84 protein-coding genes, 1 tRNA gene and 2 pseudogenes (2 of these 87 only partly in view) are annotated in these 115,343 nt (G+C 69.9%); 51 read left to right on the top strand and 36 right to left on the bottom strand.

Annotation, left to right across the window (positions count from 1 at the left end; translation table 11 throughout):
* Both WME89_RS49275 and WME89_RS49270 read right to left on the bottom strand, forming a co-directional pair.
* Positions 1 to 667, bottom strand: partial view of a tyrosine-type recombinase/integrase gene (locus WME89_RS49275; protein ID WP_438006436.1) — the 5' portion only. It extends 410 nt beyond the left edge of the window; only the first 667 of its 1,077 coding nucleotides appear in the window; it begins with the start codon at positions 665 to 667; its stop codon lies beyond the left edge, outside the window.
* Positions 668 to 714: 47 nt separating this feature from the next.
* Positions 715 to 1,077 (bottom strand): annotated as a pseudogene (locus WME89_RS49270) (helix-turn-helix domain-containing protein); the annotation flags it as partial.
* 118 nt (positions 1,078 to 1,195) lie between these two features.
* Here WME89_RS49270 and WME89_RS49265 point away from each other — a divergent pair.
* The 13 genes from WME89_RS49265 to WME89_RS49205 all read left to right on the top strand — a co-directional run bounded on the left by WME89_RS49265 (position 1,196) and on the right by WME89_RS49205 (position 22,737).
* Positions 1,196 to 2,110: a hypothetical protein gene (locus WME89_RS49265; protein ID WP_438006435.1), complete on the top strand. Its 915-nt coding sequence runs from the start codon at positions 1,196 to 1,198 to the stop codon at positions 2,108 to 2,110.
* Between the two features lie 283 nt (positions 2,111 to 2,393).
* Positions 2,394 to 5,996 (top strand): YfjI family protein, encoded by a 3,603-nt coding sequence (locus WME89_RS49260; protein ID WP_438006434.1) that lies wholly within the window; start codon positions 2,394 to 2,396, stop codon positions 5,994 to 5,996.
* Positions 5,997 to 6,010: 14 nt separating this feature from the next.
* On the top strand, positions 6,011 to 6,211 hold the full coding sequence (locus WME89_RS49255) for a hypothetical protein (RefSeq protein WP_438006433.1): 201 nt from the start codon (positions 6,011 to 6,013) through the stop codon (positions 6,209 to 6,211).
* A 1,678-nt stretch (positions 6,212 to 7,889) separates the two neighbouring features.
* Positions 7,890 to 10,757 (top strand): AAA domain-containing protein, encoded by a 2,868-nt coding sequence (locus WME89_RS49250; RefSeq protein WP_438006432.1) that lies wholly within the window; start codon positions 7,890 to 7,892, stop codon positions 10,755 to 10,757.
* A 3-nt stretch (positions 10,758 to 10,760) separates the two neighbouring features.
* Positions 10,761 to 11,936, top strand: coding sequence for a hypothetical protein (locus WME89_RS49245; RefSeq protein ID WP_438006431.1), 1,176 nt, complete (start codon positions 10,761 to 10,763; stop codon positions 11,934 to 11,936).
* Positions 11,936 to 13,435, top strand: a complete 1,500-nt coding sequence (locus WME89_RS49240) for a phospholipase D-like domain-containing protein (RefSeq protein WP_438006430.1) — start codon at positions 11,936 to 11,938, stop codon at positions 13,433 to 13,435. The genes WME89_RS49245 and WME89_RS49240 overlap by 1 nt, the downstream gene beginning before the upstream one ends.
* Positions 13,432 to 14,898 carry a sigma-54-dependent transcriptional regulator gene (locus WME89_RS49235; protein ID WP_438006429.1) on the top strand — a complete coding sequence of 489 codons (1,467 nt, stop codon included), beginning with the start codon at positions 13,432 to 13,434 and terminating at the stop codon, positions 14,896 to 14,898. Before WME89_RS49240 ends, WME89_RS49235 begins: the two co-directional genes overlap by 4 nt.
* Before the next feature lie 128 nt (positions 14,899 to 15,026).
* On the top strand, positions 15,027 to 15,788 hold the full coding sequence (locus WME89_RS49230; protein WP_438006428.1) for a hypothetical protein: 762 nt from the start codon (positions 15,027 to 15,029) through the stop codon (positions 15,786 to 15,788).
* Positions 15,785 to 16,378, top strand: a complete 594-nt coding sequence (locus WME89_RS49225; RefSeq protein WP_438006427.1) for a hypothetical protein — start codon at positions 15,785 to 15,787, stop codon at positions 16,376 to 16,378. The genes WME89_RS49230 and WME89_RS49225 overlap by 4 nt, the downstream gene beginning before the upstream one ends.
* Positions 16,379 to 17,021: 643 nt before the next feature.
* Positions 17,022 to 17,162 (top strand): hypothetical protein, encoded by a 141-nt coding sequence (locus WME89_RS49220; protein ID WP_438006426.1) that lies wholly within the window; start codon positions 17,022 to 17,024, stop codon positions 17,160 to 17,162.
* Positions 17,163 to 17,254: 92 nt separating this feature from the next.
* Positions 17,255 to 19,804 carry a DEAD/DEAH box helicase family protein gene (locus tag WME89_RS49215; RefSeq protein ID WP_438006425.1) on the top strand — a complete coding sequence of 850 codons (2,550 nt, stop codon included), beginning with the start codon at positions 17,255 to 17,257 and terminating at the stop codon, positions 19,802 to 19,804.
* A gap of 3 nt (positions 19,805 to 19,807) precedes the next feature.
* Positions 19,808 to 21,538 (top strand): winged helix-turn-helix domain-containing protein, encoded by a 1,731-nt coding sequence (locus WME89_RS49210; protein ID WP_438006424.1) that lies wholly within the window; start codon positions 19,808 to 19,810, stop codon positions 21,536 to 21,538.
* A complete protein-coding gene (locus WME89_RS49205; RefSeq protein WP_438006423.1) occupies positions 21,535 to 22,737 on the top strand; it encodes a 5-methylcytosine restriction system specificity protein McrC in 1,203 nt (400 codons plus the stop codon). The genes WME89_RS49210 and WME89_RS49205 overlap by 4 nt, the downstream gene beginning before the upstream one ends.
* 151 nt (positions 22,738 to 22,888) lie before the next feature.
* Here the strand turns inward: WME89_RS49205 and WME89_RS49200 are convergent, their stop codons facing one another.
* Positions 22,889 to 23,149: a hypothetical protein gene (locus WME89_RS49200; protein WP_438006422.1), complete on the bottom strand. Its 261-nt coding sequence runs from the start codon at positions 23,147 to 23,149 to the stop codon at positions 22,889 to 22,891.
* Positions 23,150 to 24,867: 1,718 nt separating this feature from the next.
* Between WME89_RS49200 and WME89_RS49195 the strand changes: the two genes are divergently transcribed.
* The 6 genes and pseudogenes from WME89_RS49195 to WME89_RS49170 all read left to right on the top strand — a co-directional run bounded on the left by WME89_RS49195 (position 24,868) and on the right by WME89_RS49170 (position 29,913).
* Positions 24,868 to 25,365, top strand: coding sequence for a sigma-70 family RNA polymerase sigma factor (locus WME89_RS49195; protein WP_438006421.1), 498 nt, complete (start codon positions 24,868 to 24,870; stop codon positions 25,363 to 25,365).
* A 376-nt stretch (positions 25,366 to 25,741) separates the two neighbouring features.
* Entirely contained in the window at positions 25,742 to 26,602 is an 861-nt protein-coding gene (locus WME89_RS49190) for a hypothetical protein (protein WP_438006420.1), read from the top strand.
* Positions 26,603 to 26,669: 67 nt separating this feature from the next.
* Positions 26,670 to 27,176 (top strand): hypothetical protein, encoded by a 507-nt coding sequence (locus WME89_RS49185; RefSeq protein ID WP_438006419.1) that lies wholly within the window; start codon positions 26,670 to 26,672, stop codon positions 27,174 to 27,176.
* A 629-nt stretch (positions 27,177 to 27,805) separates the two neighbouring features.
* Positions 27,806 to 28,225 carry a hypothetical protein gene (locus WME89_RS49180; protein ID WP_438006418.1) on the top strand — a complete coding sequence of 140 codons (420 nt, stop codon included), beginning with the start codon at positions 27,806 to 27,808 and terminating at the stop codon, positions 28,223 to 28,225.
* Complete coding sequence (locus tag WME89_RS49175; protein WP_438006417.1) at positions 28,225 to 28,455, top strand: hypothetical protein; 231 nt, start codon at positions 28,225 to 28,227, stop codon at positions 28,453 to 28,455. Before WME89_RS49180 ends, WME89_RS49175 begins: the two co-directional genes overlap by 1 nt.
* 282 nt (positions 28,456 to 28,737) lie before the next feature.
* Positions 28,738 to 29,913 (top strand): annotated as a pseudogene (locus tag WME89_RS49170) (IS1 family transposase).
* Between the two features lie 233 nt (positions 29,914 to 30,146).
* Here WME89_RS49170 and recA read toward each other — a convergent pair.
* The 13 genes from recA to WME89_RS49105 all read right to left on the bottom strand — a co-directional run bounded on the left by recA (position 30,147) and on the right by WME89_RS49105 (position 39,242).
* Entirely contained in the window at positions 30,147 to 31,178 is a 1,032-nt protein-coding gene (recA, locus tag WME89_RS49165; protein ID WP_438006416.1) for a recombinase RecA, read from the bottom strand.
* 97 nt (positions 31,179 to 31,275) lie between these two features.
* Positions 31,276 to 31,557: a hypothetical protein gene (locus WME89_RS49160; RefSeq protein ID WP_438006415.1), complete on the bottom strand. Its 282-nt coding sequence runs from the start codon at positions 31,555 to 31,557 to the stop codon at positions 31,276 to 31,278.
* The gene (locus WME89_RS49155) at positions 31,554 to 31,970 is read right to left on the bottom strand and encodes a hypothetical protein (RefSeq protein WP_438006414.1); all 417 of its coding nucleotides are present in this window, start codon (positions 31,968 to 31,970) and stop codon (positions 31,554 to 31,556) included. Before WME89_RS49155 ends, WME89_RS49160 begins: the two co-directional genes overlap by 4 nt.
* Positions 31,967 to 32,467, bottom strand: a complete 501-nt coding sequence (locus tag WME89_RS49150; RefSeq protein WP_438006413.1) for an RNA polymerase sigma factor — start codon at positions 32,465 to 32,467, stop codon at positions 31,967 to 31,969. The genes WME89_RS49155 and WME89_RS49150 overlap by 4 nt, the downstream gene beginning before the upstream one ends.
* 589 nt (positions 32,468 to 33,056) lie before the next feature.
* On the bottom strand, positions 33,057 to 33,449 hold the full coding sequence (locus WME89_RS49145) for a DUF6573 family protein (RefSeq protein ID WP_438006412.1): 393 nt from the start codon (positions 33,447 to 33,449) through the stop codon (positions 33,057 to 33,059).
* A gap of 21 nt (positions 33,450 to 33,470) precedes the next feature.
* The gene (locus tag WME89_RS49140) at positions 33,471 to 34,640 is read right to left on the bottom strand and encodes a vWA domain-containing protein (RefSeq protein WP_438006411.1); all 1,170 of its coding nucleotides are present in this window, start codon (positions 34,638 to 34,640) and stop codon (positions 33,471 to 33,473) included.
* Between the two features lie 9 nt (positions 34,641 to 34,649).
* Complete coding sequence (locus tag WME89_RS49135; protein WP_438006410.1) at positions 34,650 to 35,861, bottom strand: AAA family ATPase; 1,212 nt, start codon at positions 35,859 to 35,861, stop codon at positions 34,650 to 34,652.
* A gap of 34 nt (positions 35,862 to 35,895) precedes the next feature.
* On the bottom strand, positions 35,896 to 36,825 hold the full coding sequence (locus WME89_RS49130) for a hypothetical protein (RefSeq protein WP_438006409.1): 930 nt from the start codon (positions 36,823 to 36,825) through the stop codon (positions 35,896 to 35,898).
* 118 nt (positions 36,826 to 36,943) lie between these two features.
* Entirely contained in the window at positions 36,944 to 37,687 is a 744-nt protein-coding gene (locus tag WME89_RS49125) for a hypothetical protein (protein ID WP_438006408.1), read from the bottom strand.
* Positions 37,671 to 37,958 carry a hypothetical protein gene (locus WME89_RS49120; protein WP_438006407.1) on the bottom strand — a complete coding sequence of 96 codons (288 nt, stop codon included), beginning with the start codon at positions 37,956 to 37,958 and terminating at the stop codon, positions 37,671 to 37,673. Before WME89_RS49120 ends, WME89_RS49125 begins: the two co-directional genes overlap by 17 nt.
* Positions 37,959 to 38,120: 162 nt before the next feature.
* Complete coding sequence (locus WME89_RS49115; protein ID WP_438006406.1) at positions 38,121 to 38,768, bottom strand: JAB domain-containing protein; 648 nt, start codon at positions 38,766 to 38,768, stop codon at positions 38,121 to 38,123.
* Complete coding sequence (locus WME89_RS49110; RefSeq protein ID WP_438006405.1) at positions 38,749 to 39,099, bottom strand: hypothetical protein; 351 nt, start codon at positions 39,097 to 39,099, stop codon at positions 38,749 to 38,751. The genes WME89_RS49115 and WME89_RS49110 overlap by 20 nt, the downstream gene beginning before the upstream one ends.
* Positions 39,096 to 39,242 (bottom strand): hypothetical protein, encoded by a 147-nt coding sequence (locus WME89_RS49105; protein WP_438006404.1) that lies wholly within the window; start codon positions 39,240 to 39,242, stop codon positions 39,096 to 39,098. Before WME89_RS49105 ends, WME89_RS49110 begins: the two co-directional genes overlap by 4 nt.
* A 432-nt stretch (positions 39,243 to 39,674) precedes the next feature.
* Between WME89_RS49105 and drmD the strand changes: the two genes are divergently transcribed.
* From drmD to drmC, 9 genes are all read left to right on the top strand, one after another.
* Complete coding sequence (gene drmD / locus WME89_RS49100) at positions 39,675 to 43,145, top strand: DISARM system SNF2-like helicase DrmD (RefSeq protein WP_438006403.1); 3,471 nt, start codon at positions 39,675 to 39,677, stop codon at positions 43,143 to 43,145.
* Positions 43,142 to 47,173 carry a type IIL restriction-modification enzyme MmeI gene (locus WME89_RS49095; protein WP_438006402.1) on the top strand — a complete coding sequence of 1,344 codons (4,032 nt, stop codon included), beginning with the start codon at positions 43,142 to 43,144 and terminating at the stop codon, positions 47,171 to 47,173. The genes drmD and WME89_RS49095 overlap by 4 nt, the downstream gene beginning before the upstream one ends.
* On the top strand, positions 47,170 to 48,861 hold the full coding sequence (locus WME89_RS49090) for a DUF262 domain-containing protein (protein WP_438006401.1): 1,692 nt from the start codon (positions 47,170 to 47,172) through the stop codon (positions 48,859 to 48,861). Before WME89_RS49095 ends, WME89_RS49090 begins: the two co-directional genes overlap by 4 nt.
* A 64-nt stretch (positions 48,862 to 48,925) precedes the next feature.
* Positions 48,926 to 49,450, top strand: a complete 525-nt coding sequence (locus tag WME89_RS49085) for a hypothetical protein (RefSeq protein WP_438006400.1) — start codon at positions 48,926 to 48,928, stop codon at positions 49,448 to 49,450.
* Positions 49,451 to 49,580: 130 nt separating this feature from the next.
* Positions 49,581 to 50,108 (top strand): hypothetical protein, encoded by a 528-nt coding sequence (locus tag WME89_RS49080; RefSeq protein ID WP_438006399.1) that lies wholly within the window; start codon positions 49,581 to 49,583, stop codon positions 50,106 to 50,108.
* Positions 50,105 to 51,274 carry a hypothetical protein gene (locus WME89_RS49075; RefSeq protein WP_438006398.1) on the top strand — a complete coding sequence of 390 codons (1,170 nt, stop codon included), beginning with the start codon at positions 50,105 to 50,107 and terminating at the stop codon, positions 51,272 to 51,274. Before WME89_RS49080 ends, WME89_RS49075 begins: the two co-directional genes overlap by 4 nt.
* 215 nt (positions 51,275 to 51,489) lie before the next feature.
* Positions 51,490 to 54,945 carry a DISARM system helicase DrmA gene (drmA, locus tag WME89_RS49070; protein ID WP_438006397.1) on the top strand — a complete coding sequence of 1,152 codons (3,456 nt, stop codon included), beginning with the start codon at positions 51,490 to 51,492 and terminating at the stop codon, positions 54,943 to 54,945.
* A complete protein-coding gene (gene drmB / locus WME89_RS49065; RefSeq protein ID WP_438006396.1) occupies positions 54,942 to 56,789 on the top strand; it encodes a DrmB family protein in 1,848 nt (615 codons plus the stop codon). Before drmA ends, drmB begins: the two co-directional genes overlap by 4 nt.
* Entirely contained in the window at positions 56,786 to 57,562 is a 777-nt protein-coding gene (drmC, locus tag WME89_RS49060) for a DISARM system phospholipase D-like protein DrmC (RefSeq protein ID WP_438006395.1), read from the top strand. Before drmB ends, drmC begins: the two co-directional genes overlap by 4 nt.
* Before the next feature lie 154 nt (positions 57,563 to 57,716).
* On the opposite strand, the gene WME89_RS49055 is transcribed toward drmC, so the two are convergent.
* The 4 genes from WME89_RS49055 to rpe all read right to left on the bottom strand — a co-directional run bounded on the left by WME89_RS49055 (position 57,717) and on the right by rpe (position 65,371).
* Positions 57,717 to 61,781 carry an NACHT domain-containing protein gene (locus WME89_RS49055; RefSeq protein WP_438006394.1) on the bottom strand — a complete coding sequence of 1,355 codons (4,065 nt, stop codon included), beginning with the start codon at positions 61,779 to 61,781 and terminating at the stop codon, positions 57,717 to 57,719.
* 1,087 nt (positions 61,782 to 62,868) lie between these two features.
* Positions 62,869 to 62,955, bottom strand: a tRNA-Ser gene (locus WME89_RS49050).
* A gap of 185 nt (positions 62,956 to 63,140) precedes the next feature.
* Positions 63,141 to 64,661, bottom strand: coding sequence for a hypothetical protein (locus WME89_RS49045; RefSeq protein ID WP_438006393.1), 1,521 nt, complete (start codon positions 64,659 to 64,661; stop codon positions 63,141 to 63,143).
* A complete protein-coding gene (rpe, locus tag WME89_RS49040; RefSeq protein WP_438006392.1) occupies positions 64,658 to 65,371 on the bottom strand; it encodes a ribulose-phosphate 3-epimerase in 714 nt (237 codons plus the stop codon). Before rpe ends, WME89_RS49045 begins: the two co-directional genes overlap by 4 nt.
* Before the next feature lie 202 nt (positions 65,372 to 65,573).
* On the opposite strand from rpe, the gene WME89_RS49035 reads away from it, so the two are divergent.
* The gene (locus tag WME89_RS49035; RefSeq protein WP_436623367.1) at positions 65,574 to 66,008 is read left to right on the top strand and encodes a GNAT family N-acetyltransferase; all 435 of its coding nucleotides are present in this window, start codon (positions 65,574 to 65,576) and stop codon (positions 66,006 to 66,008) included.
* A 322-nt stretch (positions 66,009 to 66,330) separates the two neighbouring features.
* Positions 66,331 to 66,834, top strand: coding sequence for a cyclic nucleotide-binding domain-containing protein (locus tag WME89_RS49030; RefSeq protein ID WP_437621887.1), 504 nt, complete (start codon positions 66,331 to 66,333; stop codon positions 66,832 to 66,834).
* A gap of 279 nt (positions 66,835 to 67,113) precedes the next feature.
* On the opposite strand, the gene WME89_RS49025 is transcribed toward WME89_RS49030, so the two are convergent.
* Positions 67,114 to 67,611 (bottom strand): PE family protein, encoded by a 498-nt coding sequence (locus WME89_RS49025; RefSeq protein WP_438006391.1) that lies wholly within the window; start codon positions 67,609 to 67,611, stop codon positions 67,114 to 67,116.
* A 156-nt stretch (positions 67,612 to 67,767) separates the two neighbouring features.
* Entirely contained in the window at positions 67,768 to 68,205 is a 438-nt protein-coding gene (locus tag WME89_RS49020) for a hypothetical protein (RefSeq protein WP_438006390.1), read from the bottom strand.
* Between the two features lie 219 nt (positions 68,206 to 68,424).
* Between WME89_RS49020 and WME89_RS49015 the strand changes: the two genes are divergently transcribed.
* The 3 genes from WME89_RS49015 to WME89_RS49005 all read left to right on the top strand — a co-directional run bounded on the left by WME89_RS49015 (position 68,425) and on the right by WME89_RS49005 (position 71,336).
* Positions 68,425 to 69,123, top strand: coding sequence for a YggS family pyridoxal phosphate-dependent enzyme (locus WME89_RS49015; protein WP_438006389.1), 699 nt, complete (start codon positions 68,425 to 68,427; stop codon positions 69,121 to 69,123).
* Between the two features lie 165 nt (positions 69,124 to 69,288).
* Entirely contained in the window at positions 69,289 to 69,954 is a 666-nt protein-coding gene (locus WME89_RS49010; RefSeq protein WP_438006388.1) for a TlpA family protein disulfide reductase, read from the top strand.
* Positions 69,951 to 71,336, top strand: coding sequence for a replication-associated recombination protein A (locus WME89_RS49005; protein ID WP_438006387.1), 1,386 nt, complete (start codon positions 69,951 to 69,953; stop codon positions 71,334 to 71,336). Before WME89_RS49010 ends, WME89_RS49005 begins: the two co-directional genes overlap by 4 nt.
* 33 nt (positions 71,337 to 71,369) lie before the next feature.
* Here the strand turns inward: WME89_RS49005 and WME89_RS49000 are convergent, their stop codons facing one another.
* Together WME89_RS49000 and hpt are read right to left on the bottom strand one after the other, a co-directional pair.
* Positions 71,370 to 71,693 (bottom strand): tetratricopeptide repeat protein, encoded by a 324-nt coding sequence (locus WME89_RS49000; RefSeq protein WP_437621881.1) that lies wholly within the window; start codon positions 71,691 to 71,693, stop codon positions 71,370 to 71,372.
* Positions 71,690 to 72,211: a hypoxanthine phosphoribosyltransferase gene (gene hpt / locus WME89_RS48995; protein ID WP_061619510.1), complete on the bottom strand. Its 522-nt coding sequence runs from the start codon at positions 72,209 to 72,211 to the stop codon at positions 71,690 to 71,692. The genes WME89_RS49000 and hpt overlap by 4 nt, the downstream gene beginning before the upstream one ends.
* A 137-nt stretch (positions 72,212 to 72,348) precedes the next feature.
* Between hpt and WME89_RS48990 the strand changes: the two genes are divergently transcribed.
* Positions 72,349 to 72,792, top strand: coding sequence for an acyl-CoA thioesterase (locus WME89_RS48990; protein ID WP_436623359.1), 444 nt, complete (start codon positions 72,349 to 72,351; stop codon positions 72,790 to 72,792).
* Positions 72,793 to 72,881: 89 nt separating this feature from the next.
* Here the strand turns inward: WME89_RS48990 and WME89_RS48985 are convergent, their stop codons facing one another.
* A complete protein-coding gene (locus WME89_RS48985) occupies positions 72,882 to 74,195 on the bottom strand; it encodes a hypothetical protein (protein ID WP_438006386.1) in 1,314 nt (437 codons plus the stop codon).
* Positions 74,192 to 74,947: an HAD family hydrolase gene (locus tag WME89_RS48980; protein ID WP_438006385.1), complete on the bottom strand. Its 756-nt coding sequence runs from the start codon at positions 74,945 to 74,947 to the stop codon at positions 74,192 to 74,194. Before WME89_RS48980 ends, WME89_RS48985 begins: the two co-directional genes overlap by 4 nt.
* 215 nt (positions 74,948 to 75,162) lie before the next feature.
* Here WME89_RS48980 and WME89_RS48975 point away from each other — a divergent pair, with 215 nt between their 5' ends.
* A complete protein-coding gene (locus tag WME89_RS48975) occupies positions 75,163 to 75,555 on the top strand; it encodes a hypothetical protein (protein WP_437621877.1) in 393 nt (130 codons plus the stop codon).
* An 88-nt stretch (positions 75,556 to 75,643) separates the two neighbouring features.
* Here WME89_RS48975 and WME89_RS48970 read toward each other — a convergent pair whose 3' ends face one another.
* Positions 75,644 to 78,619, bottom strand: coding sequence for a carboxypeptidase regulatory-like domain-containing protein (locus WME89_RS48970; protein WP_438006384.1), 2,976 nt, complete (start codon positions 78,617 to 78,619; stop codon positions 75,644 to 75,646).
* Between the two features lie 94 nt (positions 78,620 to 78,713).
* Positions 78,714 to 79,976: a LeuA family protein gene (locus WME89_RS48965; RefSeq protein WP_438006383.1), complete on the bottom strand. Its 1,263-nt coding sequence runs from the start codon at positions 79,974 to 79,976 to the stop codon at positions 78,714 to 78,716.
* Positions 79,977 to 80,486: 510 nt separating this feature from the next.
* Here WME89_RS48965 and WME89_RS48960 point away from each other — a divergent pair.
* From WME89_RS48960 to WME89_RS48935, 6 genes are all read left to right on the top strand, one after another.
* Complete coding sequence (locus tag WME89_RS48960) at positions 80,487 to 82,766, top strand: heme lyase CcmF/NrfE family subunit (RefSeq protein WP_438006382.1); 2,280 nt, start codon at positions 80,487 to 80,489, stop codon at positions 82,764 to 82,766.
* Between the two features lie 11 nt (positions 82,767 to 82,777).
* A complete protein-coding gene (locus WME89_RS48955) occupies positions 82,778 to 83,341 on the top strand; it encodes a cytochrome c-type biogenesis protein (protein ID WP_438006381.1) in 564 nt (187 codons plus the stop codon).
* Between the two features lie 50 nt (positions 83,342 to 83,391).
* Positions 83,392 to 84,219, top strand: coding sequence for a hypothetical protein (locus WME89_RS48950; RefSeq protein ID WP_438006380.1), 828 nt, complete (start codon positions 83,392 to 83,394; stop codon positions 84,217 to 84,219).
* Entirely contained in the window at positions 84,219 to 85,817 is a 1,599-nt protein-coding gene (locus tag WME89_RS48945; RefSeq protein ID WP_438006379.1) for a hypothetical protein, read from the top strand. Before WME89_RS48950 ends, WME89_RS48945 begins: the two co-directional genes overlap by 1 nt.
* A gap of 26 nt (positions 85,818 to 85,843) precedes the next feature.
* On the top strand, positions 85,844 to 86,713 hold the full coding sequence (locus tag WME89_RS48940; RefSeq protein ID WP_438006378.1) for a formylglycine-generating enzyme family protein: 870 nt from the start codon (positions 85,844 to 85,846) through the stop codon (positions 86,711 to 86,713).
* Between the two features lie 183 nt (positions 86,714 to 86,896).
* Complete coding sequence (locus tag WME89_RS48935; RefSeq protein ID WP_438006377.1) at positions 86,897 to 88,138, top strand: CinA family nicotinamide mononucleotide deamidase-related protein; 1,242 nt, start codon at positions 86,897 to 86,899, stop codon at positions 88,136 to 88,138.
* A 30-nt stretch (positions 88,139 to 88,168) separates the two neighbouring features.
* Here WME89_RS48935 and clpB read toward each other — a convergent pair whose 3' ends face one another.
* The 4 genes from clpB to dnaN form a co-directional block, all read right to left on the bottom strand.
* Positions 88,169 to 90,778, bottom strand: coding sequence for an ATP-dependent chaperone ClpB (gene clpB / locus WME89_RS48930; protein WP_438006376.1), 2,610 nt, complete (start codon positions 90,776 to 90,778; stop codon positions 88,169 to 88,171).
* 226 nt (positions 90,779 to 91,004) lie between these two features.
* The gene (gene gyrB / locus WME89_RS48925; protein ID WP_438006375.1) at positions 91,005 to 93,503 is read right to left on the bottom strand and encodes a DNA topoisomerase (ATP-hydrolyzing) subunit B; all 2,499 of its coding nucleotides are present in this window, start codon (positions 93,501 to 93,503) and stop codon (positions 91,005 to 91,007) included.
* A gap of 454 nt (positions 93,504 to 93,957) precedes the next feature.
* Positions 93,958 to 95,109: a DNA replication/repair protein RecF gene (gene recF / locus WME89_RS48920; protein ID WP_438006374.1), complete on the bottom strand. Its 1,152-nt coding sequence runs from the start codon at positions 95,107 to 95,109 to the stop codon at positions 93,958 to 93,960.
* Positions 95,106 to 96,236, bottom strand: a complete 1,131-nt coding sequence (gene dnaN / locus WME89_RS48915; RefSeq protein ID WP_438006373.1) for a DNA polymerase III subunit beta — start codon at positions 96,234 to 96,236, stop codon at positions 95,106 to 95,108. The genes recF and dnaN overlap by 4 nt, the downstream gene beginning before the upstream one ends.
* A 743-nt stretch (positions 96,237 to 96,979) precedes the next feature.
* Here dnaN and WME89_RS48910 point away from each other — a divergent pair.
* Together WME89_RS48910 and WME89_RS48905 are read left to right on the top strand one after the other, a co-directional pair.
* Positions 96,980 to 98,335 (top strand): serine/threonine-protein kinase, encoded by a 1,356-nt coding sequence (locus WME89_RS48910; protein WP_438006372.1) that lies wholly within the window; start codon positions 96,980 to 96,982, stop codon positions 98,333 to 98,335.
* Between the two features lie 105 nt (positions 98,336 to 98,440).
* Positions 98,441 to 99,016: an ATP-binding cassette domain-containing protein gene (locus WME89_RS48905; protein WP_437656697.1), complete on the top strand. Its 576-nt coding sequence runs from the start codon at positions 98,441 to 98,443 to the stop codon at positions 99,014 to 99,016.
* A gap of 2,388 nt (positions 99,017 to 101,404) precedes the next feature.
* On the opposite strand, the gene bioD is transcribed toward WME89_RS48905, so the two are convergent.
* The 3 genes from bioD to zapA all read right to left on the bottom strand — a co-directional run bounded on the left by bioD (position 101,405) and on the right by zapA (position 103,661).
* Positions 101,405 to 102,100, bottom strand: a complete 696-nt coding sequence (gene bioD, locus WME89_RS48900; protein WP_438006371.1) for an ATP-dependent dethiobiotin synthetase BioD — start codon at positions 102,098 to 102,100, stop codon at positions 101,405 to 101,407.
* A complete protein-coding gene (locus WME89_RS48895) occupies positions 102,097 to 103,266 on the bottom strand; it encodes an aminotransferase class I/II-fold pyridoxal phosphate-dependent enzyme (RefSeq protein ID WP_438006370.1) in 1,170 nt (389 codons plus the stop codon). Before WME89_RS48895 ends, bioD begins: the two co-directional genes overlap by 4 nt.
* Before the next feature lie 65 nt (positions 103,267 to 103,331).
* Complete coding sequence (gene zapA / locus WME89_RS48890; RefSeq protein ID WP_438006369.1) at positions 103,332 to 103,661, bottom strand: cell division protein ZapA; 330 nt, start codon at positions 103,659 to 103,661, stop codon at positions 103,332 to 103,334.
* Positions 103,662 to 103,846: 185 nt separating this feature from the next.
* On the opposite strand from zapA, the gene WME89_RS48885 reads away from it, so the two are divergent.
* Positions 103,847 to 104,464 (top strand): hypothetical protein, encoded by a 618-nt coding sequence (locus WME89_RS48885; protein ID WP_438006368.1) that lies wholly within the window; start codon positions 103,847 to 103,849, stop codon positions 104,462 to 104,464.
* A gap of 32 nt (positions 104,465 to 104,496) precedes the next feature.
* On the opposite strand, the gene WME89_RS48880 is transcribed toward WME89_RS48885, so the two are convergent.
* Positions 104,497 to 105,255 carry a hypothetical protein gene (locus tag WME89_RS48880; protein ID WP_438006367.1) on the bottom strand — a complete coding sequence of 253 codons (759 nt, stop codon included), beginning with the start codon at positions 105,253 to 105,255 and terminating at the stop codon, positions 104,497 to 104,499.
* A 254-nt stretch (positions 105,256 to 105,509) separates the two neighbouring features.
* Between WME89_RS48880 and WME89_RS48875 the strand changes: the two genes are divergently transcribed.
* From WME89_RS48875 to WME89_RS48845, 7 genes are all read left to right on the top strand, one after another.
* On the top strand, positions 105,510 to 105,848 hold the full coding sequence (locus tag WME89_RS48875; RefSeq protein ID WP_437621857.1) for a DUF167 domain-containing protein: 339 nt from the start codon (positions 105,510 to 105,512) through the stop codon (positions 105,846 to 105,848).
* Entirely contained in the window at positions 105,845 to 106,642 is a 798-nt protein-coding gene (gene dapF / locus WME89_RS48870) for a diaminopimelate epimerase (RefSeq protein WP_438006366.1), read from the top strand. The genes WME89_RS48875 and dapF overlap by 4 nt, the downstream gene beginning before the upstream one ends.
* Positions 106,639 to 108,528, top strand: a complete 1,890-nt coding sequence (locus WME89_RS48865; RefSeq protein ID WP_438006365.1) for a diguanylate cyclase domain-containing protein — start codon at positions 106,639 to 106,641, stop codon at positions 108,526 to 108,528. The genes dapF and WME89_RS48865 overlap by 4 nt, the downstream gene beginning before the upstream one ends.
* A gap of 18 nt (positions 108,529 to 108,546) precedes the next feature.
* Complete coding sequence (locus WME89_RS48860) at positions 108,547 to 110,172, top strand: DUF4388 domain-containing protein (protein WP_438006364.1); 1,626 nt, start codon at positions 108,547 to 108,549, stop codon at positions 110,170 to 110,172.
* Positions 110,173 to 110,329: 157 nt separating this feature from the next.
* Positions 110,330 to 111,442, top strand: a complete 1,113-nt coding sequence (gene ald, locus WME89_RS48855; RefSeq protein WP_438006363.1) for an alanine dehydrogenase — start codon at positions 110,330 to 110,332, stop codon at positions 111,440 to 111,442.
* Positions 111,443 to 111,459: 17 nt separating this feature from the next.
* Positions 111,460 to 112,551 carry an isocitrate/isopropylmalate dehydrogenase family protein gene (locus tag WME89_RS48850; protein WP_437621852.1) on the top strand — a complete coding sequence of 364 codons (1,092 nt, stop codon included), beginning with the start codon at positions 111,460 to 111,462 and terminating at the stop codon, positions 112,549 to 112,551.
* A 225-nt stretch (positions 112,552 to 112,776) separates the two neighbouring features.
* Positions 112,777 to 115,343 carry the 5' portion of a response regulator gene (locus WME89_RS48845; protein WP_438006362.1) on the top strand. Its footprint extends 1,105 nt past the window's final position, so the window shows 2,567 of its 3,672 coding nt (coding positions 1–2,567); its start codon is at positions 112,777 to 112,779; the stop codon falls past the right edge of the window.

Here is a 115,343-nt window from a genome sequence, read left to right as displayed (position 1 = left end):
TCGCGCTACCCGCCGTGAGCCGGAAAAGTGCCGCATACCCCCGCTTCGCCATCTCGTCAGCCTTCGCGAGGAAGATGTCGACCTGCTTCGGCGACAGCGCCAGGGCGTTCGGCTTCGGTCGCGGCTCGCGGAGCTTGAGCTCCGCGAAGTCCTCGTGCTTGAACGGGTTCTTCTCGATGTGGCCCTCGCGCTTGGCGAACGCGAACATCCGCCGGATCGGCGTCAGATCACGGTTGACCGTCGCGGCCGACACCTCGGCCGAGCGCTCGCGGACGTAGGCCGACATCACCTTGAACGTCACCTGGTCCGTGCGCGTGATCTGCTTCTTCTCCATGGCCCCGACGAAGGCCGAGACCCGGTGGGCGTAGGAGTCCGCGGTCTTCCTCGTGTGCCGCGGCGGGCGGCAGTGCTCTGCGAATAGGAGCGCGAGCGCGCTCAGGAGCGGCGGGTCAGCTGCCGGAGCGCGATCTTCAGCTCCACCGCGTTCTGCGGCAGCCCCGTCGGATCGAGGCCGAGCGGCGAGCTGGTCGAGCTTGCGCTGGGCCTCGGCGCGGTCGGCGGTGCCGAGCGAGACCTCCCTCCCATCGAGCCACCCGGTCCAGAGCTTGTTCTTCCCTCGGCGCCGCAGGAGGTGGGGCTGGCCGACGATGTACCGTCGCTTCGACATGGAGCAGTCCGATCCGAGGCCCCGACGCGCGAGACCTCGAGCAGGCGCGTCACGCTCTCGGCGTCGACGCGGAGCTGTCGCTTGATCCGGTGGGCGACGAGCTCACCGCTCGTGATGAGGCGGCGAACCGTCCGGGTGGACACGCCGAGAACGGCGGCCACCTCGACAACCAGAAGAAGATGCGGGAGACCGACGCTGTGGGCGCGGGCCCATCTGTTGCTCTTATCCCGCGGCGCGACCGGGGCTTGCTTCCCACGCGCCACCGCGGCGAGCTGCGGCTCGCTCTCGTTGACGGAGACGTGCTCGCTCGGCTCGCTCGGTGTTCTCGCGATCGATGGTTCCGCAGCTCGCGCGCCCCGAGCGTCGGGGGCAGGTGCGGCGAGCCGAGTGAAGCGGGACGTGGCGGGCATGGCGGTGCGCGAGAGCGACGCCGCCACGATGCCGCACCCATGCTACATCTTCGCCGAAGGCTGAGAGGGGGTGGGGTCCCAGCCCTCCGCGTAGCGCAACGAAGAGCAACCTCGATCGATGTCTTCGCGCAAACGACGACCACCGACGGCGCCCCGCTCGCGCAGGAGCAAGGCAGCAACACATCCGGCGCTCGAAACGCCGATCGGGGACCGCGAGGTTGACGAGATCCGGGAGCTCGATCGACTCGTTCCGGAGGCGCTCTCGAGCCTGTCCGAGGCAAGCCGAGCGGAGGCTGCGAAGACGCGGGTCCGACGCTACATCACCCTGCTGGCGAACGTGCTGCGCGACGCCGCGGACAACGTTGAAGGCGACGCCCGACGAGCGTACCTGACGATGTTGAACATCACCTGGGCCTTGCTCCCGATCCCGGAGGTCGCCGCTGGAGGATCGAGCGCCGCAGGGAAGGCGATCAAGGATCTCGAGCGCGCCGCCATGAAGGCCATGAAGGTTGCAGCACCCGACGCTGACCCGCTGGCTCCCTCGGACCACCACTATGATCCTGACCTCCGCAGGAGGTACACGCTGACGAGCAGCAAGCTCGCGCTCTTGGATGCCGTTGCTGACGCGCTCGACGCAGGTGAGGTGGCCGAGAGCGAACGCGGGAGCGAGGGGAGGCTCGACCTGCGGCTACTCGGCCGAGAGCTGTCCAAGCTCAACACGATCGCGGACCAGACGACCGTTCGAGCCAGGAACGTTGCCCACCGTCTTGTCATCGAGCTCGCGACCAGGCCGACGTACGCGAAGCTCCTGTTCAGCCCGGCTGGGCTCGCGCATGCACGCCCGAACGCCGAGCGCCTCACGTGCGCGATCGGTTGGCTCATGGAGCGGGAGATCGCGACGGTCCCCAACACGGCGCGCGTGGTTCTGTACGTCTTCGGTGACAAGAAGTTAAAGAACACGTTTTCCCGAGATCTGCTCCAGACCTGGAGCGAGGCCCGCGCTGCTCGCGTGGCAGGCGTGCTGGACGGCTGACACCCCCGGGAGCCTCAGCCATCCGCGAAGCGGTGAGCGGATGGGTGCATCCTGGCCGCATGAAGACCGCACCCATGCAGCCCCGTCGCCAGGGCAACGCTCGTCCCTGGTCCGCGCACGAACTCCGTGTGCTTGCCGTGAACGCCGCCGTTGACCCGCGTACCGCAAAGCGCTGGCTGCTCGGCCAGCCTGTGTCCTCGACGTGCAGCGCTCGCCTCGCCGCGGCGTGGAAGCAACTGCACGACGAGGGACACCTCCCCGACGTGCCGCGAACGAGGCGGCCGTGAGCATCGAGCCCTCCGCGACTGCGGCGGTGCCCTATCCTTCCTCGCAAGCGGTGGGCTCGGCCTCCGCAGCCCGGGCTGATGAGCTGGCTCTACTGGCGTGTCTCGCCCTCGCCCAAGCGGATGGGCTGGAGCCGAACGTGCGGCGGTTCCTCGACTTCTTGGGCCACGCCAACGGAGACGTCATCGAACTCATCGAGTTCGACGTCCCCATGCAGTACCGCGGGCGGCGGGCGCTATTCGCCCGCACAAGACTTGCCGAGACCGCGGTGAACCTCCTGGTCAAGGCTGAGAGCGAGCAGGGTCACGGCCAGGGCCTCTACGTCCTCCTGAACAAGGCGCACGCAGCCGTTGTCCAGCGCTCGGAGACCGACGCGTGGGCCATCGCCGAGAAGGGCGACACGTGTACCGACAGCGACATCGTCGCGCGGCGGTCCCTCTATATCGATATCGACATCACCCGCCCGGCAGGGGTCAGCGCCACCGACGACGAGGTCAACATGGCGTTGGGCGTCGCCGGAAGAGTCTACGCAGAGCTCGCCGGCATCCTGCGCAGCGATGGCGCTCTCGGCCTCGGCCACAGCGGCAACGGTGCCGCCGTCTTCGCGGCTCTCGCCGACCTGGAGGAGACTTCCGAGCTCAAGTCGCTCGTGAAAGGAATCCTTGCCGCGGTTGGTCAACTCTACGGCGACGGCGTCATCAAGATCGACGGCGCCGTAGCCGATGCGAAGCGGTTCGTGCCGGCGTTCGGCACGATCAAGCGCAAGGGCGCACCGAACGTACCGGATCGTCCCCATCGGCGCACTGCCTTCGTCTGCGCCGAGGTGGTGCAGCGTCTCGGCATCGCTGATCTCGAGGCGATCTTCCATGGGCTCACGGCGCGCCTGACCACCGACCAGCTGGCCGAGGTCAGCAAGGCGAGGGGCAACAAGCCTGCCGTCCACGCCGTGCAGCGGACGGACCGAGGGCGATCGAAGCCGGCCGGTGAACGAGCCGACACTGTGTACTCCCGTGCCAACAACCTCGACGTCCATGAGGTGCTCGCCCGGCTCGACCTCATCGATGGAGAGTACCCGCGGTGCCCCGGCTGCGGCGTGAGCGGCGACAGCTCCGTGGCTGTGGTCGGCAACGGACTGAAGTGCCTCCACGCGAGTTGCGCGAGCAAGGGGCGCGATGGGTTCCGCACGAACGTCGACCTTGTCGTCGAGGTCACGGGAGAGGCACCCCTCGACGCTGCGCTCACCTTGCTCGGGTGGTTCGACGTCGAAGCACCTCGCTGCGGCAAGACCGCTCATTCCGCGAATTCTGCGAATTCTGCGAGCCACCCACCATCCCCCGAGTCTCAGCCGTGGCCCGACTTGATTCCTCTCCGATGCCACCCTGCCCTTCCGCCGTTTCCGGTGGACGCGCTGCCGGGGTGGCTGCGCGAATGGGCATCGGCGGAGGCGGTCGCCACCCAGACCCCCATCGACATGCCGGCGGCGATGGCGCTCGCCTGCCTGTCGGTCGCCGTGGGGAAGAAGTTCAAGGTCAGCGTCAATCCGAGCTGGCACGAACCGACCAACCTCTACCTCGTCACGGCGCTCGAGCCAGGGAACCGTAAGTCCGCCGTGGTCGGCGACGCAGTGAAGCCCGTGCACGAGCGGGAACGGGCTCTTGTTGATCATGTGCGCGCGGAGTCCTTGAAGGTGCGGGCCAAGCTCGCCCTGCTCGACAAGACGGAGAAGAAGGCGATCTCGGACGCGGTCGCCTCGGGCAAGAGCGACGAGATCGAGCAGCTCCTCAGCGAGCGCGAGAAGACGAAGGCGCCCATCGTTCCTCGTCTCCTCGGCGACGACGCGACGCCCGAGAAGCTCGGCGTGATAATGGCCGAGCAAGGCGGTCAGCTCGGCATCCTCAGCGCAGAGGGTGACGTCTTCGACATCATGAGCGGGCGCTACTCCGGCGATGGCGCTCCGAACCTTGGGATCTTCCTGAAGGCGCACGCCGGAGACGACTTCCGCGTCGACCGGATCCACCGCGAGCCGATCCTCATCAGTGCGCCCTGCCTCACGCTCGGGCTGACCGTCCAACCCGCGGTGCTCACCAGCCTCCTGAATACGCCGTCGTTCCGTGAACGTGGCCTGCTCGCTCGCATCCTCTTCGCGCTGCCAGAGAGCCGCCTCGGCTTCCGCAACGTCGATCCTCCGCCGATGCCAGTTGCCATAGCCCACGCCTACAGGAAGCGCATGCTCGAGCTGATGCAGCTCCCCGAGCGGCGTGATGAGCGAGGCGAAATCGTGCCGACGCAGCTCGCTCTGTCGCCGGAAGGAAGCGCCCGACGCGTCGAGTTCGCGGCGGCAATCGAGCCGCGTCTCGGCGTGCACGGCGACCTCTACCCCCTCCGCGATTGTGGCGGGAAGCTGGTAGGTGCTGTAATCCGAATCGCCGCTCTCCTCCATCTGGCTGAGCACGGCAACTCTGGTCCACCGATCTCGGCGTTCACGTTGGAGAAGGCGATCGAGATCGGTAGCTACTACATCGAGCATGCCCGAGAGGCGTTCGCCCTCATGGGCGCAGATCGCCGCATCGACGACGCCGCCTACGTCAGCGGGAACATCATCAGGAAGGGGTGGACGAGCTTCACGAAGCGGGAGCTGTTCGAGGTTGTTAAAGGCCGGATCAAGAAGGCTGCTCACCTCGACGAGGTGCTGAGCCTTCTGGCAGACCACGGGCAGATCCGCCGGCAGCCCGACCCACCTCATCCTGGCCCTGGCCGCAAGCCGAGCACGCGGTACGAAGTAAGCCCCTACCTGCTCGCGCACAATTCGCACAATCCTCAGAACGGTGCCCAACCGCCTTCGTACGGAGATGCGCCTAGCAGCCGCCCCTCGCACTATTCGCAGAATTCGCAGAATTCAGCGTTGCCCGAGATCGACCACGACGACGACGAATCGGTGACCGAGCGCGCTGGCACGTTCGACCTGCCCGCCGCCACCGGCATGCCGGGCAGGTTGCCAAAGCGGCCGCTCACCCCTGAGGAACTGGAAAATCTGAACGCAGCGATCGATGAGCGCTTCGTAAAGCGCGAGCTCAGGAGCGCGCAACAGACCGAGAAGCGGGCTGCTGAAGAGGCGGCTTTGTGCCGAGATCGCAAGCGTGTCGAGGCCGATCTGCGCGAGACGCGGGAGCAGATGGCTCTGTACGCCACCACGATCGAGCGCGAACTGGATCAGCCGCGTGAGGCGGGCGCTCGTTGCGATGCAGCACTGGCAACGAAGATCGAGACGATCAACACGGTCGCGGCGAGACCGGGGCGCGAGCCCAGCAGGAACACGTTCGCCGACGCCGTGAGGATCGCGAACGAGACCGGCGGCATTTCGCTCTCCGAGGTGATGGCGAGGGTGAGCGCGACCAGGGACGGCTCGCTCACGTCGTCTTCTTCCCGCCGCACGGACCATGGCTCGCTCCCCGCCGACCGTACCGTCGCCGCTCCGAATTCAGCGCCGCCGAATGCTCCGGCGTCTCCCGAGGTCGACGAGTGGGCGAGTGAGGTCCTCCGTAAATGCGCGGATGCGGCCATGAAGGTGCACGGTGTCGGCCCCTACGCCCCGAAGACGTGAGCATGTGACTGCCGGTGCCCAAAGATCCTCTCGAGCTGGGCGAAAGGCCCGGGCGCAGCGGTGGATGCGCGCGAGCGGTCTGCGCGATCTCGACGTCCAAACCCCAAGGGGATGCGATGTTCATGGCATCGTTCGAGCATCTTGAGGACGACGAGATGGCCAAGCGCCTCTATCACAGGCTGGTCGCGCACGACGCGCAGTGCACGGCTATGTGACCCGGACGGTGAAAGAGGCCCCCACACATCAAGCGAAGCACGCGAGGAAGCCGCGTCCTTCGCCCGGTCGGCAATCTGACATGTCCGCGGGCCGCTGGCGCCCCGCAGGAGGGGGCACGGGATCGCGACGCTGCCCCGTGTTCTCCTCGTCCGGCACCATCTCGTGAGGCATCGCCAGGGCCAGACGTGCGTCGGGATCGGCGACGCCGAGCACTTCCTGCGGGCAGGCCCGCGACCCCTCCATCCTGATCGCGGCGATCAACCCCCGGCACGTCACCGAACTGAGCCGAGAGTGCCTCCAAGTAGCCGGACTTACTTGGTTTTGTCGTCGAAGATGTACAGGCCGTTGGCCAGCAGCTCGTGCGCACAAACCTCCGGCGGCCCTATGGTGCCCTCGGAGCCAGGCACTTGGAATTGTCGTCGGACCTACGGCCATTTCGGGGGGCGCGTCACATTCAGGACCGAGGCCGATCCTCGTATGCGCACGGAATCATAAGAAAAATCGTTCAGCCAGGGTCGTTCGGAGCTCGTTCGCGAAGGAGGGCCGCTCTCATGCTGGGACACGGCCCCCATCGCCGCCGCGAGCGTGCCCGGCAACGCGGCGGACGACCTTGGCCTTGTTCGTCGTGATCTCCCAGCCGCGCTGAAGCCTGCGGCAAGATGCCGTCGTGCGCACCTCCGCGGCCACGACGTCATCGCGCGCGAGCGCGGGGCGCACGTGGACCTGAAGCGAGCACTCATCGAGGAGGTGTCGCAGTGTGCCACACGACGCCACCCCTCAAGGAAGATACCGGCCATCGCCTTCGCGACCTTCACGACGACGCGAACGTGGCGGAGAGGCGGAGCACCAAGGCCATAAGCACTCCTCAAGAGAAGGAACGCGGGTGGCTTTGGGCTTCATTTGTCGCATTTTGGCACTCTCATACGGATCGTTGACGGCGGCCGGCGCAACGCGCTCATCACCCGCGCGCTCGAGTAGAACCTCACGGTTCGCAAGATCGAGCAGCTCGTGCGCGTCGGTGCAGCAGCGGATGCCAACGCCGCAGCCGCGAAGCACTCGACGTCGACGCCGGCCGAGGCGATCCCGCGCGTCACCGCTCAATGAGGCGGCTGTCGACGAGATCGATCGCGATACACGCAAGCTCGTTCAATTCGTGTCGAGTCAGCGCACGCCGGAGGTTTGTTCGCGCTCTGGCAGTCCCAGGACGGGAAGAATTCGCGCCGCTCGTGCTATGCAGGGCTCGATCACGAGCGCCAAGGCTGCCGCTGGGCCTTGTTCTTGTTCTTCTCCGCCTGCGTCGGCTGGCGCAGCCGTTCGGGCGCGGGAGCTGGCCCGACGCTGGCGCAGGAAGGCTCGCGCTGAGGAGCTGCCGACGCACCGCGTCGTCGCCAGCGCCGCGGGGAATTGGCGCCGCGAGTGTCGTGATCGCGATCAGTTGCCGGCCGATCGTGATCAGCGCTGCCTTGATGGAGTCGGTGACGGCCGCCCCTGTCCGGCGCCTGCAGCGGTCCCGCGCAGATCCCAGCGGCGCGCACGGAACTTTTCTTCCGTCCATCGGATCCTGCCTGCCGGCTGACTCTTGCCGTGGCGCGCGTCGCCAAGGAAAAGTGGCGCCTTCCGTAGTCGCCGCGAAGCTGGCATCCCTCGTGCTCCTGCCGCAGCCCGGAGGACGCAACCGTGGCCGAGCTCTTCTTCCAGAACATCGTCGACCGTCGCCCCGACATCGCGCAGAGGGCGACCTACAATAACCTGCAGGCCTTCTACCAGTACCTGGACCGGGCAAAGCGCTACCTCGAACGAAGCCGCTTCGAACTCGCGTGGGCGCCGCTCGGCACCGTGGTGCGGCTGGATCCGCCACGCAATGTACGCGACGCCAAACGATGGCGCGCGGAACTCGGGCAGCTTCTTACTGCCCGCCACCTCTGGCTACACGTGACGCGTGGCCCGGAGATCCCGGTGATCGGTGCCCACGCAGGCGCCGGAGTCGTCCAACTCGATGCAGCGCCAGCGCCGGGCGCCGAGGTCGAGCTCCACGCGAAGGAGGCTGGCCCGGCGCTCCCCTTGGTGGCCGTCATCCTCGGCGCGCAGGACGACATCCGCAAGGCGCTCGGCGAGGCCGGTCCGGTGTGGATCGAGCTCGACGAGCCCGAGGGCGATGGCCGCGATGACACCGTGGAAGCGTTCTTCGACGAGAACTTAGGCGCGGTCTACGAGGTCTCGCCCGGCGTGCGGGAACGCAACGACTACACGGCCGCGCGCCGGATCCGTGTGCTCGATCAAGACCGCGACCGCCTCGCGCTCCTGCTGGACCGGCTGCCGCAGACCCAGGCGATCTGTGTCCGCCCGAACACGTATGTTGTCGATTGCGAGCTGCGTGCCATCCGGGCGCTCGAAGACCAGCCGGTCGCCGGGCACCGCCCGCTGATCCGGCTCTTCGAGAATCAAGCCGAAGTCACCTGGCCCCAGCTTCTGCCGCGCCTCGAGCCGCTCATCTGGCAGGTGCTCACCGACGACGACCGGCCCGGCACCAGCGAGCAGCGGGAGTTCGTCGACCGCGCGCTCCGGACGCGGGACTTCATGCTGCTCGAAGGACCCCCTGGCTCCGGCAAGACGACGGCGATCGTGGAGCTCGTCCTCCAGCTTGCCGCGCGGAATCGCCGCGTGCTCCTCTGCGCCTCCACACACGTCGCCGTCGACAACGTCGTCGAGCGCCTCAAGGACATGAAGCGCAACGGGGACCCGGTGCTGCTCGTGCGCATCGGGGACGAACGGCGCGTCGCCGAGGGCATCAAGGGCTACTGCCTGCACCGGATGGTCGACACCGAGCTTCGCAACGCCCGTGCTGCGCTGCAAGGAGCAAAGGGGCGCAACCGGGCGCAGGAGCACATGCTCGAAGGGCTGCGCGCCGAGGATGGTCAAGCGACGCTCCAGCGGGTACTGCTCGACTGTGCGGAGGTGGTCTGCGGCACGACGATCGGGATCCTCCAGCACCCCGACATCCGGGTGCAGGTGCGGAGCGGCGGCCCGTGGGAGCCCACCTTCGACACGCTCATCCTCGACGAGGCGAGCAAGACACCCTTCGCGGAGTTCCTCGTGCCGGCGCTGCTCGCGAAGCGCTGGATCATCGTCGGCGACAGGCGCCAGCTCTCGCCGTACGTCGAGGAGGGGTGGATCGAGACCAACATCGAGGCTGCCATCCCGGACGGCGTGGTCTCGCGCGAGGACGCGAGCCAAGCGCTGGCGGATGTCTTCACGATCGGGCGGGGCGGCGATGGCGCGCTGCTCGTGGCCTCCGAGAACGCTGATCTACGCGAACTCTATGCAGCGCAGCTCGCCGGGCTCTTCCCCGAGGAGCCGATCGTCCGCCTCGACGCTGACGACACGCCGAGCCCGCTCCTCCTCGGCGCAGCCCGCGCGGTCATCGGCACGCCCGCCCAGCTCGCCGCGGTCGAGGGGGCGCTCCCGCTCGCGACGCGCATCGTCCGCCTCCCAACCGGTGAGCTCCTCGCCGCGCGGCGGCGGCACGATGCGCGCTCGCAGCGCCACCCGAAGGACGAGGAGCCCTGGGCGAAGGCCGTGGCCTGGCGGCTGGTGCGCGACTACGAGCTGCGCTTGTTGCCCGAGCTGCTCGCCGAAGGTGACGGCCTCCCGAGCGCCGGCACATACGCGCGGGAGATCGATGCCCTCCAGCCTTGCGAGGGCAAGGTGCCTGCTCTCCCGCGAGTGCGCGACGACATCGATTGCGTGCGCCGGGTCGCGCTCCCCTCGATCCTCGAGTCTCTCCAGGTCGGCTTCGACCCGAGGCGCGACAGTCGTGGCCGGCGCTTCTGGGACAACGCTCTCGCCCTCGGGTTGCCGTCCAGCGCGAAAGCCGAGCGCCTCGTCCCGCTCCGCTACCAGCACCGTATGCACGCGGACATCGCGAGCTTCCCCCACGCGCGGATCTACGGAGGGAAGCTACTCGACACCCCGGACAACATGGCACAAGAGCGCCGGTTCCCGTGCCCGAGGTACCGCACGCGCGTGGCGCTGCTCGACGTGCGTGGGCAGGAGACGAGGAGCCCGATCAGCAACGAGGCCGAGGCGCGGGTTATCGTCGAGGAGCTACAAGCGCTCTCGGCATGGGCCAAAAGCACGCTCCGGCGGCCTCCCTGGTCCGCCGCAGTGCTGACCTTCTACCGCGGCCAGGAGCGTCGGATCCGCGACCTTCTTCGCGACGTGACCGGCCAGCATAGCCAGCGCCGGTACTTCACGTTCCGCGACGGGGACGCCCCGGTTCTGACCATCGAGCTCTGCACGGTGGATCGTTACCAGGGCCATGAGGCGGACATCGTCCTCCTCTCGTTCGTGCGCACGGAAACCCCAGGATTCCTCAACAGCCCCAACCGGCTGAACGTCGCGATAACGAGGGCGCGCTACCAGCTCGTGCTCATCGGACATGCGGCGTTTCTCGCCCGGCAGACCCGGAAGGCCCCGCTGTGCGCCTTGCTCGTCGAGGACATGAAGCGCCGCGGCTGCGTAGAATACCGCTATCGGGAGGGATGAGCCATGAAGATCGTCTTGCAAAAGAGCTTGCGAGTTCGGTGTGTCCTCGTGGAAGGAAAGGTGGCGTTCGCCGAGAAGCGGGTGGCAGAGCACGCGGCGGTGGTGTGGGCCGCGGACCGGCTGCGCGCCGGGCTTGAGGCGCAAACCGAGCAGCTGTGCGATGCGTCGGCGCAGGGGCCGTTGCTCGGCTTGTCCCCGGTCGTGGGCCGGAGGCTCGGCCGCATCTGCGAGGAGCTCGGCCTGCTCCGCCTCGAGAAAAACCGCATCGTCCAGCTCACGAACGAGGGAGAGCGCGTGGCGGCGGGCACCGAGCCACGCGTCTTCGTCCCCCAGCTCGGCGCTTGGCTGCTCTTCTGGTCGGAGGATCCGCTGCTGCCGCAGCCACTGCTGCGCGTCGAGCCGGGCAAGGAGCTGTCGGCCCACGACGAGCGTCAGGCCGGCGGCGCCCGGAACGGGGAGGGAAAGCGACGCTTCGAGATGGTGCCGGAGGTGATCGCGAAGACATGCGACGAGCGGGGCGAGCGCCCTCCGCTGGAGCTACCGGCGGCGAAGGACGGCGCGCCGATCCGGATCGTCGCGATCGAGCGCAAGGTGCAGCCCCTCGGTGTGGAGGGCGTGCTCTCGCTGGAGCTGTCATTCGAGCCGGAGGTCGCCGCGGCCTCGCTGCGGCTGCGGGGTACCCTCGCGGGCAAGGGCATCGACCGCGCCCTGCCGGCGCCGAGCGGCCACGATCACGCCAGCGTGTGGCTCTCCCTGCTGCGATCGAACGGCGCCGAGGACTGGTGGAACCCGCGCTCGGGGAAGCTGCGCATGTCGTTCAAGGCCCTGGTCGACGATGCTCGCACGAGCTTCCGGCTGCGGATGCCCTTCAAGACGCCGGAGATCCCGGGGCTCGGGCGCTTCGACGACACTTCCGTGGACGGGGTTCCGATCGAGCCGGCAAGCGCGGGTGACGCGCAGCGGTGGTTCGATTGGCTCCTTGCGCTTCGCTCCGAGCGCACGCAGTGGCCCGACGTCTTCGCCACCAACGTCGCGGAGTTGCAGGCGCTCTTTCCGGGGTTCAGCCTTCGGCCGCCGATCCAGAGAGACTTCGCGCAGGGCATGCGGGGAACGGAGCGCCCGCGCCCCGCGTACTGGAACCTTCAGGCACCGATGGATCTTGATGGAGGGGTCGCCTGATGAGCCGCACCGTACCGGGCGAATCCTGGATCGAAGATCGGTCCGACGACAGGGTCGAGGATGCATGGACATCGACGAGCGCCCCCAGCGCGGCGCGCGTGCCGGAGATCGGACGCATCCTCCAGGCGGAGGAGAGCGGCGCGCTGGGACGAGCCGTGACGGAGGTCATCCAGGGCGCTCGCGAGGTCCTGCTGGTTTCGAGCTTCCTCTTCGCGGACACAGCGACGGAGCGAGCGCTGCTCGAGGCGGCGAAGGGCGGCGTGCGCGTCTACCTTCTGGTCGCCACGGAGGCGCGGCTCGACAAGGAGATCCGCAGCGACGACAGCTTCGGCCAGAAGACGCTCGAGGAGCACAAGAGGCTCCTCGATCGGCTGGCTGGCTGGATCTACGTGCGCTCGGCGGAGCACTTTCATGCGAAGTTCGTGATTGCCGATCCGACGCGCCAGCCGCGTGGCATCCTGCTCACCGCCAACCTCACGCGCGAGGCGATGACGCGCAACCACGAGCTTGGCGTGCGGCTCGAGCCCGACGAGGTTCAGGCGCTTACGTCGCTGTTCACGTGGGCGTTCTGGGAGTCGGCGCAGCGCGAGCTGCTCGCGGCGGGAAGCTTGCCGCCGGTGGCGGCGGCGGGGCGGATGTCGCTTCCCGCGCCCTCGGCGAGCATTGTGGCGACAGCGGCAGAGAGGAGGGATCTTCGCGCGGCGGTGCTCCAAACCATTCGCGGTACCCAGCGCATGCTCATCGTCGCGACGTTCGGCATCGACGACCACGAGGTGATTGAGGCGCTCGCGGAGCGCGCTCGGAGGGGCGTCGCGATCACGGTCCTGGTGCGGCACCCGCGTGCCACGATGTTCGAGACCCTGCGCCGGCTGGTGCACGCGAACGTGCATGTCCTGGGAGTGAGCGAGTTTCTCCACGCCAAGGCGATCCTCGCCGACGGGACGCGCGGCCTCGTGATGACGGCGAACCTCCAGGAGCACGGGCTCGATAGGGGCTTCGAGGTCGGCGTGCAGCTCATGGGCGACGATGCGGCGGCGCTCGGGCGGATGCTCGCGTCCTGGCAGACGGGGGCACGATCGCTGCTCCGCGCCTCCGTGCGCCTTGGCGAGATCCACGGCTCGCTGCAGGTGATGAACGGCAAGGGCTACCGCGAGCTCAGCGTCGAGCCGGACGGGCACGTCGATGACGGCGTCACCAAAGTCGACTGCTGCACCCGGATCCCCACCGCTCCGCGTCCAGCCCCGGCCCGCGCGCCGGCCGGCAGGCTTTATCACCGCATTAGGCACACGTGGTCGATCGCGCTGCCGGTGCTCGCGAAGGGCGGGCGCGCCGTCCCTGCGTCGAAGGACGCGGAGGGCCCTGCTCCGCCGTTCCCCATCCACGAGGAGCCCGGCGGTCGGCGTGTCTTCGCGATCACCAGTCTCGGCGACGTCGAGGCTGCGCAGGCAGCCATGGCTGCATTCGGCGTCGGGGCCATCGTGCTAGCGGGTGAAACATGAACCGCGGCGTGACGAACGGGAGCCTGCTCACCTGGGCATCGGTCGGCGGCGGACCGGCGGTGCTCGGTGACGTGCTGCGCTTGCTCCGCACGAGGAAAGTGCGGATCGCCCGGGTGCTCTACCTGATGCAATCCGAGGACATGCCGCTGCCGACGGAGTCGGACCTGGGCGGCATCACGCTCGATCGGATCCTCGTTCCGCTCGCCGATCCGACTCATCATCGCGTCATCCACGATGCCGTTCGCGATCGCATCCTACCGCGGCTGCGATCACTGGACGGGGTGTTGCACGTGAACGTGTCCTCGGGCACGCCGGCAATGCACGCCGTATGGCTCGTGCTCCATGCCGGAGGCGCGCTGCCCATGGGCACGCTGCTGTGGTCGGCGCAGCGCCCGAGGACGGGCCCGACGCGCATCGATCCGGTCGACTTCCCGATCGACACGTACCTCGCCCAGATCCGCCGTGGCGCCACGGCCCGTCCCAAGGAGGCGCGCTTCGACCCCGCGTCCCGCTCCGCTCGGCGACGACAGGCGCTCGATACCCTCGCTCGCTACGCCCGGCTCCCGCGGGCACCACTGCTTGTGCTCGGGGAGCGAGGGACGGGGAAGACGAGGCTGGTCGAGACCTTCGTGGGGCCGCTGAAGAACCGGCCGAAGGTGATCACCGTGACCTGCGGCACGCTCGATCCTCACCTGGCCATGAGCATGCTCTTCGGGCATGTGCGAGGCGCGTTCACCGGCGCGGAGCGCGACCGCAAGGGCTTCATCGAGGAGGCGGCCGGCGGCGTTCTGTTCCTCGATGAGGTGCAGGACCTCGAGCGCCCCGTGCAGCGGCAGCTCGTGCGCACGCTCCAGGATCCGGAGCGCCGCTTTCGCCGCGTGGGAGAGGCACAAGAGCGAAACGCTGACGTCGAGGTCGTGTGCGCCTCGCATCTGTCATTCGAGGCGCTCCGCAAGCGGCTGGACCCCGACCTGTTCGATCGCCTGAGCCTGCTCCTTGTGGAGATCCCTCCGCTGCGCGATTGCCGCGAGGATCTACGAGACGACTGGACGCGTGTATGGGCCGAGGCCCGCTCGCTCGAGCAGCTCTCGCCGGAGGCACCCTGGAGCGCTGCAATAGAGCGCGCCTTGAAAGGTGACCCGCTGCCGGGCAACCTGCGGGACCTGCAGCGCCTCGCGCTGATCCTCATGGCGCGCGGCTCCACGGCGCCAAGCGTTTCGGGGACGGAGCAGGGGCTGCTCGAGTGGACGGCCTTGCAGGCGCGATTCCATGCCGCGGAGCAGAAGGGCGCGACTCCCACCGACGGTCTCGGGACGGGTACGTGGGACGGCCGCGTCCGGGCATTCAAGCGGAGGCTGGCTCGAGCGGCCCGGCGGGAGCACGGATCCTACGTCGCTGCCGCGAAGGTGCTCGGCGTCAGCGAGCGGATGCTCCGGGAGCACGCAAAGAAAGAGAAGGAATAGGCCGATAGTTCGAGCCTCACACGTCATGCACCCTGGCACGCCATCGCACCTCGCGGCGCACCTCGGCGTGGGGGGCCGTGCGTCGCTGCAACGTTGCCAGCGTTCCGTCGCCGCCCTATCGTTGGGGGATGTTGCTCGCGCACCGACGACGAAAGCTTCGCCGCGCTGACGAAGACGGCGCCGTGCGCGACATTGTCGCGTGGAACGAGGACCTCATCACATCGTATGTCTTCGGGCTCCTTCGTTACCTGCCCGCCGACCGTGGTCTGTCGAGGGTGTTGCAATCGGCGTTGCCGGTGCTCCCGCTCTCTCGGTCGATCGAGGTCTCCGCCTGGCCGCCCGATGGCGACGTCGAGCCGGACGCTCTCTTCCTCACCGACGCCTTTGCGTGTGTTGTCGAGGCGAAGTGGGAGGCGCCCTTCGGTCCCCAGCAGCTCGGTCGCGAATGGCTGTGGCTGCGCAAAGAGCAGCCCAAGCTTTTTCGCACGATGCTGATCGTGACGCGCTATCGCGTATCGCCTGGCGAGGTGTTCCATTTGCTGGAGGAGGACCTCCGAGCGCTCGGGGTGCCCGAGCTGGTCCCCGAGCCCAGTCAGATCGGCGTGCTCACTTGGACGAGCCTCGCGACGGTTGCGCTCGACACTGTCACCGACGCGCCTCATGAGGCCGCCATCATTGCGGACCTTCGCTGGGTATTCGAGAGCTGCGGGGCGCTTCGAGAGCCCTTCGATGGCTGGAACCTCACGGCGCCCAGCCTCGCCCTGGAGCGTGCGCCCACTTGGTACGCAGAGGACGATCGAAGATACTGGACGGGCCTCGCCGCCGCAGCCCCCTCCGCTTGGCGACGTCCTCTGGACCCAACCTCCTTTTTTGCCTGGATGACCCGATGAGCGAAACGAACGAAACGGTCCATCACGCGTTCCACCAGGCCCAGAGTTTCGTTCGCGGCTACCTGACGCACGTGGAACGGATGCTCCGCGACGCCACGGCTCGCCTCGAGAGCGCCTCGTGGCGCTTCCTCCGCCACAATGACGAGCGGTACATCGGGAACCTCGACACCACGGCGGACGCCGATGCGTGGCTGGTCGACTGGATGCATGCCTTCTACGCGCCGGCGAAGGCGTTCCACGGGAAATCGTACGGCGTGAGCGCGGCCAAGGCGGCTCGCGTCGCATTCGTCGGTGTGGCCCTCCGGGAGCCGATCCCCGAGCTCTGGCTCGGTTGGGTGGAGGGTTACGCGCCGAAAGGCACCCTCGAGCCCGAGCTCCCGTGGTTCTATGGGCTCATCGACCCGCCCAAGCTGCCCGGCGTGCCCGATCCGGTCGTCGCTCTCGATGGCCTCGCGTGGTCCAGGGCCGCTCCAAACGAGGACCACCCGGAGATTCGCGTGGCGCTCGAGCGCGTGCCGCTCTCACTGATCGGGTCGGCATCCGACGTCGAGCGCGTGATCGATGCGCTCGTTGCGGCTCTCGGAGGGTGAGCGGCGCTTCTGCCCCGCGAAGGCCGTTCCGCAGCCACCAGCCGGCCGCCCGCGACCGCAACGCCGGGCGCGAAGAACGGCACCCTTATGCACCACCGCCTTCGCCAGGTTCACGAGCTCGTCGCAGTGGTCGCAGAGCAGCGACAGCAACCCGCTCAAGGCGGCGAACTTCTGCTGCGCCTTCCGCGCCCGCCCCTCTCGTCGAAGAGGGGGTGCTGGAGCGCCGTCTGTGGGAACCCCTGGTAGGGCGGTGTGAGTTGAGAGGACGCAGCCTCGGTCCAGCAACGTGCGGAGCGGTAGGCATCAGGGCCGGCCGGTTGCGATCGACGACGATGAGACCCGTGGAGAGGGCGCCGTCTTGACACCTGGCGAGCACGAGGAACCCTCGTCCCGGAGCCGCTGAACAAGCGGCCGTCGACAATGCGCGACCGAGCCACACGGGTTGCTCTTCCCCCGCGTTTGGCGGAGCGTTACAACTTCCACCTCGTACGCGACCCTCACGCCGACCCCCGAGACCGAGCCCATGTCGATCCTCGTCGCCGCGAGCATCCTCGACGACATCCTTGCCGTGCAGCTCACCGTGGCGTGGGTTGTCAAGGGAATCTGCGCGCCCCCGCGGCTCGGCTGATGGCGGACCGAACTCGTGGCCGTGGAGGGCGACGGCTATCTCCTCGAGCGCCTGCTGCCGCGCACGGACGCCTGGGCCTCGCTAGAGTCGGTCCTCAAGGCCGAGGCCAAGTACCCCGGTCCTGGCGAAAAAGGGCTGGCGGTCAAGCTGGGCTGAGGTGCGGAAGGACCCACCTTGGAGACGCTCCAGTCACCCTCGGTGAAAGCGGGGCGTGGCAGCGTCGGCGGTGATCGAGCACGAAGGAACGGATGATGGGCGAGGACAAGCGTGAGTTCTACAAGAAGTGGTCGCTGCCCGAGTGCCGCGACTACCCGCAGGAACCTCCTGCCGCCCATCAGGCCAAGGCGTTGGGTGAGCTGGGCAAGTGGTACGCGAAGCAGGGGAAGAGCGCAGGCGCCGGCATCCTGGTGCTCCCGACGGGCGGTGGAAAGACGTTCACCGCTGTCCGGTTCCTGGCTGAAGGTCCGCTCTCGGACGGGTACAAGGTCCTGTGGCTCGCCCATACGCATCACCTCCTCGAGCAAGCATTTCACTGCTTTCGTCCCGGGAGGATCGGGGCCATCCGCGAGCCTCGCTGCGAGCTCCGGCTCCGCGTCGTCTCGGGCACCGAAGGCCATTTCCCCCCGCGGTACATCGAGCCCACCGACGACGTGGTGATCGGCACGCTCCAGACGATCGCCATCGCAGTCCGCGACGGGCTGCCCAATATGAAAGAGTTCCTCAAGGCTGCCGGTAAGAAGCTCTTCGTCGTGTTCGATGAGGCGCACCACGCGCCTGCTCCGAGCTACCGGAAGCTCCTCCAGGGACTGCAGGCGCAGGGCGCGCCCGTCCTCGGCCTCACCGCAACCCCTATATACAGCGACGAGAGCAAGCAAGGCTGGCTGAAGAAGCTCTTCCCCAGCGGGATCATCGCCCAATCCCGCGCCAATGAGCTGATGGCCGCAGGCGTCCTCGCGCGTCCCCATGCGGTTCCGATGAAGACCAGATTCACGCCGCGCTTCGACGCCCGCGACTACCAGAAGTGGCTCGGGACCTTCAAGGACATCCCTGAGCAACTGGTCGACGAGCTCGCAAACAGCAAGGAGCGCAATGCCTTCATCGCCCAGACGTATGCCGACAACCGGGAGAAGTTCAGGAAGACCATCATCTTCACCGACCGTTGGTACCAGTGCGAGGCCATCGCTGAAGCCCTCCGCAAGCACGGGGTCAAGGCCGGCTCGGTGTACTCGCACGTCGACGCCAGCGTACCGGCCGCACAGCGGCAGAAGCGTGATGCCAACGAGAACGCCAAGGTGCTCGCTCGCTTCCGCAACAACGATCTCGAGGTCCTGATCAACGTCCGCATGCTGACAGAGGGCACCGACATTCCCGACGCCCAGACGGTCTTCATCACGCGGCAGACGACGAGCCGCATTCTGCTCACCCAGATGGTTGGACGAGCGCTGCGCGGTCCGAAGTTCGATGGAACCGCCGATGCGTACATCGTCTCGTTCGAGGACGACTGGCGCCAGCAGATTCAGTGGGCGGGCTTCGACCTGAGCGACGGCAGCGCCGGGCCCGGCGAAACCGGGAAGCGGCAGGCTCGCCCGCCGCTCCAGCTCATCTCGATCGAGCTCGTGCAGAGGTTAGCTCGCCAGATGGCCGGTGGCAGCAACGTGGCGTCCGTGCCTTTCCAGTCGCACCTCCCCGTGGGCTGGTATCGAACGATGTTCGACGCTCGACTGCCCGAGAGCGACGCTGTTGAGCTGGCGGATCTACTGGTCATGGTCTACGAAGACGAGCGCGCGGGCTTCGAGAAGCTCATCGACTATCTCCTCGCGGAGGTGCCCGAAGCTCTCGCCGACGAGAGCGCCACGCTCGAAGCGCATGAGGCGCGCGTACGAGGCTGGCGCGAGAAGTTCCTCGGGAAAGCGGGCCGCAGCGCCACGGACGTAGAAGTCGAGATCCTCCAGCTCGCTCGCCATATCGCCCAGCGCGGCGCGGCTCCGCAGTTCTTCGCGTTCGAGGTGCGTGCAGACCACGACCTGGATGCGATCGCGGCGCGGCACATCAAGAATCGCATCGACGTGGTTGGAGCCAACGACGAGCTCCGGCGGGAGTTCGCCAGGGAGGATCGGTTCTGGCGGACGCTGTTCTACCGCTACGAGCAGTTCCGCAACTTCTACGACGGCTGCTTTCAGCGCATCATCGCTGGCCCGGCTGGTCCGGCGCCGGATCCCAGCGACACGAAGAAGGCGCCGCCGCCCAACGAGGTCGACGAGGTGACGAAGGCGGAAGTGCTGGCGCGTGACGGGCACGCCTGCCTGGCCTGCGGGACGACGCGAAACCTGAATGCCGACCACGTCGTCGCAGTCTACGTCGGCGGCTCGAACGAGGTAGGCAACCTCCAGACGCTCTGCCGGCAGTGCAACATCCTCAAGGCCAAACAGCGCATCAGCTTCCGGGTCGCGCGGACAGCCCTCGGACAGCCGGCCGCGGCACTGCCAGACACCCGAGCGCCTGCATCGGCGGACGCCGCGAACGCGGAAGCCTGGGGGCGGTTCCTCCGCCGATCGATCAACTTCTTCTACCAGTGCGCAGCAGTTGGTGACGTCGCCATCGGGCAGAAGGGCGACGGCTACTACAACTGGACCGTGACGCTGCGGAGCGACAACCCGCAGTCCTGGCTGAAACCGCACATGGCGGGGCTCTTGGAGCGGATCCAGGCCGTGCGCGAGGCAGGCGGGAAGCCGCGGGTAGCGAGCCTGCGAATCGTGGCGCCGGGGCAGAAGGATCTGATGGTGAAGGACAAGGGATGACCCATGGCTGACGACCGAGCCAAGATCCTCGACGAGCTCTCCCCGAAGGACCGGCGGTGGGCCCTGCCCATACTGCGAACGATCGCGGCGCTCGGTGGGGCCGGCCGGCGCAAGGAGGTCGTCGAGCGCATTCACGCCGAGCACCGCGCGCTCCTTCCCGAGGCGACCTGGACGTGGATCCTCAAGAGCCACCGGATCGAGTGGACCCGCATGGCTCTGCGAGACGAGGAGTTGCTGACGAGCGGTGGCCACGGGATCTGGAAGCTCACCGACCGCGGGCGTCGAGCGCTCGCCGAATGCGAGGACGACAGCGTGGACCTGAGTGGGGAGCGTCCGCCCGGATCCGCGGAAGGCGGAGATAGAGCTCCAGAGGTGGAGCCGGCCAGGGTGCCCGGCGAAACGGTCCTCCGGACCAGCGTCAGCGGTTTCGAGATACCTACCCTCGAGGCGCTGGCCGCCGGCGCTGACGATCACAGCAAGATCGAGGCATTCATCGAGAAGCAGTACGGAAAGAAGCTCACGCCGGGTGATCGCCGACTTGGTTTCAACGGCAAGGTGCTCTGGCAGTACACCGCGTCGTGGGCCCTCTCCTACCTGAAGAAGCGCGGGCAAGCGCAGAACCCGAGCCGGGGCCAGTGGGCAATCACCGAGGCGGGACGCCAGCGGCTGGAGGAGGAGAAGAAGCACTTCTCCCTCCCGAAGTACCAGAGCTCACGCACCAGCGTGCCGATCGGCGGAGGCTCCGTGGCGGGCGCGGACAGCGTCCAGACGGCGGACGATGAGGCGGCCGCGCGGGCCGGGCGGATCCAGCAGTTCGATACGGCACTCAAGGACGTCGTCTCCCCCGAGATCCTCCGCAAGCTGCACCACGTGCTACGCGTGGATCTCGGGGCCGCCCCGAGCCGGGCGGTGCCGCGAAACATCATCTTCAGCGGGCCGCCGGGCACGGGGAAGACTTGGCTCGCGGAGGCCATAGCCCGCGCGCTGACGGGCGAGGAGGGGCCCTCCGAGGAGGGGCGGATTCGTCTGGTCCAGTTCCATCCGAGCTACGGCTACGAGGACTTCATCTGGGGGATCCGGCCGGTCCTGAGCGACAAGCGCGCGGGGTTCAAGGAGCACCGCGGGCCGTTCCTGGAGATCTGCGAGGACGCGAACGAAGAGCAGGATCGCTTCTTCGTGCTCATCATCGACGAGATTAATCGCGGCGACCCTGCGCGGATCTTCGGCGAGCTGCTCTACGCCCTCGAGTACAGGAACCGCTCGGTCGCGCTCGCTAGCGGAGGCACGCTCGTCGTGCCACCGAACCTGGTGGTGATCGGCACCATGAACAGCGTCGACCGCTCGGTCGCGCTCGTCGACTATGCGCTTCGCCGTCGGTTCGCGTTTCTGCGCGTCGATCCCGATCCCGAGCTGGTAGCCGACGTGCACCCGACGCCGGCCGGTCGAGCAGCAGCTCGCGCGTTGGGGGCGCTCAACAAGCAGATCTGCGCCGTCGCGGACCCCGATCACCAGCTCGGGCACAGCTACTTCCTCTCGGCTGGCCGTGTGCTCGCCGGGCGACCAGATCTAGCACTGATCTGGGAGATGGAGCTCGAGCCGCAGCTCACCGAGCTGTTTCATGGTCAGGCCGATCGCGTGAAGGACCTTTACAAGGTCTGGGTTCAGCACGTGGACGAGACCCTCGCCGAAGAGGCCGAAGAGGCCGAAGAGCAAGAGGAGGCCGCCGCGTCGTGAAGGAGGTACGGGAGGGGGTGGCCGTCGACCTTGACCTGGCGCCGGGCGACGTCGCCTATCTGCGGCCGCTCCTCGGCCAGGCATCAAGCTTCGATCGGCAGGGCAGTGGGGCCTTTCGCACGCTCATCCGTCGCGTCGCCGGCCTATGGGCCCTGCCTTCTGGAGAGACGCTGGTCGTGCAACCCGAGAAGGGAAACGGCGCTGACATCTTCGCCTGGATGTGCGCGGTCGATCCGCGCTTCCGACCGGTGAAGTGGCGAGGGACCGCGCCCGAGGGGGCCGACGGACAGCGCGGCGTGGCGTCGATCGCGGTGCGTGCTTTCGCCCAGATCCTCGAGGAGGACCTCTCGCGGGCTGGGCCGCGCCGCGACTATCAGCGGCGAGAGGACGACGCGAGCGTGCTTCGCGGCACCATCCGCTGGGCGGAGTTGGCCCGCCGGACGTCACCTGTCCCGGTGCCGTGCCGCTACTGGGAGCGCAATATCGACACGCCGCTCAATCGCCTATTTGCCGCGGCAGTCCATGCAGCGTCCGCGCACGACAGCCTCCGCGAGGCCGGTGGCATGCCCCTCAATCGACTCCATGGCATCTTCGGACACGTCCCGCGCCTGCCACCGGCCTGGATCCTCGACCGTACGCGCCCGCTGCCCCGACTGGAGGCCGACTTCGAGGCCGCGCGGAGCCTCGCCATCACCATCCTGCAAGCGTTCGGCATTTCCCACGGCGGCGCGCAGCGGGCGCTGGCATTCCACGTGGATCTGGCGCGGCTGTTCGAGATGACCGTCGAGGCCGCAGCGCGAACGCAGGCGTGGGACGGCAAGGTGGCGATTCAGTATCAGCCGCCGTACGAGGCCGACGTTGCGGGCGAGGAGAGCCGCATTGACGTGCTGGTGCGCGCTCGTGGAGAGGCCCTCGTGATCGACGCCAAGTACAGTAAGGCGTTCTCCAAGAGCCACTTGTACCAGGTGCTGGCCTACATGAAGATGCTCGGCGCACGGCGCGGTGCGCTGGTGTACCCGAAGGGGGCCGAGCTGCGTGGCGAGAGGTTCTGGTCCGCGCCCGGGGCGCCAGAGTGGGAGGTGCGCCTCCACGAGGTGGATCTCGTCGCGGTGGCGAGCGATGGTCGACGGGAGCTCCAGCGCCTCGGGGAGGCGCTGAAGGCTGGCATGGGCCGAACGCATGAAGAGGCTACGGCGTGAGCCGCTCGAGGAGGCTGGTCAGAAGGGGCGGGTGCAACCAGGAGCCATAGGCGCTGGCGTTCGGCGAGCTGCCCAAGACCGAGGCGGCGCCGATGCATGCCGCGTGCAGGGTACGCTTCGTCGAACCCCGGCACGGCGAGATCGAGACGGTTCACCGCGCGGGCGCACCTCGCCTGGCGAAGTGCGCGTAGTAGCGCTGGTACATGTCCTGCCACCTCGCGTACTCCGCCGGGGACCCGCGGAGCCGCTCGTTCCAGGCCGCATCGACCACTGACCGGACCTCGCCGGAACCCAGGCCGTAGCGCTGGAAGATCGACTCGGCCATGGCGGGGGACAGGGCCAGCTCCGCGCAGAGCGCGGCATACTGCGCGAGCGGCAGGATCGTCTCCAGCGGCTCTGGGAGGGGCGCCATACCGCCCTCCCCGGCCGTGCTCGACGGCGTGGAAGGCGGCGATGCCTTGGAGGTCTGGGAGGCTGCTCCGGTCACAGGGGCCGGCGAGGACGCGGTTTGCGCCAGCAGCTCACGGGGGATCGCGAGGTGCAGCGACGTCTCCTGGAGGTCTGCTGCCGCGTGAGGAGCGGGCCTCGATGCAGCCAGAGCTCCGGCACGCCTCGTGGGGTCTGCTGCCGCGAAGGGGCTCACCGGGCCGCGAGGGGGAGCCTGCAACGGTGGCGTCCGTGCGACCTCCCCGGGGGCTCGCGGCTGCTGCGGCCGGGCTGTCGGTGTGGACGGCACGGGAGTCGCCGATGCTCCGGTGGTGAATGGGAGAGCGGGGCCACGGGGAATGTCCGAGAGCGGCGCGGTTTCTGCGATCGCAGGAGGCGAGCGCTTCACCACCTTCGCCGCACCGGATTGAGGAAACGGCAGCTCTGGCCCTCGCGGAACGTCGGACAGGGGCGCGGTACCGGTGAGCGACTCCGCACCACGAGGAGGCTTCGGCTCGGCCTTTCCGGTCGCGAGCTCGGCGTGCACGGGCACGAAGGGGACCACTCCGCCTCGGGGGAAATCCAGCAGGGGCCCCGTGCCCTGCAGGGCCGCCGGGGTCACGAACGACGCCCCAGGGCCGGCGATCGCCCCGGAAGATGGGGCGGCAGGCGCAGATGATGCGGCGACGGATGCTGGCGAGCGCTCGACACCGTCAACCTCCCGCGCTCGGGCGAGGAGCATCTCCAGTCGACGCGCGTGATGCGCCTGGAGCCGCTCGAAGTCCTTCGCCAACGCCGCGTCACACTCCAGCGTTGCCTGCCAGCGCCGATCCAGCGCAGCCCGCATCTCCTCATCGGCTAGCCCGTGGCGCCGTAGCACTCGATCGCGTTGCCCCGGCAGCGCGTCGAGCTCGGCGCAGAGCGCAGCGTACTCGGCCAGGCCCAGACTGGGCTCGCCCAGCCACACCGCCGCAGAATGCTCATCTGCGGGCACCTTCGTCGATTCCCGCGCCTCGGCCACCCTCGACGGACGCAGCACTCGGGGGCCAACCCGGAGCGGCCCCAGCTTCCCAGGCTTCGCGTGCAGCTCCTCGAGGAGTTCGCCGACCTTCGCGTCCTCTGCAGCGCGCCGAGCCCACCGGCGGCGGAGCCGCGCGACGGGTAGTGGGGTCATTTGACCGAAAGTGGGGTCATTTGACTCCGGAGCTCGCGTGAGCGGGTAGGTTCGGCCGAAAGTAGTGCAGCCCGCGTCGGGGCCAACCGACCGGGCTGCGTGGCCGAACCCCGCGTCAACGAGGTCCGACGATGCAGTTGTACTTGATCCCGCCCGATGGCGGGCAAGGCGAACGTGTACCCACACGTCGCCGCCCCGTCTTCGTCACCCGTTCCATCACCGAGACGGAGCGCAAGCGCCTACAGGCGGCGCTTCGCAACCTCCGCACCGCGTACGGCAGCTGGTCCTGCGTCGCCGAGGTAGCGGGCATGAAGATCCGCACGCTCCGCGCCATCGCCAGGGGCGAGAGCGCCGGGTCGCATGGGTCCGCTGTCCGCGTCGCGCGTGCGGCAGGAACCACGGTCGAGCGGCTCTTGGGCCGCCCTGTTGCTGCTGACCGCTGCCCCACGTGCGGGAGGTCTGGGTGACGAAGCCGCGGAAGGTGGCGAAGAGCCAGCCTGCCGCGCGACACCCCCAGGAAGAAGCCGACGATGGAGGCGATCCTCGCCGAGCGCTCGGTCATCGTCGCCTCGCTCATCGCCAGCGGCGTGCCCGCTCGCGACCGTGCCGACGTCGAGCAAGGCATCCTGCTCGGCGCGTGGCGCTCCGTTCGCCAGGGCAGGTACAGACCAGACCCCAAGGCCGACCCGCGCGCCGGGCTCCGCGGCTGGCTCTACGGCATCTGCTGGCGACACGTGTCGCACTACCTCAAGAGCGCGTACGTTCGGCGGATGGTCCTGAGCGCGCAGCCGCTCGGCTGGCTGCACGAGCCCGTCGGCCCGAGCTTGGAGGCGCAGGTCGCCGCGCGTGAGACGCTGCTGGCCATCGAGAGTCTGAAGCCGTGGCAGATCGAGGCGTTGCTCTCCGTCGATGACCCGGAGAGCCTTGCCGCCTACGCCCGACGGCGCCGGATGAACCAGAGCACGGCAGCGAGCCGGCTGCGTCTCGCCCGTGAGGCACTGTCGCTTCGACTTCGGAGGCTCCGATGATCCAACCGGCCCGGGTGACATGGATGACTCGGCGGTCGGCCAGGCAGACCCGACAACTCCGACTGTAGCATCCAGGAACACATCGTATCTAATGCATCCTACGACCGCTCTTGACAAAAATATAAAACTGTCGGGTGGACGACCGTGGGTCTCACTGCTTGCGCGACGCGCAGCCGATCGAGGCGCGTAACGTCGCGTGCTCAAAGCGCAATTTTGACATCAACTCCGATAAATTGGGATTCGCTCCCGCTCCCCCGAAGTCGATGCTAGTCGGGCAGTATGGACACCGTTGTTGTCGGAGCGTGCGGTCCGTTTATCGTCAGCGTACGGCAGTAGCGGGGCCATCTGGGTTCTGGGTTGCAGTGACGGAGGACGAATGACAGACGGCAGTAAGGGCGGCGCATCGGGAGCGATGATTCAGGTAACGACGGATTTTGAGGGGTCGACGCTGACCACCTACGTGTTCCGCGGCAGGCCGTGCATGGTCGCGGCGGACGTGGGGCGGGCGCTCGAGTATGCGGACGAGGGGAAGGCGCTCGTCGAGGTCATGAAGAAACAGTGGGGCGATGAGCTCCTCCCCGGCAAGGACATGGAGGTGCTTACCGGTGAGGAACTGCGCGAATTCAAAGGGATTATATCACTGACCGAAGGAACTTCGGTCAGTCGCGCTCCCGCCATCACCGTGCTCTACGAGTCCGGGTTCGACCTGGTGTGCATCAAGACGGAGAAGCCGCTCGGCAAGAAGCTCCGCCGGCACCTCGCCGACGTGGTGATGCCGAAGCTCCGGCGCGGCGAGACGATCGGCCCGGCTGCTCCGGCTGCGTCCCTGGAGTGGAGCCCCGAGGCGCTGGTCGTCAGGAAGGCCGACCTGCTCCTCAAGTTCGTGTCCCTGATGTCGCCCGCCGTGAGCCAGGAGGCCAAGGACGCGATCCTGGCGAACGGCTCGGCGCTGCTGACGGGGCAGCGGCTAGCGCCGCTCCTCCCGGCGATGGCGAACGATGGGTGGAAGCGGCCGAGCGAGATCGCGGAGGAACTCGGTGTCAGCGCGAACGCCGTCGGGCGCGCCATCAGCGCTCTCGGCTTCCGGGACCAGCCGGAGCACTTCAAGACCGTGATGGACGAGAAATCCGGGAGCGCGGGACAGGTGCCCTGCTACCTCTGGGACCGCCACGTGCAGGAGGCGCTCCGGGCGCACTTCGCCGAGAAGGCGCCGCCGAAGAAGCGGACGGCTGCCTGATGGGCACCACGGAGATGCGGGCGTTTCGTCGGCGCGGAGGGTTCACCAGATGCCGGTTAGGATAGGGTTGCCGCTGTTCGTCGCTCATCACGAAGCCGGCCACGCCGTTGCTGCGCGGGCGCTGGGCATCGAAATCCTCAGCGCCTCGCACGCGGGCAACCGGCATGGGCTCGTGCAATGCGCTGACATCTCGGCGGACGGCGAAGAGGGGCGCTATCAAACGGCGCTGCTCCATCTCGCGGGGCCGGCGGCTCAGTGTGTGGCGCTCGGACATGACTGGCGCATGGCGATCAGGGTCAGCGGCGGAATCGACCTGCCGGCTGCGATCGCAGCGGTTGGCGACGACGACGTGGCGAGCGTGTTCCGCCCGCTGGCGATTCGCCTGATCGAAGAGCGGCGCGTCGCCCTCGATGCGCTGGCCGCTGGGCTTCAGGAGATGCGGACGCTCACGGGCGAGGAGGTTGTCGCCATACTCGACCGTGCCGACCCGACGCTGGCCTCGAGCATTCTCTCCGTCGGCGCGCTCGTCGAGCGGGAGAAGCGTGCGCAGCGCGCGGGGAGCGGCGCGACGTGAACGCGGCTGGAACAGGCGCAACAGCGCCTGTTCGACCTGTGGCCGGCGACCGGGTATTGGGCAGTGGTCGCGTTCGCCTGAAGCGCGGCCACCCCGTTCCAGCTGCGATCACTTCGCCGCAAGGCGCTCTGCGCGGCCAGCGAAGCCAAGCAATGCGAGCGGGGGGGGGCGCATGTCCTCGGCGTGCGCTCTGTCGCCTCGGAAACTTACGCCAGTCCGACCGACCGGGGCACAGCGCAACGCTGGAACAGAAGAAATATTAGAATTATCGTATCGCACACCACAGGCACACCGCCCCGCTCAGGTCCTGTGCCGTGTCTATTTTTCTGTTTTATTTCATGCACTTAGCGAGTGTCGCTGTAACACGTCGCGCGCAAATGTCAAGTAAAAATGAGGAATTTGTGTTCTGGGATACTTGTTGGTCTCCGACCTCGGATCATACTCCCATCAGAAGGCGACGCGTCCCGGGTTGACGTGCGGGTCTCCGGGCGCGGTGGGGGACCTACGCTTGCAGGTCTCCCTGTGGAATGCATTTGATCGACCTTCCGAGATGAAGGTGCGCCACTACACGCAGTTCGCAAGCGACACGACCCTGCCTGGCGGCAGGGCATGCGATGGAGAAGTGTGCCTTGTATCCCATCGATACCCCTGACATCTACGTGCTCGCTGAAGCTCTCGAAACGGACATTCGTCGTCCACCGACGCATAAGGGAGAGGAACTACTGCTTGAACTCTCCAGTAGCGTCGTCATTGATACCAGAGCAAGGCCAGATGGTACTATTCCCATAGTGCAGCCGATTAGAGCGAAGCTCGTCGCTCGCTGGCTGCTCGATGAGAGCGGCAGCCGGTCTATCGGATGGGTCTACGTGGGCCCGGTTGACCTGAGTCGGTACGCGGACGAAAGGCGTGACAGCGAGAGCCTAGATTTGTGGCTCAGGAGGATGCTGTGGAAGAGCTGCATCCGCGTGCTCATCGTGGAGCGAGAGGGCGACAGCGCCATGATCGAGGCGGAACTCCGCGCCCTTGAGCGCGCGAGAGGAGTAAACTGATGCAGGTACGTTGTAGGATCGAGTCAGAGGCTGACAACCCGACGCCGCTGCGCGACGGCACAGCGAAGTTTTCGAGGGTTCCGGCGAAGGGGGAGAAGGTGTGCCTGTTCTCGGACGCCGACGTCCTCGCCGTCTACATGGTCACCGAAGTGATCCACTTCGCTCATGGCGTGCAGTTGCACGACGAGTACGTCGACGCGGCGTTGACCTTGACGGCCGCCCCGACGTAGCACCGCGGGTTCGCACGTCGGCGCCACGGACTGGCGCCGACGCGCCAGGCGCAACACACCCTGCCCACCGCCCATCGCGACCGCTAGAACGAGCCGCCAAACAGGCTGCAATCGCGCATGCGGGCTATGACATGCGATGTCACAGCCTCGCAGAAAAGCCGGAAAACATAGGTTTTCGGTGCTATTTTAGGTCCTAAGCAAGGCGCCTCCGCCCGGCTGGCACCTGGACGGGGCTGCGAAACATCCGGCGGTGGCCCGCCGAACGCGCATCGCACCGCGAGCATGCGGCCACCTACGGGGAGAGGCAAGGGTCCCGTGGCGAACGAGCTCCCACGCGAGCGGCGGCTTGCCGTGCTCGCGGCCTTGATGGACGGCAACAGCGAGCGCGCGGCCGAGCGCATGACAGGCGTCGAGCGGAAGACGATCCGTCGCTTCGCGCTCCGCGTGGGCGTCGCCGCGCAGAGCCTCCACAACACCATGGCGCGCGATCTCTCGTGCTCTCTGATAGAGAGCGATGAAGTCTGGAGCTTTGTTAAAAAGAAACAATCGCGCGTAACGCCAGCCGAGCACGCGGCTGGCCTCGGTGAGGCGTACACCTTCACGGCGCTCGCGATGCCGAGCCGCTACGTCGTGACATGGCACGTCGGCAAGCGCGACGAGACGAGCGCCGACGCGTTCATCAAGGACCTGCGCGCCCGGCTCGTCGTCATGCCCTCGCTCACGTCGGACGGCTTCACCGCCTACCCGGGCGCGATCGGCACCAGCTTCGGTCCTGGCGTCGACTACGCTTAGGTCATCAAGACGTTCTCGCGGGGTGGCCAGCGGGACGACGATCACCGCTACGAGCCGCCGCGCAACCCGTGGCTGACCCGGCGCGTGTTGTTCGGCGCTCCGAACATCGACGCCGCGACAACAGCGCACGTGGAGCGGAACAACGCCACCTTGCGGCACCACATCGGACGCATGAGGCGCTTGGTGTTGGCCTTCAGCAAAGACCCGGAGCACCACCGCGCGGCCGTCTCGCTCGGGCTCACGCACTACAACCTGTGCCTCATCGTCAAGACGACGCGCGTCACGCCCGCGATGGCGGCCGGCGTGACGAGCCACATCTGGGAGCTCCCAGAGCTGCTCGACGCGCTGCTCTCCGTGCCCGAGACGCCAGCGCCGAGCGCGAAGCCGCTCGCTCCCCGCAAGCCCGAGGGGACCGCCCGCGAGCTCCCCAACGGCAGGGGCTTCTTGCGCGTGGTCCCGAGCGGTGCCGCACCGAGCCCACCCGTCGCCCCGGTGCCACCTCCGCCCGCTCCGGTGCCCGCCGCCGCGCCGGCTCACGTCGAGCTCTCCGCGCCGTCGGCGGAACAGCCCCGCCAGCTAGACCTGTTCGCCTGGCGCCCGAAGCCGAGGACCCCGGTCCAGATGTCCCTGTTCGGGAATCCGCCCGTCTACCCGACGGCGGAATAGTGGGGTTGTTTGCGCCCACAAAGGTGGGGTCGTTTCAAGCAGACTGGGGTAATTACCCCACCACCCGCAACGGGATCGGCGGCCGTGGCGAGACAACTCCGGCGAGGTGCAGTCACCCGGCAGGAGCCCGCTTGCGCAGGGCGCTAACCTCGGGCGGATGTGAGGGGCGGGGAGACAGCCCGCCGCCGAGCGCTGCGGGCTGTCCACCTGCTCTTGTAGTCGCTGCCGACGGCTCAGGTCCCCGCTGCTTCGACCCGCCGGTATGCCTGGGGCTCGTGCCCGGCCGCCTCGACGCCGGCGCGCACAGCGGCGGCCAGGGTCCCGTTCGCGAGCAGCGCCTCACGAGCTCGATCGCGCCCGTGGCCGATGTGCTCGCCGCGGAAGGCCAGGTGCGCACCGTTTTTCTGGATGACCCCGATCGCGAGACCATGGTCGACGAGGTCGCCCGCGGCGTCGATCCCCCTGCCCCAGCGAATGTCGAACTCCGCCTCCTTGAAGGGCGGCGCCAGCTTGTTCTTGACGATCTTGACCCGAGTTCGGGCCCCGACCGTGTCCTCGCCTGCCTTCACGGTTCCGACCCGGCGCACGTCGAGGCGAACGCTCGCGTAGAACTTGAGCGCGTTGCCCCCTGTGGTCGTCTCAGGGCTGCCGAAGACGACGCCGATCTTGTGGCGGAGCTGGTTGATGAAGATCAGCGTGGTCTCGGTCCTGTGCGCGACGCCCGTGAGCTTGCGGAGGGCCTGGCTCATCAGCCGCGCCTGCAGCCCGAGGTGCTGGTCTCCCATGTCCCCCTCGATCTCGGCCCTCGGCGTGAGCGCGGCGACCGAGTCGATGACGATGATGTCGACCGCCGCGGAGCGGGTGAGCATCTCCGCGATCTCGAGCGCCTGCTCGCCGCTGTCCGGCTGGGAGACGAGGAGCCGGTCGATGTCCACGCCGATCGCCCGCGCGTAGGTGACGTCGAACGCGTGCTCGGCATCAATGAACGCCGCGACACCACCCGTCCGCTGGGCCTCGCGCATGGCGTGCAGCGTGAGCGTGGTCTTGCCGGACGACTCCGGGCCGTAGATCTCGACGACGCGGCCGCGCGGGTAGCCGCCGATCCCGAGGGCGGCGTCGAGCGCGAGCGAGCCAGCGCGGATGACGCGGATCTCGGGGATGCAGTCACCACTTCCGAGGGACATGAGGGCTCCCTTTCCGAATTGCTTCTCGATGGCACCGACCACGGACTGGACGGCGCGGGCCTTGCTGACGTGAGCGTTCATGGGGAGGGTCCTTTGCTGGTGAGGGTGTTGCCGAGACAGGAGAGCGCGCCGCAGCAGACAGGGGCTGCGCAGGCGGGCGCCCTTGCGTCTGCGGTCGTCAGGGGAGGCCGCGCTCCGCAGCGTCGAGCAGGTTGTAGATGGTCTCCGTCGCCTTCTCGATGCGGCGGCGCGCCTCGTGTCGGGAGAGAACGCGCTCCTGGACGGGGCGTGTGGCATCTTCGGCCGCGCTGAGCCCCTGGTCCACTCGCTCCCAAAGCGCCGTGATCCACTTGCGCATGTAGCTGGCGTCGTCGAGTCGGATGGAGCCGTTCGGTGGCGGGCGTTCGGTACGGCCGTCCCAGGTGTCGTCGTCCGCCGGGTACTGGCGAGTCTCTGTCATGGTGGATTGCCTTCGGAAGAGAGGGCACGGTGTGCATCGTGATGGCGGGGCGGAGGAAGCTTCTCGCCGTTCTCCAGCTGAGAGTGCACAGCGATTTCGCGCAGCACCTCGCCGGGCGTGCGTCCCTCGTTGTGAGCGATGACCTCGATGACCTTCTCCATCGGCTGCGAGCACAGCCGTGGTCCCCGCACGATGTGTGGCTGGATGCGGATCGACGGGGCGCGCGGATCCGGCCAGCTGGGTGGCAACCAGGCGTAGGGGATGTCCTTGGGCCAGTCGCGCTCTTCCGAGAGCGCCGACGGGTAGCCCTTCGACTCCAGGTAGGTCTCGATGTCGTGGGGAGATACGCACCGGGTGACTGGCTTGCCGGGGAACGTGACACGCATGCGGTGCTTGGGATCGCCGAGGTTCATCGGCCCCCCTTTCGCTTACGCATGCACGCAAGCAGCTTGCGAGCCCGGCGGAGCCGGCTGACAGCGGTTCCGCGGTGCAGGTGCAGCACGCTCGCGATCTCGGTGCCCTCATGACCTAGAGCCGCCAAGGCGAGCACCTCGCGCGCCCAGAGCGGCATCTGCCAGAGCGCGAGGAGCGTCTCCATCTCGGCACGCGCCTGGAGTTGCGCCTCGAGATTCAGACCCACGACGTGGCGCAGAGGACCGACCGGCTCGTGGTGCAGGACCTCATGACGCACGTACGCGCTCTCGAGGTAGTGCGTCGCCTGCCGCCAAGCGACACCGCGGAGCCACCGGCGGAGTACCTGCCGAGCGTTCACAGCCGGGTCGGGACGATACCGGTCCGCCTCAATCGCCTGCCAGGCACCCAGGACGACCGCCTGCGCGACGTCGGCGCTGTCGCGCGCGGGGACGCCGCAGGAGATGAGCGTGGACACGATGAAGGCCCGCTCCGCCATTACCGCCGCGATGCTTGGCCGGACCGGGGAATGTGGCGCAGCGGGTGGATGGCGCGCCCCCTTGCGCCCGCGGCTCACCCGCCCCTCTCAGAGTTTCGGTAGCGGTCAGCCGCCCGGGGAGCGCGCGGCCCGCTGTGTCCTGTGGTGCCGGCGGCCTGTGCAGCGCGCGTGGCCATGGTTGGCGATGAGAGGTGCGGCTCGGCAGCGGTGTGCCGTCGGCTTCGCACGCGGACGCTCATGCCTCCTGCGGGGCGGGAGCGGGAGCCGTACAGCCCCAGCTGGTTGCTGGGCGCGGTGTGGAGCCGGAATGCTCCGATATCGGTCGGGAATGGTGGATGGGAACGAGGGCGCCGCCGCGAAGGCGCACGGCCCCCTTGGCCCGCGGATAGCGGGCGGACTACAATCAGCATGTCGGTACCTCGCACGACGAGGTTTCGGCCACGCAGCCCGGGCGATTGCAGTCGCCGCGGGCTGCACTACTTCAGACTGCGATGAGTGCGCTGCTGCGTCAGGGGAAGAGTTGGCAGCACGCGAGAGCTTCAGGCTCGGTCGGAATGCAGCTCCGGGACGAGCCCGAAGCTGCGTAGTCTCAATCCTCTTCCGGCAGCATGATGGTGATCACGGGCTCGGCGTGGTCGCCGGGACCGCAGACCGCCTTGAGCTCCATCAGCGACGGCTTGGCGGAGTCGGTAACCACATACAGCGAGAAGATGGTCTCGTTCGCTTCCGGTGCACGCAGAGCCGCAGCGCGGAACATCCAGAGCACATCCCACAATCGGCCACGCTCGTCGTTGCGCGCCCGCAGTGCAGCCGGAGTCAGCACGACGTAGCGGTTCCAGACGGAGTGCGTCACGGCGACGGGAAGCTTGATCCCCATCTCCCGGGCCGTTGACGTCACGTCCACCAAGGTGCCATCCGCGATGGCCTGAGCGCGCGTGTACGCCTCGATGACCTCGAACTCGATCTCGTCGTTGTCCGGCATCTTGTTTTCCTCCGGTTGGGATTACGTGGCGCCGGCCAGGAGAGAGACGCTTTCACCCTTCGCGAGCTCTGCGCCACCGAGGCGTACGTAGTGCGCGGCCTTTGCCCGGAGCGGCGAGGTCTCGGGTACCTCGCACTCGATGGCCACCGTCCAGAGCCGCACTCCGAGCGCCAGGCCCTCGCGGAGCGCCGCTTCCTGAGCCGCCTGGTCCCCGTCCACGCCGTCGGTGACGAGGATGATGTCGGCGCCCTGATGGCCCCGGTGGGCGAGCTGCCGGACCTGTTGCACGGCCATGCCGAGCGCGAGGCCGATGGCTGTTCCCCCACCGAGGAAGTGGCGCACCATCCGCAGCACGGCTTCCGTGTCGCCGGGCTTGATGACCTGGACCACGGTGGAGGTCGAGTAGTGGACCACGGCGACCGGCCGCTTCTCATCGAAGGCGACGCGGCAGAGCGCGACGGTCGCGGCTTTCGCCCACTCGTTGCGCGCCGCGTGCATGCTCCCTGACTCATCGAGTGCGATCACGAGCGGCCCCTTCGATTTCTTCGCTTCGCCACGTACGGCGTACTGGGCTGCCCGCCGAGAGGCGATCCGCTCCAGGACGACCGTCTCCAGGACGGGCTCCATGAGCAGCACCTGCTCGGCCGGCAGCAGACGGGACAGGTCGTTGCCCTGCTCGACCGAGTAGACCTCTGCGGGCACGCCGTGGACCCGGCTGGCCCGGGCCCCTCGCAGCGCCGCGTACATGCGCCCAGCGAGGCGAGCGATGCGCTCGACCTGGTGAAGGTCCCCGTGAGCAAGCTCGACGTCGCGGGCGTGGGTCCACGCCGCGCTGACGTCCCAGCCGAACCCCCCGGCAAGATGCTCGGTGCGCCGGGCCTGCGCATCGAAGGCTGCCCACGTCCCCCGGGCGATGCCGCGCAGCTCGAAGGGCGACGCCCTTGGGGGCAGGGCCGGGAGGCAGCCCCACAACCGCTCGAAGGCGTACGCCGCCGCCACGTCATCGGACGCGAGCAGCGCGGCGTGCTCCACCGGCGCGGTGTCCTGCACCGCCTCGGCGAAGGAGCCCGCGAGGGGCTCGCTCCCTGCCCCGACGATCGCGTTCCAGATGTCCCCGGCGATCGCGGCGTCCTGGTCCGCTGCGACCGCCACGGCGCGGTGGGCGCGCCGAGCCTGGAGGAAGCTTCCCATCGCGACCTCCTACAGGGCGTAGCGCCTCGACAGATCGGCCTTGAGCGCGTCGTGGACCTTCTTCAGCTCGTCCAGCTTCGGCTGGATGCGCGCCTGCGCCCGGCGGGACACGCCCTCCTTGAGCTGCTCCTGCACCCGCTTCGCCGCGTCGGTGATGTCGGCGGCGAGCTTGGGGAGCGCCTCCAGGTAGGCCGCCGCCTCCGTGGGCCGGTGGGCGTAGGCGCGCAGGGCTTCGTCCACGACCGTGATCGCTTTCGCCACCGCGCTCCGGTCCACCGTGTCGAGCACGGCGACGACCCGCGCGCGATCGTCCGGCTTCTGCCAGAGGCCGTACCGGAGCGCGGCGAGGTGATCGAGCTCGACCTCGGCGCAGTCGTCGAGCCAGGCCGCGGCGCGGAGCACGCGGGTGAGTGCGATCCAGCGCCGGTCGGAGACGACGATCCCGTTGACCTTGAGCTCGTTCCGGATCCGGAGGAGCTCTTGCACGATGCGCTCGGGCAGCGTCACGCGGCCGACGTCCGCCCGCGCCGCGTCCCACTCCGCGAGCTTGATCTGGGCCGAGGCCGTGTAGGCCGGCGGCGTCGCGACGAGCTGCATCCAGGTCGCGTCCGCCTGCACGTACTCGACCAGGTCCCGCAGCAAGAAGCGGTCGTACACCGCCGCCAGGTTCTCCTCCTCGGGCAGCTCGTTCGAGGCGCCAACGAGCATCCGCAGCGGGATGGTCCGGCCCTTGTAGAGCCGCTCGTTCATCGCCGACAGGAAGGCGTTCAGCACCGAGTCGGACCCCTTGAACACTTCATCGAGGAAGGCGCACTCGACGCCGGCGAGCCGGCCGTCGAGGTTGCGCTCCCAGAGATCGTTCTTCAGGGCGCTGAGCTTCACCGGGCCGAAGTACTCGTCCTCCGTCCCGAACTTGGTCACCAGTGTCTGGAACTTCCGCGCATCGGGGAAGCAGGACAGGAACCCGAAGAACAAGGCGCTCTTCGCCGTACCCGGCGGGCCCACCAGCAGCGCGTGATTGCCCGAGAGCGCAGCGAGCAGGATGCATTCGACGGCGTTCTCGCGCTCCCGGAACGTGGCAAGCAAGCTGTCGCGCACGGTCCGGAACCTGTGCCGCACGGAGGTCATATCAACCGAATTGTTGGTCGTGGACTTCATCATCACCTCGTGTATCTGCACAGCGGTCATGCTGCGCCGGTGCCTCGCCGCGGTGTCACCCACGGCGAGGCGTCTCCTTTCGTCAATCCCGGCCTTCTCAGTCGTTGACCACGGGGATGGTGAACGACACGCCATCGAGCTGGAGCTGGAAGCTGTGCTGGAGCTCTTTGACCCGCGCCGTGATCCGGTCAGCGACACCGGCGAGGACGCCGCGGTAGAGCTCGGCCTTGGCCGTGAGCTCCTTGCAAAGCTCGACCCGCCGCGCGAGCGCGTTCTGGCGCATGCCCTCCGACGCCGCTTTGTCGAGGTCGGCGATGAGCTCCGCGACGTCCGCCTCCAGCGCACCCTGCGCCGCCGCCCTGGCGACGGCGACGTTGTCGGGAGCGTCGTGCATCTCGATCCGGATGGGCTTCACGCCGAGTTGCTCGATCCCCGGCCGGAGCCGTAGCCAGGCACCGCACGTGGACGGCGGCAGCAGGTAGAACCCGCCTCGATCCCGCAGCGGCACGCCGGAGAGCGCCTTGGCCGTCGCCACCATGGCGAAGGAGATGTCCCGCGTCTCGGCGTGCGCGACGAGGTGGTTTCCGTGGGCGGCCATGGCCTCGGCGTGCGCGAGGGCCTCGGCGATCGAGGGCGCGCCGTCGGGCGGCAGGCCCACGATGGTGCCCGTGTGCCGGTCGACCCGGCATCGCGCACCGCAGACGTACTCGTCGCCGGCCTCGCCTTCGCGGGTCTTCTGCACGTAGATGCCCACCGCGGCGCTCGTGTCGCCCTTGGGCCGCGCGAAGGGCCGGACGAGGATGCCGGCCGGGCGCTTCACCTCGGCTGCGGCCCGCGAGAGCGCGGTGGCCGGTTCCATGTCCGGGATGAGGTGGCCGAGCCCCTCGGTCGCGAAGACGCGGCGAGCGGCCTCGCGCGTCACATCGATCCGGTCGGTGTTCCAGGAGATGAGATCGCCGATGTGACGACCTCCCGCGGCGGCGAGCCGTCGCTGGGCGCGCTCGAGCGTCGCCGGTGCGCTGTTCATCGTGTAGACTCCTTGTCGTAGAGAGCGTGTGTTGAAGAGGGGAGCGGGCGCTGTGCGGATCGAACCGCACGCTGCCCAGAGCAGCGGTCCACCAGAGCGCGAGGGACCGCGGGGATTGCTAAGCCGAGAACGCAGCTTCGGTGAGAGCTTCGGCGAGCCATCCCGCGCTGCGAGGAGCGGCTGGCGCTGCGTTCGTGCGATCCGGGCGTGGGGCGTCTTGGATGCGATATCCCGGGGAAGCTGAAGCCGGAGCCGGCCGGTCCTTCTTAATGGCAGGCGCCGGGATGCTGACATTGAGGACGTGGGCGGACTCGCTGGCTGGCACCACCTGCGAGTAGACGCTCAGCCCGCCACGCCCTTGATGCCAGCGGAAGTGGAGCCCAACCCGGTCCACCCAGCTCACCAGATCAGCGAACTGCCTCGGAAGCACCTCCGCGACCTCGACCAGCTTCTTGCGGGGCAGGTGTACCGCGAAGACACGGCTCACCAGACTGATGTGCTGGATCGTCACATCCGCGAGCAGGTCGCCGAGGAGGACGTTCAACTCCAGCAGCGCCGCGCTTTCCCGCCAGACTGCCGTCATGGCAAGTCGCTGCGCTGCCGCCAAGACGGCATCGCGACGGGCAGCCTGATGACGCAGCGTGCGGGCTTCAGCTCGGTGCTGGAGGAGCGCGCGAACCCGGGGAGCCGCTGCTTCATCGAGCTGGCCCGCCAGTGCCCGAAGCTCGCTGGCATCAACGCCGAGCAGCACCGCGAGCTCCTCGTCGTGCTCGGCGACGTAATCCCCGATGTTGTGCGACCCGGGCTCGAGCGCGCGAAGAACGCGCTCGAGCCCTGCCAGGCCGCTACGCCGCCCGGCCATGAACGATCACGCCCTCGTCGGGGTTCGTGGGCTCCGGAAGATCCAGATCCGGCGAGGGGACCGGCAGTTGGTCGGGCCGCTTCTTCGCCTTCACCAGGTCGCGGGCGAACTCGTGATCGGGGCTGTTGCCCAGCGCGGCGCGGCGCAGCCGCCGGGCAACGGCGAACGGATTCATGCTGCGCGGCACGCGCAGGGAGGCGGTGCCGAGCGACAAGAGCAGACGGCGCTCGGCCAGGGTCGAGGGGCGGAGCGTACGACCGTTGACGCGCATGAGATGTTCCTTTCTCCGAAAACGGAAAGGCGCCCGGAGCACGAGAGCTCGTGCCAGCGGGCGCCCTGAGGAATGTGACCTTGTAATGTGGTGAATCGTCAGCGCCGCTGTAGACCGAGCACGGCTCGACGATGCAGTTGGTACGGTCTGTCGGCAGTCTTCTTACTGGATGATGCAGAGGTCGAGCATGGAGCTGAATCCTCCGCCGCGACCTCCAATGATGATGTGGTCGACCAGAGGAATGCTCACGAGGTCAGCAGCCCTCTTCATCGCCGTCGTGAGCGCGATGTCCTCCGGGCTGGGCATCGGATCCCCGCCCGGGTGGTTGTGCACGAGGACGAACGCGCTGGCGCCGGTACGGATGACCGGCCGCAGCGCATCGGCGACGGTGAGCGCGACGCTGTGCTTCCCGCCCCGTGCCACTTCGAGCTCGGCCATGAACTCGTTGCGGCCGTTGAGCGCGATGCCGAGCATCACCTCGTGAACGAGCCCGCCCAGCCGGTCGGCGTAGATGCGGGCAATGTCCGCCGAGCACGAGAACTTGTGCTTCGGCAGCGAGGGGTAGCCGCTACGGACGAGCTGCTGCAACGCCAGGACGGCGCTGCGCTGGACACTCGTGAGCCCGAGTCGCTCCAGCTCGTGCTCGCTCAGGTCTCTCCAGCCGCCTGCGGCGCGGGCGAGCCGGTCCGCGATGCGCCGGCTGCGCAGCACGGTGCGGAGCAGCTCGTCCTCAGGCGCGGCCAGGGCGCCCCCGAGCTGCACGCCTGGGGGCTGAGGCCCGAGGTCGGCCTCACCGCGGCCAGCCGGCATGTCCGTCGCGCCAGTAGGGCTCGTCGTCCTCGTCGAACAGGGACCGCTGGCCGTACGGCGAACCGTAGTGCGGTGTGCTGGGCGGCACGGACGGGCCCATGTAAATGCGTGGCGCCGGGCTCTGTCGTGCGGCGAGCATGACGATCGGCCGGTTCCGGTCGACGATCACGATGCCGGTGAACGCCGCGCCGTCGGCGCTGAAGAGCTCGACGCCCGGGGGCGGGGTAGCCGCTTCCCGGAGCCAGTCGAGCATCTCCGCGGCCGTCGGCATGCGCTGGGGCAGACCGTGCCGGAGCAGCTCCAGCAGGGCCTCGCCGATCAGCTCGCTCACCGCGACGGCCAGATCGCCTCCGACACGGCCGCGACGAGGAGGCCCGCGACGGCGGCGGCGGCGCCCTTCTTGAGCGCGTCGTTGCTGAAGACGCGGACGACGTAAGGGAGGGCCGGGGACAGGTTGTCTGTGGTCTCGGACATGGATCTCTCCTGAGCGCTGTTGATGGCGCGATTGATGTGGACAGTTGATGGGGACAGGGGTCGTAGAGGGCAACCCAAGCTGAGGGCCGCGATATACAGGGGCCGCTTGGGGATCAGCCCATGCAGGCCATGAGTACCTGGGCGACCATCGTCAGGACGGCCGCAGTGATCCGCAGCGCCTTGAGCCAGAACTTCGGGTTCTTCATGGGCGTGATGCTCCCGGAGGGGAGCGCTCCTTCGCCATTCTTATTCCCCGATTTTACTTGATTTGGTGCCCAACAACGAGCGGCGCGATGGTCGTGCCCTTCGCTTCTGGCCTCATGGCGGCCTCGCAGATGACCACACCTCTCGACGATCCCCCCGCTGTCGAGCGGTCCCACCTCCCACAACGAACCGCTCGGCTTCGACGGCAAAGCCTTCTACCATCCCGCCGTGGTTTCGCCCTCGACGCGCTCGGTCCTCCTGACCCTCTCCAGGCCCCGGCTTATCGCGCTCGGCCAGGCCCTGTCGATCGCCGTCCCCCCGAGCGGCACCCGGGAGCAGCAGGCCGACGCCCTGCTGCACGCGGGCACGCTCCGCTTCCGCGAGCTGCTCGCGCGTCTCGGTCGTGACGAGCTCAAGATCGCGTGCCGGGCCCACGGCCTCGACGAAGAAAGCCGCTCTCGCCCCGAGCTCGCCGCGCGCCTCCTCCAGGCCCACGGCGCCGCCGAGAGCGCGCCGCCGCCGCCGATCTTCGTCGCCCACCAGGCTCCCCGGTACGCCCCGCGCCCAGGCGACATCGTCTCCGTTCGCCACCGCCAGTGGCTGGTCGAGGGCGTGGTAGCGCCCCCCGTCGAGGGGAACTCCACCCTCGTACGCCTCGTCTGCCTCGACGACGACAACCAGGGCCGACCGCTCGAGGTCCTCTGGGAGCTCGAGCTCGGCGCTCGTGTCCTTCACCCGGAGGCGCATGGCCTCGGTGACATCACCCGCATCGACCCGCCCCGGCACTTCGCGGCCTACCTGCACGCGCTCAAGTGGAGCGCCGTCACCGCGACCGACGCGAAGCTCTTCCAGGCTCCGTTCCGGGCTGGCATCAAGCTGATGGACCATCAGCTCACCCCGCTCCGCAAGGCCCTCCAGCTCCCGCGCGCCAACCTCTTCATCGCCGACGACGTCGGCCTCGGCAAGACCATCGAGGCGGGCCTCGTGGCCCAGGAGCTCCTCCTTCGCCAGCGCATCGACTTCATCCTGATCGCCTGCCCTGCCTCGGTGTGCCTCCAGTGGCGGGACGAGATGGAGAAGCGCTTCGGCCTCCACTTCGAGGTGATGAGCCGCCCCTTCGTCGGCCGGCGCCGGCAGGAGCGCGGCTTCGCCGTCAACCCCTGGAACACGCACACCCGGTTCATCCTCTCGCACGCGCTCCTCCGGCGACCCGAGTACCGCGACCGGCTCCTCCAGCACCTCGGCGACCGCGCGCCCAAGAGCCTCTTGATCCTCGACGAAGCCCACGTCGCTGCGCCGGCCAGCTCAAGCCGCTACGCCGTCGACTCCAAGATCACCGATGTCATCCGCGACATCGCGCCACGCTTCGAGAACCGGCTGTTCCTGAGCGCCACGCCGCACAACGGCCACTCCAACAGCTTCTCCTCGCTCCTCGAGATCCTCGACCCCCAGCGCTTCACCCGCGGCGTGCCCGTGCGCGGGCAGAAGCAGCTCGACGCTGTCATGGTGCGCCGGCTCAAGGAAGACCTGCGCAAGCTCGGGGTCGAACAGTTTCCCCTCCGCCGCCTCCTCCGGCTCGAGCTCGCGCAAAAGGGCGATGGCGAAACCTTCGCGGAGCTCGATCTGGCCAGGCTCCTCGCCGAGTACACCGAACTCGTCCGGCCCGCGCAGGGGCAGGGCAAGCTCGTCTTCATCAACCTGCAGAAGCGGCTGCTCAGCAGCGTCGAGGCGTTCGCCCGCACCCTCGAGGCGCATCACCGCGCCGTGGCCGCGGGGCGCACCAGGACCAGCGTGCAGGTCTCGCTGTTGAACGACGAAGACGAGTACGGCGTCGACGATGATGCGCTCGACCAGGCCGACGAGAGCAGCGTGGAGACGGCCTCGCGGGCCCTCACGCCGGGCGACCAGGCCCGCAAGCTGCTCGACCGCATGCGCAGCCTCGCCCAGCAGAACCGCGGCGCGGCTGACGCGAAGGTCCGCTGGCTGCTCGACTGGATCCGCAAGAACCAGTGCCCCGCGGCGCAGGTCGGAGGCGTGGCGCCCAAGGCCCCGCGTGAAGGCCGAAAGTGGACCGATCGCCGGGTGATCCTCTTCACCGAGTACGGCGACACCAAGCGCTACCTCCAGCAGCTCCTCCAGGCGGCCATCGACGGCACCGACCGCGCCGACGAGCGCATCCTGGTCCTGCACGGCGGCATGGGCGACGAGCAGCGCGAGGAGGTGCAGCGCGCGTTCAACGCCCCGCCCGAGGACCACCCGGTGCGCATCCTCATCGCCACCGACGCCGCGCGGGAGGGCGTCAACCTCCAGGGCCACTGCGCCGACCTCTTCCACTTCGACATTCCGTGGAACCCGGCGCGCCTGGAGCAGCGCAACGGCCGCATCGACCGCTTGCAGCAGGGTTCGCCCGAGGTGCGCTGCCATTATTTCATCTACACCGAGCGCGCCGAGGACCTCGTGCTCAAGGCGCTCGTCGCCAAGGTCGACACCATCCAGCGCGAGCTTGGCTCGATCGGCTCGGTGCTCCTCGACCGGCTCAACGGCGTCCTGGAAGACGGCATCGGCGCGACCACGCTGAGCCAGCTGACGGCCGCCGAGGAAGCCGGGGGGCTCAAGGCGACGGCGTCGATCGAGCTCGAGTCCGAGCGCGGGGATCTCCAGAAGCTGCGCGACGAGATCGAGGAGGCCGGCGCGATCCTCAACCGCTCGCGCAAGGTGATGGATTTCGATCCGGTGCTGCTCCGAGAGACGCTGGACGTCGGCCTCGAGCTTTCGGGCGCCCCACGCCTCAAGGCGGCCTCGGTGCCGGACGCCGAGGCGTGGACCGCGCCCGAGCTGCCGGAGTCGTGGCAGCCCACGCTCGACACCCTTCGCCCGCCGCGACGCCGCGACGAGCCGTTCTGGGAGTTCCGCAAGCGGCCTCCACAGCCCATCGTGTTTCGGCCCCCGCCGCACATGAACAGTGCGCTCTCGCACCTGCACCTCCAGCACCCCTTCGTGCAGCGGGTCCTCGGCCGGTTCCTCTCCCAGGGATATAGCGCCCACGATCTCAGCCGCGTCACCGTCGTGCGCACCCGCCACGACTCGCTCACCCGGGTCATCGCCTTCGGCCGGCTCTCGCTCTTCGGCAGCGGCGCGACGCGGCTTCACGATCAGCTCGTGAGCGTGGCGGCGCGGTGGATCGACGGGAAGGAGGCGGAGATCTCTCCCTTCGCCGAGGAGGCCGACAAGAAGGCCATCGAGATGCTGGAGCAGGTCCTCGCCGAGTCGCCGAAGCTGACCGAGGTCTCCGAGGGGAACCAGAACAAGGTCCGCGGGGCCGCGCCCGCGCTCTTCGCGGCGCTCTGGCCGCACATCCGCGACGAGGCCGACGCCCTTGCGCACGAGGCCGAACGCAAGCTCGTGCAGCGGGGCGCTGAGGAGTCGGAGGCGATGCGCAAGATCCTCGTCGCGCAGCGCGTGGCCATCTACGACGAGGTCGCGAGGCGGGCACAGATGACGTTCGACGACCTCCAGAACTTCGACAAGCGCGAGGAGGAACAGCTCCGGAAGGAGCGGCAGCACATGGATGAGCGCCTCTCGCGCATCGATGACGAGATCGAGCGCGAGCCCAAGCAGATCGAGGCCCTCTACCGGGTGGCGTTACGAAGGCTGGAGCCTGTGGGCCTGGTGGTCCTGTGGCCGGAGACACGAGGATGAGCGACATCGAGCAACGCTTTCACGAGACCTGGCTGGGCATGGTCCAGCCCATCGACGGCCTCGTCGTGTCCATCCCGGTGCTCGTCGATGCCCAGTGCATGGAGCGGCAGCCTCCCGAGACCCAGGGCAAGCTCGCCGCGCTCTGCCCCGCCACGGGCGAATCCGAGGCTGGCCTGACCGGTCGCGCCATCGGTGACCTCTCCCGGTTCTTCGCCGAGCTTCTCGGCTTCGGCCCGGAGCTGTTCGACACGGGCGACGCGCTCCCCGATGAGCTCTCGCTCTACGTGCCCGAGGGCAAGCAGACCTTGCGCCCCACGCTTGCACTCCGGAAGCAGGACGACGCTCCGCCGTCCGCCGGCGCCGACACCACACCCGCGAGCCGCGCCGGGGCACGTTACGAGATGCTCGTCTGGGACCTCCCCCGCGGCCTCGATCTCGACCGCTCGGAGGCCGTCACCGGCTCGTGGGACTACCCACCGGCCGCCAAGCTCGACCGGTTCCTCCGCCATTGCCGCGTGCCGATTGGCCTCCTCACCAACCGGGAGGTCGTGCGGCTCATCTACGCGCCTCACGGCGAGTCGTCGGGGGCGATCACCTTCAAGCTCGACGAGATGGCCAGCGTCGGCGGCCGGCCGATCCTCGACGCCTTCGTCATGCTCCTCTCGGCGAGCCGCTTCTTCGCCGTCGCCCGCGAGCGCGCCCTCCCGGCCCTGCTCGCGGAGAGCCGGAAGCGCCAGGCCAACGTCACCAACGAGCTCGCCGATCAGGTCTTCGAGGCCCTCGCCATCCTGCTCCGCGGCTTCGAGGCGGCGGCTGAACGCGACCGCCGGGATCTGCTCGACGACGCGCTCGCCCGCAAGAACGACCACCTCTATAAAGGGCTGCTCACGGTCCTGCTCCGCCTGGTGTTCTTGCTCTACGCCGAGGACCGCGGGTTATTGCCGGTCGAGCACCCGATCTACGAGAAGCACTTCTCGGTGATTGGCCTCTTCGAGCAGCTCCAGGTAGATCACGGGACTTACCCCGACTCGATGTCGCGCCGCTTCGGGGCCTGGGGCCGGCTCATCAGCGTCTTTCGCGCCATCTTCCTCGGGATGGATCACGGCACGCTGCACATGCCCGCGCGCCGAGGATCGCTCTTCGACCCGCACACCTATCCGTTTCTCGAGGGGTGGGGCCCTGCGGGTAGCTCGCCGATCAAGGCGCCCGAGGCGCAGGCCGATGTCCGGGTGCCGACGATCGACGACGAGACCGTCTACCGGGTTCTCCACAAGCTGCTCTATTTCGAGGGACAGCGGCTCTCGTACCGAGCGCTCGACGTGGAGCAGATCGGGAGCGTGTACGAGGCACTGATGGGGTATCACGTGGTGCGCGTCACGGCAGATGCGGTGTGCATGCGGCCCGATCGGCTGTGGGTGACGGCCGACGAGGTGCTCGCGGTCCCGGCGGGGCGGCGGGCGAAGTGGATCAAGGAGACGATCGGGTTGACGGCGGCGCAGGCGGAGAAGCTCGCAGGGGAGATCGCCGGGGCGGGGGATGCGAAGGGCGCCCTCGAGGCGCTCGCAAAACTCTCTGCCGGAGGGCGCAAGGCGGATCCGACGCTTTCGCGGGCCCGGGCGCTCCAGCTCGTGCTGCAACCCGGGACCGAGCGGCGGCGGACGAGCTCGCACTACACGCCGCGGAGCCTGTCGGCGCCGATCGTGCGGCGGACGCTCGAGCCGCTGCTCACGGTGATGGGCGAGGAGCCGGCGTCGGAGCGGCTCCTGGAGCTGAAGATCTGCGATCCGGCGATGGGCTCGGGGGCTTTTTTGGTGGAGGCGTGCCGGTTCCTCGCCGACCACGTGGTCGCGGCCTGGACGCGGGAGGGGAAGCTCGAGGGGGGCGGCAAGGATCGCGTCGACCCGCTGATGCATGCTCGGAGGCTGGTGGCGCAGAAGTGCTTGTATGGAGTGGACAAGAACGAGTCGGCAGTCGATCTGGCTAAGCTGAGCTTGTGGCTGGTGACGCTAGCGCGGGATCTGCCGTTCACATTTGTGGATCATGCGCTCCGGCATGGAGACTCGCTGGTGGGGCTCGATTTCGATCAGATTCGTAGCTTCCATTGGAATCCGGGGAAGCAGCTCGAACTGTTCAACAAGGAGCTCGATGCGGCGCTCTTGGAGGCCATCGGGTTGCGGCAGCAGATTTTGGTGCTGGCGAATGATGAGGATCCGAATGCGCAGCGGGAGAAGGAGCGGTTGCTATGGGATGCGCAGGATGCTCTGGATCGCGTGCGGTTGATTGGAGATCTGGTGGTGGGAGCCTTTTTTGCTCACGAGAAAGAGAAAGAACGGGATAAGGAGCGAGAACGGCGGCTAGAACTTGTGCGGGCCTGGTTGCAAGGGGGCGGAAGCGCGCCCGAGCAATTGGTGGGGATGCAAGCGAACGTGCGCGAAATGATTCCAGTGTTTCACTGGATGGTGGAATTTCCCGAGGTGTTCTATGTCGAGCGGCCGGATCCGCTTAATAAACATCGGGGCAATCGCGCAGCATCGTCTATGAATGCGTTCCTGGGGAACCCACCCTTTCTTGGAAAGAACGGCATAGCTGAGTCAAATGGACAGTGCTACGTGCCCTGGTTGTTGGCCGTCCACCCGGGCGCGCACGGCAACGCTGATCTGGCCGCACATTTCTTCCGGCGAGCTGACAGTCTTATCGGATCGCACGGCATGCTCGGATTCATCGCGACGAATACCATTGCGCAAGGGGACACACGCGCTAGTGGCCTCCAGCACTTGGTAGCCGGTGGCGCCATCATCTATGAGGCCACAAAGTCGCTGCCCTGGCCAGGCCAGGCTGCCGTCGCAGTGTCGGTTGTCCATGCAGCGAAGGGCACGCCGGCGAACGGCGTTCGTGCTCGTCTCGACGGGGTCTCCGTCGCAACCATAAACTCCCGCCTGCGCGCAGGTGCGGAGCGCGCAGATCCATTGGACTTGCAGGCGAACAAACTGCTCAGCCTGGGTGGCTGTTTCATTATGGGCACTGGATTTATTCTCTCCGAGGAGGAACGCGAGAGATTCGTTCGTGTCGACTTAAAGAATACGGAGCGGATTTTCCCCTTGCTTGGAGGCGAGGATCTCAACACAAACCCTCGACAGAAAAGCTCTAGATTTGTTATCGACTTCGGGGATGCATCGTTGCGCGAAGCTTCCGAGTGGCCCGCGCTCGTGGCGCACCTCGAAGCGACGGTGAAACCTGCTCGGGCAGGTATACAGCGCCGGGATCGCCGTGATGCGTGGTGGCTATTTGCGTCCCGCGTGCCCCAGCTTAAGCTTTACTTCAAGACGCATGAGCGAGCGTTGGTTGTGTGTCAGACATCGGCGAATCATGCGATCGCTTTTCTCCCTCGTGGACCAGTTGTCTCCAATACGCTCGTGGTGTTTCTTCTTGATGCCTCCACAGCCTTCGCACTTCTCCAATCGCGCATTCACGGCCTTTGGGCGCGATTGCTGTCAGCATCAATGAAGATGGATCTGAGGTACATGCCTACGGACTGCTTCGAGACCTTTCCTTTCCCTCAGCCCGACCCGCGCACCGTCATCCCATCCCTCGAAGCCATCGGAGAGCGGCTCTACACCACCCGCGCCGCCTACATGCTCGATGAGAACGTCGGCCTGACCATAACCTACAACCGACTCAAGGACCCGGGCAACCAGGAGCACCGCATCCTCGAACTTCGCCGCCTCCACGAGAAGATGGACCGCGCCGTGCTCGACGCCTACGGCTGGACCGACGTCGAGGTTCCGCCCTATTGCCCCCCCGGCGATGACGACAAGAAGAAGCTCGAGCGCTTCGAGGACGAGGTCATCGACCGGCTCTTCGTGCTCAACGCCAAGCGCGCCGAGGAGGAGAAGCTCAAGGGGCTCGCTTCGGGGGCCAAGCAGAAGGGGGCCAGCAAGGGGCCAGCGAAGAAGGCGCCGAAGAAGAAGACCGACATGGCCGAGGGGCAGGTGGAGCTGAGATTGCTAACGGAGGACGACGAGTCATGAGCGGATCGATCAGCGGCAAAGAGTGGGGCGTCGGCGACCTGTTCGGGCGGGAGTTCGTCTTCCAGATCCCGCCTTACCAGCGCCCCTACGCCTGGGAGGTCCAGCAAGCTGGGGAGCTCTTCGACGACCTCGACACGGCGCTCGGTGAGGTCTCGCCCGCCAAGCTGGAGCAGGCTCCCCCGTACTTTCTCGGCAGCATCGTCATCATCAAGTCCGGCGGCGATGCCAGGGCGGAGGTCGTCGACGGACAGCAGCGGCTAACGACGCTCACAATCCTGCTCGCTGCGCTCCGATCGGAGATCGAAGACCCCGACGTTCGCTCCCAGCTCCGCGATCTCATCTATGAACCCGAGAACCGCCTGCGCCGCACCCCGGCCCGCTATCGCCTGTCCCTCCGGGAACGGGACGAAGAGTTTTTCCGCAAGCACATCCAGAACGATGGCGCCCTCGAAACGCTCGACGGCGTGAACGAAGGGCAGATCTCCGATAGCCAGCGCAACCTCGTCCGCAACGCGAGAGCCCTGCGCGAGCGGGTGCAGGCGCTCACCCCGGAGCGCCGGGTGCTGCTGGCGCAATACCTCGTGGCCCGGAGCTTCCTCGTGGTGGTGTCGACACCCACCTTCGAGTCTGCGTATCGGATCTTCTCGGTCCTGAACGACCGTGGCATGGACCTGTCCCACGCCGACGTGCTCAAGGCGGACGTGCTCGGCGGCCTCGCACGCGAAGACGAGCGCGAGGCGTACGCGGCGAGGTGGGAAGAAGTCGAGGAAGACCTCGGGCGTGACGCGTTTCGGGACCTGATCTCGTATGTGAGGACGATCTTCGTCCGCAAGAAGGTGGAGAAAAGCGTGCTAGCCGAGGTCCGCGAGCTCATCAAGCCGGCCAGCCGTCCGAAGTGGTTCCTGGACGAGGTGATCTTTCCCTACGCCGACGCTCTGGACATCATCCGCAGCGCGTCGTACCAGAGCACCGGCGACACCTCGACGATCAACGGGCTCCTCCGCTGGCTCGAACGCATCGACAACGTGGACTGGGTGCCACCCGCGCTCGTGCTCGTCTCCGTGTGGCAGGCGGCCCCCGACGAGCTCACGCGGGCGCTCTCGGCGCTGGAGCGGCTGGCCTCGCTGCTCATGGTGGGGCGCGCGGACGTCAACGAGCGCATCAACCGCTACGCCAGCTTGCTCGAAGCGCTCACCACCGGCAAGGACATCGAGGCGGCCTGCAAGGCGATGGAGCCGACGACGGACGATCTCCAGCGAGCGCGGGCTATCGTCGACGGGGATCTCTACCTGAATTCGAGGGTCCGCGCCTACGTGCTGCTCCGCCTCGACGCCGCGCTCGCCGAGAGCAAGGTACCGAACGCCCAGGAGAGCCCCACGGTCGAGCACGTGCTGCCGCAGACCCCGCCGGCCGGCAGCGAGTGGCTCGCCTGGTGGCCGGACGACGCGGTCCGGCAGCGCTGGCTTCACCGGCTCGGCAACCTGCTCCTGCTCTCCCGGCGCAAGAACGCTCAGGCGCAGAACCTCGAGTTCGAGGTGAAGAAGGCCAGGTACTTTTCGGCGAAGGGGGGTGTATCGAGCTTTCCGCTGACCACGCAGGTCCTGCAAGAGAAGGAGTGGACGCCGGCCGTGGTGGAGCGGCGGCAGGCGGCGCTGCTGGCGCGGCTGGAGGCGACCTGGGCCGGCTGACGCGCGGATGTCGCTTCCTGACTCCACAAACGGGGATCGCGCAACCAGGATCGAGGAGTACGAGATGAGCGAATGGGTCTACAAGGCCACGACGACGAAGATCGGCTACGAGGACACCAGGCACCTCGCCCTGAAGTTCAACTTCCTGGCCCGATCGGCGTTCACGCGCAAGGGTACGCGCCCTGCCAATGTACGCAAGGTGATGCCCGACGACATCATTCACTTCTACTATCGTCTCGGGGACGGCCACGTGGAGACGCTCGGTAGCTTCCGTGTGATCGATGGAGGTGCGCGCTTCCCGAACCAGTTCTCCGATTATATCCCCGGGACGGCGCTCGTCCGCGTGAAGGAGACGAGCGCCGATCTCATCCGGGAGCTGGAGCACGACAACAAGCGCGATCCCGAGAAGGGGTATGTGCGCGATCCGCGGGAGAAGGTATTCACGGGCTGGGCGATCGAAAGAGTCGAGGGCACGCAGGCGCCGGATTTCGACCAGGAGAAGCTCTTTCCCAGCGCCCGGAGCACGCTTGCGCCGTATCCGCGTCCGAAGCCGACCGCCAAGGACCCGAACGAAGAAGAGCGAGGTTGAGCGTCAGCCGTATCCGCGGAGAGAAAAAAAATGAGCGAGAAGACAATGGCAGAGCCGCATGGGTCGCGGTCGAGTGGCCAACGCTGAGCGGACTTGCGGTCCGCTCGTGAGCGCGTCAAAAGGTCGTCCTGTGGCTGAGCCCATCCGTCTCGATCTCACCCGACTCGGCGAGGTTTCTCGCCTGAGCCCGACCGTCGTTGCGTATCTTTCGGAGGCCGCGTCGGTCGTGCTCGACCTCTACCACCCGGCTCCTCCGCCCCCGACTCCGGGCGTGCTCGTCCGGAGAGCCGAAGAACTGCCCGTGGCGCTTTCCTGGCCAGCGCCTACAAAGCAGCAGCGCGAGAGCCACCAGAACGAAAAGGACGCCCCCGAAGACGGCGCCTGCGCGGTGGCGATCGCCACGGTCCACGAGCTCGGCTATACCGTCATGCGACGAACCCGTCAGGGGTCGGGCTGCGACTACCTGATGGTGCCCAGGGGCGAGCCCGAGAACGACTTTCTCAAGCTGGAGGTCTCGGGGACGGGAGACGGCAATCTTGCCAGCAGGCTCAAGGAGAAGGTCGCTCAAGGGAAGGGCGGCGATCTCCAGCGCCCTGGGATGGCCATCGTGGTGGGCTTCAAGGCGGCGCGGATTGTCGTAGAGGGGTGGGAAAAATGACGGGCTTTCTGCAGGATGCCCGCGGGCATCAGAGCGAGGCCCTCGCCTTCGAGGCCGAGCGCGCATGGAAAGCCGGCGACCGGGCGCGGGCGCTGTCGCTCTTCGCCCAGGCGGCGGACCTTGAGTACCAGGTGGCTCGGGACGTGCCGGGCGAGCAGCCCCGCGTGCGTGGCGTGCTTGCGATCAGTGCGGTGGCGCTCTGGATTGACGCGCGTCGCTATGACGATGCCGCGCGGGCGGCCTGCGAGTTTCTGGCACGGCCCGAGATGCTCACCGAGCAAGCGCGCTCGGACCTTCAGATGCTCCTCGAGCGGGCGTTTCGCGAGAGGGCGCTGGCGAAAGCCATCGACAATATGACGGACGCCGTCCCGATCGAGGTGAAGCTGGCTGGCGGGCTGGTTCGGGCGGGCATCGCGCCCGCCGCGTTGATTCGTGAGCGGCAGGAGGTGGTAACTGCTCTCGTGGTACGGGCTGCCGAGTGGCGCATGGGGAGACCCTTCCGGAAGGCGGGCGCCGCGCGTCAGGTCACAGACAGGATCCGGTTCTTCGAGGCCCCGGCCGCTGTCGCGAGCTACGGGATCCGGCTCTTCGTCGCGTCCGGTGGACCCGCCGTGTTGCCAGGGATGGAGGCTGAGTCCATCGGTCCGGAGGAGGCCGTGGCCGAGTTCCTGGCGATTGCTGCCGCTGCGCAGGAGGGGCCTGATGCGTTGCGCCAGCATGTCGATCAGGAAGCTTACTTGAAGACGTTCATGGTCGGCTTCCGGGACATGGCTCCAGATGGGGCCACGGTCGGCACGGTCACGTTCTCGAGCCCTAGCTGGCGCTCCGCCGTTCCGCCACTCGCGTTCGAGCCCATCCACCGGCAACGGCTCACCACAGGCCTCCTGGCGCAGCTCCGCGCCGACGAGAGGGTCGAGATCGAAGGGACACTGAAGGAAGTGAACCTCCGGGCGCGCAGACCGTACATCGGCGTGGAGACCGCGGACGGTGACCCCGCGCGCTTCTTCATCAAGCGCGGGGAGCTCGACGACACGATCGGACCAAAGCTCAACCGCCGGGTGCTCGTCTCCGGGATCAAGAGGAAGAAGAAGGACGGCACGGTCGTGAAGGACGCGCTCGACGTCGTGCTCCTGGAGGGTGAACCCCGGGACGGTTCAGGAGGGTGACCGACTCCGATTAGATGCGCTCTACACCGAAGTCATCCCGCAATTGGTCGGCCACGGGCCGCCACGCCGCAGATCGGCCGGGACGATGACAAGAAGCGGAGCCGCCGCCCGCCCGAAGGGTCGCGCCAGGAACAGAATTACAGTGGTTTCAAGGGTCTCTCGATCCCGGTCGTTTTGCGTTTCGCCGAACCGGCGACGTGTATCCTCGTCCCTCGATGCCGTCTGTGTCCGTCCGCTCGGCCCTCGTCACCGCGCTCGAAGCAGATCTCGTCGGCCCCTTCTACCCCGACGCTACGGCCGGCCCGCAGGACGAGCTCCTGCCCCTCCCGCCGTCGCGCTGGTACCTCACCGGCTTCCTCGCTCCACAGGCAGACCGGGAAACCAAAGACCCGACGGCCGATGAGGAGTTCAGCGGACCCGAGGAGGACGACGACGAGGACAGCGCGGCTGCCGAGCCGGAGCCCAAGCAGAAAAACAACTTCCCGGCCTCGATGGGCCTTTCGGTGTTCCTCCCAAGGCCTCCGACTGACGGCGCCGACACGATCCGTGCCACCGTCACGTTCGCCGACTACGTCCGCGACGAGCAGCCGACGGGTGACGGAAAGAAGCGCCGGGTCGGCTGGCGTCGCGTCCCCCAGCCTCCGCGCAGCGTCGATCTCGCCTTGGAGGCGCGAGTCATCGAGCAGGGCGTCCCGCTGGGGGACAAGCTCGGCATCCTCGTCTGCGGCAAGCTCGCGCCCGCGGACGCGCCAGGTCTCCCGCCGGGCACGCGCGCCCTCTCGCTCTTTGTGGTCAACCGGCGCCCGGCCGGCGAGAAGGGCCGCCAGGACGAGCAGTTCATCTTTCAGGTGAAGCTCGAGCTCTCCTACGCCGGTGGTTTCGTCCAGCGCCCGAACCGACAGGGAGAGGGCGCCCGGGACTTCGATGATCGCGTGGCCGACCTCCAGTTCCGGGACCACTTCGAGTGGGCCGTGGGCCACGGCGTCTCCGTCGAGGTGCCGGAGAGCCAGGGCCCGGTCACTCGGCTCTGCACGACCTGGATCCCCCGGCAGGAGGTCCGCCGGGTGATCACCCGAGAGGAACGCAAGGATCTGCCGCCGGGAGAGCCGGCATTCACCACCGACATGGAGACGCTGGGCGCGCTCCCCGACGGCGACGCCGCCCGCGAGAAGCTCGGGTCGATGGTCGAGGCCTACGGGTCCTGGATCGAAGCCCAGGCCCTCATCCCGCTCGACAGCAAGAAGCGCGACGAGACCCGCGTCCAGCTCCTCAAGCGGGCGCGTCACGCCCGGGATCGCATCCAGGAGGGCATCGATCTTCTCGCCCACGATCCAGAGGTGCTCGACGCCTTCCGGCTCATGAACCGCGCCATGGCCCTCGCCGCTCTGCAGCGCAGCCCCGATCGGTACAAGGATGGCAAGCGCCCCACCTGGCGCTTGTTCCAGCTCGCCTTCGTGCTCCTCAACCTGGCCGGTGTCGCCGACGAGAACCACCGGGATCGTGAGGAGGTCGATCTGATCTTCTTCCCGACGGGCGGCGGCAAGACCGAAGCCTACCTCGGCGTGATCGGCTTCACGCTGCTCCTCCGCCGGCTCCGCGGGCAGGCGCGCCCGGACGGCGGCCTTGGCGTCGCCGTGCTTCTCCGCTACACGCTGCGCCTCCTGACGCTCGACCAGCTCGGGCGCGCCGCCACCCTCGTCTGCGCCCTCGAGATTCTGCGCAGAGAGCAGGCACGCCACGATGGGGCCGCAGGTGGCTCCATGCCCCAGGCGCCCTCGGAGCCTTGGCGGCTCGGTGAGGTCCGGTTCTCGGTCGGCCTGTGGGTGGGCCGCTCGGCGACGGCGAACACGATCGAGCAGGTGAAGAAGCTCGTCATCGACTACAAGAACAGCGCCTCGAAGAGCGCGTCATCGCCTTTCCCGCTCACCAACTGCCCGTGGTGCGGGCGCCGCCTCGGCCGCGACAGCCTGGTGCTCGCCCCCAATCGGACCAGCCCGGAGGAGGTAATCGTGAGCTGTGTGACGCCGTCCGGCGAGCCGCCGAGCGACTGCGCCTTCAGCCCACGGAAGAACCCCGAGGGGCTGCCGGTACTCTTCGTCGACGAGCAGATCTACCGCGAGCTCCCGTCGTTCTTGCTCGCCACCGTCGACAAGTTCGCCATGCTGCCCTGGCGGGGCGAGACCGGCATGCTCTTCGGCCGCATCTCCGCGCAGGAAGGCAAGAAGTTCCACGGGCCGCTCGATAAGGCGCCGAAGCACGCCGTGCTCCTCCCCGCGGGCCTGCGCCCCCCCGAGCTGATCGTGCAGGATGAGCTCCACCTCATCTCCGGCCCGCTCGGCACGATGGTCGGCCTCTACGAGACCGCCATCGAGCGGCTCTCGTCTCGCGAGGTCTCTGGCAAGCTCATCTTGCCGAAGATCATCGCCTCGACGGCTACCCTGCGGCGCGCTCAGGAGCAAACCAAGGCGCTCTTCGGCCGGGCCAAGATGTCGCTCTTCCCGCCGCGCGGCGTCGACCACGCCGAGACCTTCTTCGCCTCGCTCGACCGCACGTCGCCCGGGCGTCTCTACATAGGGATCGCGGCCTCCGGTCGCCCGCTCAAGTCCATCCTCCTGCGCACCTACGTCACCTTGCTCGGCACGGCGCAGAGCCGGTTCAGCCCCAAGGGAGCCAAGGATCAACCCGCCGACGCCTACATGACCATCGCCGGCTACTTCAACAGCCTGCGGGAGCTCGGCGGCATGCGGCGGCTGGTCGAAGACGATGTGCGGAAGCGCGTCGGCGCGATCGAGAAGCGCCTGCCGTACGACCACCGCGGAAGCCACCCCTGGGCCCGCGACCGGGTGATCGGGATGCCCGTGGAGCTGACCTCGCGCTTGAAGGCTGGCGCCATCAAGGAGGCCAAGGATCGGCTGGGATCGCCCTTCGTGGCCGAGGATCGCGTGGACGTGCTGCTCGCCAGCAACATGATCTCGGTGGGCGTCGACATCGACCGGCTTGGACTGATGGTCGTGGCCGGCCAGCCTAAGACGACCAGCGAGTACATCCAGGCGTCGAGCCGCGTCGGGCGTCAGCACCCCGGGCTCGTCGTGACGTGCTTCAACGTGCGCAGGCCACGCGACCGCTCCCATTACGAGAGGTTCACCGCGTACCACGAGAGCTTCTACCGCTACGTGGAGGCCACGAGCCTGACCCCGTTCTCGGGGCCGGCGCTCGACCGCGGGCTCGCCGGCGCGCTCCTGTCGATGGTCCGGCTCGGGGATCCCGTGATGACCCCGGCCACGGCGGCGATGGAGATCGGGGCACACCACGCCCTCGCGAACGCCTGCGTCGATGCGCTCGCAAAACGCGCCGGGCGGCACAGCGCCAACCTCCAGGGGGAGGACTACGAACGGACCGTGGCGGCGCTGGAGAGCCGGGGCCACAAGCTCATCGAGGCGTGGGAGAAGCTGGTCCACGAGGCCCGGCACGAGGCCGCTGCCAGACGGTGTTACTCGCCGTACGACAAGGACAGGTCGGCCGGTCGACCGCTGCTCTTCGGGATTACCCGCGACAACGCGCCCGATCCGAACTCGCCCGACGCGCGCTTCGCCGCTCCCACCTCGATGCGCGACGTCGAGCCGTCGGTCCACCTGTGGATCGAGCGCCGAACCCTCGGAGGCAAGCGATGACCACCCGAGGCTCGCCCCGCGGGCAGCAACAACAGCCGGACGGCGCCGTCCGGCAGAGCCAGATCGTGACCACCTTCGGGCCGGGGTCGATGCTCGATCTCCTGAACGACGCCGTGCTGGTCGGCGGTCTCGACTTCTGGAGCTACGACAAGAGCCTCGCCATCCCGTACATCGACGAGCCCCGGCTGCGGGACGCGATCGTGGACCGGTTCCGCCAGCTCGGCCGCGAGCTGAGCCAGGAGTACCCCTTCAGGGGCCCGCCCGCCGGCAACGACCGGGAGCCGACGCGCTTCGCAGGCATCCAGGTGCTGGAGTACCCACAGTGGTTTGTTTGCCAGAACCCCTCGTGCCGAGCCCTCCTCCGCAAGGACGGGCTCGAGCTGAAGAAGCATCATTACTGGCACGCGTGCTCGCGCACCTCGAGCGCGGAGTGCGTGCCGGTGCGCTTCGTGCTCGCCTGCCCGAGGGGCCACGCCGACGAGTTCCCCTGGATCGCCTTCGCCCACGAGTTCCAGCAGCGTCCGAGGTGCGCGTCGCCCTCGCTCACCTTCGAGGAGGGGGCGACCGGCGACTTCAACGAGATCCGGGTTCACTGCGCGTGCGGCGGCAGCGGGCGCATGGCTGACCTGATCGGGGATGGCCTTACGCTGCATTGCCGCGGCGAGCGGCCGTGGCTCGGGCCCCAGGGCAAAGAAGAGTGCCAGGAGGACGCCAAGCTGCTCGTGCGCACGGCGAGCAACTCGTACTTCCCGCAGGTCGTGAGCGCGCTGTCGATCCCGGATCCTTCCGGAGAGCTCCGGGATCGGGTGCGAGCGGTGTGGGACGTGCTGAAGTCCGCCACGAAGGAGAACCTGCCGATCTTCCGCCAGATCGAGAAGGTGCGCCTGGCCCTCGAAGGGCTTGGCGACGCGGAGGTGCTCCGGACCATCCAGGCCCTGTCGAGCGATCGGCCGGTGACCCAGGGGCCGATCCGCACCGCCGAGTACCAGCAGCTCACGAACTCGGAGCTGGAGCTGCCCGGCGATCTGCCCCCTCTCGGGGCGAAGTTCTTCGCACGAACGGCGAAGCCGCGCGACGGCCTTCCCGCGGGGGTTGGCAAGCTCGTGGTGGTGCCGAAGCTGCGGGAGGTCGTGGCTCAAATCGGCTTCACACGCCTCGAGCCGGTGACGCCCGACGTGCAGGGCGAGTACGACCTCGGGGTCAAGAACGCGGCGCTCGGACTCACGACCAACTGGCTGCCGGCGTCCGAGATCTACGGCGAAGGCGTGTTCCTGGAGCTCGACGAGCAGGCCGTGCGCGACTGGGAGGACTGCGATTCAGTCAAGGAGCGGGGTCGCGCGCTGGCCGCGGGCTACGACGCGTGGGCCTCCGACGAGGCTCCCCCGTTCCCCGGCGTGCGGTTCTACTTGCTGCACAGCCTCGCGCACCTGTTGATGTCGGCGATCAGCCTCGAGTGTGGCTACGCGGCGAGCTCGATCCGGGAGCGGATCTACTGCGGCCCCTCGAGCCGGGATCCCACCCCGATGGCCGCCATCCTCCTCTCCACCGGCACCTCCGGCACGGAGGGGACGCTGGGCGGGCTGGTCGATCAGGGCCGCCAGATCCGAGAGCACCTCCAGCATGCCTTCGACCTCGGGCGCCTCTGCTCCAACGACCCGGTGTGCGCCACGCACTCGCCCGAGAAGGACCACGCCGAGCGCTTCCTCGAAGGGGCGGCGTGCCACGGCTGCCTCTTCGTGGCGGAGTGCAGCTGCGAGAGGTTCAACCGCTACCTGGATCGTGCCCTCGTGGTGCCGGCGCTGGGCCACCCCGCCGACCTCGCCTTCTTCAAGATACGGCCATGACAGCGCCTGTCCCCCTCGGGTTGAGCCGGGTGCCTCTTCCCGTGCTCGCGCAGGTGCTGGAGGCGATCGAGCATGGCCGGGTCGACTGCCCGGCCACCGAGGCCGACTTGCTGGCCGGAGGCTTCGGCGCGCTGAGCGGGCCTATAGCGGACGCGCTCACCGGCTGCGATCGGGTGGCCGCAGGCGCGGCGATCCGCCTGGTCATCGCGGAGCGTGTCCACCGGCCGCCGCCGAGGCTCAGCCTCGTGTGGACCGGGCCGGAGGCGTGGGCCAGCGTCTCGCGTGACACCTCGATGGTCGTGCGGGAGCTGTTCGCCGGCGCCCGACGGTCGGTGATCGTCGGCGGCTACGCGTTCGACAAGCCGGAGATCCTGGAGCCGTTACACACGGCGATGGCCGAGCGCGGGGTAACGGCGCAGATCTTCATGGACATTGCTGGCAGCGCCCCCTCCCTGCACACGGCCGACTCGTTCGCCACGAAGATCATCGACAACTTCCTCCGGGAAGTGTGGACGTTTGGCTTGCCGAAGCCGGACATGTACTACGACCCGAGGACGGCGATGCCCGGTCCGCCGTGGGCCAGCCTCCATGCCAAGTGCATCGTGGTCGACGAGGAGAGGACGCTGATCACGTCGGCGAACTTCACGGATCGCGGGCAGACGCGGAACATCGAGGCGGGGGTCTTGATCGAGGATGGACCGTTCGCCGAGGAGGTGAGCGCGCAGTGGCGTCTGCTGATCACGGCGGGCCTGGTGCGACGATATCGCGGGTGAGGGTTGCGCCTGCGAGGCCATACGACACTTGATTCGTATACGTCGACGAGGACTGCCGTTCCCCTCTTTGACGAGCTTTCCATGACGGTGACGAAAACTTTCTCGATACAATGAGCTGCAGAACCTCGCTGCTTCGAGCGAGCCGCCGCGGCGCTCATGCAGAGTTTGCCCCGGGAGCGTCAACTGTGGCCTCGCGATCGAGGCCGTGATCAAACAGGAGCTGGCGCACCCGATCCGCCGGTCGCACGGGAAGGCCAATGTAACGCCCCTCCGAAGACCAAGGAAGCTCCATCGCCCCCAAGGAACCTGCCCAGGCGAGGAGAACACGGCCCTTGACTGCGGGCGTAAGGCCGTCGAGGAAGGGGAGCAACAACCCCATGAGCGGTGCTCGGGAAGCGCAGATCGCACGCTCCAGCGCGCTGGCCCATGCATCCGGGGCGAGCTCGACCATCCGGCGCAAGAGGGGGGTGTCGATCATCTCGATCTGCCAGGCCAGCCAGGGTCCCTCCGCTACAGTCTGCGAGATGCGAGCGGCCTCCTCATGGCCGAGCTGCTGTACCAAGACCGCTGCCGCATGGCAAGTGACAGGAGTCCGGAATTCGATGAGCCGCCTCAGCAGATCCGCCAACCTGGCGGTTAGGCCGGTGCGATATGCGAACCGCAGCACATGAGGTAGAACGAACGTGACCAGAGAACCACCCTGGCGTCCATGTGCCTTTATCTGCCCATCGATTCCTTGGACAATGAGATCTTGCGTCGAAGCTGGCAAGATCAGCCCTTCCAACGCATGGAGCGCAGCGGTGAAGCGGTTGACATCGCTATCTAGGATCCAGGCGTGGAGCTCAGATCTCAACGATGTATCTTCGTGCCAGACCGGCCATAGGCAATGGAGCGTGGCTCCCGCCGTCGTCGACATCAGGAACGAGCGCTTTCCTGTCGTCCCGTCGACGATGCCCTTGGTCGCGTAACCCCAGACGAAGTCGACATGAGCCCGCGCGGCCATCCGGATGGGCGCTGGCGCGAGGATCTCTGGCGGTAGCGGGATTGGATCCGGTCTCGGGATCACCAGATCTGGAGCGTTCGGCAGCCACTCGCTGTATGCCTTGATGGCGCCGGCGTCGTTCTGACGAATGAGCGGTTCGAGCGCGTGTCCCGGGTAGCGCTGTCGTACTACCATGCGATGGTCATTTATGCCGCTTCGCGGGCCGATCGACTCCCACAGGTCGAGAAGCTGATCGCGTAGGGTAGAGTGGATGAGCGCCGCACAGCCGAGGGTATTCTGCGCCGCGGGAGACAGCAGTGGAATCTGATGGTTGGACGGAAGCTTCAGCAACGGCAAGATGACTTCTGGATAATCTTGGGCCAGCTCACACACGGCATCCGGGGCGGCGAAGAGATTGGCGTCGAGCACGCGCTGGACGACGTTCGCACCACGCAGCGCCGGCGCGACGGCCCTGATCAGGCGATTGCGCACCGGCTCAGACGCGGGCCGTCGCCCTTCACCCGGGCTCGACGGCTCGGGATAACATGCCGGCCGCCACTTCGCTGCGTACTCCGTCCAGTCCGGCCATACGCGCTGGAGCGCGCTCCGCCCGGCCTCGCCGCGGGCCAGCTCCTCGGCGATTACGGGCGGAAAGATGTGCCCGGCGGATCCCTCTCGGAGTGCCGCGGCCAACAGCACCGGATCCGCCTCCTCCGGGAGCAGCGCGACGGCCGCGGCGCAGGCGCCGAGCTGCCCACCGCGCTTAAGATGTCGGAGAAGCTGCTGCCGTTGCTCGACGAAGTGATCGTCCCGGCGGGCGAGCCGCAGCGCCTGTGCCGCCGCGAGCGCTGGCGTAGAGTTGATGATATCAAATCCGTCATCCAGTGTCTCGCGAACCAGGTGCCGTCGAACGTCGGGTTCATTAACCCATGTCGCGAGCCGCTCTACCGCCACGCGGCGCACCTCCGGGTCACGCTCATGGAGCAGGTCGATCCATACAGCGGGATTATCCCACCCCTGCGCCTTGTACCAGGCCGCGCGGCCAGGCCGGTCGTCACAGGCCAGCTTGATGCAAGTCTGCTCGAGCGGCTCCCAGCACCGCGTTCCGGCCAGCATGAGCTCGGCCGTGGCCTTGGCCACGCGGTCTCCGACCCAGAGCGACGTCTCGTCGAGCAGCCTTCGCAGACATGCGCTGCTGAGCTTCTCGACGATGGGTTCAGCTTCCTCGCCGAGATCGGCGGCCGCCTGCGTCGCCACCAGCACCTGACGCAGGTGGACATTGGTGAAGACGAGGTTATCCGTCTTCTCGTCTCGAAGGAGCGCCTCGAGGATACTGATCGCAAGGCCTCGCTCCGTCAGAGCCGCCCATCCGATCGCCTGCCGGCACACCTCCTCGGACCACGGCTCCAGCGCCGCAGCCGCGACGGCCGAGACGCCAGCCTCGAGGAGCTGCTGACCGGCGAGGTGCTCGGCCAGACCGCGGATCGAGAACTCGTACGAATCGTCCGGGGTGTACACGAGGACGCCGAGGTCGAGCTCCAGCGCCTCTTTCACAGTCCACTCCTCATCCGGCGCTTCGCGGCGCAGGAGGGCTGCAACATCCTGCCGTGGGATCGTGGAGCGCTCCCGGCGAACGACTTCGAGCGCCAGACGGCGGAGCACCGGGGCGACAGAGCGGAATCGGATGCTGGCTCTGCCGGTCAACTCTGCTCGCGCCTGGGCCCAGGCGTCGAACAGATACTTGACAATGGCATGGTAGACGCTGGCCCGACTCCGGAGCGCTTCGGGCTCATGGCGCGCCACGAGGAGGCAGAAGGTCGCAGTGAGCGGGTTCGCGCAAAGCGTGGCCAACGACCCTCGGTGGGGCGACCGACGAAGGGCGGCGACAGCCTCCGGATCATGGTCTTGCCACCGCACGAGAAACTGCGCTGTCTCTTCGTTGGTCCAGGGCGGAAGCCAGACCTCGAGGGCGCCCGGGAGCGACGGCCGAAGGGACGGGCGCGTTGTGATGGCGAGCGCATGGAGCCGATCGCCGAGGCTGCGCTGGAGAGCGCTCGCCGCGTCCAGCCCGCGAGGACCGGCCTCATCAAGGCCATCGAGGAGGACGATCCAACGGATCTTCGGCGCTTCGAGCAGGCGAATGACAGACTCCGAGACGGTCGGCCAGCGTGTCCGGGCCGCGTGCTCAAGATCTCCGGCGATGAGCGTGCGTGCATCGACGAGCAACGGGATCGGCTGGTCGTGGCCGGCTTCGGCATCGGCTGCCAGCTCCGCGGCGGTCAGCGCCAGGAGCTCGGTCTTTCCGCTGCCCACCTCGCCGAAGACCACCAGCGTCCGTTCGTTGCCATGGAGGACCTGAAGCCATGCCCGCAGCGACCGCCTCGCGCCGTGATCGATCGGCCCGCTCAGCTGTCGAAACGGAACCCGAACCTCGTGGAGGGGGACGCGGACTGCTGTCCGCAAGCGAGCCAGGGGCGTGCGCCTTTCATCGTCCTTCTGGACTTCCGTCAGGTATCGAGCGCGGGCCGTCCTCAGCGTCGCTGGGGTCGGCCCGCGCTGGGAGGCGAACGAGAGCAGCGCTTCCTTCTCGAGCTGCTCCGCGTCCACGACGCGGGCGTCATCGATGCTCCAGAAGTACGACTCGATGCTCCTGAATATGGGCTCCGTCGGGCCGTGGAAGAGGTGCTTGAGCAAGAGGTGGGCATTCAGCTCGATCTCGCCTTCACGGATGAACTGCACCTCCATCCGACGAAGCAGGGAGAGCCGCTTGTCGAGCGGCCTCGCCACCTTCCCGAGAAACCGCCACCACGCTTTCTCGTCCTTGGTCGTCGCAAGCGCGCTTGGGTCGCAACCGGGTTGCGAAGCGCGCCGGCACAGCTCATGGAGAGCGAACAGGTCCCCAACCCCTTTCACCTCGACGGCGGAGGGGAGCGCGAAGCAGCCGCGGTGAAGCCGCCTGGACACGTGCAGCCGGCGGAGCATCCCGGCGAGCATCTCGGCGTCGAATGCCTTGAACTGCAGCTTCACCTGCCAGCCACGAAGGATGCGCTGCCCGTCGGCGCCCTCCAGCTCCTCGACGATGTCGTCCCACTCAGGATCGCGCTCGCTTTCCACACGCACCCAGCGCGGCCCGGGGGTCTCGAACGCGTGGGCGACGAGCATCTCCACGCCGCGCCAGGCCGCGATCAGCCGGGCATAGCGTTCCTTGCGCGTGAGCTCAGCCTTTCGCCTTCCCACAGGCTGAACGTACTCCCCAGGAGCGGCGCTGCGAAGCAGCGAGATGCGCAGCCTCTCCAGCGCGACGCCCCGTGGGGGGCACATCCTCGTCGCTGATGGCCCGCGCATGCTCGCGCTGACGCAGGAACCGTTCGTCGCCGCTCACCGCGACCGACCCTCCGCTCCACCCGGGGCCCTCCTGGCGGGGAGCATGCTGCGCCACATCCGCCCAGGCTGCCAGACCTGCAGGCCGTGCGCCCGGACCCTGTGCACCTGCGGCGTACGGGGGCTCCTGGTCCGTCGACGCGGCGGTTGGCCCTTGGCCGACGCTCTCGTTACCGCCCGCGTCGAGCTCCACGACGGCGCCGACGACGCCCCGGGCTCGCGGTCGGCGCGCTTGATCGCGATGCAGGGGGCGAGCGAGATGCTCCTGAAGGCACGGCTGCGCCACGACCCGGCTCACCCGCGGGCGCTTACGGCGTGGCCGAAGCCCTCGATGAAGGTTCGGAGCTTCGTCCGTGTGCGGCCAGGCGATGGACGTCGCGAGGCCCTCGCGAAAGTGCTCGCTGATGGTGTCGAGCATGTCGGTGCGGTCGGACATGGGTCGGGCTCCGCAGTACTTGCCCGGCAGCGTACCAGTCCCGGTCGCTGTCTCACCACGGCGGACGGGGACCGCCACTTACAGGTTCGCGGTGGGCAAGTGCTTCGCGAAGTACTGGTCGCGCACGTTCTCCACAAACGAATGTCCTCGTGATGCCCCTGCCCGTTATTGATGACCGGCGCCGAGTCGCTCGCTCGGAGCTGGGCTGGATGTGCGTGCGCCGGCAGTACGCAGCGAAGCCGCCAAAGCGCGGGGAGACCCGTGCTCCAAGCACGACGCGTTTGCTCGATGCGTCACCAGGTTACGGGTTACCGAGGAGAGCGCGCCGCAGGGCGACCGTGAATCCAGGCCGCGCACACCGTGAGCTACTTCACACAGCCAGATCCGAAACCAGGGACCTGCGTGCCAAAAGTTTGCCAAATCTCGGGTCCCGTCCTGTCCGCGGCTGACCCCTTCCCGTCCCTCTTCTCAACCGCGGCAATTATCGGAACTCACAGCAGATTTCAGCGGAGGAGAAGGGATTCGAACCCCTGGTTGAGTTGCCCCAACGGCGGTTTTCAAAACCGCTGCCTTCGACCGCTCGGCCACTCCTCCAAACATCCAGAACGACTAGTTTTTCTGCCCGTTCTCCGGCCTCCTGTCAACGCCGCCCTGCGGCCCGCGCTCTTCCCCTCTGCAGAGCGTACCGCTGCGGTCCCTTCCCCTTACCCCTCTTCCCCTCTCTCCGGACCTCCGCTCCCTCCCCGTCCTCATTCACCCTTCTCCACGCACCCGCCCCGCTACTTCTTCCCCCCTGCCGCCTGCTTCCCCGCCGGCGCCCCCGCCCTCCCCTTCATCACCTCCGCCAGCCACGTCTTCGCCCCCGCGCACGTCCCCGCCGCGCTGGCCTCCCCTCCCCCGCGCCGCGCGTACGGCCCCGCGACGATCGCCATGTCGCTCCCGCGCGCCGTCCACGCGATCGGCCCGAGCGCCGGCCGCCTCTGGCACGCTTTCCCGAAGCGCCGCTCGATCACCTTCCCCGCCTCCGCCGCGTCGACCGCGCTGTCGAACCGCAGCCGCCACGCCAGCGCGAACTCCCTCCGCGCCGGGTCTTGCGCGTCGTCCCGCTGCAGCACCGCGAACCGGTCCCCGCCCCACCCCGCGGCCGCGCTGATGGCCGCGTCGCGGTGCGCGTACGCCGCGAACGCGATGCGCAGCGCCTGCTCGCCCATCACGTCCTCGAAGACGACGCGGAACCCTGGCCCGAGCGCGGCGGCCGTCGGGACCGCCACCTCGACGGCGGGCTCGCGCGCGGCGAGCTTGTCGGGGTGCAGCAGCTGCTCGGTGGTCTCCGGCAGCGCGCGCCACGCCGCGTCCACGGCGGCCCAGCCGCCCTGCCGGCGCAGCCCCTGAACGAACGAGAAGCCGTCCGTGTACGGCGCGCCCAGCGACTCCTGCAGCACCAGCGGCGTGTCGCCCACCGACGACAGCGCCGTCGACATCGCCACGAGCTTCCGCAGCGTCGCCTCGTCCATCTGGAACGCCGAGCCGACCAGCACGTCGAACATCGCGCTCATCGCCTCGCCCTCGACGAGCGCGTGCGTGGCGGCCAGGCGGTCGCTGTCGCCGGCCTTGAACCGGAGCAGCTTCCCCAGCGAGAAGCTCTGGTCCTGGAGCGCGTGGACGAGCTCGTGCGCCAGCGTCTCGTCGGCCTCGGTCTCGCTGAGGTCGTCGACGAGGTACATCGTCTGGTCCTCCGGCTCGTAGAAGCCCGCGATGCGGCCCTCGAGCAGGCGGTACATCCCGCCGGCGAAGTCGTAGTCGGCCGGGATGAGCTCGAGCGCCGCGAGCGCCTCGCGCTGGTGATCGAGCACGCCCTCCGGGATCTCTCGCTCCACGTGCGCGCGGACCCGCTGGAGGATCTCGCCGCGGCCGAGCACCTGGCTCCGCACGTCGCGGAGCACCGGCAGGCCGCGGGCCTTCGCGACGCGGGCGAGCACCCGCGCGACCTCCTCCTTGGTAAGGCGGGCCTCCTCCTCGTCGACCTCGCCGTCGCCCGCCGGACCGGCGCCCTCGACAGGGGGCGCCGCGGGCGACGCGGCGGGGCGCGCAGCGCTCGGAGCCTGCGCCCGCGGCGGCGCCGTGGGCGCGGCCGGCGGCGCGCAGCCGACCAGCGCAGCCACCCCCACGAGCGCCGCGATCTTCGCGAGCGCCGCCCCGCGCTCGTCCCCGACCCCGCGCTCGTCCCCGACCCCGCGCTCGTCCCCGACCCCGCGCTCGTCCCCGACCCCGCGCTCGTCCCCGGCGCCGCGCTCGGTCACAGCTGCTCCCCGGCGGGCGCGCGGATCGCGCGGATCGCCTCCGCATACCGCGCGACGCGCGCCTCGAACGGCAGCTCCTCGCCCGGCTTCACGGCGCCGAACACCGCCGAGCCCGCGACGAGCGCCCGCGCGCCGGCGGCGATGACCTGCCCGGAGGTCGACGGCGCGACCCCGCCGTCGACCTCGAGCGCGATGTCGAGGCCCGCCTGATCGATCGTCTGCCGCAGGCTCTGCAGCTTCGTGAGGGCCCCAGGGATGAACCGCTGCCCGCCGAACCCGGGGTTGACGCTCATCACCAGCACCAGATCGAGGTCCGGCAGCACGTGCCGGATCGACTCTTCCGACGTGTGGGGGTTCAGCACCACACCGGGGCGCGCGCCCGCGTCCCTGATCTGCTGGAGCGTCCGGTGCAGGTGCGGCGACGCCTCCACGTGGACCGAGATCCGATCGGCGCCGGCCGCGGCGAACTCGGCGACGTAGCGCTCGGGCTCCACGATCATCAGGTGGACGTCGAGCGGAAGACGCGTCGCGGCGCGAACCGCGCGGACGACGAGGGGGCCAATCGTGATGTTTGGCACAAACCGTCCATCCATCACGTCGACGTGGATCCAGTCGGCGCCAGCGGCCTCGACTGCCCGCACTTCGTCGGCGAGGCGGCCGAAGTCAGCGGACAAAATCGACGGAGCGATGATGATCTCTTCCTGACGCACATGCTAGCGCTAGCAGGCGTGACGCGCGGCGGCTAGCCGGGCCTCCACGAGCGGCGCCTACCTGGCCGCGCCTGCACGAGCGCGCTTACGGGGAGGCCGGCGCGGCTGCTAGGCTGCGCAGGTCTGTGCGAGGCGCGCGTGTCCTGCGCGCCGACGCTGCAGATCCAGGGCACGATTCCGAACCGCTCGAGTGAGGTGATGCATGGAGACACGGCCGCTGACGAAGCCCGACTACGACCGGATCGTGGGCGAGATCGATCGGTGGTGGGCAGGCCCGACCAGCGCCCTTGCGCACCCGATCTTCTTCTACGAGCTCGGCCGTCTCGCCCGCGTCGTCGAGGATCACGGCCTCCTGGTCGGCTTCCTGCTCGGGTTCAAGTGCCCGGACGCGGCGATCGGGTACGTGCACCTCGTCGGCATTCACCCCGACTACCGCCGCCGGGGCGTTGGCCGGATGCTCTATGCAGCGTTCGAGGAGGACTGCCGCCGCGAGGCGTGCCGGCAGCTCAAGGCGATCACGACGCTGGGCAACGAGGGCTCGGTCCGCTTCCACGCCGCAGTCGGCTGGTCGGCGGCCGAGGTCGAGGACTACGCCGGGCCCGGGCGTCCGCGGATCGTGTTCACGAAGGATCTCTAGTGCTGATCGCACGAAGCGCGATCGACGCCGGAGCGCGTGCGCAGCGGACGCGGCGCTCGGGCTCGCGTCCCGAGCAGACCGGGCGCGCGCCGCGCGCGGCCCGTCGCGAGACGGCGGCCAGAGATCGGGCGGGACATCGAGCGCGCGTCGCGAGCGCGAGCGTTGACGTTCTCGTGTCGCGGCGTAGGCTCTCGACGGGCTACATCGGCTCGAGGCCGCGAGGTGGAGCGATGCGAGAAGACAGGCATGTTCGCGAGGTGTTCGTAGGCGTTGTCGGGTCGGCCGACAGGACGGTCGCCGCAGGCGCCCACGGTGCATCCCGGTGAGCCGGAACCCTGAGCTGTTCGTGCAGCTGCGCGAGATCGGCCTGTTCGGCGGCCTGGGCGACCATGTCCTTCAGGGTCTCGCCGACACGCTGGAGCTGCTGGAGCTGCAGCCCGGGGCCGTCGCGTTCCGCGAGGGTGACAGCGGCCGCGAGATGTTCGTGCTGCTCGCGGGGGAGATGGAAGTGCTCAAGCGCTCGAAGCGCGACGTCGAGGCGAGGGTCGCGGTCCTGGGGCCGAGCGACTGGTTCGGCGAGATGTCGATCCTCGACGTGATGCCGCGCTCGGCGACCGTCCGCGCGATCTCCCCGTCGCGGCTGATGCGGGTCACCGCGCACGATCTGGACACGCTCTACCGGCGCGATCTCAAGTCGTACACCCTCCTGGTGCTGAACATCGCGCGCGAGATGTCGCGCCGGCTCCGCGTGGCGGACAGCCTGCTCGCCGAGCTCGTCGCGAACATGCTCGACGAGTACACGCGACCCCGGCGCCCCGGGATCTGAGCCAGCGCGAGCGCGGCGGCGCCAGCGCGAGCGCGGCGGCGCCAGCGCGAGCGCGGCGGCGCCAGCGCGAGCGCGGCGGTGCACGGCGAAGCAGCGGGCCTGCGGCAGCGGCCGCTGGCAGCGCTCGCGGCGCCGTCTCGTGGGCACGTCGTGGCGAATACGGCGCCGCCTCCCGGGCTCACCGGGCGGCACAACGCCATCTCCAGCTCACCGGGCGTTCAAGGCGCACCGCACGCGACCTGAGTGCCTGAGGTGAGGGCCCTTGGCCCGCCCGTCACCTCAGTCGCCGTCGTGTCCGATCACGCCACCGGCGCCGCCTCCGCCGCCAGCGCCCCCCGTGCCGCCAGCGCCCCCCTTGCCGCCAGCGCCGCCGGTGTCGTTCCCGCCGCCGGCCCCACCTTCGCCGCCAGCCCCACCTTCGCCGCCGGCCCCACCTTCGCCGTCGGCGCCACCCGTGCCACCGGTGCTGCTTGCGCTGACCTCGCCACCGCCGCCTCCGCCGTCACCGTTCGTGCCGGATGCACCCCCGCCGCTCGCGCCACTCGAACCGGCGCCGGTCGCAGCGGGTTGGCTCGGGTCCGGCTCGCCGTGGCTGACGCCACCGCCCTCGCCGGCACCGCCTTCGGTGTCGCCGTCAAAGCTTCCCCCGCCGGCACCGCTCGCGCCGAGGTCTCCGCAATCAGCGCACCCGATACCCGTGAGGGGAGGCTCGGGTTGTGGGTTGAAGCCACAGCCCGCGAGCACCACCCCGAACACAAGGACGACAAGCTTGCGCATAAGCTCTCCCCTCATAGCACCCTGCGCATCGCGTGCCCGCTTGCGCAGCGCTCTTGTCCGCGGGAGCGTGGCGTTCAGCGAGACGGATCGTCTGCCTTCGCTCGCTCTTGCCCCCGTACCCGCTCCGACGTCCTCAGGGTCGAGCGCCGTGCTTGCTCAGCCGCAGTCCACATCTCCAGCGCCTCCGTCGCCGCAGGGCCTGCCGCCCTGACCGCCGGCGCCGCCGCCCCCCTGGGCGCCCTCGCCGCCGGCGCCGCCACCCCCCTGAGCGCCCTCGCCGCCAGCGCCGCCACCCCCCTGAGCGCCGTCGCCGCCGACACCACCGCTGCCGCCGGCACCGCCGGCACCGCCGGCACCGCCACCGCCGCCATGGCCAGGCGCGGTGCTCCCGGTGCTGCTTTCACCCCCCACACCTGCGCCGGTGCTGGATGACCCCACGGCGACATTGCCGCCCGCAGCGCCTGCTCCGGTACCCGTGCCGCTGGACCCGGTGACCGTCTCGCCGCCGGTCGGCGTGTTGTCGAGCGGCGGCTCGGGTTGCGGGTTGAAGCATCCGACCGCGAGGAGCAGGGTAAGGAACGGGAGGCTTCGCATGGCAGGTGCGCCGAGCGTCGCAAGCCACATGCCACGCGAAAATCGCTGGAAATGCCGCGATCACCCCGCTGTCGAGGAGGTCCTCAGGCACACTCTGGCACGCCGCCCGGACGAGTGGATCCGAGATCCCGCGCCGGCCTCCGCGCCGGGGGGCGCTGCCGGCTCAAGTGCCCGGGGGGTCTCCCGTGTCCACGGCGGCCGCTCGCGGTATCGTGCGGCGTGATTTCGGAAGACCTGGGGAACATCGCGTCGCGGCTCGAAGAGGTGCGTCACCGGATCGCGAGCGCCGCGGCGCGGGCCGGGCGCGGGCCAGAGGAGGTCCGGCTCATCGCCGTGTCCAAGGGGAAGCCCGCCGAGGCCATCCGCGCCGCCTACGCCGCCGGGCAGCGCGACTTCGGGGAGAGCTACGCGCAGGAGCTCGTCGAGAAGGCCGAGGAGCTCGCCAACCTCGACGGGATCGTGTGGCACGCCATCGGCCGTCTCCAGAGGAACAAGGCGAAGCTCGTCGCGCGCGTCGCGCACGTCGTGCACTCCGTCGACCGCGAGGAGCTCGCCGTCGAGCTCGACCGGCGCGCGGCCGCGCTCAACCGCACGCTCGACGTCCTGCTCGAGGTGAACGTCGGCGGCGAAGCCTCGAAGGGCGGCTGTGCGCCCGGCGAGCTTCCGCCGCTCGTCGGCGCCGTGGCCCGGTGCGCACACCTCCGCCCGGTCGGCCTGATGACCATCGCCCCGTTCCTCGAGGACCCGTCCGAGGTGCTCCCGTTCTTCGGGCAGCTGCGCGCCCTGCGCGACGCGCACGGCGGCCAGACGGCGCTGCCGGAGCTCTCGATGGGCATGTCGCACGACTTCGAGGCGGCCATCGCGGAAGGCGCGACGCTCGTCCGCGTCGGCACCGCGATCTTCGGAGCCCGCGGATAGCGCTGTCCGCGCCGCGCGGCGCGCGGCGCGCGGCGTCCCAGAGCGCGCTCGCCGCCCGGACCGGACCCCCGGCCAGCCGTCGCGACCGCTCATTCCGCTGGCGGACCGCTCTTTTTCCTCCCGCGCCCCTCGGACAAGGCGTGGCGGGGACGTTAGACTCCCCGCGTGGTGAAGGCGAAGGCGGCGAGCAGGCCCTCCTCGATCGGCGTCCGCAGCGGCGTCGGCGCGCTGCTCGCGGCGGGCGCGCGGTCCGCCTTGCCGCGGCCTTCGCGGCGGCGCCCGGCCCTTCTTCCGCGCGCCGCCGCGAGGGCCGCGGCGTGCGCGCTGCTCGCGCTCGGGTGCGGGCCGGGCGCGATGCCCGCTTCCGTGCGCCATCCGCTCGTGGGCAGCGCCGCGCCGGAGTTTCACGCCGAGTCCACGTCGGCGGTCACGGTGGGCGTGCCCGGCACCCGGAGGACGCGGGTCACCGTGATCGACTTCTGGGCGTCGTGGTGCGCGTCGTGCAGCCGGACCATGCCGGCGCTCGACAGGCTCTGGCGCGACCGCAAGGCGGACGGGGTGGCCGTGATCGGCGTGAACGTCGACGACTCGGAGGCCGCCGCGGAGGCCGCCGCGTACCAGCTCGGCGCGACGTTCCCCATCGTCGCGGACCTCGATCAGCGGCTCACCGGGACCTACGGCGTCGCGCAGGTCCCCCTCACGTTCGTCGTCGACGGCGCGGGCACCGTGCGCTGGGTCGGGCGCGATCCGGAGGGCGCGCGCCGCGCCGTGGACGTCCTGCTCTCGGAGCGGTCATCATCCTACCGGCGCGCGGGGTCGGTCTTCGAATGAGCGCGCCCCGCGGCGGCAGCGGCGGCGCCCGGCGGCGGCCCGCGGGCGACGAGCCGACCCTCTTCGACGCCGCCCGGCAGCGCGACCCGGAGCTCAGGGCCGCGGTGCCCCTCGCCGAGCGCATGCGCCCCCGCTCGCTCGCGGACATGCTCGGCCAGGGCCACCTCCTCGGCGAGGGCAAGCTGCTCGCGCGCGCGATCGCGGCCGATCGGATCCCCTCGATGATCCTGTGGGGCCCGCCGGGCGCCGGGAAGACGACGCTGGCGCGCGTCGTCGCGCACACGACGAACGCCCGCTTCGTCCCCTTCAACGCCGTGCTGGGCGGCGTGCCGGAGCTCCGCGAGATCCTCGCGGAGGCGCGCTCCGCGCGCTCGTACGAGGGCAAGCGGACCATCCTGTTCGTCGACGAGATCCACCGCTTCAACAAGGCCCAGCAGGACGCGTTCCTCCCGCACGTCGAGGACGGGACCATCACGCTGATCGGGGCGACCACCGAGAACCCCTCGTTCGCGGTGAACGCGCCGCTGCTCTCCCGGTGCAAGGTCTTCCGGCTCCAGGGCCTCGACGCCCCGGAGCTCGTCGAGCTCCTGCGCCGCGCGCTCGAGTCGCCCGCGGGGCTCGCCGGCGCGATCGCCGCCGACGACGACGCCCTCTCGGCCATCGCGGCGCTCGCGCAGGGCGACGCGCGCAGGGCGCTCACCACGCTGGAGATCGCCGCGGACGAGGCCGGCCGCGCGGGCGCGTCCACGATCACGCGCGAGCTCATCGCCGGCGCGAGCGAGCACAAGACGCTGCTCTACGACAAGGCCGGCGAGGAGCACTACAACGTCATCAGCGCCTTCATCAAGTCGATGCGCGGCTCCGATCCCGACGCCGCCGTCTACTGGCTGATGCGCATGGTCGAGGCCGGCGACGACCCGCTCTTCCTGCTGCGCCGGATGATGATCTTCGCCTCCGAGGACATCGGCAACGCCGACCCGCGGGCCCTGGAGGTCGCCGTCGCATCGGACGCCGCGTTCCGGCGCATGGGGATGCCGGAGGGGCTCTACCCGCTCACGCAGGCGGCGCTGTACCTCGCCACGGCCCCGAAATCCAACGCCTGCAAGTCCGCCTGGCAGTCGGCGCAGGCCGCCGTGCGCGAGCACGGCGCGCTCCCCGTCCCGCTCACGCTGCGCAACGCCGTCACGCGGCTGATGCGCGACGAGGGCTACGGCGATGGCTACCGGTACGCGCACGACGAGCCCGGCGGCGTCGCGGCGGGCGAGACCTACCTGCCCGAGCCGCTCGCGGGCACCCGGTTCTACGAGCCGACCGACCGCGGCTACGAGCGGACGATCGGCGAGCGCCTCCGCCGGATCCGCGGCGAGGGCGAGGGCGGCTGAGGCGCGGCGCCCCGCGCGGCCGCCCCTGCGCCCTCAGGCGTCGACGTCGCCCGCGCCGGCGAGCGCCTGCTGGAGCTCGCTCAGCGCGTGCTGATCTCCCTTGCTGCGCGCGACGCCGATGCCGTCGCTCAGCCAGGCGCGCCCCTCGTCGCGGCGGCCTGCCTTCACCAGCATCGTCCCGCACATCAGGTACATCGGCACGTAGCTCGGGTCCATCGCCCGGAGCGCGCTGAACGTCGCGAGCGCTTCGTCGTGCCGATCTTGCCCCGCGTACTCCAGCGCGAGCGCGTACCAGTGGAAGGGATCCTTCGACCCGCCCTGGGTCATCTTCTCGAGCATCAACAGCCGCTTGCTCACGTCGCCTCCACAACGCCGATGTACGGCAGGTTCCGGTAACGCTCGGCCCAGTCGAGCCCGTAGCCGACGACGAACTTGTCCTCGATCGTGAAGCCCAGATAGTCGATGGGCACCTCGACCCGCGCGCGCGCCGGCTTGTGCAGGAGCGCGCAGACCTTCACGCTGCTCGGCATCCTCGTGCGGAAGAGCTGGAGCAGGTGCGAGATCGTGAGGCCCGTGTCCACGATGTCCTCGACGAGGAGGATGTCCTCGCCCTCGATCGGGCGGGTGAGGTCCTGGGTGATCTGGACGACGCCGGTCGAGTCCGTGCCCTCGCCGTAGCTGCGCACGCCGAGGAACTCGATGCGCACCGGGAGGTCGATGTGCCGCGCGATGTCGGCGGTGAACACGAAGCTCCCCTTGAGCACGGAGACGAGCACGAGCCGCCGCTCCGCGTAGTCCCTGGTGATCTGCGCGCCGAGCTCGCGCACGCGGGCCCCGATCTGCTCGGCGGACAGGAGCGTCCGGACATTCGCCATGGCGGCGGCGCTAACATCGCGGCGCCGCCGCGGCCAGCGCCGAGGCGGATCCCTCGTCCCCTTGCGCCGCGCCCCCGCGTCGGGCGACCGCTCCGTCGGCGGCCTGGCCGGAACTGGGCTAGTCTCGGCCCCCCGTCATGCCGCCCCTTCCGCCCGACGCGCCCCCGCACCTCACCTCGCGCATGCCGCTGGCCGTCCGCTTCTGCGAGACGGATCTGATGGGCATCGTCCACCATTCCAACTACGTCGTGTACCTGGAGGCGGGCCGCATCGACTGGCTGCAGCGCCGCGGGATCTCCTACGAGGAGATGGTGCGGCGCGACCTCCACCTCGCCGTCGCGGAGCTGCGGATCAAGTACCGGCAACCGGCGCGGTTCGGCGACCACCTCGTGGTCGAGACGACCTGCCGCGAGATCCAGCGGGTCACCGCGCGCTTCAGCTACCGCATCCTCCGGGGCGAGGACGTGCTCTGCGACGGCGACATCCTCCTCGCGTGCCTCGGATCGAGCCTCACGCTGACGCGGATCCCGGAGGACATCGCCCAGCTCCTGTCGAGCCCCGAGATCGCGCCCGCCAGCTAGCGACAGCCGCCTCGGCCACCTCCGCCAGCCAGCGGCAGCCGCCTCGGCCACCTCCGCCAGCCAGCGGCAGCCGCCTCGGCCGCGCCCGCTCAGCCGCCGTCCGCCGCGCCCCCGTCGGCCGCGCTGCGCACGAGGCGCGCCGGCATCTCCACCGTCTGCGGCGGCTCGATGCTCTCGCCGAGGAACGTGCGCCACTGGACGACGTAAAGCCCGCGCTGCGGGCCGCTCACGTAGCGCTCGCTCATCGGAGGCACCGCGACAGCGGGGATGCCGTCGACGAGCAGGTAGAACAGCGCGTCGCTCTGGTTGACCGCGACGAAGCCCTCGCCGGGCGCGCCTGGGTCGGCGCTCGCGGGCAGCGGGAGCGCCTCGGTCCGGATGGCCGCGAGCTCGTCGCGCGTCAGGAAGACGCCGCCCTGCGCCGACGGGAGCCCCGCGGCGGCGTACGCCGCGCTCGGGGGCGGCATCAGCATGTCGGTCGAGACGAGGTCGGTGCGCCGGGCGGCCGACGTGACCTCGAAGCTGAAGCCGCCGCCGCCCTGCCAGGCGTAGCTCGCGTAGAGCGGCACCTCGCCGACCACGCACTCGGGCGACTTCGGGTCGACGCCGAGGATCTCGAGCAGCGCCCGGCAGAGCAGGGGACCGCCCTCGCCGGCCTCCGGCGCCCTGCCGAGCTCGATGTACAGCGCGCCGAGGCTCGCGTGCAGCTCGACCTTCCGCACGTCGAGATCGAGCCGCTTGCCGTCGCCCACCGGGCGCGCCGAGCCCGCCGACAGCGGCGTCACGTCGATGCGCCGCTCGCCGAGCAGCGTGCGGAGCGCGCCCGGCGGCAGGACCCGGTACTGGGTCAAGCCCGGCCAGAGCAGGACCTCGCCGTGGACGTCGTGGCGCGCGCGCAGCTCGGAGCCGGAGGGCAGCGGGAGCGCCCTCGACGTGAACTGCACCCGCATGCGGCCCGTCTCCGCGAGCTCGATCTTCCACGTCAGCGCGGTGGCCCCCAGCGCCGCCTGGATCCCCGCGGTCGCCACCTCGGGCGCCTTCGGCGGCTGCGGCACGTCGCGCCAGCGGAAGGCCGCCTCGAGCGTCATGCCGGGGAGCTCGCGGGGCGAGAGCGTGTCCTCTGGCAGCGGGGTCGCCGGCGGCAGCGGGAGCGGCGACTGCTGGCTCGCCTCGGACATCACGAGCCGGCCGTAGTCGTCGGACACGAGCTTCGCGCTGGCCTCGGGGACGGAGGCGTCGATCAGGTCCGGCGTCTCGTTCGCGAGGGGCGCGGGCAGGATCCTCGCGTTCGGGCTCGCGCCGGCCTCCACGAGGTCGGCCGGCGGGTGCCGCGACGGCTCGCACCCGGCGGCGGCGAGCAGCACTCCGGCGGCGGCGGCGGCGGCGGCGCGCGCGCGGGTCATGGCTCCCGCTCGAACGTGTGGATCACCCGCACCCGCGGATCGAGCGGCGGCGGGTCGGGCGCGTACTGCGTGTCCAGGAAGACCGCGGCGGCGTGGGGGTGGAAGTCCACCAGCAGGTTGCAGTTCGCCGCCTCGTTGTCGAACGCCGCGATCACGTGCCCGAGCCGGGAGAGCTGCGGGGCGACGCTCCGCTTGAACTCGGTGTCGGGCATCTCGAACCTCGGCTTCACGACGAGCTCCGTGCCGATGACCCCGATGGGGAAGCCGAGGTCGCGCAGGCTCGCGAACGAGCCGAGCGCCATGTTCGGCAGGTCGCGCCCGGTGAGGTACACGAGGGTCGCGCCCGCGGCGTGGCACTCGCGCGCGTACTGGCTCGCGCCGGGCACCTCGATGTCGTGCCGGATGTGCGGATCGTTGAAGAAGCGGGCCTTCCAGAACTCGAAGGCGTGCAGGTGGAGCGACTCGTCGTCGACGCCGAGCCGGCGCAGGTTGTCCTGGAACCCGTACACGATGCCCTCGGGCGACGCGCGCTCGAGGAGCGCCGCGGCGTGCGGGTGCTTGCGGCGCCACTCCTCGGCGAGCTCGTGGAGGATCGCGACCACCCGCGGCCGGTTGTCCATGAGGGTGCCGTCGAGATCGAAGACGATCACGGGCGGCCCCTCCGACCGGTCGGCCGCGCGCTCGACGATGGAGTTCAGGAGCCGCGTCCGCTGGAGGGGGACGAGGCGCTTTTCATGGAACAGCGTGCTCAAGGTCCTCGCGCCGCGCGGGAGCGCGCCTTCCGCGCGGCTCCCGGCCGAACCGTAGCGCGAACTCGCCCGCCCCAGAAGGCGCCGCGGCGTCCACCCTCTCGCCGCGCCCGCCGGATGGGTAAGTGTACCGAAACATCCTACATTGTTGGCCAAGCCCTTCCGTTCTTCGTAGCATTTTCCACATCCGGGACCCTCGAGGTCCCGAAGGAAGGCCCATGCAGAACCGCATCAAGACCGCTCTGGCCCTGTCGATGGCCCTGACCGCTGTGGCGGGCTGCTCGAAGACCCCTCGCGATCGCCTGCAGGGGCGCTGGTATGGCGACGCGATCGAGAACGCCCCCGTGGATCAGCTCACGAAGGCGACCGGGTGGGTGAAGGGGACGGCGATCGAGTTCAACGGCAGCAAGGTGACGGTGACCTTGCCCGCGGAGACGCCCCGCAGCGGAACGTTCAAGGTGACCAAGTCGGACGGCGACCAGGTGACCGTCGCGTTCCTCCGTCCCGAGGGCGGGCTCGACGAGGCGCAGTTCCGCTTCGCCACGGATCAGGCGCTGCACTGGGACATCGGCGCCGGCCGCGCGATCGTGCTGGCCAAGGCGAAGAACTGAGGTCTGGCGGCGCGCGTCGCCGCGCCGCCACGCCGGTACAGCACCGCGGCCGGGCGCTCCTCGGCGATACGAGCGCAGCGCCCGCCGCCTACCGCCGCACCCGCTCCCTCCGCACCCGCGTGAGCCACCGCGACTCGCCGCGCTCCCCGTCGCGCGCGAGCAGCACCACGACGTCCTCCGAGAGCGGCCCCGTGAGGCGCCGCCGCGCTTCCTCGAGGGAGCGCACCTCGACGCCGTTCACGGACAGCAGCCGATCGCCCGGCTCGATGCCCGCCTCCTCCGCCTCGCTCCCCGGCGGCACCGACACGACGGTCACGGTCTGCCGCTCCTCGCCGAGCGTCACGGCCAGGCTCCCCGCGCCCTTCGGGTCCTGCCGCGCGCCGTCTCCGGGCAGCGCGATCCTGACCCGATCGGTCGTCCTGCCGGCGCGGATCTGCACCGGCTGCGACTCGGCGCGCCCGAGCTCCGCGCTGTACGCCTCGACCACCGCCGTGCCCTCGGGCAGGCCGCCGAGCTGGAACCGCCCGTCCCTGTCGGTGGTCACGACGCCCGGCGGCAGCAGCCCGAGCGGCAGGTACGTCGGCACCCGGTCGCGCGCGACGCGGGCCCCTGCGACCGGGTCGCCGCGCGGATCGACGACCTCGCCCGCGACCTCGCCCGCCTCGAGCAGGTCGATGCGCCCGAGGTCCGTCGGGCGGTCGGCGTCGCCGGCGATCGTGACCCGCAGCGTCGCCGGCGCGAACCCGTCGCGGCTCACGGTCACGCGGAACTGGCCCGGCGCGAGGTCGCCGAGCGTGAACGCGCCCTCCGCGTCGCTCGAGGCGCGGCGCGGCCCTGTCGGCGAGAACAGCGTGATCCGCGCGCCCTCGAGCCGCTCCCGCCCGCCGCGCCCGGTCACGGTCCCGGTCGCCCGGAGCCCGGTGCTCATCTCGAGCCGCAGCTCCTTCGGCGCGGCGTCGACCTGCTCGACGCGCGGCGCCCTGCCGGAGCGCACCAGGCTGATCCGGAGCGGCAGGCCGGCGGCGTCGGGCAGCAGCGCGTCGCCGTCGTCGTCCGTGAAGAGCGTCTTGCGGAGCGGGACGGCGACGTCGAGCGAGAGGACGCGCACCTCCACGCGGTCGAGCGGGTAGCCGCGGTCGTCGGCCACGTGGATCGCCACCGCCTCGCGCACCTTCGGCAGGACGACCTCGATCTCCTTGCGTTCGCGCTCCGGGACCTCGACGACGAGGCGGGCCACGACGTCCCCGGGCGACTCGGGCCGGGAGACCGAGACGAGCACCTCGTCGGGGACCGCGGCGAAGGCGAAGGTGCCGTCGTCCGCGGAGTACGTCACCCGCTCGAGCGAGCCGGCCGTGGCGGCCAGCTCGACGCGCGCGCCGGCGACCGGCTTGCGGTCCTCCTCGAGCACGCGGCCCTCGAGCAGGCCGCCCTGGCGCATCACCACGCGCACGTGGGCCTCGCCGCCCGGCTGCAGCGTCACGACCTCGCTGAGCGTCTCCACGTACTCCGGGTGCCGCACGATCGCGTGGACGCGCCCCGGGGTGACGGGCTCGGCCCGGAAGGTGCCGTCGGCGCGCGTCACCCACGGGTCGCCCGACCGCGCCGGCGCGGCCGTGAGGGCGACGTCGCCGCGCGGCAGATCCGGGATCGGGCCGGGCATGACCCCGAGCTCGCCCGCGGGGATCAGCGGCGCCGGGCCGGGCAGGGCGCGCTCGAACTGCTCGTCCCTGAACTCGGACATGGCGGTGGTCTCGTCGATCGGCATCCCCTCGGCGTCGGCGCCGACGACCTCGATCGTCGCGCCCGGGACCGGGTAGCCGCGGTCGTCGACGACCTCGCCCACGAGCGCGCCGCCGCGGAGCAGCGGGATGCGGGCCTCGGTGGCGGCCGCGTCGACCTGCACGGCGTTCCTCGGCACGAAGCCGGCCGCGAGGGCCGAGGCGATCGCGTACCCCGGCGCGATCGGCCCGAGCGTCACCGACCCGTCGTCGCCGGTGCGGCCGTGCAGCGGGAACGCCGACAGGCCCTGCTCGACGAGCACGACGCTCGCGCCCTTCACGGGCGGCGCTTCCTCGCCGTCGCCGTCGGTCACGAGCAGCCGCACGTGGCGGCCGGGCCCGAGGACGAGCTTCACCTCCTTGCCCTCGCCGCGCCGCACGGGCACGGCGAGCGCCGTCGCGCTGACGGCCCCGCCGCGCCGCGCCTTCAGGTCGTACACCCCGTCGCGGAGCCCGGCGATCCGCGCGGCGCCGGTCGCGTCGGTGGTCGTGCTGCGCGCCGGCCAGAGGCCGGTGCCGGCGGCGAGCACCGTCGCGCCGTCGGCCGGCTGCCCCTCCGCGTCCACCACCCGGACGGTGAGCGCGCCGAGCCGACCCATGCGGATCCTGAGCGGCGCCGGCCCGGGCACGATGCCGGTCCGCACGGTGTCCTCGAAGCCGACGGCCGACGCGCGCACCACGTACGGCGCCGCGCCGAGCCGCTCGAACCGCGCGCGCCCGCCGCCTTCGGTGGTCGCCACGAAGGGGAGGGGATCGGCGGTCGCGACAGCGACCTCGGCGCCGTCGATCGGGCGCTCGGCGTCGTCGACGACGAGCACCTCCAGCACCTTCGCGGGCCGCAGCACGAGGTCGACCGCGCGCGGGCCTGGCTCGAGCGCGACGCGCGTCGAGGCGCGGGCCCGCTCGGCGCCGTACGCCATGATCCAGGCCTCGCCGGCCGGCAGCCCGGCGAAGCGCGCCTCGCCCGCCGCATCGGTCTTCTGCTCTCCGGCGAAGTAGGCGCGGTCCTCGCGCATCGCGAAGACGCGCACGGTGGCATCCTGGAGCGGTCGCCCCTGCTCATCGCGCGCGGTGGCGGTGAGCTCGGCCGCGCGCCCCTCCACCGACGCGGGCACCGGCGGCGCGGGGATCGGCGCCCGCGGCAGGTACCGCGGGCCCAGATCGCGCAGCGTCGTCGCGGCGAAGAAGCACACCAGCGCGGCGATCACGGCCAGAACGGTATCGAGCCGCGAGCGGCGCTCGGGTCGGTCGGCTTCCGCTGCGGGTTGCTTTTCCTGCTCGGCCACGGCCTCGATTCTCTACTCCGGATCCGCGAAAACGCCGAACCTCCAGCGGCCGTTCCCGCGGGCGGGGCCTGACCCGGGCCGAGGCCGCGCCGGCTCAGGCCTGGCGGCCGCGGTGCTGCTCGATCACGGCCTGGATCTCCTCGTCGCCGAGGATGTGATCCGTGGCCTTGGCCTTCGCGAGGATGGCGTCGACGAGCTCCTTCGAGGGCTCGATCTTCCGCTGCCGGAGCCAGTAGTTCACGTTGGAGGCGCCGGACATGTAGCCCACGCAGATCTCCTGCTGGCGGCCGAACATGCCCGCGGGGACGCCGGAGTAGATCCGGTCGGCCATCCAGGCGTCGCCCTTCGACTCGGCCTTGATGATCGCCGCCGCGTGCACGCCGGTCGCCGTCCGGAACGCGTCCCGTCCGACCAGGGGATAATTGATCGGCACCTGCCAGCCGACCGCCTGCGCGGCCGTCGTGCAGTACTCCAGCAGGTGGGTGAGGTCCTGGTGCTCGAGGAGGCCGAGGAGCTTCATGTTGAGCAGGATGAGCTCCATCGCGGCGTTGCCGACCCGCTCGCCGATGCCGAGGGCGGTGCCGTGCACCCGGTCCGCGCCGAACTGGAGCGCCCAGATCGCGTTCTCGAGCGCGAGCCCGCGGTCGTTGTGGCCGTGCCAGTCGATGCCGACCGACGCCCCGGCGCCCGCGATGATGGCCCGCGTGAAGTTGATGAGGTTGCGGACCCCGTCGGGCGTCGCGTGCCCGACGGTATCGCACAGGCACAGCCGGGACGCGCCGTGATCGATGGCGACCTTGAAGAGCGTCGCCAGCACCTCGGGGCGCGAGCGCGTCGTGTCTTCCGTGACATAGGCGACAGGGAGCCCGGCCTTCACGCCCGCGTCGATCGCGGCGGCGCTGCGCTGCGCGATGAGGTCGACGTCCCACGCCTCGGCGAGCTGGCGGATCGGGCTGGAGCCGATGAAGGCGTAGATCTCGACCGGGATCCCCGCGCGCTGGGAGATCTCGATCATGGGGGTGATGTCCGAGACGACCGTGCGGCCTGCGCAGGCGACGCGGAGCGGCAGGTTGTTGTCGGCCACCTCCCTGCACATCCGGAGCACGTCGTCGAAGGCCCGCTGCGAGCTGCCGGGCAGGCCGATATCGGCGACCTGGATGCCGATCTTGGCCATCAGGTGGAGCAGCTTGAGCTTGCTCTCGATGTTCGGGTCGGCGACCGAGGGGTTCTGCAGGCCGTCGCGCAGGGTCTCGTCGAAGAAGCCGATCTCCTTCGGGATGACCCGCCCGACGCGGCCTACCTCGTTCCAGTCATAGATGAGATCGGCCGGGCGGATACCGGCGGGAGCGATCGCCATGCTCCGAGTATAGTGCTCCGCGCGCAACGCCGAGCCTGAAACGAAGCGCCTGCGAGGCGCGCGACATGACGCGGGGCGCAGGCGAAGCCGCGACAACGATGGTGACGACGCCGCAATGCGTGCTCCGTCACATCGGCCACATCGGCGCCGCGTCACGGATCCGAGACGGCGTGATCGGAAGGGGCGTCGGGGAGGACGAGCACAGCGCTGCGCCGCGAGGTCGGGTCGGCGAGCGCCGCGCCCGTCGCGGCGCAATGCCGGGGCGGCGATCGCACGATCGGACCCAGGCGCGGCGGTCCGGGGACGGCGAGCGCGCGGCCCACGCCGTCGGCGCGGCAGGGTGCAGTCCGGCCAGAAAAAGCGCCGGTTCCAGGACTCAGCTGACGCTCGCGAGCGCGCTGCGGGAGCAGCGCGGCGCAGGCCCGCGCGGCGAACGCGGCGGGCGCTCGTCTGCGCGGCGCGGTGCGCTGGCCCTGCGCGCCTGGCAGGCCTAAGCTTGGCCCCACAACGATGTGGCAATCCCTTCCTGAGTTCGGGACCGGCGTGCTTTACGCCATCCTGGTCACTGCGGCGTATACCTTCGCCGTCGGGCTCGCGTCGGCGCGCGGGCGGCCGCGGCTGCTCCAGGCGGCGCGCCTCGGCGCGTACGGCACGATCGCGCTCGTCGGCCTCGCGGTGCTCGTGCTCGCGTACGCCTTCGTCAGCCACGATTTCCGCATCGCCTACGTCGCGCAGTACAGCGACCGCTCCATGACCACGCCGTACCTCATCGCGGCGCTCTGGGGCGGGCAGGACGGCTCGCTGCTCTGGTGGATGTTCCTGACCTCGCTGTTCTCTGGCGGCTGCGTCGTCTGGCTGAAGCGCCGGTACCTGGAGCTCCAGCCGTACGTCATCGCGACGCTGATGAGCGTCCTCATCTTCTTCGCGGCGCTGATGATCTTCGCCGTGAACCCGTTCCGGACCAGCGTGGCGGGCGCCCCGCTCGACGGCAACGGGCTGAATTACCAGCTCCGCAACTTCTACATGATCATCCACCCGCCGAGCCTCTACATCGGCTTCACGAGCGCGGCTGTCCCCTTCGCGTTCGCGATCGCCGCGCTCGCCACCGGCCGCCTCGACAGCGAGTGGATCGTGGCGACGCGCAAGTGGATGCTCTTCTCCTGGCTGTTCCTCTCGATCGGCAACGTGCTCGGGATGCTGTGGGCCTACGAGGAGCTCGGCTGGGGCGGCCCGTGGGCGTGGGATCCGGTCGAGAATGCCGCGTTCCTCCCGTGGCTCACCGCGAGCGCCTACGTGCACTCGACGATGATCCAGGAGCGCCGCGGCATGCTGAAGGTGTGGAACGTCTCGCTCATCTGCGGGACGTTCTTCCTCACGATCTTCGGCACCTGGCTCACGCGGTCGGGCCTCATCGCGAGCGTGCACTCCTTCGCCCAGTCCGGCATCGGCATCTGGTTCGTCTTCTTCATGGCCGTGATCCTGGCGACGTGCACCGCGCTGATCGTCTACCGCCTGCCGCGGCTGCGCAGCGAGGGGCAGTTCGAGTCGCTGCTGTCGCGCGAGGCCGCGTTCCTCTTCAACAACTGGGGCTTCGTCAGCATCATGGTCTTCATCGCGGTCGCGACGGTGTGGCCGCGCATCAGCGAGTGGCTGCTCGACCAGAAGTCGACGCTCGGGCCGACGTTTTACAACATGTGGCTCCCGCCGATCGCGCTCGTGGTCTTCCTGCTGATGGGCGTCGCGCCGCTGCTCGGGTGGCGGAAGACGTCGCCGGAGCTGTTCCGGAAGAGCTTCCGCTGGCCGGTGCTGGCCACGGTCGTGACGGCAGTTCTCCACATCACGCTCGGGAAGAAGGTGGGCTTCGCCCCGTTCGTCTCCGTGGACCCGATCTACCCCGGCCAGCTCGGCGCCGCGCTCGCGAAGCTCGCGTCGACCTACCCGTTCTTCACGGTGGCGTTCGCCGCGTTCAACGTCGCCGTGGTCATCCAGGAGTTCGCCCGCGGCATCGCCGCGCGGCAGAAGCGGGGCAGCGAGTCGTTCTTCGCCTCGTTCTACAACCTGGTCGCCAGGTCGCGGCGCCGCTACGGCGGCTACATCGTGCACGTCGGCATCGCCGTGATGTTCCTCGGGTTCGCCGGCCGCGCGTGGGGCGTCGACAAGGAGATCAGCCTCCACCCGGGCGAGGCCGTGGAGATCGAGGAGTACCGCCTCGTCTACGCTGGCCCGCGCATGGAGGTCGACAGCGAGAAGCGGATGGTCTTCGCCGATCTCGACGTCGAGCGCCATGGCGTGCCGGTCGGCCGGATCAGCCCGGCGAAGTACATCTACAAGGCGACCCCGGAGGCGCCGTCGACCGAGGTCGCCCGGCATATCACGCTCAAGAACGACCTCTACGTGATCATCGGGATGGCGAACCCGCAGACGAAGGTCGCCTCCTTCCAGCTGCACGTGAACAACCTGATCTCGTTCATGTGGTTCGGCGCGGGGATCCTCATCCTCGGGGCGCTCGTCGCGATGTGGCCCGACATCGCGCTCGAGGAGGCCGGGGCGTTCGGCTATGTACGAGCGGCAGGGTCGGTCACGGCCTCGGTCGTGTTCGCCTTCCTGCTCGCCGGCGGCCCGTCGCAGGCCTACGGGCACCCCATCCAGGAGGGGTTCGGCCGCCCGACCCTTGTCACGCCCGATGGAGCGGGTGTCGAGGTCCGCGCCCCGACCCCCGGCGACCCCGTTCCTCCCGGGCAGGCGCCCGCGATCGGTGCCATGCTCCCGACCGCCGCCGAGCTGAGGTAGCCAGCCTTCGAATGAGCCGCACGCGAAAACTCATCCACGGCATCACCCTCCTCGTCGCGGGCGTCATCGCCCTCGTCGTCATGCTGCGCTCGCCGGAGTTCGCCCACGGGCAGCAGCTCGGGGAGGGGATGGTGCGCACGGGCGTCGTCGGCATCCAGAACGACACCGAGCGCCAGCTCTTCTGGAGCCTGATCTGCACGTGCGGCTGTCCGCGCGAGACCCTCGGGACGTGCACCTGCGGCACCGCGCACGAGCGCCGGGACGCGCTCCGCGCCGAGCTCGCGGCCGGGCGCTCGGTGGAGGACATCCAGGCGACCTACGCCGAGCGCTTCGGGGCGGAGGCGCTGGCGGTCCCGCCGAACAAGGGCAGCCAGCGGCTGCTCTACATGTTCCCGCTCGCCGCCATCGCGCTCGGCGCCGGCCTCGTCATCGTGACGCTGCGCCGGTGGAAGCGGCGCAGCGACGAGGTGAGCGCCGCCAGCGCGCAGCGGTCCCCGAAGGACGCTGCCCCCGGCGCGCGCGACGATTACGACGACAAGCTCGACGAAGAGCTCAAGAGCCTCGACCGCGAATGAGCGCAGAACATCCGGCCAGGAGCGCCGCCCCTGTCGCGGCTGACGAGACCGTGAGCAGGGGCTCTGACTCGCCGCTGGAGCGGCAGATCGTGCACTACGCCCGCTTCGGGGTGCCGCTCGCGGCGCTCGTCGGCGCCGGCGTCGCGGGGCTCCTCGCGGGGCCGCCCGCGGCGATCCTCGTGCTCGCGGGGGGCGCCCTCGTCGCGGTCATCGCCATCTTCTGGGCGAGCCTCCGCGTGCTGCTCGGGGAGACGCCGCTCAGCGGGGCCGACGCGTATGCGCTCGGCGCGCCGCGCACCGAGGAGGAGCAGAAGCAGTCCGTCTTGCGGGCGCTCAAGGACCTCGAGTTCGAGCGGAGCGTCGGGAAGATCAGCGACGAGGACTACGCCGAGCTGGTCGCGAAGTACCGCGCCGAGGCGAAGCGGCTGCTCCGCCTGCTCGACGCCGACGCGCAGCCGCGGCGCGAGCACGTCGCCGCGCTCGTCGCGAGGCACCTCCGGCGCGCCGGGCTCCAGGACGACGGCGGCGCGCTCGAGGCGCCGGAGCAGGGCGAGGAGGACGCCGCGAGCGAGCCGGAAGACGCCGCCGCGGCGGCCGGGCCCGCGAAGCGGAAGCGCGCCAGGGCCAGGCGGCTCGAGAAGCAGGAGCGCGACGCGGCGCCGGCGGACGGCGAGCGCGACGCCGCCGCGGCGGCGGCGGATGGCGAGGCGGCGCGCACCTCGACGTGCGCTGCCTGCGGGACGCTCAACGACGAAGACGCTGTGTTTTGCAAGAAGTGCGGGACGAAGTGCGCGCTGGACGCGCCGCTGGCTGACCAGGCTGCGGCGGACGAGGCCGCGGCCGGCGGTGACGAGAACGAGAGCAGGAGGGCGCCCTGATGCGCTGGACCAGGTGCACCGCGCTGGCGGCGATCGCCTCGCTGAGCGTGACCGCCGCGCAGGCCGCGCTGGCGCAGCCGGCTGCGCCGGCGCAACCGGCTGCGGCCAGCACGGCCCCGGCCCCGGCCCCGGCGCCGGCCCCGGCGCCCAGGGCTGCGGCGGCGCAGCCTGCAGCGACGGCGCAGGCTCCGAAGGCGGCGAAGCCGAGCGCGACGGGCGCCGCGGCCGCCGGAAGCCCCGCGGCCGGCGAGGCGGACGCGGGCGCGCCTGCCGACGCGGGCGCTCTGCCGCCGGGCCATCCCGAGCTCGGGCAGGAGCTGCCTTCCGGCCACCCGCCGGTGGGCAAGACGCCCGCGGACGGGGCCGCGTCGCGGCGCCGTTCAGAAGAGCTGACGGGCATGTTCGACGCGCCCGAGGACACCGCGCAGGAGGATGCGGCGCTCCCGCCCGGCGTCCTCGTGCTCACCGTGCAGGACGCGGACGGTAACCCCGCCCCTCGCATCCCGGTCGACGTCGACATCCTTCAGAGCTCGGTGGCGAAGGGCGACTCGCGCCAGCGCGTGACGAGAGAGACGGACGACGCGGGCACCATCCGGTTCGAGAACCTCACGATCGGCGGCGGCACGAGCTACGGCATCTCGGTCACGCGCAACGGCGGGACGTTCTCGCTGCCGCACTTCGGGCTCAGCGCCGAGGCCGGCAAGCGCGCCGTGCTCCACGTCTACGAGGCCACGGCGGACGTGAACTCCCTGCTCGTCGGGACGCAGGGCATCATCTACCTCCAGCTCCGGCAGGACTCGATCTCGGTGGAGCAGCTGTTCCAGGTCTTCAATCTCGGCCGCGCCGCCTGGCTGCCGAACGAGACGTTCGCCCTGCCGCCCGACTACAAGGCGTTCAACAAGACCGACGCCATGGACGAGATGCGCTTCGAGGAGGTCAAGGGCACCGGCGTGGCGCTGCGCGGCACGGTGAGCCCTGGCCGGCATGAAGGGCAGTTTCGCTGGCAGGTCCCGCTCAGCCAGGAGGAGCGCCAGACGATCCGCATCGAGCTGCCTCCGCGCATGGCCCAGATGCGGGTGATGGCCGAGGCGTCGAAGTCCATGACGCTGAACGTCGCCGGCTTTCCGGCGGCGCAGCGCACCCAAGGCCGGGACGGCAAGAAGATCCTGATCACCGAGAAGCAGAGCTCCCGCGCCGAAGGCGGGCTGCGGACGATCGAGATCACGCTCGCCGGGCTGCCGACGCCCGGCGTGGGCCGGTGGATCGCGCTGCTCCTGGCCGGAGCGACCGTGGTCGGCGGGGCCGCGTTGAACCTGGTCCGGCGGCGCGAAGGGGATCGCGGGCCTGACGACGAGGAGCGGCGCGAGCTGCTCGAGGCGCGCGACGCGCTGCTCGACGAGTTCGTCGAGCTCGAGCGCGCGCGGAAGCGGGGCGACGTCGGCCCGAAGACGTACGAGCGCGTCCGTGGGGCGCTCCTCGACGCGCTCGCGCGCATCGTCGCCATGATCGAGGCCAGGCCGGCGCGCGGGAAGACCGCCGGCTCGCGCAAGGCGTCCGGCGCGCTCAAGTCGGACCCTGCCGCGCCGCCGCCTCCCTGACCGGGGCGCAGCTTCTCCTCGAAGCGATGACTGGCTGGAAGGCTGGCCTTTCCGCGGGCGCAGCCCTCCTGATCGGCGGCGTCGTCGCGCTCGCCCGCCATCGCGGGGGGCCGCCGGCGCGCTGCGCCCCCGGGATGGTCGCGCTCGGCCCGCGGTGCTGCGGTGATGGCCAGCGCCTCGAGGCTGGCCGCTGCGCCGGCGCGCCGAGCCGCTGCGGCGCCGGCCTCACGGTGACCCCCGCCGGGTGCGTCGCGCCGAGCGCGACCGTACCTATCGCCGCCGGGACGCTGCGCCTCGGTCCGAGCGACTGGGAGGCGCAGGGCATCGTCGACCCGCGCGCGGTGTTCATCCCGGCGTTCTCGCTCGATGCGTTCGAGGTCACCGAGCAGCGTTACGCGGCCTGCGTGGACGCCGGCGCGTGCTCCCCGCTGCCGCTTCGCGGTGAACCGGGCCTCCCCGTGACGGGCATCACCATGGCGGAGGCCGCCCGGTACTGCGCCTTCGCTGGCGGGGCGCTCCCGTCGCGTGACCAGCTGGCCTTCGCCGCCGCGGGCCCGTCGGGCCGGCGGTACCCGTGGGGAGACACAGGTGCTGTGTGTCGGCGCGCCGCCTTCGGCCTGCGGACGGGCCCATGCGGTTGGGACGCGACGGGCCCGGAGCTCGCCGGAGCGCGCCCCGACGGCGCCGCTGTCCACGCCGCCGGGCGTCTGTTCGACCTCGCCGGCAATGTCGCCGAGTGGGCGGCCCCTGATGTGCCTGGACAGGAGATCTCGGGAACCCACGGCGGATCGTGGGCCGACGGGGCGGCGGCAGCGCTCCGCACCTGGAACCGGCGGCTTCTCCCTGGTTCGACCCGTGCGCCGGATATCGGCTTCCGGTGCGCCTATTCTCCTTGAGCTCGCGGCGCGCGGCGGCGATGCCAGCAGGGCGGGGGAGGGGCCCCGACCCTGCAGCAAAACGGGCGGGGGAGGGGCCCCGACCTTGCAGCGAAACTGGCAGGGGAGGGGCGCGGCCCTGTGGAAAAACGGTCCCGAAACGCGCTCCGTCTGGTCCGGATTGGGTTACAGTCGCCCTTCCCAATGACTGTCGCGCTTCTCTCGATCGGGACCGAGCTCACCCGGGGCGAGATCATCAACACCAACGCGGCCTGGCTCGCTGCCGAGCTCACTGCAGCGGGCTTCACGGTCAGCGTGGCCAACACGGTCGACGACGACGTCGACCGCATCGCCGCTGCGGTTCGCCAGCTCGCGAGCGCGCACCGGCTGGTGATCGCCACCGGCGGCCTCGGCCCCACGACGGATGACCTCACGGCGCTGGCCGCCGCGCGCGCGACCGGCACCGACCTCGTGCGCGACGAGAGCACGCTGCTCGCCATCCGCCGCCGCGTCGAGGGCCGCGGCAAGACGATGAACGCTGGCCACGAGAAGCAGGCCGAGGTCCCCGCCGGGTCCGAGATACTCCCGAACTCGTCCGGCACCGCGCCTGGCTTCGGGGTCCACCTCGGCGAGACCACTGTCTTCTTCCTGCCCGGCGTGCCGCGGGAGATGAAGAGCATGTTCGCCGAGCAGGTGTTGCCGCGCGTGCGGCCGGCGGCGCCGAACAACACCTTCCAGGTCCGTCTTCGCACCTACGGTCTCCCCGAGTCCGCGCTGGGCGAGCACCTGAACGGCCTGGAGGAGGCCTATCCGGGCATCACGCTCGGCTACCGCGTGCATTACCCGGAGGTCGACGTGAAGGTCCACGCCCGCGCCGGCACGCACTCGATGGCCCACGAGCTGGCCCTGAAGGCGACCGCCGAGGCCCGCGAGCGGCTCGGCACGGCCGTGTACGGGGAGGGGGACGACGCCTTCCCGGAGATGGTCGGGCGCTCGGTGCGCGCCCGTGGCTGGCGGCTCGCCGTCTCCGAGTCGTGCACTGGCGGGCTCATCTCTCACCTGCTCACCAGCTATCCGGCGAGCGACTACCTGGTCGGCGCCGCGGTCACCTACGCGAACAGCGCCAAGACGCGGCTGCTCGGCGTCGCAGAGGACACCTTGCGCGGCCATGGCGCGGTGTCGGCCGAGGTCGCCGCCGAGATGGCCCAGGGGGTGCGCCGCCTCTGCGAGGTCGACGTGGGCATCTCGGTCACCGGCATCGCCGGCCCGACGGGCGGGACGGCGACCAAGCCGGTCGGCCTTTGCTACTGGGCCGTGTCCCACCCCGGCGGCCTCGTCGTGCGCGATCGCGTCTTCTCGGGAGATCGCGAGGAGGTCCAGCTCGGCGCCGCCTACGCCGTCCTGGACCTCCTCCGCCGCATCACCGGCAACCTGCCCGAACGCTGACGGGAGCGCTGGCGCGCGGGCGCGAGCGCGTCAGTTCGGCGCTGCGCGCGTGAACGTCAGCGCGCCGCCCCCGCGGTCGATCTGCACCGTGTCTCCCTGCTTGAACTCGCCGCCGAGGATGCGCTTCGCGAGCTCGTCCTCGATGCTCCGCTGGATGGCGCGCTTCAGCGGCCTGGCGCCGTACTGCGGATCCCACCCCTGCTCGATGAGGTAGCCCTTCGCCTCGGACGAGATGGTGAACAGCAGCCCGCGCCGATCCAGGCGCTTTCGCAGGAGATCGAGCTGGATATCGACGATCCTCTCCATCTGCTCGCGCGCCAGCCGCCGGAACACGATGAGATCGTCCAGGCGATTCAAGAACTCCGGGCGGAAGTGCTTCCGCACCTCCTCGATGACGGCCCTCCTCACGAGCTCGGCCTTCTCTTCCGCCGGCAGGTTGGCGCGCTCCTCGATCGCCGCGGCCGCCGGCGTGCCGAGGTTGGATGTCAGGATGATGATCGTGTTCTTGAAGTCGACGGTGTGCCCCTGCCCATCGGTCAGGCGTCCATCGTCGAGCACCTGGAGCAGCGTATTCCAGATGTCCGGGTGGGCCTTCTCGATCTCGTCGAACAGCACCACGCTGTACGGCCGCCGGCGCACCGGCTCCGTGAGCTGGCCGCCCTCCTCGTAGCCGACGTACCCGGGCGGCGCGCCGATCAGGCGAGCCACCGCGTGGCGCTCCCCGTACTCGCTCATGTCGAGCCGCACCATGGCCCGCTCGTCGTCGAACAGGATCTCGGCGAGCGCGCGCGCGAGCTCGGTCTTGCCGACGCCCGTCGGCCCGAGGAACAGGAACGACCCGATCGGCCGCCGCTCGTCGCCGAGGCCCGCCCTCGAGCGTCGGATGGCGTTCGACACGGCGCGGAGCGCGTCCTCCTGGCCGACGACGCGCCGGCGCAGCTCCTCCTCGAGGCGCAGGAGCTTCTGCATCTCGCTCTCGAGCATCTTGGAGACGGGGATCCCGGTCCACTTCGACACGACAGCGGCGATGTCCTCGTCGGTGACCTCCTCCTTCAGGTAGCTCTGCTTCGACTGCACCTGCCCCAGGGTCGACCGGATCGACTCGAGCTTCTTCTCGATCTCCGGGATCCTGCCGTAGTGGATCTCCGCGGCGCGTCCGAGGTCGCCGGCGCGCTTCAGGCGCTCCTCCTCGAGCCTGAGCTCCTCGATCTGCGGCTTCAGCTGGCGCAGCTCCGAGATGAGCTCCTTCTCTCGCATCCACTGCGCCCGCATCGCGTCGCGCTGCCCCTGGAGCTCGGCGATCTCGCGCCGCACCTCGTCGAGCCGCGCCTTGCTCGCCTTGTCGCTCTCGCGCTTGAGCGCCTGTTCCTCCATCTGCATCTTCAAGAGGTCGCGCTCGACCTGATCGATGGGCGTGGGCAGGCTGTCGATCTCCATGCGGATCTTCGACGCCGCCTCGTCGACGAGGTCGATCGCCTTGTCGGGCAGGAACCGCTCGGTGATGTACCGATTCGACAGGACCGCCGACGCCACGAGCGCCGCGTCCTGGATGCGGATCCCGTGGTGAACCTCGTACTTCTCCTTGAGCCCGCGGAGGATGGCGATGGTGTCCTCGACGCTCGGCTGCGAGACGAGCACCTGCTGGAACCGCCGCTCCAGCGCCGCGTCCTTCTCGATCCGCTTCCGGTACTCGTCGAGGGTGGTCGCGCCGATACACCGCAGCTCGCCGCGCGCGAGCGCGGGCTTCAGCATGTTGGCCGCGTCCATCGCGCCCTCGGGCGCCCCGGCGCCCACCAAGGTGTGGAGCTCGTCGATGAACAGGATGACGCGCCCGTTCGAGCCCTCGATCTCCTTGAGCACGGCCTTGAGCCGGTCCTCGAACTCACCGCGGAACTTCGACCCTGCGACCATGGCGGCGAGGTCGAGCGCGGCGATGGTCTTGTCCTTGAGCGACTCGGGCACGTCGCCGGCGACGATCCGGTGCGCGATGCCCTCGACGATGGCTGTCTTGCCGACGCCGGGCTCGCCGATGAGGACCGGGTTGTTCTTGGTGCGGCGCGAGAGCACCTGGATCACGCGGCGGATCTCCTCGTCTCGGCCGATCACCGGGTCGATCTTGCCCTTTCGAGCGAGCTTCGTGAGATCGCGCGTGTACTTCTCGAGCGCCTGGAACTTCCCCTCGGGGTCCCTGTCGGTCACGCGCTGGTTGCCGCGCACGGCCGCGAGCGACGCGAGCAGCTTGTCGTACGAGAGCCCCGCTCGCTCGAAGATCGACTGGATCTCCTTGTCGACCTTCACCCCGGCGAGCAGGACATGCTCTGTCGAGATGTACTCGTCCTTGAGCGACTTCGCCTCGTCTTCGGCCTTCTGCAGGACCGCGAGCGCGCGCCGCGACAGGCCCGGCTCGGCGCCCCCGCTCACGCGAGGATAGGTGTCGATCTTCGCCTCGAGCAGGCGCGATAACCCCGCCGGATCGGCGCCTGCCTTCTGCACCAGGGGAGCGCCGACGCCGCCGTCCTGGTCGACGATCGCCCGCACAAGGTGCTCGGGATAGAGTTCGGGGTTCCCCCGGCGGCTGCCGAAATCGACAGCCTCTCGTACGGCCTCTTGGGCCTTCGTCGTCATTCGCTCGATTCTCATGGCACCTCGAAGCTAAGGCGCGTGCCTGGGCTAGCAAGGGGCCGGCCAGGCAAGCGGCTTGCCAGAGATGCCAGAGATGCCAGAGATACCGAGCGGACGTAGCGGAGGTTCGATGCAGCATGGGCGCCGCGTCAACCCCCGGACGGCGCCGCGAGCCCGGGGTCGGGTCGGTCTCGACAGCACCCCGGCGCGGGGTTCGATGCGCCCCGCGCCGCGAGCGCCGGGGTCAGATGTCGAGGTTCTTCACGTTGAGCGCGTTCTGCTCGATGAAGTTGCGGCGCGGCTCGACCTGATCCCCCATGAGGATGGTGAAGAGCTCGTCTGTCTTCACCGCATCGTCGATGCGCACTTGCAGGAGAGTCCGGGCATCCGGGTTCATCGTCGTTTCCCAGAGCTCGTCGGCGTTCATCTCGCCGAGGCCCTTGTAACGGCTGATCGCGATACCCTTCTTGCCCCGCTCTTCGATGTACTCGACGAGCGCCTCCCCGTTCTCGATGGTGTCCTCGCCGCTCGAGGTGCGGGCCCGGTACGGGGGCGCGCCGATGGAGCGGAGGTCCTGCTCGATGGACCAGGCCTCCTGGTACTCCGGCGAGTTCACCAGATCCCAGTCGATCACGCTCCTCCGCGCGCTCGCGCCGGGCCGCGGCACCACCTCGATGCGGCTCGTCCCGTGCTCGGTGTCCCGGGGCGTCGCCAGCGTGAGCGGGAACAGGTCCGGGTAGCGCTGCTTCAGGTAGGCGCGGAGCTCGTCGGCGGCCGCGGCGACCTTCTTCGTCTCGCGCAGGTCGTCCCGACCGAGCCCGCTCGACCGCAGCACCGCCGCCACGATCCGCGCGTCACAGCGCTTGTCGATGTTGGAGAGCACGGCGCGGAAGCGCTTCAGCCGCTGCGCGAGCCGGTAGAGCGGCTGGCCCAAGATGCCCGACTGAGCGCCGCTGGCGACGATCTCGAGCCCATCCACGGCGTTGCCCACGAGGAACTCGTCGAGCGCGGCCTGGTCCTTGAGGTACAGGTCCCGCTTGCCCTTGCGCACGCGGTAGAGCGGCGGTTGCGCGATGAACAGGTACCCCTTCTCCATGATCTCCGGCATTTGCCGGAAGAAGAAGGTCAAGAGCAGCGTCCGGATGTGGGAGCCGTCGACGTCGGCGTCCGTCATCAGGATGATCTTGTGGTAGCGGAGCTTGTCGATCTCGAAGCCGCCCGCGTCGTTGATCCCGCAGCCGAGGGCGGTGATCAGCGTACCGACCTCCGCGGAGCTCAGCATCCGGTCGAGCCGCGCCCGCTCGACGTTCAGGATCTTTCCCTTGAGCGGGAGGATCGCCTGGAAGTGCCGGTCGCGCCCCATCTTCGCGCTGCCGCCGGCGCTCTCGCCCTCGACGATGTAGATCTCGCTCTTCTCCGGGTCCTTCGACTGGCAGTCGGCGAGCTTGCCCGAGAGCGACGTCACGTCGAGCGAGCCCTTGCGGATCACCTCGCGCGCCTTCCGCGCCGCCTCGCGCGCCTTGGCCGCGACGACCGCCTTCTCGATGATCTTCTTCGCGCTCTGCGGGTTCTCCTCGAAGTACTGCCCGAGCTTGTCGCTGACGACCGCCTCGACGATGCCCTTGACCTCGCTGGAGACGAGCTTCGATTTCGTCTGCGAGTCGAACGACGGGTCCGGGTGCTTGATGCTGAGCACGCACGTCAGCCCCTCGCGCGCGTCCTCGCCCTGGAGGCCCTGCTTCAGCTCCTTGAAGAGGTTGTGCGCGCTCCCGTAGTTGTTGATCGTCTTGGTGAGCGCGGCGCGGAGCCCGGTGAGGTGGGTGCCGCCGTCCCGGTTGTGGACGTTGTTCGTGTAACAGAAGATCGCCTCCGTGTAGGAGCCGTTCCACTGCAGGGCGATCTCCACGCCGATCGGCGGCGAGGCCGAGCTCCCGCGCCCGTTCGCGCCCTCGCCCGAGGCCGCGATCTCCTGTTGCGTGACGAAGCTGATCACCTCGTCGTGAATCGGCTCCTTGGTCTTGTTGAGGAGCGAGACGAACTCCGAGATGCCCCCCCTGTACTCGTAGGCTTCCGCCCGCCCGTCGGCGCGCTGGTCGTCGAGGTGGATGACGAGCCCGGCGTTCAGGAAGGCGAGCTCGCGCAGGCGGCTCGCGAGGATGTCGTAGCTGAAGTCGACGGCGCTGAAGATGACCGGATCGGCCTTGAAGGTGATCTTCGTCCCCGTCTTGTCCGTCACGCCGATCGGCTTGAGCGGCGCCTTCGGCGCGCCCCGGGCGTACTCCTGAAACCAGAGCTTCCCCTCGCGCTTGATCTCGAGCTTCAGCCACTCCGAGACGGCGTTCACGGCGCTCACGCCGACGCCGTGCAGGCCGGCAGAGACCTTGTAGCTGGCGTTGTCGAACTTGCCGCCGGCGTGGAGGACGGTCATGACGACCTCTGCGGCGCTCACGCCCTTGGCGTGCATCCCGACCGGGATCCCGCGGCCGTTGTCCTCGATCGAGACCGACCCGTCGAAGTGGACGGTGACCCTGATCTCCGTGCAGGCGCCGGCGAGGTGCTCGTCGACGGCGTTGTCCACGGCCTCCCAGACGAGGTGATGCAGCCCCGATCCGTCGTGCACATCGCCGATGTACATGCCGGGGCGCTTTCGCACCGCTTCAAGGCCTTCGAGCGCCGTGATGCTGTGGGCGTCGTAAGACGGCTTGGTGAGGTCGGTCGGCTGGCTCAGGGTGGGTTCCGTCATCTCGGTCCTGGTGTCGCGCCCGCCGCCTCTCACCGGGGGGCGCAGAGCGGCGGAGGCCGCTCGGATTGCCGGATTTCTTGCAGTGGAGGGGCCGGCTCGATGGCAGCTCGTCGGGTGGGGACCCGGGGGCCGCGGCCGCGGCGCCGGATCGAGTCGGAGGCCACGAACGATCATGCGCGGATCGCTCGTCGATGCCCCCGTAAAGACCGCGGAAATGTAGCCGAAATCAGGGGCTCGGGCAAGCGTTTCGCCGGGTCTGGAAGGCTCGTAACACCGTATTTTCAGCGGCTCGCGCGGGCGCGTCCGGAGCATTCGGACTCGCGCGCTGGGGGGCAGGATCAACGCGTCTGGCGGCGGTCGCGGTGCCGTGTCGGCGCGCCGTGTCAGCGCGCCTCCGGAGCCGCCGCCTGGCGCCGCGTGGACGCGTCTGGAGGCCGCGCGGCCGCGACACGCGTCAGCTGAGGGCGCCGCCCTCGACGTGGAAATCGCGCCGTTCCGAGGGAGCTATGCCCGGCGTGACGATGAGATCGCGCCGCGTGGTCGTCAGGAACACCTGTCCGCGCGCCAGCCCGAGGAACGTGAACAGCGCCGCGGTGCGATCCGGGTCGAGCTCGCTCGACACGTCGTCGAGCAGCAGGATGGGCTCTACGCCCCGGACGGAAGCAATGGCAGCGGTCTCGGCTGCTTTCAGCGAGAGGGTGAGGGCCCGGTGCTGCCCCTGGGAGGCGACGACGCGGGCGGGGTGCCCATCGAGCTCGAGCGCGAGGTCGTCGCGGTGGGGCCCGAAGCCGGCGCTCGGCCGGTGGGCGTCGCGCCGGCGATGCTCGCGCAGCGCTGCGCGCGCCTCCTCGGCGTCGCCGGAGCCGCCCGGCGCGTAACGTGCGGCCAGCGTCAGGTCCGGCGCCGCGATGCGGGCGAACGCTCGCGCTAGCTCCGGCGCCAGCGCCTGCACGGCGGCGTCGCGGGCGCGGGTCAGCGCCGCGCCGTGGAGCGCGCAGAGCTCCTCGAAGGCGTCGAGCTCGGAGCTCGCCTGCGCCGCCGCGCCCGCGCCGCGGTGGAGCAGCTCGTGCCGCGCGCGGAGGGCCTGCGCGTAGCGGGCGCGGTGGTCTGCGCTCTGCGGGTCCATGAAGAGCGCCAGGCGATCGAGCAGCGTGCGCCGCGCGCTCGCGGGTCCTGTCGACAGCGCGAGCTCCTCCGTGTGGAAGGCGACGACCGGCGAGCGCGTCGCGAAGCTCGCGAGGCTCGGGGGCCGGTTGCCGTCGATCCGCACGACGCACCGCTTCTGCTCCACCGCCGCTGTCTGCTCGCGCGCGAGCGGCGCGAGCGCGTCGCGGCGCTCGACGAAGCGGGCCCGCGCGCTCGCGACGGCGGCCCCATGGCGGACGAGCTCCGCCGCGCGCGGCGTGCGGAAGCTCCTCGACGTGGCGGCGAAGTAGATCGCCTCGAGCAGGCTCGTCTTGCCCTGCCCGTTGTTGCCGGCGATGACGTTGAGGCGGGGCGCGGGCTCCACGTCGACGCGCTCGAGGTTCCGGAGCTCGCGGATGTTGAGCCGCTCGAGGAGCAGGCTCGGGGTTCGTCCCGTGAGCTCGTCGGCGGGCGCGCTCAAATCCGCATCGGCATGATGACGGCGACGTAGCTCTGCTGGCTCGACTCGCTGCCGGGCCGGAGCACGGCCGGGTCGAGCTCCCCGGAGATGCCGAGGACGACCTCCTCGTCGTCGATGGCGGCGAGCACGTCGAGGAAGTACTTGGCGTTGAAGCCGATGGTGACCTCGGGCCCGCTGTAGTCCACGGGCAGCTCGTCGAAGCCGGCGCCGGTGTCCGGGCTCTCGCTGGTGATGCGGAGCGTCCCCGGCGCGATCGACAGCTTCACGCCGCCGGTGCGGTCGTTCGCGGCGAGCGCGATGGCCTTGAGCGCCTCGGCGAAGGCGACGCGGGGCGCGCGGACCGAGCGCTCCGTGACCGACGGGATGACCTGCTGGTACGGGGGGAACTGCGCGTCGACGAGCTTCACCGAGAACTGCATCCCGGCGATGTTGAAGAAGGCGTTCGGCCCGCTCTGCGTGATGGCGACCATCGGGGTCTCCTTCTCGGCGCGCGCCTCCTCGGCGAGGCGGCGGAGCTCGCTGATCGCCTTGAGCGGGATGAGCATCGTGGCCGTCGCGGAGCTGCCGGAGACGGTCGCCTCCATCTTGGACAGGCGGTGGCCGTCGGTGGTCACCATCCTGACGCGATCGCCGGCCCACTCGAACAGGGCGCTGTTGACGTGGGCGCGCGTCTCGTCGGTCGAGATCGAGAAGTGTGTGCGCGAGATCAGCAGCGCGAGCTGCTCGACGGGCAGCTCCAGCGAGGGCGCGTCCTGCGCCGGGACGGGCAGCTGCGGGAACTCCGAGCCGGGCAGCCCGGGGAGCGTGTAGCGGCGCGGCGAGCCGACCGCCTTGAGCGACGTGTGGGCGCCCTCGGTGGTGGTGATCTGGACCGGGCCATCGGGCATGGCCTTCACGCGCTCGAGCAGGTCCCTGGCCGGGACCGCGACCGAGCCGCCGGTCTTGATGTCCGCGTGCGTCTGGCCAGTGACCCCGATGTACAGGTCGGTCGCGGCGACGCGGACGGCGTTGCCCTCTGCCGCGAGCAGGACGTTGGCGAGCGCTGGCATGGCGCTCTTCTTGTCCGCTACGCCTTGGCAGCGCGCGACGAGGCGAAGCAGATCTTTTTTGGGGATCACAAGGTCCATGGCCGACTCCCGAGCCGCTCCCTTTAGCAGGGTTATCGTCCGGGCGTGGACCGGAAATGAGCGCTCCGGTGACCTTGCGCGACGCCTCTACTTTCCATGAAATAGATAGATAAAGACAACGTCTTCGTCGTAGGCGCTGTGGAGGGCGGGGATAACTCAGAATGCCGAGCAATTCTCATCACTTGGAAGCGAGCGCCCTGGGGTAAATGGACCGTCCTCAGGGGTAGGAGGACAGGGGACAGCTGGCGGGCAGCGCTTCTCCCCCGCTTTGTCCCCAGGGTTCTCGATGGGGTTATCCCCAAGATCCCCCGCGACGAATGCGGGAATAGGTAGCCGAGCACAGCCGCCGCGCGCTGTCCTGATGCGCTGTGCAGTTCCGAGCGGCGCCTGGATGGAGTATTTCAAAATGTACGGACTTGAGTTCGGTGCGCTGCGTCCATTGCGGTAACCACCACGACGTTGCGGCGGTCGTGTGTCCAGCGACCGGTCTCGTCGTTGACGCGGGCGGGGCTCCGTCCTCGCGCGGGGCGAGGCGAGCGGCGGCTCCGCTCGAGCCTGTTCCACGACCCGCTGCCTCTCCGCCGAGGCCGGCGCCTGCTTCCCGCAGGAATGGAGCCGCCGCGGAGCCTCGACCGGCGCCGGGAGCGCCCCCGTCGCCTCCGCAGCGGCGTGCCCTGGCGTCCCGTCCCCCGTTGCCCTCGAGCGCCGGCGCGCGGACGACGGCCTGGCCGACGGGCGACGCCGTGAGCGCGAGCTCGTTCAGCCGCTCGCTGCTCGGCCATGTGATCGGCGACAAGTACGGCGTCACGGCGATCATCGGGGAGGGTGGCATGGGCGCGGTCTACGAGGCCGAGCACCTCGAGATCGGGCGGCTGGTCGCCGTCAAGGTGATGCACCCGCGGGAGATGCAGAAGCGCGAGGCGGTCTCGAGGTTGGAGCACGAGGCGCGCATCGCGGGGCGGATCGGCCACCCGAACATCTGCGAGGTGTACGACATGGGTCGGCTCCCCGACGGCAGCCCCTACCTCGTGATGGAGCGGCTGCGCGGGGAGACGCTGGCGCAGCGGATCGAGCGCTGCGGTACCGTGCCGCCGGGCGAGCTCATCGACATCATGCTCCAGGTCCTCTCGGCGCTCGTGACCGCGCACGAGCGGGGGATCGTTCACCGTGACCTGAAACCGGAGAACATCTTTCTTTCGGAGCGAGCAGGCATGTTGCCCATTGCCAAGCTGCTCGACTTCGGCATCTCCCAGGCGGCGGGCGTGGACGGGGCGATGGATCTGACCCGCACCGGCATGGTGATGGGCACGCCCTACTACATGGCTCCCGAGCAGGCTCGGGGGGACGTGGAGCTTGACCATCGGCTCGATCTGTGGGCTGTGGGCGTGATCTTGTACGAGGCGCTGACTGGCCAGCGCCCGTTCGTGGCGCGCAACTACAACGCGCTGCTCGTACAGATCCTCACCATCTGGCACCGCCCGGTGACCGAGCTCGATCCGGCCATTCCACCCGGCCTCTCGCGTCTTGTAGATCGCGCCCTGGCCAAGGCGCGGGAGGAGCGGTTCCAGAGCGCCCGGGAGCTCCAGGAGGCGCTGCGTCGATTCAGGAACCAGGCGCCGGTCTCGCACCGGCGCGTGCCGGAGCGCCTCGCCGTTCGGAGCATCGGCGAGGAGACGAACGACGACGGGACGATGATGTTTGCTCGGCTCGGGGGCGACAGGGGCGCGGCTGATGCCAGCAACGTCGTCGTCGCGACGGCGCGCAAGGCGGTGGAGCCTGGGCGGCAGGGGTCGCGGCCTGCAGCCAGCAACGGCCTGCAGCTGCGGCATAGCGTGTGGCCGTCGCGGGTTCTCGAGCCGGCGGGCGGCAGCATTCCTGCGCGCCGGCGGAGCGAGCCGGCCCCTGAGATGGTGGATGCGCAGTGCCGGGAGGATGAGGCGGAGGACAGGCCGACGATCCCGTCGCTGAGCCCGGTCGGGAAGGGCGCGGAGCTCTCGGAGGACACCGAGGCGACCGTCGTCGATCCGCCTCCGTTTCCGGAAGACATGCCGACGCTCATCTGGGGTGAGGGGCGCGCGCGAGGCGGCGACAAGGGCTGACGGAAGCGTGAGCACAGGAGCGAGGTGAGCGCTGTGGATACGGTCGAGCGCGTGGTGGCGCGTGGCGTCGTGAAGACGTACGGGACGACGGCGGCGCTGCGCGGGGTGAACGCGACCATCGAGGCAGGGCGGTTGACGCTCATCGAAGGCGCGAACGGGTCGGGGAAGTCGACGCTGCTCGGCATCCTCGGCACGGTGGTTCGTCCCACGTCGGGCACGGTCCTCTACGAGCCTTTCGGTGAGGATGCCGGGCTGGCCCGCGGCACGATCGGATGGTTGTCGCACGAGTCGCTGGCGTATCCGGATCTCTCCGGTCGGCAGAACGTCGAGCTGGCGGCGCGTTTTCACGGGCTCGACGCCCAGGAGGCGTGGCGTCGCGCGGAGGAGCGCTTCGAGCTGGGGAGCTTCGCGCTGAGGCCTCTTCGCACGTGCTCGCGCGGCCAGCGGCAGCGCATCGCGCTGGCGCGAGCGCTCGTGCATCATCCGTCGCTGGTGCTGCTGGACGAGCCCACCACGGGGCTGGACCGCTCCGGGGTCGCGCGGCTGCTCACCGTGGTTGAGGCGGAGGTGGCGCGAGGCGCCGCCGTGGTCGTCGTGTCGCATGAGCCGGAGGTCTTCCGAGCTCGGGCTGCCGCCCGTCTGGTGCTGGAGCGGGGGCGTGTCGTCACCGACGCATCCTGAGCCCCGGAGAAATGTCCTGGCTGTTTCACGTGAAACAGCGATCGAGCAATCGCCTGCCCGAATTCGGCCGGCGCTGACATACATCACTGCGCTGGCAGCCTCGCGCAGCCGCGGTACAGCGGGTCGGACGCGGGCATGACGGAGGTGCGCGATGCGCGAGCCCGGTGTCCTCCCGCAGGAAGGCCGGGAGGTCAAAAGACCCGATCGATCCTCCCTTGTGCCTCCTCGTTCTCGTGCTCGAGCGCGGCCCGTGCGCTCGCAGACGGGCTCGGTACGGCCGCTAGCGTCCAGGAGGGCACTGCCCGCGAATGCTGCTCGTGGAGCGCTCTGATGGCGTCCCCGATGGGACCGCTGCGCCCCAGGGAGTGGGCTGTGCACGCCAAGCACCGGTGTGCCCACGCCTCTCTGGCCGCTTCATGACCTTCCAGCCGCTGACGGCCTCGCCTCCTGCATCTCGCAAGCAGGTCCAGGAGAGTGGCGATCGAGGGGAGGGGCGGCCCGCATCGCCGGGGATGCTGGCCTGATCCTCGACCATCGAGCCCGACACCAGCCCTGACGCCGAGCTGATCGATGACAGCGGAGTTCTGCGCCGCCCAGAAGGTGTCCTCGTTCTGGGTCGAGCGCCGGAGAGACCGCGGTGACCGGCGCCTCCGCCCAGCAGGTTAGCTGCCGCCGCCGCCGCCTCGGCTGGAGCTATATCAGCGACCAGGCGATGTATCGGGTTGCTGCGCAGGGGCGGGAAGCACCGTCATCGTGGCCACGCCCGGGCGACGCGAGTTATCGGGAGCGAATCGACTTTCCACCCGGCGGACCCGGCGTGTCCATCGCATGTTCCACCGCCTGCGATTGCAGCCTAAAGAACGGGCGGCCCGAACCGATCAGCCGCACCCGTCGGTCAGCTCACCGCCATCCGAACGACCGCGTGCGGAGATGCTGCGCCGAGACCTGGTGGCTCGCGCCGCTGACGGGCAGAGAGAGGGCGGAACGCGATGGCGACCGCGCGCCTGTCTCACCGGGCACTTCAAGCGCTGACGTGCGCTTCCGGCGCGGTTGGCGCTCCGCCTCCCGCGACCTGCCGGTCGTGCATGCGCGTGCCGTCTCATCCACACCCGCGCTGGGTCGGAACCGCGGAGGCGCATCCTCCATGCGGAGGACCACGATGACCTCGGCATGCTTCTCGATTCAGCTGAGTTCATCGCGCACGAACGTCCATCTGAGTCCGCCGAAGCTCAGCGGTCCAGGAGCTCCTTCGTACCCCTGAAGGCGGAGATGGTTGGACCAAGAGTGTTCACCGGCGCGAAGCGGAGGCCATCTGTATACGGAGCGACAGCGCCGGCGCTTCGGAGACTGAGCTGAGCCGGGGCAAGCTGTGCGGCGGCCAGCAATGCCGGCGCTGGGACAAGGTCCGCGGCACCACCACAACCCGAGCTGATGCTGAGCGCATCGAGCGCACCGACATGGGTACGGGTCAAACCATCCGGAGAGACTGGTGGGTTCAACATCGCCACAGCCGGCGGCAAGCCTGGCGCCTGCGTCGACAAGGCCAGCAAGGCCACGGGACGTCGCGGGTGATGCCAGCTGGTACACGCCGACCAGCACGGGGACATCATGCGCCAGGACGCGTACCAGGTCTGCGCTGGTCAACCCGGGTCTAACCCCGGAGACGCGCATGCCGGTGCTCTCTCGGCCAGCCCCGATGATGCCTGCTCCTGCCCGACCCAAGCGGCTGCGGCCTCCAACGGCTGGCGTGGCCGCTGCGCGGGGAGGTGCGATGAAAGAGAGCGGCTCCAGGAAGCGGCACGCCGCTGCTTCGAAGCCGAGGATGCCCCCTTCGAGCACGGCGGCGCGGACCTCTTGCAACCGAGGCACCCGGGGCAAGCTGCGCTTCAGCGAGCGACGCCAGCGCGCGAGAGCGTGCCGCGGCACCACCATGGTACGCGAGCTGAGCTCAGTGCCTCGATCGGTCGGCCTTGGTGCGGGTCGACGCGTCGGGAGCGGCCGACGGATTCAGCATCACCGGAGGCGGCGGCAAGGTCGGTGCGAGTGTCCGCGCAGTCAGCAAACAGCGAGCGGCCTGGTGGAGGAAGCCCGACCCGACAGGCCGACCAGCACGACGGCGTCCGGGGTGAGTGCGCGCACTGACCTTGCGTTGGTCAACCTGGGTCCACGAGGGGAGCGGACCACGTCGACACTCTGGGCGTAAGCCAGCAACAACCGCTGCCGCTCGACCCACTCGGCCGGCGAGGTCGAGCGAGGTCGAGCGAGGCCAGGCGGCTCGCCTTGCCGGGCGGTGGGTGAGGGATCCCAATCCGGGAAGTGGTAAGGCATCGCCTTGGCGCGGGGGAGATCACCTTTGAACGGGCCGCGCCAGCTCCCTCAGAGGCTCCCTCAGAGACCGAGGCGCGCCAGGGCAAGCTTCGCTGCGGCGAGCGACGGCGGCGTGGTGGGAGCGGCGCGGGGCATCGCAAGGACGCCCGAGCTGATGCCGAGCGCCTCGAGCTCACCGGCATTGGTGCCGGTGGACGCGTCGGGAGCAGCCGGTGGGTTCAGCACCACCAGCGCCGGCGGCAGGCCAGGCACGAGCGTCCTCAAGGCCAGCAAACAGCAAGCGACCTCGTGAAGAATCCCCAGCCGGTCCAGGCCGACGAGCACGAGGGCGTCAGGTGCCAGGGCGCGTACCAGGTCCGCGTTGGTCAACCCGGGTCCGAGCGGGGAGAGGAGCGCGCCGGCGCTCTCGACGATCGCCACCGACGCCTGCTGCCGATCTACCCAGGCGATCGTGTGGTCCAGCGAGATGGCGCGGCCGCGGCGCCGGGCAGCGAGGTGAGGGGAGAGCGGATCCGGGAAGCGGTACGGCGCCGGGTCGGGGCAGACCGAGCTGACGAGGGCGAGCTGATCGGCGTCGGTGGCGGCGGTGCCGTCCACGCCCGACTCGATCGGCTTCAGGCCGCAGACGCTGGCGCCTCGAGCTGCTAGCGCGGCGACCAGGGCCACGGACACATGCGTCTTGCCCACCCCGGTCCCGGTTCCGACGACCGCGACCCGCTGCTGCCCTGTTTCACGTGAAACAGCTCGGCCCCTCATCGCATCGCCTCGCGGAACCCTGCCAGGGCGCGCTCGACGTCGGCCTCGGAGAGCGACGCGCTCGCCGTGATGCGGAGGCGCGAGGTGCCGGCCGGAACGGTCGGCGGCCGGATCGCCTGGACCAGGATGCCCTCCCTCGCGAGCCGCTGGGACATCTCCACCGCCGCCCCCGGCGACTCCAGGATCCAGGGAAGGATGGGCCCCGACGACCCTGGAAGTAGCGGGGCTCCGACGGCGCGCAGTCCAGATCGGAGCCGGCCGGAGGCCATGGCCAGGCGCGCTCGACCCGCATCGTCGGCCGCGGCCCGACGGACGCGGTCCACCGCGGCGAGCGCCACCACCGGGCTGATCCCGGTCGAGAAGACGAAGCTCCTGGCGCGGTTCCAGAGGTAAGTCCGCAGCGTCGCGGAGCCCGCGACGAAAGCGCCGTGCAGCCCGAGCGACTTGCCGAGCGTGCCGACGAGGACGTCCGGGCAAACGCCAGACTCGGCGCATAGACCGGTACCCCGCGGACCGCAGATGCCGAGGGCATGCGCCTCGTCCACCATCAGCGCGGCGTCGTGTCGATCGCAGAGCTCACGCAGGCGCCGGAGGTCGGGCGTGTCCCCATCCATGCTGAAGAGCGATTCGGTGACGACCCAACGGCGGCGCGCGCTCTGAGCGCGCGCGAGGGCGCGCTCGGCCGCCTCCAGGTCCAGGTGGCGTACGACCTCCACCGTCGCGCCCGAAAGGCGGCAGCCGTCGATGATCGACGCGTGGTTGAGCGCGTCCGACACGATGACGTCCCCGGGCCTGGCCAGCGCGGCAAGGGTGCCGACGTTGGCCGCGTACCCTGACGAAAACAGCAGCGCCGCCTCCACCCCGAGCCAGGCGGCGATCGCTCCCTCGGCCACGAGGTGGGCCTCATGGTTCCCACTCACGAGGCGGGACGCGCCGGCACCACTCGAGACGCCGTCTCCCGCGGGGCAGGGAAGGCCGGCGTAGCCCAGGTAATCGTTGGAGCACAGCACCAGCATTCCGGCGGGCGCAGCGGCAGCGGGAGGTGCGCGTAGAAGGCCCGCGCGCCTCAGGTCGGCGAGCTCGTCCTCCAGATGACGAAGGGCGTTGAGTCCCACGGCGGGTGTGAGGCGGGGGATACGAGGAGCTTCATCCACGGATGCAGGCATGCCATCTCCAGTCAGCAGCAGGGCCGGTCAGCAAGGAGCGCCCTGGCTCGTCCGGGGACTCAGGCTCAGGGCGTGCTGTCGTTCGCTTCGCCGGAAGACGAGGGATCCGCGCCGGCACCGAGCACCGCGTCCACGCGCTGGAGGATACGTCCAAATGCATCGCGCGCGCGCACCGCGATCGCGGCCGTCCGGGTCCGCTCCTGCTCCAGGTCGTGCGCGAGCGCGATGGCGGCCAGCAACATGGCCTGCGGCGTCACCGAGCGACCGGCGGGCACGACCGTGGCGAGCTTCTGATCGACGACAGAAGCGAGCCGCTGGAGCTCTTCATCGCTCGCGGAAGTCACCACGCGGTAGGTCTGACCACCCACCCGTAGCTGCACGGTGCGGCGCGCCATAGCCCGCGGACGCTACCATGAACCACACCCGGCGCGGAGGGCGGGCTGCACCGCACCCGCGGAGCGACTCGCCCGCTTGCAGCCGGAACACGCGCCCTCAGCACGCGCCCGGAGCGCGGCGCCAGAGACGCCAACGACAGAATTCGAGCGCGCTCCGCGGCAGCGCCCTGTAGCATCGCACCATCATGGCTACGGCGGCCCGCCCCGCTGCGTTGATTGCCGCGCTCCTGGGGGTCCTCCTCGCGCACCGCACAGCCCGCGCCGAACCCCAGGCGAGCGCCGGTGTCACCCTGGGCGTCGCCGGCGCTGGCCTCGAGCGACGCCTGTGGGACGCGACCGTCTTCCACGCCGGCGTGCGAGGAGACGTCCTTTTCGGCCGCGCCGCCAACGACGACTTCGGCGTCGGACCCTATGCCGAGGTGCTCACCCACGCGTTCGACGAGATCCAGGTCGGCGCCGGCATCTCGGCCCTCGCCCCGGTCCTCGACGTGCTTCCCCTGGTCCTCTCGACCGGAGTCTACGGACGCTGGAGCGAGGACGCTGATGCCCTGGAACCGGGGGTCGCCGCCGCCGTCTTCTGGGGAGGGCGCAGCTACAACTTCCACTCGCCGTACGCGATGAGCACAGGCCTGCTCGCGCAGATGCGGCTCGGCCTCGGCCCCTCCCGGGAGACCTCGGTCGTCCTCGCGGCCCAGCTCGATGTGACGCTGCTGGCCCTGCCCTTCGTGTACGCGATCAACGCCCTGAAGGGGCCATCACCCGAGGCGGCGCCGGTGCGCCGAGCTGCCGCCCCGGCGCCGTGACGGGGCTGCGGTCCAGCCCCGTCCAGGAAGCCTCAGAGCCTGAAGCCGGCGAGGTGCTGGGCGCATGTCTGTCCCAGGTTGCGGCAGTCCTGGGTGCCTCGCGCGCCAGGGCAGGAGCCCTCGACCTCCTCCTGGTCCTTGCAATCCTCGCTCGAGGAGTCCGAGCAGCAGATCGGCGGGATGGTGTCGACACACCGGCTGCAGCCGAAGCAGACACTGACGGGGTAGGACCACTCGGCGGTCTCTACCTCCTGCCCGCCAAGCGTCCTGCCCCGCAGGACCATCGTCGTCACCACCTCGACATCGCCGCCATTGAGCTCCGCCGCCCGACCACGCAGGTCTTCCATCGTAGCGCCGTCGATGAGCAGCACCTCGGTGCAGTTGTAGCCAGCGTCGCTCGATGTGCCGGGGTCGACCACCCCGTTGATCGGGACCACGTACCCCTGATTCAGGGGGTCGCCCTCCATGGAGAAGACGCGGACCTCGGCCTCGTAGAGCTGGACGCGCGAGGTCTCGGTCCGGAGCACGTCCGAGTCGCCGCGCTCCACGATCTGATTGCCCACGAGGATCGTCGCGCTGTGGCTGCCCACGTAGGCGGCGTCGATCGCGTCCTGGGTCCAGAACGCCTCGCCAGGGCTGCAGCTCACGCTGCAGTCCCCGCTCCGCGCCATGCGCATCCGGACGAACAAGCTGCTCTCGTTGTCGGCGCAAGCGGACGCGAGCACACCGCCCGACGCCGTGAGCAGCGCGAGCGCACACAACCTCGTCGCGAGGCCGCGCGATGCGTTCACGGACCTTTCTCCTTCATCAGTCATGGCAAACGCCTCCACCGCGGAATTGAGCATCAGCGGCGAACATCGGAAACCGCTGGCGCGAGTCGCCGCCGCCCCATCGTGGCTGCGCGAGGCGACCGACGGCCCGGCGAAAAGAGTAGCGGGTCCGCCCGCCGGGCGGCAAATTCGCGGTGGCCGTCTGGCGAGCGCCGTCACCGCGCCTCGCGGGAACCACCCGTGAGCTCCAGATACGCTACGATGCCGACGGCGAGATGAGCAAACCCGAGGAGAGCGGCGCCGATCACGACTGGGGTCGCCTCGCGATCACCGAGCGTGACGAGGGCGTCCGCATCTCGGTCCAGGTGCGCCCGCGCTCGTCGCGCTCGGCCATCGTCGGGGTTCGCGAAGCGGCGCTCGACGTCGCGCTGACCGCGCCGCCCGTCGACGGTGCCGCGAACGCGGAGCTCGTCAAGCTGCTCGCGCGCGCGCTCGACGTGCGCCAGAGCGATGTCCAGATCGCCCTCGGCGCGAGCGGCAGGAGCAAGGTCGTCTCCGTCCGAGGGCTCAGGGAGACCGAGGCGCGAAAGCGGCTCGCCGGGGCGAAGCGATGAAGGAAAACGTCGTCCGGTTCGAGAAGTGGGAAGGTCTTGGCAACGACTTCATCCTCGTCGAGGCGGCGCCCATGACCGCCGAGGCGGCGCGTCGCCTCTGCGACCGGCGGTTCGGCATCGGCGCCGACGGCGTGCTGGTCATCGATCGCGAGCGGCCGCGCATGGAAGTCTGGAACGCCGACGGGAGCCGCCCGGAGATGTGCGGCAACGGCATCCGCTGCGTCGCGGCCTACCTCGTCTCCAGAGGGACCCCGCAGAAGGCGATCTCCATCGCGACCGACGCCGGCGACAAGCGGTGCGAGGTCTCGCGCACAGGCGACCGCTTCGACGTGGTCGTCGGCATGGGGCGCGCGCGTATGGGCGAGCCCCTCGCGGTCACCGCGCTCGGCGCGGAGCACAGGTTCGCGACCGTGGACGTGGGCAACCCGCACGCGGTGACGTTCGATCCGTACACGGAGGAGGCGATCGACGACCTCGGGCCGATCGTCGCGACGACGCCGGCAGGGGGAATCAACGTCGAGTTCTGCCGCGTGCGACCGGCGGAGCGGGGCGAGGCGGCCTGCATCGACGTCACCGTCTGGGAACGCGGGGTCGGCCGGACGCTGGCGTGCGGCACGGGCGCCTGCGCCGTGGCCGCCGCTGCATGCGCGCAGGGCCGCGCGCCCTACGGAGCGCCCCTCCGCGTGGTGCTGCCGGGCGGCGCGCTGCGCATCACGGTCGCCGCCGGGTCCCTGGAGCTGCTCATGCAGGGTCCGGCGCGCCGGGCGTTCTCCGGCGAGGTGGTGATCGCGTGACCGCCTCGCTCGAGGGGGTCTGGAGCCCAGGCCGGGCGCCGGTCCACGATACCTCGCTCAAGGTGCTCGCCGTCATCGCCGATGAGGCGACCCATACGCTCTTCTCGCGGGTCATCACGTCGGACGAGCTGATGCTGGCCGGCGACCTCGCGGAGGGGATCGCCCTCGCCGAGGCCGCGGCGCCGGACGTCGCGTTCATCGATGTAGGGCTCGGCGACGGGGCCGGCCTCGCCATGGTCCACCACCTGAAGGCCCTCGCGCCCGAGGCGACCGTCTTCGCGCTGGCCACGAGGGCAGAGCTCGAGTCGGGCGCGCACGCCGTCGCGCTCGGCGGCGCCGGGCTCTTCCTGCTGCCGCTCGGCGGGGACGAGGTGCTGAACGCGCTCGGCTCGGTGCGGCAGCGCTTCGGCGAGCGGGCGCTCCGGATACAGCTCGAGCAGGAGTCGGCGCGCAGCGCGCGCGCGGCCGGGTGGATCGCGCGCGTCGCCGAGCTCGCCGATGCGCGCGACCGCAGCGCGGCGGCCCAGCAGCTCGCCGAGGTGTTCGTCGAGGCCACCGGCGCGGCCGCGGGCGCCGTGTACCTGACCGTCGGAGAGCGCTCCAGCGAGCTGGCCCGCGCCGCGCTGACCGGGCCGCTCGACCGCGCGCCGGCGTACGGCACCGAGACCGACATCCTCGACTTCGCTCGGCGCGAGCAGCTCGTCGTCGTCCCGCTCGCCCTCCGCAGGCTGACCGCGGGGCACCTCCTGCTCCAGAAGGAGCCCGGCCGCAGCTCCGCGTTCCCGTCGGTCAGGCGCCCTGACAGCAGCGCCTCGACGTCGCGGCGGGCGCCGCTCCTCGACGGCCTCGTCAAGCTGCTCGCCACGCAGGCGACGACGGCGCTCGCCCTGCTCGCCGAGCGCGAGCGCTCGACGGGCGGCGCCGCGATCAAGGACCCGGCGACGAGCGCCTACTCGTTCGCCTACTACGTGGACGTCGCCGGCCGCGAGATCGACAAGGCGAGGCGGTACGGCCGCCGGTTCACGATCGCGACGATCGTCATCGAGCCCGACGCGTCGGCCGCTCCGGAGCGCCAGGGTGAGGTCGCGTTCTGGAGGACCACGCCGCCGCCGCCCCCTTCGAGCGCGCTCAACCCCGGTCAGGTCGCCGAGCACCTGCTCCGCGCGGTGCGCGACACCGACATCCTCGCTCGGGTCGAGGAGAACGAGTTCCACCTGCTCATGCCCGAGACAGCCGGGCTTGAGGCCCACGCCTGCCACCGCCGGATGCTCGCTCGCCTGGCCGGGAGCGAGAAGCGGGCGGGGTACCTGCCGAAGGGGCTGCTCGTCGGGGTCGCCACCTTTCCGCACGACGGCCAGGGCCTCGCGCAGCTGCTCCGCATCGCCCGCCGGCGCGCCGACGCCACCAAGTCCTCGATCGTCCACCGCATCCCGCAGGACCGGCGGAGCATCGGCGACATCTTCAGCCTGCTCGTGCGAGAAGCCCCGGCCGCCGAGGTGCCCTTCGCCGTCTCGGCGCCCCGCTCGCTCGATCTGCCGGTAGCAGACGCGGTCATGCTCGCGACCTCGGTGGTCAGGAACGCGCTCCGCGGGGGCGCCGTGTTCATCCTCGTCGCGCACCACGACGGGCTCAGCCTGGGAGCGCAGATCCGCGCGCTGCTCGGCTCGCCGCGCGAGGACGTGGTGGTGCACGCGCTGGACCTCCGGTCCTCACCAGGATGCGACGACATCGAGGCGCTCTGCGTCCTGGCAGAGCACGGCGCGTATGCCCTGGTCGGTCGCAACCAGGGGGGCTTCGTGAAGGGGATCCACGCGGCCGATCCGCTGCTCGCGGACTTCCTCGCCGAGCGGCTCGGTCGCGCCGTCGGGCTGCGGGTCTTCGGCTGATCTCGGAGGCGTGATCCAGTGTCTCGCAGGGTGTTGCTGGTCGATTCGGACGTGGACGCGCTCGGCGCGCTCGCGTCGGCGCTGCGGGCGCGGGGTCTCACGGTCAACAACGCGAACGGCGCCTTCGAGGCGGTGGAGCAGGCGTTCAAGCGCCGGCCCGACGTCGTGCTCGCCGCCCGGGCGGTCGACGAGGACAGCGCGCTCGCGGACGCGTTCGCCGCCGTCCCCGATCTCGCCGACACGCCGATCCTGTTCCTCGTCGACGGCGACGGCGGCGACGACGGCGAGCTCGGCCCCGACGACGTCCTGCGCGGCGACGTCGATCACATCGTCTCGCGCATCACGGAGGCCTCCCCGCGCGGCTCCAGGCCGACGGCGCTGCAGGAGATCCGCGGCGACCTCCAGCAGGTGCCGCTCGTCGACCTGCTCCAGCTGCTCGCGATGAACCGCCGCAGCGGCGTGCTCGGGATCACCACGCCGGCGGGCGCAGGCGAGCTCCGGATCTGGGCGGGGGAGGTGATCGACGCCGTCTACCGCCGCCTCGACGGGGAGAAGGCGCTGTACCGGCTGCTCGGCGAGCGCGACGGGCACTTCGCGTTCTCCCCCGGCGAGCCGACGAGCGCGCGCCGCATCATGGTGCCTACCTCGCGCCTCCTCATGGAGGCGCTCCGTCAGGTCGACGAGGTCCAGCGCCGGCGAGCCGAGCTCGCGCCGTCCGGCGAGGCCTTCCTGGTGACCGAGCCGTCGAGCGACGATCTCGACCTGTCGCCGCTCCACGGCCACGAGACCTTCGGTGCGGGCCCGATCTCGGTCCAGGCCGCCGACACGGACGACGCCGGCGCCACGGTGCCCGACGTGACCTCCGCCCTGCTGCCCACCGGCGCGGCCAGGGGCTCGATGCCGCCGCCGCCGACGCTGCGCGCGGCCGAGTCGGCCGCGATCAAGCTCGAGGCGCTGCGCTACCCGACGGCGCCCCCCCCGGCGTCGATCGGCGAGCCGACCGAGCGCACCATCGTGGCCGACAAGATCACGGCGCTGCTCCAGATGCCGCATAACCTGGACGAGCTGCTCGACGAGATCGGCGGGCCTGATCTGCTGATCCTCGAGGTCCTGATGGAGCTCACGGCCGCCGGGAAGGTCCGGCGCATCTCGCTCGCCGACCTCACCACGCCGTTCGCCCCCGCGGAGCACTTCCCGGTCCTCCGGTCCCTGGTGACGCGCCTGGCCCGGGCGGGCTTCGCGCCGCCGCCGCACCTCGTGATCGCCGCCAGCGCGCGCCGCATGATCACGCTCTCCCATGCGGTCCGCCGCATCGCGGACGCCGTCGTGCCCGCCGAGGCCCCGCCGAACGCGCCGCTGCCGCGGCCGCTCGGGGTGATCCGGCTCGGCGACGGCGTCGAGCTCACGCTCGTCGGCCTCCCCACGGACGAGGCGTTCGCGCCGACCTGGCCGCTCGCCCTGCACGGCGCGGCCGCGGTGGTCCGGCTCGGGGACGCGGGGAAGGAAGCGCTGGCGGCGCACTGCGAGGCGCTCGAGCTCCTGCTGCTCGACGCAGAGGGCATGATGGGTCCGCTCGATCTCGCCTCTCCCGGGCAGATCACCCTGCTGGTGCGCACCGCGCTCGAGGCCGCCGCGGGCGTGTGACCCGCCCTCACGGACACCCGATTGGAACGGATTTTCCCGGGTTTCTCGCCCCGGAAAGCGGCCGATGCGGCCGCCGCTTGCAGCGTTGCAGCGGCAGCTTTCTGCTATCGTCGCCACGCCTCGCTTCAAGCAGTCCGGCGAGGAGAGGAGCGCGATCGTGCTTATCGGAGTCCCCAAGGAGATCAAGACACGTGAGTACCGCGTCGGCATGACGCCCGCGGGAGTCCGGGCCCTGGTCGGGCACGGGCACAAGGTCCTCGTGGAGTCCGGCGCCGGGGAGGGCAGCGGGATCTCCGACGAGGCCTACGGGCGCGCGGGCGCGCTCATCGTGAGGTCGGCGGCCGAGGCATGGAGCGCCGACATGGTCGTGAAGGTGAAGGAGCCGCTCCCCTCCGAGTACGGCCACTTCCGCCAGGGTCTCCTCCTCTACACGTACCTGCACCTGGCCGCCGAGCCCGATCTGACGAAGGAGCTCGCCAGGCGCGGCGTGACCGGCATCGCGTACGAGACGATCCAGCACGAGGACGGCTCGCTGCCGCTGCTGCGGCCGATGAGCGAGGTGGCCGGCAGGATGGCTGTCCAGGTGGGCGCCTCGTGCCTCGAGAAGGAGCGGGGCGGCAAGGGCGTGCTCCTCGGCGGCGTGCCCGGGACGCGGCGCGGCCGCGTGGTGATCCTCGGCGGCGGCGTGGTCGGGCGCAACGCGGCGACCATCGCGGTCGGGATGGGCGCGCAGGTCACGGTGCTCGACGTCCGCGCCGAGACGATGAGCTACCTCGAGGACGTGTTCGGGGGCGCGATCGAGACGCTCTACTCCAACGCGGAGAACATCGAGACGATGTGCGAGCGCGCCGATCTCGTGATCGGCGCGGTGCTCGTGCCCGGCGCCAAGGCGCCCCAGCTCGTGAATGAGGACCTCATCCGCCGCATGGAGAAGGGGACCGTCGTCGTCGACGTCGCCGTGGACCAGGGCGGCTGCATCGCGACCTGCCGCCCGACGACCCACGACCACCCGACCTACGAGGTGCACGGGGTCGTCCACTACTGCGTCGCCAACATGCCGGGCGCCGTCTCGCACACGAGCACCTGGGCGCTCACGAACACGACGATCGGCTACGCGGTGGCGATCGCCAACCAGGGCATCCTCGCCGCGGCCAAGGCCGACCGGGCGGTGGCGCTCGGGATCAACACCTACGGCGGGCACGTCACGTACGGACCGGTCGCGGCAGCGCACCGGCTGGAGTACGTGCCGGTCGAACGCGCGCTCGGCTGAGCCCGGAGCGCGACGACGTGGCCGCCGGAAAGAAGAAGAAGATCGCGATCATCGGCGGTGACGGCATCGGTCCGTCCGTCACCGCGGAGGCGAAGCTCCTGCTCGAGCTCTACCAGGCTCGAGCGGGGCTGCCGATCGACCTGTGGGAGCTCGACCTCGGCGCCGACCGGTACCTGCGCGACGGGACGACGTTCCCGAACCAGATCCAGGTCGCGATCCAGCGCGAGTGCTCGGCGGTGCTCCTCGGCGCGCTCGGGGACCCGCGCGTGCCGAACCTGGAGCACGCGCGCGACATCCTGTTCGGCATGCGCTTCGGTTACGACCTCTACGCCAACGTGCGGCCCGTCCGGGCGCTGTCGGACCGGCTCGTCCCGCTCAAGGGCCGGACGGCGAAGGACATCGACTTCGTCGTGTTCCGCGAGAACACCGAGGGCATCTACGTCGGGATCGGCGGGCAGTTCAAGCGCGGCACCCCCGACGAGGTCGCGATCAACGAGGACGTCAATACGAGGAAGGGCGTCGAGCGGATCATCCGCGCGGCGTTCGACTACGCGCGCGCGAACGGCCGGACGCGGGTCACGATGGCGGACAAGTCGAACGCGATGCGGCACGCGCACGAGCTCTGGCTGCGCGTCTTCCACGAGGTGCGCGCCCAGTACCCGGAGATCCAGTCGAACCACGTCTACGTGGACGCCCTCTGCCTGTACGTCATCCAGGATCCGTCGCAGTTCCAGGTGATCGTGACGAACAACCTGTTCGGCGACATCGTGACCGACCTCGGCGCGGCGCTGCAGGGCGGGCTCGGCATGGCCGCGAGCGCGAACGTGCACGCGTCGGATCCGGGGCGAGTCGCGCTGTTCGAGCCGGTGCACGGGTCGGCGCCGCCGCTCGCCGGCAAGGACGTCGCGAACCCCTTCGCGGCGATGCTCACCGCCGGGCTGCTGCTCGCCCACCTCGGGTGGCCCGAGGAAGAGCGCCGCATCGAGCGCTGGGTCTCCCAGGCGCTCGACCAGGGGATGTGCACGGTCGACGTCGGCGGCACGCTCGGCACGCGCGCCGCAGGCGCCTGGGTCCGGGAGCAGATCGCCGCGGAGCTGGGCCCCGGGTGAGGTGACCCGGGGGGCCGGTAGCCGACGGCGGCGCGGGCCCTGGGTGAGGTGACCCGGGGGGCCGGTAGCCGACGGCGGCGCGGGCCCTGGTCGCCGCGGAGCTGGCCGGGGTCGAGGCGACGGGACGCGCCTGTGGCGCCGGCGGGGCGGGCTCGATCGCCGAGAAGTTCGGGTGCCTGATCCTCCTGTGATACGGGACCGCCAATGGGCGTAGGATCGAGGGCGGTGGAGCACGCGGGACCGCGGAGCGATGCAGCGGGCGAGGCTCGGCACGAGCGGCTGGGCGGGGCGCGGGCCGAGTTCGTGGCGAACCTGGGTCGCCGCGTGGCCGAGCTCCGCGCGATGGTCCGGCGGATCGAGGCGGACGACGACGCCCCCCGGCTCGTCGAGGAGCTGAAGCGGCGCCTGCACTCGCTCGGCGCCGGCGCGCGCCTCCTGCGCTTCGCGCGGGTGGCCGAGCGGCTCGCCGAGGGAGAGTCGCAGCTCGTCGCCGCGAGCGGCACGCGGCTGACCGACGAGGCTGCGGCGGCCCTGCGGAAGGTGCTCGAGGAGCTGCCCGCCCTGGCCTGGGGGCAGTCGGCCATGGGCGAGCAGCCCCCCCCGTCGCGCGAGCACGCGGCGCCCGCCGCCCAGCCGAGCGCGCGCGGCGCCGGAGCCCGCCAGGACGCCGCGGAAGCGGCGGCCAGCGCGAAGGCCCAGGGCACGACCTGGATCGCCAGCGTGAGCAACGGGCGCGCGCTGGCGCCCGAGCCGCTCTCGCTCGACGACGAAGAGGACGCGGGCGCGAGCCCGTCCGCGCCGCGCCGCGCCGAGCCGGCGGCGCCCGCCGCAGCGTCAGGGGCCGCGGCGCTCGAGGCGCCGATCACCGTACTCGTCGTGGGCGCGGCGCCGCTCGCCGACGCGCTCGAGCCAGGGGGCGCCGACGTGGGGCCGTCGTTCGAGGTGGAGCGGACCGACGAGGTGGAGACGGCGATCGATCTCGCGCGCGCCTTCGCTCCGGACGTGGTCCTGCTCGACGCCGATATGCCGGGAGCGCGCGGGCTCGCGGAGGCGCTCGCCGGCGACCCGCTGACCGAGCTGGTCCCGGTCGTCGCCGTCGGCCGCTTCGCCCGGCCAGAGGACGCGGCCCCTTACGTGGCGCTCGGCGCCGCGCGCGCGCTCGCGAGGCCCGTGTCGCCCGGCGCGCTCCGGCGCGCCGCCGCGGAGGCGGCCGCGACCTGCGTGCGCCCCGAGACAGCGCGCGGTCCGCTCGGCGCGGTGAGCCTCGACGAGCTCGGGGCGCGCCTCGCGGAGGAGCTGCGCCGGGGCCTGTGCGACGCCGCAGAGCCGAGGAGCCGGGGGGCGAACGTGGATCTCGGCGACGGCGCCGAGGTGCTCGCGGCGCTCTGGGGCGCGGTGGCGCGCATCCGCGACCTCGTGACGATCCGCTCGCAGGGCGGGGTGCGGTTCTCGACGAACGGGCCGGAGGGCGCGCTGCCGCTCGCGCCGTGGATGACGGCGCCGAGCGCGCCCGAGGGCGCGCGCGCGAGGCCGCACAGCGAGATCCGCGCGAAGGCGCCGGCGCGCGGGGCCGGCGCCTCCGCGGCGCCGGCGGTCGCGGCGCTCGGCGCGATGGATATCGTCGTCGCGGACGACGATCCGGCGGTGACGTGGTTCCTCGCCGGCGTGCTCCGGGCCGCGGGGGCGACCGTGCACGAGGCGCACGACGGCGCGCGGGCGCTCGACCTCGCCTACCAGACGACGCCGGATCTCGTCGTGAGCGACGTGCTCATGCCGCGCCTCGATGGCTTCGCGCTCTGCCGCGCGCTCAAGCGGGACGTGGCGCTGCGCGACGTGCCCGTCATCCTGCTGTCCTGGAAGGAGGACCTGCTCCAGCGGCTCCGCGAGCTCGGCGCCCAGGCCGACGGCTACCTCCGCAAGGAGGCGAGCGCGGCGGCGTTCGTGCAGCGGGTGCACGAGGTCCTGCGGGGCAGGAGGCGCGTGGCCGAGCGCATCGCGACAGGCGGAGAGGTCCGCGGGCGCCTCGACGGCATGACGACGCGGACGCTGCTGTCGCTGTCGTGCGCGCACCGGCCCGACGCGCTCGTGTCGGTGCGCGACGCCGCGTTCCTGTACGAGGTGCTGATCAAGGACGGCCGGCCCGCGGGGGCGACGCGGACGGCGCAGGACGGGACGTTCCACCGCGGGCCCTCGGTGCTCGCGGCGCTGCTCGGCGTCGGCTCCGGCCGCTTCGTCGTGGCGCCCGCGCCGGAGAGCGAGCTCGAGGCGCCGCCGCGCCCCGGGTTCGAGGGGACGCTCGCCGAGCAGCTCGTGCCCGCGATCGCCGCGGCCCGGGCCGCCCAGCGGCTGCTCCACGGGCCGCCGTTGATGCAGGTGGAGCGCGTCATCCTCGATCTGGAAGGGATGGGCGCGACAGCGGACGCGACGCCCGAGCCGGCGCGGTCGCTCCTGAGGGCGCTCGCGCGGGGGGGCTCGCCGCGGTCGGTCATCACCTCGGGGGAGTTCGCCTCGAGCCTCGTCGAGGACGTGCTCAACGACGTGGCGGCGCGCGGCGGCGTGCGGCGCGTGATCGGTCGCGACGGGGACGATCTGCTCGCCCCCGCCGTGTCCTACGAGGAGGAGACGCTCCGCGGCGTACGGCGCGCGCCGGAGCGGGCGGCGCCGGCGGCGGTGCTGCTGCCGGAGCTCGGCGGCGACGCCGCGGCCGCGTCGTCGCGCGCGCCAGGCGAGCTCGACGATGACCAGGTCACGGTGGTACCCGGCTCCGTGGCGCCCATCTCGTCCATGCCGGC

Origin of the sequence: Sorangium sp. So ce321, from assembly GCF_051530195.1 — a bacterium.
GTDB lineage: Bacteria > Myxococcota_A > Polyangia > Polyangiales > Polyangiaceae > Sorangium.
This window is presented reverse-complemented; position numbering and strand designations above follow the sequence as displayed.

Excerpts from the sequence above, each read along its gene's own strand:
- WME89_RS49265 (WP_438006435.1), top strand. The coding sequence starts at position 1,196 with ATGTCTTCGCGCAAACGACGACCACCGACGGCGCCCCGCTCGCGCAGG.
- WME89_RS49245 (WP_438006431.1), top strand. The coding sequence starts at position 10,761 with ATGAAGATCGTCTTGCAAAAGAGCTTGCGAGTTCGGTGTGTCCTCGTG.
- WME89_RS49240 (WP_438006430.1), top strand. The coding sequence starts at position 11,936 with ATGAGCCGCACCGTACCGGGCGAATCCTGGATCGAAGATCGGTCCGAC.
- WME89_RS49235 (WP_438006429.1), top strand. The coding sequence starts at position 13,432 with ATGAACCGCGGCGTGACGAACGGGAGCCTGCTCACCTGGGCATCGGTC.
- WME89_RS49230 (WP_438006428.1), top strand. The coding sequence starts at position 15,027 with ATGTTGCTCGCGCACCGACGACGAAAGCTTCGCCGCGCTGACGAAGAC.
- WME89_RS49225 (WP_438006427.1), top strand. The coding sequence starts at position 15,785 with ATGAGCGAAACGAACGAAACGGTCCATCACGCGTTCCACCAGGCCCAG.
- WME89_RS49215 (WP_438006425.1), top strand. The coding sequence starts at position 17,255 with ATGATGGGCGAGGACAAGCGTGAGTTCTACAAGAAGTGGTCGCTGCCC.
- WME89_RS49210 (WP_438006424.1), top strand. The coding sequence starts at position 19,808 with ATGGCTGACGACCGAGCCAAGATCCTCGACGAGCTCTCCCCGAAGGAC.
- WME89_RS49200 (WP_438006422.1), bottom strand. The coding sequence starts at position 23,149 with ATGGCGCCCCTCCCAGAGCCGCTGGAGACGATCCTGCCGCTCGCGCAG.
- WME89_RS49195 (WP_438006421.1), top strand. The coding sequence starts at position 24,868 with ATGGAGGCGATCCTCGCCGAGCGCTCGGTCATCGTCGCCTCGCTCATC.
- WME89_RS49190 (WP_438006420.1), top strand. The coding sequence starts at position 25,742 with ATGACAGACGGCAGTAAGGGCGGCGCATCGGGAGCGATGATTCAGGTA.
- WME89_RS49175 (WP_438006417.1), top strand. The coding sequence starts at position 28,225 with ATGCAGGTACGTTGTAGGATCGAGTCAGAGGCTGACAACCCGACGCCG.
- recA (WP_438006416.1), bottom strand. The coding sequence starts at position 31,178 with ATGAACGCTCACGTCAGCAAGGCCCGCGCCGTCCAGTCCGTGGTCGGT.
- WME89_RS49160 (WP_438006415.1), bottom strand. The coding sequence starts at position 31,557 with ATGACAGAGACTCGCCAGTACCCGGCGGACGACGACACCTGGGACGGC.
- WME89_RS49155 (WP_438006414.1), bottom strand. The coding sequence starts at position 31,970 with ATGAACCTCGGCGATCCCAAGCACCGCATGCGTGTCACGTTCCCCGGC.
- WME89_RS49150 (WP_438006413.1), bottom strand. The coding sequence starts at position 32,467 with ATGGCGGAGCGGGCCTTCATCGTGTCCACGCTCATCTCCTGCGGCGTC.
- WME89_RS49145 (WP_438006412.1), bottom strand. The coding sequence starts at position 33,449 with ATGCCGGACAACGACGAGATCGAGTTCGAGGTCATCGAGGCGTACACG.
- WME89_RS49140 (WP_438006411.1), bottom strand. The coding sequence starts at position 34,640 with ATGGGAAGCTTCCTCCAGGCTCGGCGCGCCCACCGCGCCGTGGCGGTC.
- WME89_RS49130 (WP_438006409.1), bottom strand. The coding sequence starts at position 36,825 with ATGAACAGCGCACCGGCGACGCTCGAGCGCGCCCAGCGACGGCTCGCC.
- WME89_RS49125 (WP_438006408.1), bottom strand. The coding sequence starts at position 37,687 with ATGGCCGGGCGGCGTAGCGGCCTGGCAGGGCTCGAGCGCGTTCTTCGC.
- WME89_RS49120 (WP_438006407.1), bottom strand. The coding sequence starts at position 37,958 with ATGCGCGTCAACGGTCGTACGCTCCGCCCCTCGACCCTGGCCGAGCGC.
- WME89_RS49115 (WP_438006406.1), bottom strand. The coding sequence starts at position 38,768 with ATGCCGGCTGGCCGCGGTGAGGCCGACCTCGGGCCTCAGCCCCCAGGC.
- WME89_RS49105 (WP_438006404.1), bottom strand. The coding sequence starts at position 39,242 with ATGTCCGAGACCACAGACAACCTGTCCCCGGCCCTCCCTTACGTCGTC.
- WME89_RS49095 (WP_438006402.1), top strand. The coding sequence starts at position 43,142 with ATGAGCGACATCGAGCAACGCTTTCACGAGACCTGGCTGGGCATGGTC.
- WME89_RS49090 (WP_438006401.1), top strand. The coding sequence starts at position 47,170 with ATGAGCGGATCGATCAGCGGCAAAGAGTGGGGCGTCGGCGACCTGTTC.
- WME89_RS49085 (WP_438006400.1), top strand. The coding sequence starts at position 48,926 with ATGAGCGAATGGGTCTACAAGGCCACGACGACGAAGATCGGCTACGAG.
- WME89_RS49075 (WP_438006398.1), top strand. The coding sequence starts at position 50,105 with ATGACGGGCTTTCTGCAGGATGCCCGCGGGCATCAGAGCGAGGCCCTC.
- drmA (WP_438006397.1), top strand. The coding sequence starts at position 51,490 with ATGCCGTCTGTGTCCGTCCGCTCGGCCCTCGTCACCGCGCTCGAAGCA.
- drmB (WP_438006396.1), top strand. The coding sequence starts at position 54,942 with ATGACCACCCGAGGCTCGCCCCGCGGGCAGCAACAACAGCCGGACGGC.
- drmC (WP_438006395.1), top strand. The coding sequence starts at position 56,786 with ATGACAGCGCCTGTCCCCCTCGGGTTGAGCCGGGTGCCTCTTCCCGTG.
- WME89_RS49035 (WP_436623367.1), top strand. The coding sequence starts at position 65,574 with ATGGAGACACGGCCGCTGACGAAGCCCGACTACGACCGGATCGTGGGC.
- WME89_RS49025 (WP_438006391.1), bottom strand. The coding sequence starts at position 67,611 with ATGCGCAAGCTTGTCGTCCTTGTGTTCGGGGTGGTGCTCGCGGGCTGT.
- WME89_RS49020 (WP_438006390.1), bottom strand. The coding sequence starts at position 68,205 with ATGCGAAGCCTCCCGTTCCTTACCCTGCTCCTCGCGGTCGGATGCTTC.
- WME89_RS49005 (WP_438006387.1), top strand. The coding sequence starts at position 69,951 with ATGAGCGCGCCCCGCGGCGGCAGCGGCGGCGCCCGGCGGCGGCCCGCG.
- hpt (WP_061619510.1), bottom strand. The coding sequence starts at position 72,211 with ATGGCGAATGTCCGGACGCTCCTGTCCGCCGAGCAGATCGGGGCCCGC.
- WME89_RS48990 (WP_436623359.1), top strand. The coding sequence starts at position 72,349 with ATGCCGCCCCTTCCGCCCGACGCGCCCCCGCACCTCACCTCGCGCATG.
- WME89_RS48985 (WP_438006386.1), bottom strand. The coding sequence starts at position 74,195 with ATGACCCGCGCGCGCGCCGCCGCCGCCGCCGCCGCCGGAGTGCTGCTC.
- WME89_RS48975 (WP_437621877.1), top strand. The coding sequence starts at position 75,163 with ATGCAGAACCGCATCAAGACCGCTCTGGCCCTGTCGATGGCCCTGACC.
- WME89_RS48965 (WP_438006383.1), bottom strand. The coding sequence starts at position 79,976 with ATGGCGATCGCTCCCGCCGGTATCCGCCCGGCCGATCTCATCTATGAC.
- WME89_RS48960 (WP_438006382.1), top strand. The coding sequence starts at position 80,487 with ATGTGGCAATCCCTTCCTGAGTTCGGGACCGGCGTGCTTTACGCCATC.
- WME89_RS48955 (WP_438006381.1), top strand. The coding sequence starts at position 82,778 with ATGAGCCGCACGCGAAAACTCATCCACGGCATCACCCTCCTCGTCGCG.
- WME89_RS48945 (WP_438006379.1), top strand. The coding sequence starts at position 84,219 with ATGCGCTGGACCAGGTGCACCGCGCTGGCGGCGATCGCCTCGCTGAGC.
- WME89_RS48940 (WP_438006378.1), top strand. The coding sequence starts at position 85,844 with ATGACTGGCTGGAAGGCTGGCCTTTCCGCGGGCGCAGCCCTCCTGATC.
- WME89_RS48935 (WP_438006377.1), top strand. The coding sequence starts at position 86,897 with ATGACTGTCGCGCTTCTCTCGATCGGGACCGAGCTCACCCGGGGCGAG.
- clpB (WP_438006376.1), bottom strand. The coding sequence starts at position 90,778 with ATGAGAATCGAGCGAATGACGACGAAGGCCCAAGAGGCCGTACGAGAG.
- gyrB (WP_438006375.1), bottom strand. The coding sequence starts at position 93,503 with ATGACGGAACCCACCCTGAGCCAGCCGACCGACCTCACCAAGCCGTCT.
- dnaN (WP_438006373.1), bottom strand. The coding sequence starts at position 96,236 with ATGGACCTTGTGATCCCCAAAAAAGATCTGCTTCGCCTCGTCGCGCGC.
- bioD (WP_438006371.1), bottom strand. The coding sequence starts at position 102,100 with ATGAGGGGCCGAGCTGTTTCACGTGAAACAGGGCAGCAGCGGGTCGCG.
- WME89_RS48895 (WP_438006370.1), bottom strand. The coding sequence starts at position 103,266 with ATGCCTGCATCCGTGGATGAAGCTCCTCGTATCCCCCGCCTCACACCC.
- zapA (WP_438006369.1), bottom strand. The coding sequence starts at position 103,661 with ATGGCGCGCCGCACCGTGCAGCTACGGGTGGGTGGTCAGACCTACCGC.
- WME89_RS48885 (WP_438006368.1), top strand. The coding sequence starts at position 103,847 with ATGGCTACGGCGGCCCGCCCCGCTGCGTTGATTGCCGCGCTCCTGGGG.
- WME89_RS48875 (WP_437621857.1), top strand. The coding sequence starts at position 105,510 with ATGAGCAAACCCGAGGAGAGCGGCGCCGATCACGACTGGGGTCGCCTC.
- dapF (WP_438006366.1), top strand. The coding sequence starts at position 105,845 with ATGAAGGAAAACGTCGTCCGGTTCGAGAAGTGGGAAGGTCTTGGCAAC.